The sequence below is a fragment of the Desulfopila sp. IMCC35008 genome (assembly GCF_010646885.2).
Classification (GTDB): Bacteria; Desulfobacterota; Desulfobulbia; order Desulfobulbales; family Desulfocapsaceae; genus Desulfopila.
In genome coordinates this window covers 4819089-4934431 of the sequence record NZ_CP050700.1, presented here as the reverse complement: position 1 = coordinate 4934431, position 115343 = coordinate 4819089, and the positions used below count along the sequence as shown (strand labels likewise).

Here is a 115343-nt window from a genome sequence, read left to right as displayed (position 1 = left end):
CGCCAATGGCTTCCATTAAGGGGAGTAGCAGTGGGGCGATAAGAATGATCGCTGTAATGTCGTTGACGATCATGCCGACAAAAAATAGCAGGAAGTTGATGAGGATGAGTAATAAGACCTTATTATCCGTGATCGTAAAGATGCCTTCGACCAGGGCCTGGGGAACGTCTTCCATAACGAAGATCTGGCTGAGCATCAGGCTGAAGATAATCATAACCATGATGGCCCCGACTGCTGTGGCAGAACTTTTTGCCGCCTTGAGAAATGTCTCCCAGCTCAGGCCTTTGTAGACCAGAAAACCGACAGGAATAGCATAGATGACTGCAACAGCAGCTGCTTCGGTGGGTGTCATGATCCCACCGTAAATTCCGCCGAGAATGATAAGCGGCATGATGAGAGCTGGAATTGCCCTGCTGGTACAGCTAATTCCTTCTTTTAGTATTTCCTGTTTTGTAGATGGAGGATCCAGTTTTAGCGGGAACTTTCTCGCCATGACGAGATTAACAACCGAGAAGAGAAAGGTGATAAACAGGCCTGGTCCGAGAGTGGCAAGAAAACAGGCAAGAATTGAGGTGTCAGTAACCCAGCCATAGATAATCATGGTAACACTGGGTGGGATGAGCAACCCGAGTACAGAAGAGTTTGCCACAAGCGCGGTTGCATATCCCCGTGGGTATCCTTTTTCTGCCATTTCCGGAATCAGTAATGGGCCGGTGGCAGCGACACCGGTGAGGCCGCTTCCTGAAATTGCCCCGATTATTGCACAACTCACTGATGCAACAACTCCAAGCCCACCGCGTATTCGTCCGACGAATACGTTGACAAAGTTCAATAGGCTTGCGGCAATACCACTTTCGCTCATGATAGTACCGGCAAAGACAAAGAGTGGAATACAGAGCAGTACAGGATTAGCAAGCTGGGAATAGCCCCATACCATGGTGCCTTCCATTGCTGCATCGCCTAAATAATACATGGCCATCAGTGCTCCGCCAAAACAGAATGGTAGTGGAACACCAAAACTGAGCATAAGAACGAGAACACCCAATGCCAAAAGAGAAACAGTTACAATTTCCATTCTAGAGCTCCTTTGTAGGCTGGAGAAGTGGTTCTGCAGGCTGCAGAGGTGCCTGCGAGAATAACCGCCTGGCATTTTTGAGAAGATAGTATCCACTATAGGCGGTCATGAGTGTAAGCCCGATGAACAGGGAGCACTCAGCCCAGAAAGTCGGGATGTACAGTGTGGGACTCTCTTTCCACACTCGCCTTGCATATTTGAAATAATCCCATGCCCAGTAGGTAAGCCAGCAGGAAACTGTCACGGACATAATGTCTGCGATAACACGAACAACCAGACGAGATTTTTCAGTCTTTAAAAAGACATCAAGAACGTTTGCTTTGATTTGCGTATCTTCTCGGGCGGCATTAACACTTCCAAGGAGATAGAGCCAGAGGGTTGGATAGATCAAAAGTTCATCGAGCCCCATGACTGGAAGTTCAAAAACATACCGCATGAGGACTTGGTAAAATTCCATTGCTGCGACGACGCTGATTAGCAGGGGCAGTACATATTTAAAGAATCTCTCCATGCTCTTCTCCTTTGAGCCGTATTAATTTCTTTTGATACCGAATCCCCTGGTTCTCAAAAGAATATTTCTGTCGTGAATCTTTGTTCTCGCTATGCTTTTACTACCTCATCGCTGCTATAACCGAGATTTCAACCAGCAGATCAGGCCGCGCCATTCGTGCCTCAACACAAGCTCGTGCCGGAGCATGTCCTTCGGGAACCCAATTGTCCCAAACAGCGTTCATTTCAGCAAAATCTTTCATATCCCTGACATAAATGGTTGCGGAGAGAATCAGCTCTCGGCTGCTTCCCGCCTGCTCAAGCAGGGAGTCAACCCTGGAGAGCATATTTTCCGTCTGTGCTGTCATGGAAACAGGACCATCCAGATCGGCACCGACCTGACCGCACAGGTAAATTGTGTTATTGTGAATAACAATCTTGCTCATCCGTTCAGATGTTTCCATTCGGGTAATCGTGCTCATAATCGACTCCTAGTGTCCCACTTTTTTGCTTTGATTTTTAAAAAGGTTCGCCGGATCGACGCCTCCTGACTCTATTGGCATGGCTGCAACTTCCTCAAGAGGTATCGGCTTGAGTGGTGGACGAATGGTGAGCAACCCTGCGGCAGGGATTGAACTGCCGCGTTCGGCAGCAACAATCTCTCCAAGAGCCGGGCCGCACATTCGACCCTGACAAGGTCCCATACCACATCGTGTTATGGTTTTCACTTCATTCAAGTCGGTCACTCCTTCGCTTACGACATTGCGAACATCACCGACTGTGACATTTTCACACCTGCAGAGAACCGTAGTGTCCTCAAAGGAAAATCGCTTGGGATCAGGCGCGAAAAACGCATCAATGAGTGGCCTTGGGTAGCCGTCCTGTTGCAGCTCTTTCAAGATAGGCTTGGCAAGACAGTCACGCTCGTATTGTGGAATGATACCGTGGCAATGTGCGACTTCTAATGCGGCGAGCTCCCCTTTGTACTCCGCAGCCAGAGCCCCGGATACCCCGGTAGCATCCCCTGCGGCAAAGATCTGTTCAAAATTAGTGCGCCCCCACTCATCAGTAGAAGGATACCAGTATCGCTGATTTTCCTCCCATTCCATATGACAGCCGAGGAGTCGGTATATATGACTATCCGGAATTACGCCGAAATGAACGAGGAGCATGTCACTGTTAAAGCTCAATTTTTTCCCGGCACAATCAGCCTCCACACCTGTAACCCTGGTTTCACCGAGTGCCTTTAGGTTCGTAACACCCTTGTAATGAGGCACCCCTGATTTTCTGATATCAAGGAGCATTTTCATTCCCTTCAGAAGGAATTTAGTACCAAGAACTGCCTTGGGAACGTGGGGGAGAATCGCTGGGGAAGGTATCTTCGGGGTTGTCTCAAGGATTGCCGCAATCTTCACTCCTTTCTCAATTAACAGGGCGGCTTCGAGCAAGAGGAGAGGGCCGCTTCCAGCGAGAACGACAGTGCCTGAAGGAGAGAGATCAGCCTCTTTCGCGAGACCGTTGACCGCTCCCGCCCCCATTACTCCCGGTAAGGTCCAGCCCGGGATAGGTACTGGCCGTTCCATTGCACCTGTTGCCACAATCACATAATTGGCAGTTATGCGTTCAGACACACCATTCCGTGAATAACAAACCCGGCCTTCCCGCTCTACATTCCACACAGAGGCATTACCAAGATACTCGGCTCCGCTTTTCTTGAAGCGCTCGGCAAGGTCGAGTCCACGCCGGTATTCCTCTCCCATTTTCACAAGATTGGTAACCGATGCATTCTCAACATTGCGATATATCTGGCCTCCTATTCGGTTTTGTTCATCAAGGGTCAACACCTTTAAACCCATTTCGGCCAGGTTGGAACTTGCAGTAAGACCGGCAGGACCGGTACCGATAACAATCGTATCGTAATGGTTGCTCATGATTGCCCTCCCTCTTCTCCAAGATTGCGATTGATGACCATTCCTTCTGTGACACTGGTCATACATGCTTGGCGTTGGACGCCATTAATTTCCATCAGACACTCAAAACATACGCCCATCAGGCAATGTGGAGAACAAGGTTTGTGGGAGGTAGGGGATATCTTCGACTCTATTTTGCCGATAGCAAGCAAGGCGGCAGCTACATTCATCTCAGCAGGAACTGCAGTGGGCTTACCGTCCAGAATTACTTCAATTGAAGTTGATGTCGATGAGTCGTGTTTAAACATTGAACCGTCCATTACTGAAGTGTGAAATTTGGGAGGCCTCTTCTTTTTCCAGTATCCAGGAAGCGATCTGTTTGGTTATAACAGGGGCCAGTGTCACTGCAGAATGGCCGGCAATAACATAGATGTTTTCATGTTCAGAAAGCCTGTCATAGATAGGCCCACCATCGGGTGTCATTACTCTGATTGCCCCCCAGGCCCGGACCCAGTTGATTTTCGCAAGTTCAGGGAAGAGTTTTATGGCATTGCTGGCCTGACTCTTCATTGCCTCGATGGTTACCTGGGTATCATGAGCCGTATCTTCTGTTGATAAACCAATCATGAAAGTACCATCCATGGTTTGACGTACAGCGAGTATTGGGAAGCGAAGAACCCGTTTAACTCGCTCAGTTACAATCAACTGTCCACGTTGGGGGTATATGTTGAGTTTTGATCCAAGATTCCTCAATAACCTTGAAGAACCGTGACCTGCAGCAACCACAAGCTTATTACATTGATAGTTTCCCTTAGCGGTTTTCACGGTAACTGTGCCGTCACCATTCGGTTCGATGGCTGATACGCTGAGGCCACCGAAATAGGTACCTCCTTTATTCTGGAAGGCACCACGCAACGCTGCCAAAAGTGTAAGAGGGTTCACATGTCCCTGCTCAGGGCTATACATTGCGCCGGTCACCTCATCCCCAAGTTGCATATCAGGAATCATCGATGCAAACTCTTCTCGGTCCACCATCCTCGCCGGGTAGTCGAGGCCATCATCACTACACACCTTCTTCAGGTTATCAACCGATTCCGCATACGCCTGAAACTGTTCATTACCAATTGCATGCAGGGCGCCGCCATTCCACTCGAGTTCTACATCGTAGCCACTTTCTTCTTTGAGCTTTGCAGCAAACTCTGGCCACATTGTGGTCGCCATGCGACTCCATCTTGCATAGACAGGGTTATTTGCGCCCTTGCACATAAACCAGGTTAGGCCAAAATTGCCTCGGGAGAGTCTCTGGGTTGGAAGCTGCTCATCGAACATCACCACTGTTCCAGCTCCCTCACGGATGATGCCAAGTGCTGCGGATGCACCCATTATCCCCCCGCCAATAACGATTATGTCAGCTTTCTTCACACGCTCATCTCCGTTTAGATCGAGCGGCGCCTCTTCTGAGGAGTACTCAATCGGTTATAGTATCGTGGAAATTCCTAGCTACAATCGTGCCATTTGATGATTTCTCTGTCGTTTTGTTGTTGGGACTAGGGGGAGTGAGAAAAGGTATAATGCGTAAGTGCACGTTGGAAATGCAAAAAAGTCTACATCTCCTGACAGCAGGGGAAGATGTTTTGATAGGATTGTTTCTCAGGAATTTCAATTTGTAATACTAAGAGACACGTGTCGTGTCTCATTATGATACAACGTTCAGATATGTCTATCCTTGCACCTCGGAAAGCGTAGTTCCAAGGCGATGTGTATCAAATTGAAACATGTTTCGTTGTGAGAATCTTTGATCTGGTCCCTTACATCAATGATGCGAGAGCGTTATCCCTACCTCTTCTTGGCGGGAACTAAGGGCACTCTTCGCCGTATGGCTTTCATGATGGGGAGTTTCTGCTTACCGAGACTGGACTGCTGAAGTATGATCATTTCATTGCCGGAATGAGTTTTGTGACAGGAACCATCATGGTATTGGTTGCTCTTGCCTGGGGGGCGGTGCTGCTCTATAAACAGTATCAGAAGTGCCAATAATATGCTGTTTGCAAGCGTGTCAGGTGACTGGTAGCTTTTTGAAAAAAATAACCAAGATTGGCAACAATAACCCCGTTAGAAACCAGGTATTCGAGATAACATCTCAATAACGTCCTGCTGACGACGAACAATGTTCATGAGAATTTCGGGCCAAGTTATACTGACTAAAAAGAGGGATTACCTATAGCAGTAAAAACTTATTGCAATGGGATTTCTCCCGATTATTATCTGTCAGATCTTAAAATGTAGTTCAATATCATTGATATCTAATCAATTATACACTGGTCTGGCAGTTTTTTTCCTGCCTTTCGGCACTCCGGCTGGTGGGCGTATCTCTGTTTACTTTTTTCAATGTCATGCCCGTTTGTCCGTAACCTTCTCACAGCAAACACGTTTCTAATTACAGCAGGGTACTGTCCCCAAAGTCCCCTAAAAGAAGTTCGCTTGTCAGGCTGCCTTTCCCTGATTTAGCGAGAGATGACACAAGTTCCCTGTTCGGTGAATTTCCCGAACATAACCAAATAACATCGAATAACGGCCCGGCAACCGGTATGGCCTGTGAACGCTGTATGAGAACCGGGCAGATCTTCTCTTACGGAGGTTGACATGAAAGTATCAAAAAAAATATGTCTTGGAATAATCGGAACCTGTCTCATTACGGCATCCGCTGCGCTGGCTGTAGATCAGCAAAGGGATAGACTTCAGATTCACAAAGATGATCCACTTTACCTGCAGACACGGGACAGGGATCGGCTAAAAATATGCTGTGAAGAGTTCATGACTCCTCAGGAGATAGAGGAATACAAAAGACAGTACCTGGCTCTTCAGACAGAACAGGCGAGAAATCAATTCAGGCAAAGACACGAAGAGCAGATGAGACTCAGGGCAGATCAGCAGGGAACGACCGTTTCGGCAACCGGAGCACAAAAAGGCGGCAGCCAGTCCGGCTCGGGAAGTTCAGGTGGGAACAGAGGTGGGAACGGCAGCCAGGGTAATGGTGGCAACAGTAACGGCGGTGGAAGTAGCGGCGGAAGTGGTGGTGGAAACGGCGGTGGTAATAATGGCGGCAAGGGCGGCGGAAAAGGTGGTGGAGGGAAACGATAAATTACGCATCACCTTTCTTTCCACACTGCTTCAGTTCATCACTTCAAGTAGATAATCGGCAGTCAAGACGAACAGGTTGCCCGGGTGCAATCCCCGGGGGACCTGTTACATGTCGATAGGGTATGATGGGAGTACTGATACTGTTTGGATATGAATTATTAGGAAAATTGTCCTATTTAACCCGGTACAACCTCTCCGGTCGTCCCTGGGTACCATAATCAAGATCGGCAACAATAACCCCGCTGGAAACCAGGTATTCGAGATAACGCCTCGAGGTGGTCCTGCTGACGCCGATGGTGAGCCCCGCCTTTTCAGCGCTGATGCCATTTTTCCCGATGTCTTCCATGAGGCCGGTTATCTTTTCCAGTGTGATCGGATCGATCCCTTTCGGGAGTTCGTCTTTTGGGGAGCTTGTTTTGGTTGCCTGGTGCATGAGCCGGTCCACATCCCGCTGGCTGACTTTCTGCATCCGGGTGAGTTTTTCCTTATGGCTCCTGTATTTCTCTAGAGTCGCCGCAAACCTGTTAAAGACAAGGGGCTTCAGGATGTAATCGAAGACCCCGCCGCGCATACCCTCCTCAAAGAATTCTACTTCCTTGGCAGCGGTGATGAGCACAACATCGGTCCTGGTGTTGTCGGAGCGGATTTTCCAGAGCAGGTCGATGCCGTTGCCGTCCGGAAAGAAGATGTCGAGCAGCACCAGGTCCGGTTCGAGTATACGTATCATCTCACTGGCTTCATGGATGGTGTGGGCAATACCGATTACGGAATACCCCTCAATTTTTTCGGTGAAAATACGCTGGATTTCGGCAATCTTCTCATCGTCTTCAACAATAAGTGTTGTAATGGTCTTCATCTGCCTTTTCTGATTTAGGGATTATTACTGTAAACGCCGTGCCGCCAAGCTCCGATACGCCGACACTGATATTGCCGCCCATCCTGATAATGGCTTTTTCCACCAGGTAGAGGCCCATGCCGTGGCCGTCTTCCTGTTTGGTCGTGTAGCCTTTCACAAATATTTCCTGCCATTTATCCTGGCCTATACCGTGGCCGGAGTCGTCAAACTCAAAGATAAGGTCGTTGCCCAGATCCGTCATCGAGAGTCGGACCTTCTTGTCAATAGCCTCCGGCCTGCAGACTGCCTCGAAGCTGTTATCAAGGATGTTGCCGACGACTGTCACCAGCCCCTGTCTCTTGATATGGGCGGGGATGTCTCTCATGGAAGAGTCCGGATCGACGATCATCTCGATTTTAAGTTCACGTGCCTTGTTATACTTACCGAGGATGGTTCCGGCAAGAACAGGATCGGGTACGATGGTCATCAGTGAAGTGATGAGTTTTTGGTACCCTGATGTCTCGCTGCCGATGAGATCGATCGCCTCCTGAGAGGCACCGATCTGAATCAGTCCTGAGATGGTGTGCAGTTTGTTGGAGTATTCATGGGTCTGGGCCCGCAGCATTTCCGAATATTTCTGGACCTGATAGAGCTTTTTGGCCATGGTGTCCAGCTCGCTTTTGTCCCGAAAGGAGGAGACCACGCCTGTCACCCTGTTGCCCATGATGATTGGGAGTCGGTTGACGATAATCTCTTTCTCATCGAGATTGAGGATTTTATCAAGCTGGCTTTCACCTGTCTCAAGCACTTCCAGCATCCGGGTTTCGGGAAACACTTCCTGTACCTGTTTGCCGATGATATCAGGGTCGTACTTGATGTTAAGGGTGTCGAAGGCTGCTTGGTTAATCGTGGTGATGCACCCCTTGGCATCGACAGCCATGATGCCTTCACGCACCGCCTCGAGGGTGGCGGTCTTCTCCTTTAAAAGGGTGCCGATTTCTTCCGGCTCCAGACCAAAAATTGCTTTTTTCAAGTTGCCGGTTATCTTGATGGTCAGCCCAACCCCAAGCAGGATGGCGGCGGTGATGGCCGAGATGATTCGGAGCTGGTAGCTTCGGATAATTGCTTTGACATCTTCCATTAGATAGCCGACAGAGACGATGCCGATGATCTCGCCTGCATCAGAAAAAACAGGCACTTTGCCCCGGATGGAGGGTCCCAGGGTGCCGGTCGCCTTGGAGATGTAGGAAAGTCCTTTCTCCAGTGCCCGATGGTTGTCGCCCCCAACCATTTTTTTACCCAGCCGCGCTGTTACCGGGTGGGTGTAGCGAACACCGTTTTTGTCACCGATAACGATAAACTGTGCCCCTGTTTCCTTACGGATCGGCTCGATAATTTGCTGCAGGCTTGACAGGGTGTAATCATCTCTCAGCAGGTCTTCCTGCACCTGGGGTATCTTGGCAACGGTCTGCGAAACCTTCAGTGCTCTGCTGCCGATCTGTTCCTCCAGGATGGAGGAGATGATATGCAGGGAAAAGATGCCCCCGATCGTTGCCACCAGAAGCAGCAACCCGACGATAAGCAGGATCATCTTATTTTGCAGCTTCATCGGTTTTTGCCGGGTTGTTCCACCATCTGTGGAGCTGCCGGAGGTGATGTTGTTGTGGTGATCCATATCGATAATGTGTGCGTGAACAGAATGAACAAAAAGATTTTTACGGATAAATAACTCTTTACGTGCCGATCATTTACTTTTACTGAGTCATCGTGAAAGATGTCAATACCATTCATCAGGCTGTGGTCCGGGGGAGGATGGTTTGTGTCCCGGTCACGGCAACCGAAAACGATGCCCATCGTCCTTCTGTCAGAGGGTTGGGGCTACGTTGAAACTTTCATCAGGAGACACTTCATGAAGAAAAAGAGTACATTTCGTAAGTTGATGTCCGGATTTGCGGCAGGTTGTATGGTGTTGGGTATGCTTTCCACCCCGGCAATGTCCAGTGATGTTGAAGAGATTCATTTTATTATTCCCGGTGGCGCAGGCGGCGGTTGGGACGGTACGGCCCGCGGTGTCGGAAAAGCCTTGCTTGATTCCAAACTTGTTGGTCAGACTTCTTTTGAGAATATGTCAGGCGGTGGTGGCGGTAAAGCGCTGAATCATCTGATTTCAACGGCTGCCCGTCAGGAGAATACCCTGCTGGTTAACTCAACCCCGATTATTATCCGTTCGCTCACCGGTGTGTTCCCGCAGTCATTCCGTGATCTCACCCCGATTGCTTCCGTGATTGCTGATTATGCTGCATTTGTTGTGCCGAAAGATTCCAAGTATACTTCCATGAAGGACGTGATTGCTGACTTCAATAAAGATCCGAAATCAGTCAAGATAGCAGGTGGTTCAGTTAAAGGCGGTATGGACCACCTCGTTCCTGCCATGGTTATCCAGGCAGCAGGTGGTGATCCGTTAAAGCTTAAATACATCCCCTATGATGCTGGTGGAAAGGCTATGGCCGGTCTGCTCTCCGGTGACACCCAGTTGCTCTCAACCGGTTTTGGTGAAGCGCTCGGTCTTGCCAATCAGGGTGAGGTTCGTATCCTGGCGGTTACCTCTGCCGAACGTCTTGTCCAGGCACCGGATGTCCCGACTATGAAAGAACTCGGCTATGACATGACCTTTGCCAACTGGCGTGGATTCTTTGCCATTCCTAACCTGGACAAAGCAAAAGCCGAGGCATATCGCGCGGTACTAAAGAAAATGTACGATACACCCGAGTGGGAAGAGATTCGCAAGCAGCGCGGCTGGCAGAACCTGTATCAGCCGGGCGACGAATTTTACAGCTTCCTCGAAAAACAGGAAAAAGACCTGGGCGGTATTATGCGCAAGCTCGGTTTTCTGCAGTAATCTCCATTTCGTCTGAACTACAAGCAGATCATTCCCGTTATCTCAAACGGGGATGATCTATTCTTACCCTGTTTTTTTTCAATATTGCAAGGAGGCGTTCATGGCACGGGAAAAAGTGGGGGCACTTATTATCCTCCTGTTCTCAATCAGCTATGGGCTGTTGGCAACCAAAATTCCTCTCACGTTTCTTGCCCAGCAGGAGACCTTTACTCCTCGCACGATGCCCTATGCCCTTTCGGCGATGGGAGTCCTGCTCTCATTTTTAATATTGGTGCTGCCAACGGCTGACCCCAGCGGCAAGAAGAGCCTGTCAGAAGAGACAAAGGGGTATGACTGGGGGACAGCGATACTGCTGACAGCCCTCATGCTTATTTTTGGCCTGACCATGAAATGGCTCGGTTTTATCGTCGCTTCCATCGTTTTCCTGCTTGTTGGATTCTGGATATTAGGGGAGAGAAGGAAGAAGCTGATGCTGCTGACCGCCATCCCTCTTGTTTGCCTGCTCTGGGCCATTATGTCCTTACTGCTCGGGGTGTATATCGCACCGGGTGAAATATTCTACCAGCTGGGGATACTCTGATGTGGGATGGAATGATACAAGGTATGATGACGGGGATCTCGACCACAATGATTCCCATCAATATTGCCATGGTGCTCTTTGGCTGTTTTGCCGGCTCTTTTATCGGCATGTTACCAGGTTTGGGACCCATTACGGCGGTGGCGCTGATGATACCGGTAACGTACGGGCTCGACCCGACTTCCGGTATGGTGCTGCTTTCGGGAGTCTATTATGGAGCGATTTTTGGCGGTTCGACCTCCTCCATATTGATTAATGCTCCAGGTGAAGCAGCGACGGTTGCCACGGCTCTTGACGGCTATCCGCTGGCCCGGCAAGGGTATCCTGGGAAGGCGCTGGCCATAGCGGCCTATTCGTCTTTTTCCGGTGGAACCATTGCTGTAATATTGCTGATGTTTTTTGCACCGATGCTGGCCAGTGTGGCCACAAGTTTTCAGTCGGCGGACTATTTTGCTCTCATGATTCTCGGTTTAACGGCAGTTTCTGCCTTTGCCGGACGAGGAGCGGTGTTAAAGGCGCTCTGCATGGTTGTCCTTGGTCTTATGCTGGCAACGGTGGGTACCGATCAGACTTCCGGTGTGCAGCGTTTCACTTTCGGCTCCCTGGAACTGCTCGACGGCATCGAGTTCCTGCTCCTGGCCATGGCCACTTTTGCATTGACGGAAGGGTTGATGATTGTCCTGAAAAGGGATGCCTCATCAGACAGTCTTGACATGAAAATGATCGGCTTCAAGAGCCTTGCAGTGAGCAAAAAGGAATTCAAGCTGATCGCTCCGTCTATTATGCGCTCTTCCATTCTCGGTTTTTTTATCGGTGTCCTGCCCGGCGCGGGTGCGACCCTGGGCTCATTCATGTCTTATGGAATGGAAAGAAACCTCGCCCCCCCTGAGGAGCAGAAGAAGTTCGGCAAAGGTAGCCTGCGCGGTCTTGCCGCTCCGGAGACAGGTAATAACGCAGCCAGTTCCGGATCTTTCGTTCCGCTTTTAACTCTTGGAATCCCCGGCTCTGGCACTACTGCTGTGATGCTTGGTGCACTCATTGCTTACGGTATTGAGCCGGGCCCCCGCATGTTTATTGAGCGTCCCGATGTGTTCTGGGGTGTGATCATGTCCATGTATCTGGGGAATGTTTTCCTGCTCATCCTCAACCTGCCGCTTATTCCCTACTTTGCACGCCTGCTGGCCATCCCGCGGAACCTCATGGTGCCGATCATCTTCTTTTTCTCGCTGATGGGTGTGTACCTGGTCACCTTCAATGATTTCGATATCATGATGATGGTATTCTTCTGCATTGCAGCTATGGCGCTGAGGTTGATGAATTTTCCCATGGCTCCGCTGCTTCTCGGATTCATTCTGGGTGGCTTGATGGAAGATAATTTGCGAAGATCGCTTATGATTTACGATGAATCCATGTCGTTTATGTGGGAGAGGCCGATTACCCTGACTATTAACCTGACCACCCTGTTTATCCTGGGTCTGCCGTTGATTCGGTCCCTGGTGGCAACGATGAAGGCACGAAGACAGGCTGCTTGAACTATTTGGGTATAAGGGAGAACATGGAAAAATATTTGTTGGTTATCGTCGCGGGAATCCTCGGTGCCATGGTGAGTGAGAGATTCAATGTTCCCGGTGGTGCTGTCATCGGGGCCATGCTCGGGTCGGGGGCCATGACCCTGGCCTTTCCGGATGGCGTCTACCTGGCTCCCAGAGTGGCGACAGCGGCCCAGATTATTCTCGGTACCCTGCTCGGGATGACTTTTGACCGAACGTTTCTCTCCATGGGCCCGAAAGTGTTGCCCATTGCGATTGCCAGTACATTGATTCTGCTGGTTGTAGCTGTTTGTATGGCCTTTATAGCAAGTCGGCTGGGGCTGGTCGATTTTGGGACAGCCCTGTTCGGGTTTTCACCGGGGGGGATGAGTGGTATGGCGATCCTGGCAAAAACCGAGGGGCATAATCCACCTCTGGTTGCGTTCCTGCATATGGTGCGCGTTTTCACTCTCTTCCTGGTGGTGCCACTATTGGTTCGTGTATATCTTCATTTTAAATGATCAGGGCGCAAGTCGTGGCCAGGGGCTGTTTGTAACGGTTTTTCTTTCATTATTCGGCCGGTCAGGTTATTAATAACGTGCCCCCACTTTGTAGATGGTAACCCAATAGGCTGATACCAGCCTTCTTTTCGGCCTGAGATGGTTCTGCAGAAATTATAATATCTTATAGAACAGAGGCTTCCGGCAATACAGTTCGTATCTGTATCCGGAGGCCAGTATAAGTGTGGTATCAGTACAGAAGATTTAACAAAAGTTGAGGAAACGAAAATGAGCAAGATAAAGGTTGTAAACCCGATAGTGGAGCTGGATGGTGATGAGATGACCCGGATTATCTGGGACTTCATCAAAGAGAAATTGATTTTGCCGTATCTCGATGTCGATCTGAAATATTATGATCTCGGCATGGAGAAACGTGACGAAACCGACGACCAGATAACCGTTGATGCGGCAAATGCCATCAAGAAATACGGGGTTGGGGTAAAATGCGCCACCATCACACCGGACGAGGCGAGGGTCGAGGAGTTCAGTCTCAAACAGATGTGGAAGTCCCCGAACGGAACCATCCGTAACATTATCGGCGGTACTGTTTTCCGGCAGCCCATTATCTGCAACAATATCCCACGCCTTGTGCCTGGCTGGAAAAAGCCGATCGTTATCGGTCGTCATGCTTTTGGGGATCAGTATCGCGCCACCGACTTCCTGGTACCGGGACCCGGTAAGCTGACTATGAAATTTGAGCCCGCAGATGGCGGCGAAGCTGTAGAATATGAAGTGTTTGATTTTCCGGATTCCGGCTGCGCCATGGGTATGTATAACCTGGATGCATCCATCCGAGGATTCGCCCGCTCCTGTATGAATTACGGCTTAAATCTTGGCTGGCCTGTTTATCTGTCTACCAAGAACACTATCATGAAGAAATATGACGGCAGGTTCAAGGATATTTTCCAGGATGTATTTGAGAATGAATTTGCCGATAAGTTTAAGGAAGCGGGCATCACCTACGAGCATCGTCTGATTGACGATATGGTTGCGGCGGCGCTGAAATGGGAAGGCGGCTTTGTCTGGGCCTGTAAAAACTATGATGGTGATGTTCAGTCCGATACCGTGGCTCAGGGCTTTGGTTCACTTGGTCTTATGACCTCCGTGCTGATGACAGAAGATGGCAAAACCATTGAGGCAGAGGCGGCGCATGGTACCGTAACCCGTCACTATCGCGAGCACCAGAAAGGTAATGCCACTTCAACCAACCCGATTGCCTCCATCTTTGCCTGGACGCGTGGACTTGCTTATCGTGGCAAGTTTGATGAGACCCCTGAGGTTGTCAAGTTTGCCGAGACACTGGAGAAGGTGTGTGTCGAGACTGTTGAGGCCGGTTTTATGACCAAGGATCTGGCCCTGCTGGTCGGTAGCGATCAGGGGTTCCTGACGACCCAGGAGTTTTTGGCCAAGCTGGATGAAAATCTGCAGAAGGCCATGGCATAATAACAAATATTTTCAGCTCGATACGATGGGTCTATGGGGTCAGGCTTAAGCCTGACCCGGGCAGGTCCGATCCCGGCACCCCGGCTACGGCAAAGAGCTGAATTGGAATGCATTATAGAGCACAGGGCCATATGACATGATGGTCCTGTGCTTTTTTAATAACTGATTGTGACGAGGAACAACATGCTTGAATCATATAAAAACGAGAAACAACAGCGACTGGAGCAGGGGCTGCCACCTTTGCCCCTGACCCCGGAACAGACAGAGGGTGTGACCCGAATGCTTGAGAATGGCTCCGGGGAGAGTGTGTTGCTGCTCGATATGTTGATTGAGCAGATTGAACCGGGTGTGTCCAAATCGGCAGCGGTAAAGGCCGCCTGGCTGAAGAAGGTTGCACTGGGCGAGGTTGCGGCAAAAGATGTAGCGCCTGAGAAAGCGGTGGAGATCCTGGGGCAGATGGGTGGCGGTTATAATGTCTCGGCTCTCATTGAGTTGCTGCAAGTGGACAAATGTGCGGCAGCGGCGGCGACGGTGCTCAAACAGCTTATTAAGATCTACGACGGGTTTGAGGCTGTAGCAAAACTAGCCGAGAGTAACCCCTATGCTAAAGAAGTCCTGGAATCATGGGCCGCTGCTGAGTGGTTCCTGAATTCTCCGGAAGTTCCTGAGACCATGGAATTAACGGTTTACAAGGTGGATGGTGAGATTAATACCGATGATTTTTCACCGGGAAACCAGGCCCAGTCACGGGCCGATATCCCTTTGCATGCAACGTTTTTTGGGAAGACACGTTTTCCGGACGGGATTGATACAATCGCTGATTTTCGGGCTCAGGGGAAGAAGATCGCCTTTGCCGGTGATGTGGTGGGTACCGGTTCATCCCGAAAATCCGCTATTAACTCTGTTGTCTGGCACATTGGTGAAGATATCCCGTATGTACCGAATAAACGAACAGGCGGGGTTGTCCTCGGGGCGATAATTGCCCCGATCTTTCTGGCGACGGCTCGGGATGCGGGTGTCTTGCCGATCCAGGGAGACCTGACAACCATCAAAACCGGGAGTACAGTAACCCTTAACCTGCACCAATGGTCGCTGAAAGATTCTGCCGGTGCGGACATTGAACTGCGGGATCCTCCTGTGACACTGCTTGATGAGTACCGGGCCGGAGGGCGGCTTAACCTTATTATTGGTCGTCAGCTGACACGGGCTGCCTGTGAGACCCTGGGCAAAGAAGAGCCCGCTGTTTTCCAGGATGTAGAGAATCCGACATCAAAGGATGGTCAAGGCTACACCCTGGCCCAGAAAATGCTTGGCAAGGCCTGCGGAGTAGAGGGCGTTTTGCCCGGAACCGTCTGCGAGCCGAAGATGACCACCGTGGGGTCACAGGACACTACCGGTCCCATGACCATGCAGGAGATCGCGGAACTCGCCTGCCTGCGCTTTAAGGCCGATCTTTTCATGCAGTCGTTCTGTCATACTGCAGCGTACCCCAAGGCATCTGATCTGGGACGCTGGAAAACCATGACCGAGACAAGTGTCGATTGCGGGGGCGTTGCCTTGAAACCTGGGGACGGTGTTATTCATTCCTGGCTCAATAAAATGCTGGTTCCGGACACTGTCGGAACCGGTGGCGATTCCCATACACGTTTCCCGCTTGGTATTTCTTTTCCTGCCGGCTCTGGGCTTGTCGCCTTTGCCGGTGCTCTTGGATTTATGCCCCTGGATATGCCGGAATCGGTGCTGGTACGGTTTACGGGTACCAGAAAGCCGGGTATTACAGTACGTGATATGGTCAACGCCATCCCCTATGCGGCTATTCAGCAGGGACTGCTGACTGTCGAGAAGAGCAGTAAGAAAAATGTCTTTGCCGGAACGATTGTTGAGATAGAAGGTGTGGACGATCTTACCGTGGACGAGGCGTTTGAGCTAAGTGATGCGTCAGCGGAGAGAAGTGCTGCGGCCTGTACAGTTAAGCTGTCACTTGAAAAGGTTGTCGAGAAGGTGAAAGAGAATGTTGCTGTCCTCGAAGACCTGGTGAAGGATGGCTACCAAAGCAAGGACGCGCTGGAGCGAAGGATTGAAGCACTGAAGAGATGGCTTGCAAAGCCGGAACTCCTGAGCCGTGATGACAATGCAGAATTTGCAGAAATTGTCGAGGTAGATCTTGATACCATCACCGAACCGATCCTTGCCTGCCCTAACGATCCCGATGATGTGAAATTGCTTAGCGAGGTTGCCGGAGTAAAGATCGACGAGGCCTTTGTCGGTTCCTGCATGACCCATCTTGATCATTTGCGGGTGGCCTCAAAACTGATCGAAGGCAGTGGTTATGCCGAAAGTCGCCTCTGGCTGGCTCCGGCTACCAAGCTTGATCGGGACGCTATCAAGGCCGAGGGTGGCCTGAGCGTTTTCGCCGGTTGCGGCGGCCGGGTTGAAGTCCCGGGATGCAGTCTGTGTATGGGCAACCAGGCACGAGTGCGCCCCGGTGCAACGGTTGTTTCCACTTCCACCCGAAACTTCGATAACAGACTCGGTGATGGCAGTCAGGTTTACCTCGCCTCTACCCCGCTTACGGTTATTACCGCCCTCAAGGGTGTGCTCCCCTCAGCGGAAGAGTATTTCGGTTTTTTGAAAGAACGTGGTTTGATGTAAAGCCAATCAGAGGGGTGGCATCTCTGTCACTCCTCTGATGTTGGTGGAATATCGTCTTTCCTTTTTTTCCACCACCCCTGATTAAACGACTCCTTCTTATCGCGGATGCTTCTGGGTATCGATGTGCTCAAATATCACCATGCGTTTAGTTGGTTAATACCCGGCTGCTCAGGGATTCGGTGTCGCATTGTTCTAGAGTTGTTACATAAAGTTATATAAAAATACAGGGTTCATTTTTGGAAGTACGGTGTTCTGGCAGATCATTAAGAGATCCCGGTTTTCAGATGAAAACCAGGATCTCTATTATTATGCAGGTGGATATTCATTACAAAGTAAATGAATCGCCGGTTCATCTTCATCAATGGCAGGAAAGCGTTTTAATGGGTTCAGAAAACGATTGTCATTATCATCATCATTGACATCTGACACCTCACCGACAATAACCGTCCCTTTCGCTTTCTCACCATAAAACCTGTGGTACATGTAGGGTTCGAGGCAGATGGATTCGCCGGGTGTGAGGATGATCTTTTCCCCCGGTTCACATGTGTGGGTAACGCCGTCGGTATTGACGGTAAAAATCTCGTCTGAGAGTTCTTCTTTTTCATTGGCCTTATACAACTCGATCACCAGGTTACCACCACCCCGGTTAATAATGTCCTCCCGCTTCTTCCAATGGAAATGCATGGGGCAGACCTGCTCTTCTTTCACGATCATTATTTTCTCGGCGTATCCCTTGGGATACTCTTTTCGCCGGTTATAATTACCATTGCGGATAGTGAAGAGCAGTAAACCCATATTTCTGTAATCACCTTCACCATAATCCGTGAGGTCCCAGCCGAGTTGATTGTCTCGTATTTCGTTTGCTTCACCCCCCTTATCGGCCCATTCTTCAGGGGTCCAGAAACCGAAAGGTGGCAGTTTGAAGGAAATTGAATCGAATAGTTGTTTAGCTTCGATGATATAATTATTGATCTCAGATCGTTTCATGGGAAATTGAGTTGTATGTTTGTTATGGTGTGTATCATGAGTTAGCACTAGCCATTATAGTCATTCCACTCAAAAAGCAAAGAGGGGAGTAAGGCCAATTGTTTACTGGGTAAAGAGGAGGTATTATGAGCGACAACAGATCGGGGAAACCTATAATTGCCGGTATCGGTGAGGTGCTTTGGGATGTTCTTGAGCAGTCCGAGGAGCTCGGCGGGGCACCTGTAAATTTTGCCTATCATGCCGGAGCCCTCGGCGCGGAGGCATACGCCATTTCCTGTATCGGTGATGACCGAAGAGGTAAGGCAGCTATCGAGGAATTAAAGAAACGTCAGGTTTCGACAGAACATATCACGGAATTACCGGGAGCAACCACAGGCTATGTACTGGCGAGTGTGGATGAGGCAGGAGTTGCCTCCTATGAATTCCCCGATGATGTTGCCTGGGACAGATTGCAGATAGCTGATAAAACACGAACACTTGCGGGAAAACTGAATGCGGTTTGTTTTGGCAGCCTCGGGCAGCGTTCACAGGTATCGCAAAGGGTCATCCAGGATTATGTTGGTAACTTGCCCGGTGATTCTTTGAAAGTTTTTGATCTCAACATCAGGCAGAATTTTTATACAGAAGAGATCATTCGCACCTCCCTGCAACTGGCGGATGTGCTAAAGCTTAATGATGATGAAATCATAGTACTTGCGGAGATGTTCGATCTCCGTGGCGACCAGGAAGCCCGGATGCGTTTGCTGGTCGAGCGATTTGCCCTCCGCCTCGGCGTTTTAACGAGGGGGGAGAAGGGCAGTCTGTTGGTTTCCAAGGATGAGGTATCCGAGCATGGCGGATATTCCTCAAAGGTGGTTGATACCATCGGGGCCGGTGATTCCTTCACCGCCGTTACGGTACTTGGTCTGCTGAAAGGCTATTCAATAGACGACATTAATGAACATGCCAATCGTGTCGCCTCCTATGTCTGTTCCTGCCAGGGGGCCATGCCACCTCTTCCGGATCACCTGCTTATAAACCGAAATTAGACATAAAGACGTTATCTGCTGGCAGAGCAGGAGGGGGCAAACCTGAAGTCTGGCCCCTCCTGATGGTGGCGGAGGGAAGAACTATTTTACCGCCATGCAGAAGGTAATATGATTCGACAGGCAAAAGGTGGTGTCCGGCAGGATGTTGTCACAACATGCCACATCTCCGAAACCTGCATCTGCCAGGATGTTACTGATCCGGCCATGGTCGAATGCATGGGTCCAGAACCGGTAGATTTCCACCTCGCCTTCTTCATCCGCCACAATATGCTGACTGAGAGTGACCTGCTGGTCAGGGTAATGGTGCTTCTCCTGAAGTACCAGGTGGGGAGTGGGTTTCCAGAATCCGCCGGGGCTGACCTCCCATTCCCGGGGACCTGTCTCGGCCAGTGGGTATCGATTGTTGAGTACGTCAAAAATAAAGATACCTCCAGGTTTGAGGGCCTTATAAATATTACCAAGAACCTGACTCCTCATTTCAGGTGGCAGGACCCCGAAGTCAGTGAATATCATCAGGATCAGGTCAAACTGTTCCTGTTCTGCCAACTCCTGGTAGTCCTGATTGATGTAGCGGATGTCCAAGCCATTCTTCGCAGCTGATTCCCTGGCATATTTGATGGAGTTTGCAGAAATATCCATTCCAGTGACCCTATGGCCCTTGCGGGCGAGTCGTTCAGTATATAGACCGGGTCCACATCCCATATCGAGGATGTTCATCCCGCTACCGGGAACTTGTTCCAGAACCCACTTGATGGTTAATTCGATAGCGGCGGGTGTCCTGCTGGCAAGATCAAGTTCGGGGTTGAGGTGCACTGCCAGCAGCTGGCGGGAGATGTGATCGTCATCCCACATGGTTGCCGTGCCGGGTGTATAGACTTCTGGACGAGTTGCAGTTTTTATATAATCGCTCAATTTCATGAAAACCTCTTTGTTGTATCAATATGCTGAGACGGCCTGGGAATACACGATAATGCTTCAGTTATTCGGAAGGGGTCCCAAGCAAAATAAGGGCGCACGCATCCAGTACACCATCCTGCCGGAGGTATGCCTGGTGCAGTTTCAGCCCGAAGTTGTTGTGTCAAACGGGGATATATGAGGACTATAGGGTTTTCATGGGCGCTATAGATATACTTGTTTGCGTTTTGGGTCAAGTACTATATGGTGGATTGCTGCTCAATTAACTATCAGGAAGGAACACATGTTTGGAACAATCGTCAATTCAATCGCCATAATATGCGGCAGCATGGTCGGTCTGCTGCTGAGTAAGGGAATTCCAGAGAAATACAAAGAGATAATCCTGAGCGCGGTCAGTCTGTCCGTTATCTTAATCGGGGTAAAGAGTGCCCTGGTAACGGATAAGATGATGATCGTCATCTTCTCGATGGTACTCGGGGCAATTATGGGTGAGGCACTGGCGATTGAAAAACGGCTGGAAGACCTGGGCCGTTTCCTGGAACAGAAGATGGCAAAGGTTTCAAGCGATACGAGTTCTTTCGGACGGGGATTCGTGACCGCAAGCCTGGTCTTCTGTGTGGGGTCCATGGCCATTGTCGGCTCTCTTGAGAGCGGGTTGACCGGCAATCACCAGACACTTCTGGCTAAATCGGTACTGGATGGAGTGATCTCCATTGTTTTTGCCTCCGCCATGGGGGTAGGTGTGATGTTTTCCAGCGTGGCCGTTTTCCTCTATCAGGGCCTGATTACCATGACTGCCATGGTCATGAAAAGCTATCTGGTTCCTGAGACCATCAGCCAGATGACCTCCGTCGGAGGACTCTTGATTGTGGTTATCGGCACCAATATGCTAAAAGTTACGAATATCCGGGTCGGCAACTTGATACCCGCAATTTTCCTGCCGTTGCTGTACTATTGTCTGCAGCAATTATTCGGCTAGAGAAGGTACAACATTGTGAGCCTGTTTTTTATTCTGCTGGGCAAGATCCTGCCCCTCTATATCAATATCCTGCTTGGTTATCTCTCTGTCCGTTTTCTTAAGGTGGATAAGAGCGCTATTGCTGCTATCCTTTTTTATATCATCGGGCCGGTGGTTATTTTCAGTGCCACCATGGCGGTGGAGGTGAACCCCGGTGTGTTGTTTCTCCCTGTTTTCTTTTATCTGTTCAGCTCGGCTATCGCCTTTATAACCTTGCACCTTTTTGGCAAACAGTGGTCCGATTCCACCGGTAATATCCTTGCCTTCACAGCGGGAACGGGCAATACGGGATATTTCGGGATTGTCCTGGCGTTGATACTGTTTGATCCGGAACTTGCTGATATCTTTATTTTTGCAGTTCTCGGTGCATTTTTCTATGAGGCAACAACTGGGTATTTCGTGACCGCGAAGGGCGTCTTTACCGGGGCCGAGTCGTTTCGAAAGGTGCTCCGGTTACCAGCCCTCTATGCCTTCGTTCTGGCAATTGTCCTGAATATAGCCGGGATACGGTTGCCGGAGATGCTCGATGTCTATTTCGGGCAGTTCAAGGTTGCCTTTTCCATCCTCGGGATGATGGTACTCGGTATGGGATTTGAGGGGTGGCGTCGAAGTGAAGGTGTCGACGGAAAGTTCCTGGCTATTTCCCTGGGGGCGAAGTTCGTTTTCTGGCCGCTGGCCATCCTGGGCCTGATTTTCTTCGATAGGTCAGTAACATTCTTGCTGAATGAGGATCTGTACAGGGTGATGTTTCTTTTTGCCATCGTACCGCTTGCCGGTAATACCGTTACCCTGGCTGTGCTGCTCAAGGCGCGACCTGAAAAGGCGGCTTTTGCAGTGCTGCTTTCAACGGTGATCTCTGTCTTTTCCATTCCCCTGATGCTGGCCCTTTACGAACTGATATAGCCTTCCGGTCAATGTTTTTTACCATTGACGTGAGAATAATGTTTTGCAGACATATGGGGGTGTAGTATCCTGACAGAATTATACTACTATTTTCCGGGGAGAGGTGAATATGGCGCTTATTATCGGTATAGATGTGGGTGGCACCCATGCTGACGGTGTGCTCCTCGACGGTGAACGGATACTTGTCAAGAATAAGGTTCCGGTCGATCAGGCCAACCTGAGCGAGTCCATTCTCATCCTCCTGAAAACCCTTGTCCCGGAGTCGGGGCAACCTCTCTCCCGTATACACCTGAGTACGACACTCTGCACCAACAGCGTCATCAACAATACGCTTGATACCGTCGGCATGTTTATCCAGTCCGGGCCGGGCATGAATCCGGACTTCCTGGATTGCGGAGAGCATGTCGCTTTCCTTGACGGAGCGGTGGATCATCGTGGTCACCGCCTGAAAGACCCGGATGAGAGCCAAATCAGCGAAGCGGTTGAACGGTTCAAGAAGCGAAGCATAAAAAGCATTGGTATTGTCACCAAGTTTTCACAACGCAATAATTGCCATGAGGTCATGGTTCGCGATCGGTTGGAAAACAGGTTTGCCCATGTCTCCCTGGGGCACCGGATTTCCGGTCTGCCCAACTTTCCCCGCCGAGTCTATACCACCTGGTTGAACGCTGCGCTTAAGTCGAGGTTTGTTGAGTTCAGGGAAGCGATTTCCAGGGGATTAAAAGACCTGGGGATCGACGCCCCCTGTTCCATCTTGAAGGCAGATGGCGGAACCATGCCGTTTGGGGCGGCCTCTTCGGTCCCTTGTGAAACTGTATTGTCAGGCCCTTCAGCCAGTGTCATGGGCTGTCTTGCCCTGGAAAAAGGCAAAGATGACGCCATACTGCTCGATATTGGCGGTACAACCACGGATATCGCCATTCTTGCAGAGGGTGTGCCGCTACTTGAACCATATGGGGTAACCGTTACCGGGCGCCCCACACTCATCAGGGCGTTGAATACCAAAAGCGTGGGTCTTGGCGGCGATTCTGCCGTGAGAAACAGTGAGGACGGTTTTTCCATCGGCCCGGACAGACTGGGAACTCCCATGTGCCTGGGTGGAACCACTCCGACCCCCACCGACGCCATGGTTGTTCTCGGGACCCTGGAGGCTGGTTCGGCCGTAAAGGCGGAAGAAGCCATGAAACAGCTTGCCCCTGATCAGGATGCCGCCATCACTGCCGAACAGATAATGGCTGAATTTGTCGGGAAGATCCAACAGGCCGTTGAGATGATGATTGAAGATGTGTTCAGCCGTCCGGTTTTTACGGTGGCAGCCCTTCTCGGCAGGAAACGGATTGAACCGAGCAGGATCATTGCGGTGGGGGGGCCCGCCCTGGCCATGCGGAAAAACCTGGCTGATCAATTTGGTCTCCCCTGCACGATACCCGAGCACTTTGAGGTTGCAAATGCCATCGGTGCGGCACGTACCCGTCCAACCATGCAGGCGACCCTTTATGCAGATACCGCCGACGGTACACTCAGTATCCCGGAGACCGGCTGCCAGGAAGTTATTTCGCGAGGTTTCACCATGCAGGATGCCAAGGAAAAACTCAGGGAGGCGGTTGCTGCCATGGCGGGAGAGACGGGCCTTGGCACTGTGCTCAATATCGATTTTCTCGAAGTGCAGGAGATGAACACGGTTCGCGGTTTTTCAACATCCGGTAAGATTATGTCCTTGAAAGCACAGGTGCAGCCCGGCCTGGAACAACTCTAAGGTGAGAGCAATGACACAATACATGCCTACGGCGCCCAACAGGACCGGTCTGGTGCTTTTTCCCGCTTTTGACTGGTGCATCAGTCCAAGCCACCCAGAGCGTGAGGAACGGCTGCTTTACACCAAAGACCAACTGATTGAGGAAGGACTGGAGGATGTTGGGAATATCGTTTTCTTTAATCCTGAGCTTGCCGAATACCATGATATCGACCGGGTGCATTTGTGTGTCCCTTCCTCGCAAAAGTTACTCACGGAATCGCACCTGATCTCAGCTGGCGGGGCCATCCGTGCCGCCCGGGCGGTGCTGGAGAAGGAGGTGGATAAATCGTTCGCCGTGGTTCGGCCCCCGGGGCATCACGCCATGCAGACGGTATTCGGGGACCGCGGTTTTTGCATTGTCAATATCGAAGCGGTTATGGTGGAATATATCCGCCGCCATTACGGTATCCGCAAAATTGCCATTATCGATAGCGATTGTCATCACGGCGACGGTACGCAGGATATTTTCTATAATGATCCGGATACCCTGTTTATCTCCATTCATCAGGACGGCCGCACGCTGTATCCGGGCAGCGGTTTTATCCAGGAATCGGGCGGACCTTCCGCACCGGGATACACCATCAACCTGCCGCTGCCTCCTGGTACATCAGAGGAAGGATTCGACATGGTGATGGAGCGGGTGGTTATGCCGATCATTGATGATTTCCAACCGGAGTTGATCATCAATTCAGCGGGGCAGGATAACCACTACACCGACCCGATCACCAATATGAATTTTACCGCCCAGGGATACGCCCGTCTCAACAGGATGCTGAACCCCGACATCAGCGTGCTGGAAGGCGGGTATTCAATCGAGGGAGCACTTCCCTACACCAATCTCGGTATTATCCTGGCCATGGCGGGCCTCGATACATCCAATGTGAAGGAGCCCGATTACGACCCGAAGAATTTTCTGCAATCCCGTGATATGAACGACCATATCGAGAATGTCTGTTTCCAGGCACTCGACCTCTATCACAACAGGGAACACCTGCGCCGGGAGATGGCGGATAAACCGGTTCGGGCCTCACAGCGCAGTATCTTTTACGATACTACCGGTTTTGTAGTCGAGGAAGCGCGAATTTATCATGGCTGTCCTGAATGCCCGGGATATGCGGAACTGACCGCCAAAGGGCTCAACAACCGGGTTCGCGCATTTACGGTCCCGTTTAACAGTTGCCCCAAATGCCATACGAAGGCCAAGGATGAATTCCAGGCTTCGGAAAAGAGCCTGAGGTGGACAACAGTTCTTCAGGACCGTATTGAGGATGTTTATGAAGTGAAATAAGTGTTAATCGCCTTCACCATAGAGAGGTAGAGCGGCAGGTCAAGAGAAAGACGGTCATAAGAGAGGTTACTGTTTGAAGTCCGCAGAGGCAAGATTGTAGCGACGCATCAGTCTCTGTAAACCCTGGCGCTCCATGCCGCAGGCTGCGGCAGCGTTCGTGACATTGCCATTATGCTGTTGCAGGACGTTACACAGATATTCCACAGAAAAATTTTTCAGAACCATCGTTTTGGCGTCATTGTATGGGAGGTTGTACAAGTCACTGAAATTGGTTTGGGGTTGGGTGCTTTCCTGTTTTGCCGGTCTTCCCTCGAGGTCAGAAAGCTGTACTGTAGCATTGGTTGAAAGAAGCACCAGTCGTTTAATGATATTTCTGAGCTCACGGACATTACCCGGCCACTTCCTGGAACAGAGATGCTGCATAATCTCCGGGCTGAGATCAAGCTGTTCTCTTTTATAACGCTCCTTGAAAACCGAAAGATAATGGTGAATGAGGAGCGGGATGTCTTCCTTCATCTCTTCCAGAGCCGGCATGTTGATCGTTACGACGTTAAGTCTGTAAAACAGGTCCTCCCTGAATTCCCCGGCCTTGATTTTTGCTTCCAGGTCCTGATTGGTGGAAGCAACGACACGGACATCCACCTTGAAGGTACGATTCTGGCCGAGAGGTTGGATCTCTTTTTCCTGAAGGACACGCAGCAACTTGGTCTGGACCGAAACGGGAATGTCAGCTATTTCATCAAGGACAATGGTTGAACCGTCCGCTTCAAGAAAAAGTCCCGTCTTTTCCTGCATGGCCCCGGTGAAGGCTCCCCTGGAATATCCAAACAGCTCACTTTCCAGGATATGCTCAGGCAGTGCGGGACAGTTCACGGTTACCATCCGCTGTTGTTTTCTGTTGCTCAGGTTGTGCAGGGCTCGGGCGGCGAGTTCCTTGCCGGTACCGCTTTCTCCCCGAATAAGAACCGTGGCGTCAGTGTCTGCGACCCGGGCGATGAGATCAAGGGTTTTGGTAAGTGCCGGTGATTGACCTATAAACCCTTCCGGGGCCGAGAGGGTCTCGAGTTGTTGCTGTAACTTCTCATTGATGCGGAGAAGGCTGGTTCGTTCAAGGCAGTTCTTGACAACCCGAACAATATGGTCCTGGTCAAAAGGTTTTTGCAGAAAATCATAGGCTCCGTCTTTCAAGGCCTGTACAGCCATGTCGATGGTTCCATATCCTGTCATGATGACAATGGAGATGGTCGTGTCGTGATCGCGTATTTTAGTCAGTAATTGCAGACCGTCGAGGTCCGGCATTTTAATGTCGGTTACGACGACATCCAGCCGATTCTCTTTTAACTGCTGGAGGGCAATCAGGCCGGATCGAGCTGTGCGCACGTCACAATCAAGTTTCTTTTCAAAAACCAGCCGGAGCATGTTGAGCATGTCTGGCTCATCGTCAACAATCAGCACTCGTTTCCGGGAACTGTTTATGTCTTGAAGAGAGGGGTTCATGAATTGTCGGGTCGATTTCCTGGGTAGTGCTACACGTCGTATTTTCCCTGCTTTTGCGAGGTATCCAACAGAGATGTTTTACGCTTTATTAAGTGCCAGCAACTGAAAATATGTTTGGATAAACCTGCCGGATATCACGTCTTTGACCTCGACCGGGGGAGGAGGCACATCCGTCCGTACACTGAATACCGCAGCAAACACCTCTCTGGAAAGTTGTGCAAGCTCTTTTTCGATGCGGTTGGCAAACTCCGGGGCAAAGGTGGTTTCACGCATTCTGCACCCTGCCGGCCGAAACGGGTAGAGCGGGCTTTCGATTCCAAGGAAAAGGGAGCAGGAGGTGTTATCGTCATTTGCCTGCTCAATGAGTTGGGCCCGTTGAGCTGCAGGCAGGACGATATTGGCCTTTGTGTGCAGGTACAAAGCCTCTATGAGATGGATCGTAACCTTGACTCCTTCACAACTTTTCTGCTGCCCCGGTCTGTGCTCAGGCATGATCGGTGTGGCGCGATCCAGGGCGTCGAGCAACAGTTCATATCGGGTGAAGAAAGGGACGAGCTCGTTGTGTCGTCTGTTCTGGGGGTCAGGTTCATGGTGGGTGAGCTGGCCCTCTTTGCGGCCAAACTTCCGGAGCAACCACCACTGTGAAAAATTGGAAGGGCTGGCAGGGGATTGAGTTTGTTTCAGTACTTTGCCTGCCTTTTTCAGGTTGAATCCCCTGCGCAGCAGGTACGCGGTGATAAATGTACCCGTTCTGCCGATACCGTAATGACAGTGAACCAGCACCTTTTTACCGAGATAAACTGCTTCGTCCAACCAGGCGAGTCCTTTTTCCATCTCGGGCATGGAAGGGGCGGTTTCGTCGGCGGTTGGCAGCCAGAATACCTCGAATCCAGCTCCTTCCTCCAACTCATGGAGGTCGCTGAATTCGCCGCAGAGGTTGAGGATGGCATCAATCCCGCAGTCCCGGAGAATGTCCAGGTCGTCATAGGATTTTGGGGCTCGTCCAGTGGCGATGTAAGGAGTTATCCAGGTGATCGGGTAATCGGAGAAATGAGGTGTACTGCCCATGATTGGTCACCCTTGTTCGGAAAAAGAGTACCGTCCACGAAAGAAATCGTCGACACAAGCTGCGACCTTCTGCTGGTCATCAAGAACCATGTCCATAAGCTTGGTTGCTCCGAGCAGCCGCCCCAGTATGTCGAGTTTATTATCCATGACGGTTCGGCTTACTGCAAGCATTTTGGCCTCAAGAAGGTCGCCTTTCGTCTCCACGCTAAAGCCCAGGCGTGCCAGGACCTGTTCGAGGAAATCGATCCGGAGAGAGCGCTGGTCAAAATCGGCCCCGCCACCGGCAAATCGAAGCAGGCAGTGATTCTCTGCCTCATTGGGGCCGCACATCACATCGACAATAGTGAAATGGTAGCCAAACCGCAGGTGAAAATGGAGGTATTCTGCCCCGATAACCGCATAACTGGCAAAAGAAAAACTGTCCTTTTTGGGAGGCACGCCGCCGGCAAGCTCGATTTTATCATACGCTGCCCAGTCGAATGGTTTTTGTTTCCAGGCCACATCCGGGTGGCTCAGGCCGCGCCATAAAGACTGAAAAGGAGGCGAGCTGATCCTGGTGAGCGGTACTTTCGAATCCTGACCACTGTTTTCTGAAATGCCCCCTCCCACATCGAACAGGTACACGTCGAGTGGAATATTTGCCTCAAGCCTCCGTGAACCACGACCGCTACCAGGCCTGCCCGATGTGAAAAGAGAGAGCAGGGCATTCTCGTGACAGAAGCGAATGATATCGTGCATGGACCGGCATCCTTCCGGTATAAAATTGTCGCCAGCCGGATCGATCAGCTCAAGGGGCGTTATGAATTTGAGCGCTTCGGTGAGGATGCGGTGATACTTTTCACCACCCGGGTAGGAGGAAGATTTTTCAAGGAGTGGCTCGACCCGACCTTCATAAACGACACCATTGGTACTGTCTACAGTGACAACCATCCCGTGTGAGAACAGCTCCATGGCCTCTGGTACACCACATATAAAAGGGATGCCGAATTCCCGGGCAACGGTGGCAAAATGACTGGCCCTGCTGCCGCTCTCACTGATCACACCGCTGAGCTTATCCATCACCTGTACATATGAGGGTGGAGTGTTGCGGGTTAACAGGATTGATCCTGCAGGGATAGCGTCGAGTCTGACATCCTCATCGAGTCGGAAAATGGGGCCGGATCCTGCGCCTGCACTACCCTGCACCCCCTCTGTACATAGGACCGGATTATCGAAGATAACAGCGGTTCGTTCTGTTTTCTCCAGTTCCAGGTGGAGTGGTCTGGCCTGGAGGATGAAGGCCTTGTCGTCCGGCCCTACGGCCCATTCAATATCAAGGGGGTAACCAAAATAGCGCTCCAGGCGCATGGCATAACTGGCCAGGTCGTGCACTGTCTCCTGTTTGGGGGAGAGCTGGTCAAATGGGCCGGAGAGTATGGTATAGGGGGGCTTACGCGTAGCGGTATATGTTTCCGGTTTGGCCGCGCCGGAGACGAGCTTTTCTCCCAGGCCGTTGACCGCATGGATTTGCATTAACGGTTCAGAATTTTTGTCGACCTGGGTGTCAGCAGTGTAGATGACACCGCTCCAGCAGGCAGGGACCATCTCCAGGATCAAGACGGACATGGCAGTTTCTTCATCTCCCCAGCCTTGCCGGATGCGATAGAACAGGGCCTCCGGCGAGTACTTGGAAGCGAGTACCTTCTTGTACGCTTCAAGAATCCGGTCCCGTTTTACATTGAGCTTGGTAATGAACTGACCGGCAAAGGAATTCTCGCCATCTTCACATGTCGCATTACTTCGTACGGCGAGCCTGGTCGCATTGCCGGAACCAAATAGGGTATCGTGAGAAGACAGAATTTCGTTCGCCAGTTCAGGTGGTATTACCGCCTCTCTGATCAGCTGCTTCAGGATAGTGGAGGTTCCGGTCAGGGACACCAGGTCCATGATATCGAGAGTGGCCAGTTCCCGGTCGATTTTGTCACGCAGGTTGTTGTGGGCCACCAGGTAATGGTAGCCGTCGGCCGTAATGGCGAAACCGGGTGGAACAGAAATATCGAGATCGTTGTTGAGACATGCGAGTTGTCGGGCCTTGTTGCCGCAGTTTCTGGTCTCTCTGCTGATATCCTGCAGCGGGATGGTATACGGGGGTTGAAAGTCTGTCTTAGGGGGAGCCAGCAGAAAGCGGCAGTAGAAATCAAATTTTTTGTGGTAACTCGTAAGCGGGCTGTATTTCCCGGGAACCATTGCCTGGAGGGCATCTACCATGCCCGCTACATTGGCTGAGAAATCGGCGAAATCCTTACGGACTCCGGCAAAATCTTTAACTTTTCCGGTGGTGGTCAAAGCCTGCAGTTGAGCCATCTGCTCGTGGCAGAGGACATCATAATGCAGCAATGACCGTAATGACTCATACTGTTCCCGTAAAAGGGTGCCGGGGGCAATAATGCGGTAACTCCAGTGCTTCACCAGCGAGTTGATGGCCATTTTGCAGGTTCCTGGGGTAACAGGTCAGTTTTGAGGCTGTTTCTCGATTCTGGTCATTGTAGGTGAGTTCAGTCCGGTACCCTTCCGTAAAGCTCTGCCGACGATAGCCCAACCGAGGTAGCAGCCCAGTAAAGACAATATGTACCAGAAGACAGCACCGGCCAGCAATGGCTCGCCACTGGTGGTAGGGAGTTGCATGACATATTCCCGGCCAAAAACAGCCACCATGTTTTCAGCCTTATAGAATTCATTTATAAAGCCGAACATAAAAAATATCGGAATAATTCTTCTGACGATATTGAGCAGGAAGCCCTCAAAAAAGTAATCATAGTAGGCACGGTTGAGTTGGGCCTGATCAATATTCCTGGCCATTCTCCTGCCTTTCTCCCTGTCCTCACACGTCATTGCTTCCTGGCGGAGCTGGAACCAGTGTTGATATTCCTTCTCCAGTTCCAGGTAACGTCTGGTAATAATAAGTTTACTCAGTACTTTGGTGACCGCAACTGTGCCCAGAGCCAACAAGGTAATGAGTAAGGCCGGGCCGAGGAAATGAAAGTTCTGGAGAAGAGCGTAAAAACTCTCTCCCAGAAAACTGAGTCCGGCTGCGATGTGTTCCCACGCTCGATCAAGAAATGCGTCCATTGCGTTTGCTCGTTGTGATCATTTTAGGTGAGCGTCGGGGATAAATCCCGACGCTCACACGAGTGTTTCCGTTTGTTATCAGATCCAGATTTCAATCTTGAAGAAACGGAAGAACAGGAAGAACAGGGTGATCGCCAGGACCACCTTCAGCTGCATCTCACTGAACAGTTTCTGGGCCCGGCTGCCAAGCATACCACCGGCAAAACCACCGATGATGATCGCACCGGCGAGAACCCAGTCTGGCCAGTAACCTATCATAACATATCCAAGGAAGGAACCGATACTGGAGAAGCAGGTTCCGATCAGGGAGATGGGAACGGCTACGTACATCGGCAGGGCGCCGAGGGTGGTCATGGCCGGAACCAGCAGAAAGCCGCCGCCGATACCGAAAGAGCGGGAGACGATACCGATCAAAATACCCAGGAACGCAAAAAGGAGTGGGTTGATCCTGAACTCCTCACCCCAGAACTTGAACCGGTAATCGGTAAGCCCTGTTTTCACTGGCTCAATGGAACCCATCTCCATGGCTTCGCCGGTTTCCTTGGCTTTTTTGACCGCGGCGTTGAACTTCTGGGTCATGGCTTTGATGTTTTTCCGCTTGTTCATCGCTTTCGGGGTCATTTCCATCAGGGTTTTGATTCCCATGATAACAACGAGGACGGCAAGCCACTCTTTGTAGGCCTTCATGGGCAACATGGCGGAAACGTATTTACCGAGCCAGATGGAACCGATAAAAATACCGACACCGAAAGAAATACCTACCGGCCAGGCGACGCGGCGCTCAACAACCGCGAACCGGTAAAAAGAACCGAGTGGGGAGAACAGGGTCAGGGCCATGTTGGAAGGCTTGAGAACGTTCGCTGCGTTAACACCTACAGGACCCATGGTGTTGACAACGAGGACCTGGAAAGCTGCCATCAGCATACCACCGGCGGCACCGATCATGGAAAAGTAGGTTCCGACGAGGATAGCACCGATGACGATCCAGAGAGGGTTCATGTATCGATACCCTTTTTTCAACCAGAATCCGTTTCCTGCGATGGTGTACGATGTTTCTTTGGCACCATTGATATAGACATCAAAAGAGGTTTCAGGCGGAGTATGGCGGAAAGAAGCAAAGGTCGCAGTGAATTTTCCGGTTTCCTTGTCCAGGTTGATCTTGGTTCCTTCATCCCAGTAATTGCCGCTGGAAGCGTCGCCGAGAACGGTACGGGAAAAGATAACGATCTTACCAACCCTGCTGCCTTCTTTGACGATAGTATTGATACCGTAACTGTTTTCGTTTGCCCACTTAAGGAATTTCCACTGCTCTGCGCTGGAGATGGGGCCAAGGCCTTGTTTCGCCGCCGTGTCAATGGCATCGAAATCTTTATTCAGCGAATACCTGGTGGTTGAGTAGAGTCCCTGGCCTTTATCGAAAATAATGCTGGGGCCACCGAATTTGGTGTCACCGACCTTGCCAAAAGCGGCCGGGTTGCTGGTCAGCATGTAGTACAGCGGCGGAATGGCAGTATCCATGCCGAAACCCTGTTTTTTGGATTCTTTGGCAAACCTTTTCTTCTCATGAGGCATGGTTGCGTCTGCAGGTTTGAACATGTCCTGCTGTGCGATGGCGAGGTACAACTCCTGGCCGGGCTCGATGGTGCCTTCGATGGTGACGGTATCACCTGCGGCACCGTCAGTCGTTACTTTTGTTTCAGCCAGGGCCAGCGTCTGGCTGGCCAGGAAACAGGCGGTAAAAAGAAGTGTGGTGAAGAACGAAATGCGCATAGCTTTCATACAGTTGGTCTCCTTGTTATCAATTTTTGTGGTTTGCGCACGAATTACAGATGCTTTTCTTACGGGTTCTGGGATGTTACGAAATCTCCTCTCCTGTTATTGGTTGGTAAACTGGTTGGTTTATTGTGCGGCTTTTTCCGGCGATCCAGGCGCCGAATGCTGCTGCTAAAAGTGCCATCGCTATCGAGATGAATAGACGTTCAACAGCAAGCAACGGTTCCCACGGAAAGAACAGGGAAGTCGCCAGGCTGCCCGTGAGCGCCACGAATGTGGCGAGTACGGAAAGGCCGGTTTTCTGGTAGCTGAATAAATTCTTTTTATCTGCCAGTCCATACCCGCCTGCGGCTGCGTTAAAGGCTACAATGGCAGGCAAAATAAAAAGCAGTGTAGATGGGGCTAATACCGTTGAGAGAAACATGAGGAGGATAAGTACACCGGCGACACTGGTCGTGACGGCATAGAGAAAAACCCCGGTCGGAGTCTTGAAAAAACCTTTTATTTTCTCGACGATGTAAAGGGCATTGAAGGTGTCTGTTATCATATGATTAGTCCTCTTGGTTAGCCGTCTTGATTTTTACCAGCCGTGTCTCGCCGACGTATTCGCTTGATTCAAAACCGGTTACGATGGTCATTTCCCTGGTAAGCTCGGCGATTTGTTTGAGATTTCGGATTATCAGGTCCAGGTCATCTCTGCTCTGCTGATCTGTGAGATCATCTGCAAGCAGCTGGGCGGTACCCAGGGCAGCGAAAAGAGGCGAATTCAACTGGTGGGCGGCGGTACCGGCCATTTCAATAACGCCTTGCAGCTTCATCTTCTCCATTTTCTCCATTTCGAGCAACCGCTGGTCAGTGATGTCCCGGACGGCCTCGATAATGAACTCAATGTTTCCTTCATCGCTGACGATGGGAGTGAGATGGCGTTCGAACCAGCTGGTGCCTTCCTCTGTCTCGATTTTTTCAAGAATGGCTACCGGGGCGGCCGTATTCAATACCTGGTCGACCGGTTCGTTGTTCCGGGTTGACTCCGGCCAGGGCGATATCGCGTCATAGCTTTTACCGAGCAGGTCGGTTTCAGAAAGATCCTGATTGTCGAGAAACATCCTGTTTGCCATGACCACATGTTTGTTCGGGTCCAGTACCAGCACATTCAGCCAGAGTGAATCCATGATGGTCTGCAGGAACCGTTCATGCTCTTCAATCTGGTTGAAGAGGAGAGTGATTTTCCTGTAGGTCCTGGCTTTTTGTATGGCGTTGCCCCCCTCTTCGGCGGCGGTTACCGCAAAGTTGATTTCACCGGGGGTAAAGGTTCGATGGGTATCGCAGAGCAATCTCAGCACCCCGATAACCTCCAGTTCGTTCTTGATGGGAATGGCCAGGATAGATTTGATTCCTTCCTCCGTAATTTCCGCGTGGTACTTCACGCGCGGGTCGGAGGTGGCGTCGTAAATTGCTACCGGTTCGCCCTTGAGTGCTGTGAAAATCGAATCTTCCTTACGGATTGACCCCCGGGAAAGATAGTTCCGGGAGAGTCCCGAGGCCGCTGCCAGCTCCAGTCGGTTGGTTGCGGGGTCCACCAAGCGGATGGTGCATCCCTTGACCTTCATAATACGCGGCATCTTGTCCACGATCGATTTGAGTATCTGGTCCAGATCCAGGGTCGAGTTGACCAGCCTGGAGATAGTGCGCAGCTCCTTGAAAAAAGTGAGCTGGTTCTGCTGTTCCTGGAATAAACGGCTGTTGGAGAGAGCGATGCCAACCTGTTCTGCCAATGACATGGCAAAGGAGATCTCACTCCGGGTGTAATCCCGTTCCACCCTGGTGAGCAGTCTCAAGAGCCCGATCACCTTCTCCCGATACAGGATGGGTAGCGAGAGGGCGCTCTTGATTCCTTCTCTTTTCACGGAGATGGAGCTGTCCATGTCGCAGGGGAAGACGAGCGTGCTGCTGGCAATGGGCTGCCCGCTTCTGAGCTCAGCCATGACCTTTTGGGTGTCGATGGTCTGACGGGCGAGGTACTCTTCCGACAGACCGTGAGCGGCCCCGATGACGAAACTGTTTGTGGAGTCATCCAGCAGCCGGATGGTGGCTGCATCCACTTCCAGCAGATCAGGTAATCGGCTGACCACCAGCTCCATGACCTGTTGCGGGTCATGGAGCATGGAGATATGCCGGGTCACCTCCTGATATACCTCCAGGTAATCGTGTTCCCTGTCGTAGGCCGGGTTCGTCATCGCTTATGCTTCTTCCAGCACCAGCAGTTTCAGGGCATGGGTCGCACACTTGGCGATACAGGCCGGTTTGAGGCCGGCATCAAGGCGGTCCATACAGAAGTCGCATTTGACGGCCTTGCCATCGTCGGGGTTGGGCACGGGTATATCCCATGGGCAGGCTTTGGCACAGGCCATGCAGCCAATGCATTTCTCCTGGTCGATATAAACGATGCCGTCATCCCGCTGTACCATCGCGTCGGTTGGACAGATCGGTACGCACATCGGCTCATCGCAGTGACGGCAGTGGGAAAAGGTTATCTCCAATTTGGGGACCCCACCCACCTTTACCAGCGGAGTCGTTTCTATGGCACAGAGAAACGGGCCAATGGGGAGGTTTTTGTTGACCTTGCAGTGGACTTCACAGCCATGGCAGGCTACACAGCGGCGGCTGTTGAGGTGGATCATATATTTTTTCACAGTTCAACCCTCCTCGTGCGGTTGCGGATGCTCTTTTTTACATAGACAAATACTTCACATAGATTGACGCCGCCCCCGGCTTTGTCCCAGTCATCGAGTTTGCCGACCATGAGCTTCTGGTCGGCCACTCCTGCCAGAAAACTGCGGGTCTGGCGCGGAATGTCGCGACCGAATCCATGTACGGTGAAGACTGCCTCCGGGTGGATGTGGTCACTGATGTGTGCGGCCACAGTGGCGCAGTACGACCTGTCTGCAGAGGCGATCTCGACCAGGTCGCCCTCATTTATGCCGAGTTTTTTGGCCTTCTTGGTGTTAATAGTCAGCGAGTTGGTGGGCATTAACTCAGAGAGCAGCGGGTTGTTCATGGTGTGTCCCTGGGTGTGCACAGCGGTTTTTCCATAAATCAACCGGAACATGCCTTTTTCCGGTTTCTCCGGTGTTTCAAAAGGCTTAAGTGAGGGGAGCCCGGCGTTATCAAGCTTCTCACTCATAAGCTCGATTTTGCCGCTTGGGGTCTTGAACTGTCCGTCCAGGTTGTCGCGATCATGGAAAATAGGGTCATCAGAGAGGCTGATGAAACCTTTTTCGTCAAAATCGGCCATGGTATAGCCGGTGGGTTCAAGTTGCCAGTTCCATAACTCATCCATGGTTGTAAACGGGAAGGTCTCCTGCAGACCCAGACGGCCCGCAAGCTGGGTGAAGATCTCGCAGGATGAAAGGGTGCCGTAGATAGGTTCAATGGCCTTGCGACGCAGGGTCAGTCGCGGCTTGAGACCCTTTTGCTGGCAGATTGGGGTGTCCCTCTCCAGGTAGGTCGATTCCGGCAGGATGACGTCGGAATACCAGCCAAACTGACTGTAGTTGACATCGATGGAAACAAGCAGGTCACACTTGTCCATGGCCTGCTTTTGCTTCTCGGGATCCGGCATTCCGACAAACGGGTCGTGCCGCATCGCGATCCAGCCCTTGATCGGGTACGGATCCTCAGCGATCATCCTGTTAAAGAAGAGGTGGGCGAGCCCCGGTCCTTTGTCGAAATGGTTAAACTCCCAGCCGACGCCGTCTCCCCGCTTGATATCCGGTTTGGGGCAGTCGATCTGGCGAATCCCCTTTTTACCTGCATCGCCTGCTCCCTTGGGAATGAACAGGCCGCCCTTCAGCTCGATATTGCCCATCAGCACATTCAGGATATGCATGGCCCTGCTGGCATAAAAAGAGTCTTTATAACGAGCTAGGTTCCAGCCCGGATGAAAGATGACCTTCGGCCTGTCTTCTCCGATCTCTTCGACGAATGCGAGGATATCTTTTTCCTTCACATCGCATTCCTTGGCCGCCCAGGCCGGTGTGTAGTCCTTGATGAACTCACAAAGCTGATCGAAGCCGGTCACATATTTTTCAAGGAAGTCCTTGTCGATATATTCCTTTTTGATAACCTGGTGGATAACTCCGAGTGCCAGCGCATAATCGGTACCCGGCCGTACCTGGAAGAAGCGGGTGGCTTTGGCACCGGTCATGGTCTGCCGGACATCCACGTAGGTGAGACGGCCACCGTTTTCGAGCATGTCCAGGGTCTGGTGATTTTCAGCGAGGCGCAGGGCAGAGAACATATCGCGCCCGAACAGCACCAGGTGCTTGGCATTTTTGATGTCGTAGGCGAACCCTTTTCTGCCTACCCCGTTTATAGAGAGACTTGCGTGGTGGGTATTCCGGCCGCAGGTACAATCATGATTGGTGTAGTTCGGTGAGCCGAAGGCGTGGATAAAGGCCTTGTAGAGTCCCTGCCAGGGACCGCCACGGGATGACAGGACCATGGACTCCGGTCCGTATTTATCCTTGATCGCACTCATTTTATCGGCAACGTAATCAAGTGCCTCTTCCCAGTCGGCTTCCCGCCACTGGCCTGCGCCCCGGGCGCCGACGCGGATGAGCGGCTTATGGGGACGCTCACTATCTTCCATCAGGGCCGGACCGGCAGAACCCTTGGCACAGAGCGCACCGCCAATGAGGTGTTGGTTCCCTTCAATCCAGGTTACCTTGTTGTTTTCGGACTCCACCCGGATAGGGCAGCGGACAGTACACATGCCGCACATGGAGTAGACTGACTTTTTCATTAAACTCTCCCTTGGTAAACTCGTAAAAAGTCTGATTTACTTCGTTGTAGGTCTGAAGCGGCAATTAGCCGTACCATATGTACTGCCAAATCGCCTTTTCAGACTCTACGCCTCGTATATCAACCTTTTTCCAGAGTCTATCTAAGTAAGTAGAGATACGTTTTTGCGAAAATATCTCCTTTGGATGACGGACTTAGGCGGCAAGAATCTGCGCCACCTTTTCTTCCAGTTCCTGCTTGTCTATTGGTTTTACACAATATTCTCCAGCACCGAGTTCGAGCGCTTCCCGAGCCGTTTCAATGGTTGGGTAGCCGGTGAGCATGATCGCTTTCATGGCTGGTACGGTTTTTTTCAGCTGTTCCAGAACCTGAATGCCGCTCATCTTCTTCAGCTTGATGTCGAGTATGGCAAGATCGACATGGTTGGACCCGGCAAATGATAGAGCCTCTTCTTCCTCGGTGAAGGCATGTACCGAATGGCCTTTGCGTTCGAGAATTTTCCTGATGAGTATGACGGCGTCCTGCACATCGTCGAGTACGAGTATCTCAGCCATTTATTCCTGCTCCTTTGCGGTTTGTTCTGTCTCTTCAGTTAAAACGGGGAGGGTAATATGAAAGGCGGTTCCCTGTCGTGGTTCACCATCCTGATTGCTGGTCACCGGGCTTTCCACCTCTATGGTGCCGTTATGTTCCTGGATGATGCCATACGTGACGGAAAGCCCGAGGCCTGTTCCTTTTCCAACTTCCTTGGTGGTGAAAAACGGGTCAAATATCCTGTTCTTTATGGTCTCATTGATACCGGTTCCGGTGTCTATGACCGACACCCTGACGGTATCAGTTGCAGAGGAGGTGATAATGGTGATATCCCCACCATCAGCCATTGCATACTGGGCGTTATTGAACAGGTTGATAAATACCTGGTGCAATTTCTCTGCATCACCCGTGACCTGTGGAAGCCCTTCTGCAAACCGGCGTTGAATAGTGATCTTGTTGATGTTGAGGGTGTGCTCGGTAACAGCCAGGACTTCCCTTATTATTTCATTGAGGTTGATAGATGTTTTCTGGCTTTCTGCCTGGCGGGAGAACTTCAGCAGGTCGGCGACGATCCGGCGGCACACTTTGGTCTGGCGCTCGATTACCAGCATGGTGGAATAGGGCTCCGAATCCTCGGCAAAATCGTCCATCATTAGTTGGGTATACCCGAGGATGATGCCGAGAGGTGTGTTGATCTCATGGGCGACGCCGGCGGCCATCTCTCCCACCGAGGCCATCTTTTCGTGGTTGATAAGTTGTTCGGTAATAGTGCGAAGGCGGGTCATGTCCTTGCCGATACCCTCGTAGCCGATCATGGTACCGTCAGCTCCCATACTGGCGTTGGCCGCGAGAAGAATGTGGCGTATCGTGCCGTCCTTGCCGATACATTCCATGTCAAGGTCGCTTACATAGCCCTTGGACTGTATTTCTGAGAGGTACTGTTTCAGTACTTCCGGGTCACGGAACAACTGGTGAAAATTTATCTGTTCATTGTTATTTTCTGCACCGAGCATCCGGATGCCGCTGCTGTTTATGTTGGTAATGGTGCCTTCAAGATCGCAGAAATAGACAATATCTTTTGAGTTCTCAAAAAAGTTTCTGAACTTCTTTTCAGAGTCTGAGAGATCCCTGGTGCGGTCCTCGACTATACCTTCGAGGTTGGTGTTTAACCGTTGCAACTGATCGGCGCTGGCTTCGAGTTGCCGATTGGCCTCGGCCAGTTTTTCAGCCTCCGAGCGTATCGCTTTATAGGCGGCGAGCCCTTTGTGGTAATAGATGGTAACTGCTGCAACGGAAATCATCAGCATGGTGTTGAAGCCGCCTGAGTAGGGCGAAAGTTGTGTCCATAACTCACGCTGGTTGGAATAGACGAGACTTATACGGATGATGTGTCCCACACCTCGTGAGATAGCAAAGGCTGCAAGGGCAATGCTGAAATACCAGAGAAACCCCCAGATAAAGTTGTCCGGTTCCAGTCGGATAAGCGCTCTGGCATAACCCAGAGCAACAAAGGCGAGCAGGATAACAAGGGCAGAGCCGACAAATTCGACGGTTACTGCAGGCGCCAGAGAGAGGCCGTTCATTTTTCTGCCTCCCTGCGTGCTTCGAGATAAAAAGTTCTCAGGCTGATCACCAGGGCCAGCAGTGCCGGAACAATGAGAAAGTGATCCATTTTGGTGATGTAATAGAGTACTTCAGTAAAGTCTATTGGAGGGGCCAGTCTGGCCTGCCAGGTATCCTGTAAAATGAAATCGCTATCTTTGAGATATCCAAAAGTCTCATGACCGGTGAAGGCGAGAATGTTCCAGCCAATTAAAAAAATGCAAAACAACTGGAAATATTTCCAGCCCCTGGAGGAGGTCTCCTGGGTTTTCCGGGTGTGCCAGTACAGGTAGATGAGGGCCGTCATAAAGAGGATGTGCGCCATCTGGTGCACATATATTCCCTCAGGTTCCCCATGGGTCTGGAGCGCCTGTGCATCACCTGTTCCGAAGAAAATCAGGAGGAGTGTTGTACTTATCAGTAAGAAGTGTTTGTTGATCATAATTGCCCTTTGGATATCTAACAATGCATCATGTGTGCCGGAATGGCGTAAGGTACGTAGGTGGATAATCATTTCCATTGAAAACAGTGTAATGCGGGGGGTGAATATCCGGCGAATGAAATTCATGGTTTCTATCAGGTCCGTTTTTGGCACGAAAAGGCGCAACAAAAAAGATGCGCCACGGCTGTCGGAATCAATAGAAGCTGAATAAGTAGTTGTAAACATACGCTAAAAGTGCGTATTGGCTACAGTGGATCAGGGGTGCTCCATTTTTGTTGCACCTGATTATGTGTTTGATTTATTATGATAATATTGGTTGTACCGGAAAATAATTGACTCATTGGGGCATCAATAAGGTTGCATGCTGCGGATGACACAAAAGGGGGGGGCGTGCTATAAAAAAAATATGCTGAAAAAATCCATCATGAAACCACCTTTACCTGTCTTTTTCTGTCTGTTATTTTGATCCTGGCCGTCGGGGAACCATGTTTTGCCGAATCCCCAATGCCACAGATGAAAGGTTCGCCAACCATCGAACCCTCTATTGAGCTGACCGAAGAGGAGCGAATGTGGATTCGGGCTCATCCCGAAATTACCGTTTCAAACGAGTTCGACTGGCCGCCCTTCGATTTCATGGTCGCAGGGGGGATTGATTTGATGCAGTTGCTACATGGATCGCTTTGAGTATTATTGTTGCATCTTTCATTCTGGACCAGCGGGGACAGTGTGGTAAGTTAGAACCACACTGACAGCAAAAAGTGGAACACATGAAGAGCTTTTGGCAAAGAAAACACAGCTAAGTCGACATTATTTTATAATCTGTAGGCACTATGCATGTATTTCGTGTTCTATATAGCTGTTGAAAAAATGCAAGCCTACTACTGTCGAACAAGAGCCAATGGCTCAGAATAACATTCTTTATTCTTCAGCGAGAAAAGTTGAAAGAACCATGATGAGTCTTTTTGGCTGTTCCATGTGTAACCAATGGCCTGCGTTCTCTATGGTGCTGATACTGGATCTGGGGAAATAGTGCATTCTGTCCGGTTCGTGTTTCGGCAGGATGTAATCTGAATTCTCTCCACGTACAAACAAAGTTCTTGGGGTAGAATGAACCTCTTTCCCTTGTTTATCAAATCCTGCGGAAAGATCTGGAAGAGACTTGAGCAAGACAGGAAGATTTAGTTTCCATCTAAAATTATTTTTCTTGTCTCGCATTATATTTTTCCCAAGAAACAACACTAGAGTTCGATCTTTAAAACGCCTTTCCATTTCCTCCATAATTTCCCGTCTGTTATGATAGGTAGAAAGATCGAGCTCCATAAGATTCTTGATTATAGTTGAATGGAAAGCAACGTTATGATTTGTGTAATGTGAGGGCGCAATATCGACCACGACAAGGTTTTTAATTTTTTCGGGGTAAAGAAGTCCGAAAAACATGGCGGCCTTACCTCCCATAGAATGGCCAATAATGTTTACTTCGTTTAGATTTTGCTGTGCGAGATAACCTAAAAGATCGTCGCACATATTTTGATATGAATGTGTTGGCATGTGTGGTGACTGACCATGGTTACGAATATCAAGTAAATGAACAGCGTAACCTTTTGGGACAAGACTTTTACCGATGGTGAACCAATTATCAGACATGCCGAAAAGTCCATGAAGGATAATGATCGGAAATCCCACACCTATTTTATAGGAAAAGAGCTGCATGTGGTATTTTAGTTACCCTCCCATGTCAAGAAGTAAGGTTATTCGTGCCTTGCGATATCAGGATGATCCTTTGCTATTTGTGTTATTGAACATGTAAATACGCTACTGATGTGCTTGCCAAGATCCGTCTCTATATCTTCGATAAGAATCTCTTTACCACGTTCATTGCTAAGTGAGGTCATCTGTACACCGGTAAGACCACACGGGTTGACCCAGAAAAAAGGTTCAAGATTTATATTAACATTGAGCGCCAAACCATGAAAAGCAACACCGTGACGAACGGCAATACCAACACTGCCGAGCTTTTTTTCCTGTACCCAGACACCATGATTGCGTGAAGACCTTGTTGCATGAACCTCGTTTTCAGCCGCCAACTTTATCATTAACTCTTCCATACGGTAAACATATTCAGAAACGGTAAGACCAGCCTTACGCATATGAAATATTGGATATATGACCAATTGCCCTCTACCATGGTACGTTATGTCCCCTCCGCGTTCAACCTGCACCAAGGGTATTCCTTTTTCGCGAAGAAACTGTTCTGAGACCATTAAATTCTCTCGTCCACCACTTCGACCTAAAGTGAAGGTATCTCTATGTTCCGTCACTAAAAATATGTCAAACGGAATGGTGTCATCCCTCCTCTTGCTTGTCAGGCAAACCTGCAATGCATGAATCTCTGCATAGTCGGTAACGCCTAGGTAGGCGATACGTGCTGACATTTTCATCTCAATGCGCCCCCATCTGGAATATTGTTGAACTTGATTTGGTTTTGCAGTGACTTGGTCTGGCATGTGAGAATAGTCTCATTTGCATACACCACATGACCAGCATATGTCGCATGGCCGCACTTTGATCTTTGCTGCGGAAACTGTTTCTAAGGTAATAATGTTTCCTGATTCACTTTTTATCAGGCAAGGGGATATATCATCTTCATCTTTACCATTAGAAACTATTTCTTTTATCGTTATATGAGGATTACTCTCCGGCTTCAATTGTTCAAAAAAATCTCTGGCTACTCCATCTCTACTACAATAACATGGGAAGAATTGCTGACCGACATAAATTGCGCCCAACTGGACCCAGGTTTCACCAGTTTCAACAGTTTTACCCCATATGTTAAATGCAATTTCATCACTTATATGAACAATTTCATCTGCAATAATTACATGAAAATTCAGCCTCTTGAATTTTCTTTTTACATGCAGGGTTGTTCCTCTTTTGAGGTTGCTGGCCTCTCGGAACATTTCATACGAATTTCGGTTTTTATAATGATTTACTTTGCTTTCTACACCCTCTGGAAGCAAGTCTAAAGTGCAAACTTCCCCGGAAGGTTTTTCCACCAGTAGTTCCGAGCTATATTGGACTCCGACTACAACGTGCCCCCATTGACCTTCTACCCAAACTGGACCTCCATCCCCAATATTAGATAGCTTCCATACAGGGTCTCCAATTTCGATACCGGCCAGCGATAACCAGCCTTTCAGCCATTGATTTTCGATCTTGGTAATATAGAGAGGACTATTCTCCTCAGCGCAGGCCAAATCCATAGGTAAATAACCAGTAAAATATCACTAGAAGATCCTCCAAGAATGGCAGTTTGAGACAAATGCTATCTTCGGTCAGATCAGGAAAATCGGTGTGAGGTACCGAACTGATATAATCACGATATTCTGGCCAAAAGACTCCATTATGGCGCTAGGTACAAGCGTGAAGTAATTTTTTTTCTGAGACATCACCTCTTATGACTCACCTGTGATCTCTCTTTCAAGTATTGAAATAATACGGTCAACTGACACCTATTATTTCAGGCATTTCTGATGAAATTACAATCACAGCAATCCTTCTCTGGCCATTTCTCCAATAAGCTTGTGGGTCTCAGATTTTGACCCTACGTCAATACCCCGCGTTGGCTCATCAAGTATCAGAAGCTTTGGGTTCAAGGCCATCCACTTACCAATAACTATTTTCTGTTGATTGCCACCGCTTAATTTTCCTACATACTGTTGAGGGCTCGGGTTACTAAAGGAAAGTTTCTCTGCATATTCTGAGTAAATCGAGTCACGTTTTTTAAACTGGAGAAAACCAGACCTACGCATATATGGCAGGTTAGAGAGAAATTTCCCATTTATAAAGGTTAAAGCCACACTTCCTAATACTCACGTTCTGACAACACCTTCTTGACGACATTCTCTAAAACAGAGTCCGTTTCAATATCATGAATGCTTGAGTATGCTCCTTTTTCCTGCATTTTTATATGATGGTCCTGTGTACCAAGCTTTGAAGCAGCTTCCACTATGAGATTCTCAGTCAAATCTAGACCGATTTTATGGGTATTTACAACCAGAGAGAACGGTAGAAAGGAATCCCACTTTTCATGGTAAAATGATTCAATTAGTTTTATTCTGACATTCTCATTATATATCACTATTTTTTCAGCTTCAACCTCATCCACCTGTCTCATCTTCATGACATTTTGTATTCGTTCTTCCAGAGGAGACTCTAGAAACACATTTAAAACGTTAATATACTTATGGAGTAAAAGGTAAGCCAGCCTACTTGCAATGACAAGATTGTCCTGCTTGGCAAAACAATGGTACATATTATTCAATAAAGCGATTGCTTCATGTCTATCCCCTCCCAGTCGTTCAAATATACTTGGAGGTGTATCAAGCAGTTCTTCAATATCTACAAATCCATATTCAATTAGTACTGTCTCGAAAACATCGCGGTCAACTAATTTATACCCTATTGTTTTAGCTAACCTTTCAGCAAAAACAGTATAGCCGGAACCTACTTGCCCAGAAATAGTCACAACAGACATAACGTCTCCTTTCTAAATTCATTCAGGTTGTTTTAGTCACGAGCCAATACAGTCACAACTAATCAGTGGTTTATTAAAAAATGAGACTTTCATAGAAGACCAAAAACCAGGCAGCAAAAAAGTGTGCCCGCTATCAAACAAAACAGTATTCACACGATAGAGCAATTGAAACCGAAGCAACGGTTCGAACGAGGGAGAGTCGGCCAGCAGCCTGATCATCACATCGGGTCCGGCAGCCAGCGCCAATCGTGTTTACGCACGGCGCAGTCCGCCAGTGAGATTCTCAGACTTTTCGGCCAAGCGGTTCCTGACTGCCACCTCATGTTCCGCGCATCAGGCTGCGTCCTCCTCCGGCGTAATTCCGGAAATCGCCTGCACAAGGTTGTCCTCGGTTACCTCGTCGGCAGTAAAGGTGCGCATGATCCGACCGTGAAACATAGCGATGATGCGGTCCGAGACTCGTAGAACCTCGGGCATTTCCGAACTGATGACAATGACGGCGTAACCCTGCGCGGCCAGTTCGCGGATCAGTTTGTGTATCTCCGACTTGGAGCCCACGTCGATACCGCGGGTAGGCTCGTCCACGATCAGCACCTTGGGATGCATCGACAACCATTTACCGATGACAATCTTCTGCTGGTTGCCGCCCGAGAGGTTGCCGACCTGCTGCCGCCAGCCCGGCGTCTTGATATTGAGCTTATCGCGGTACTGGTCGAAGATCGCCACCTCCGCACCATTGCTGACGAATGGACCCGCGGTCATGTCATCGACCTGCGGAAGGGTCATGTTGTCGCGGCAATTCATGCCCACTATCAGTCCCTGCCCCTTACGATCTTCCGGCACCAGCGAGATACCGGCCTCGATCGCCTCAGACGGCGAGTTGATGGTCGCCTCCGCGCCATATAGCAGAATCGTCCCATCAGAAGGGTTGCGCAGCCCGAAGAGCGTTTCGGCGATCTCCGTGCGTCCTGCGCCTACAAGCCCATAGAAGCCCACGACCTCACGCTCGCGGACCTCGAAGCTGATATCCTGATAGAGCTTGCCGCAGGACAGCCCACGCACCTCGAGCGCCACATCACCCAGCTTGACGTGTTCGATGTCGCTCGACAGGTCGAGACTGCGCCCAATCATCAGGTTGGTTACCTCATCCTCGTTGGTCTCAGAGGTGTTGACAGTACCGCGATACTGCCCGTCGCGCAGCACGGTCACCCGGTTGGAAATACGGAAAATCTCTTCCATGCGGTGGGAGATGTAGACGATCCCCACCCCCCGGCTCTTGAGATCCTCGATCACATCAAAGAGCACCGATTTTTCGGCATCAGTGAGCGATGCCGTGGGTTCGTCAAAGATCACCGCCTTGGCCTCTACCGTCAGGGCACGAGCTATCTCGACCATCTGCTTGTTGGCAATTGACAGGTCCGTCACCATGTCCTTCGGCCCAAAACCCACATTGAGCCGCTCCAGGATGGCGCCGGTATCAGCATAGAGTTTGCTCCAGTCCACCCGGCCAAAGGATTTACGCGGCAGCTCGCCCAGGTAGACATTTTCGGCCACCGACAGCTCCTCGGCAAGACTTAATTCCTGGTGGATGAAGACCACGCCCTTAGCCTTGGCGTAGAGCGGAGAATTCATAACAGTCGGCTGCTCCTCGATGAAGATCTGTCCCTCATTGGGCGAGTAAATTCCACCCAGCACTTTCATCAAAGTTGATTTTCCAGCGCCATTCTCGCCCATCAGAGCGTGCACCTCGCCGGGCATGACAGTGAAGGAGACACCGTCTAGAGCGCGCACACCAGGGAATGTCTTTACGATATTCTGCAGACGCAGGGCTGGTATTTGTTCGCTAGTCATATCTTAAGCTCCTCTTCGCCTTTGCGGTTCAGCTGCTTGTCCAGGTAGAGCACGGCGATCAGGATCGAGCCGATGACGAGATTCACCATCGCCGTGTCGGCACCGATAAAGCCCAGCCCCTTGCGCATTAGCTGGATCGCCAGGATGCCGCCAACCGTTGCAATGATCGAGCCCTTGCCGCCAGTCAGCTTGGTGCCGCCCAGCACCACCGCGGTGATGACCCACAACTCGTAGAGCATGCCGTCATTGGGATTGACCGAACCGGATTCGGAATAGAAGGTGATCGCGCTGAGCGCGGCGAGAAAGCCGATCAATACGTAATTAAGCAGCATGTGTGGTCCGACCTTGATGCCGGCATTGACTGCAGCCTCGCGGTTGGAACCGATGGCATAAGCATTGCGGCCGTGCACCGTACGGTTCATGATCCACCAGACGATGGCGACGCAGACCCCGAAAACGAGAATCTGCAGGGGGATTCCAAGCGGCTTCGATTCGGCGATATCCACCATAGTCCAGTTCAGGTGAAAGGTGGGCTGTTCGCCGTTATACATGAACACAAGCCCGCGGAATCCCAGCATTGCGCCCAACGTGACAATGAAGGCATCGACGCCGGTCTTCCACACAATAAGCCCGTTGATGAGCCCCATGAGCATGCCGGTCAGCAGTGCCAGTCCCCAGGCGAAAGGAATCGCCCAGTCGCCGAGCGGTGCCAGGATGGGCCAGGTCATCGAGTCCAGCATCACGATTGCGCAGAGCGCGAAGGTGGCCCCGACCGAAAGATCGATATTGCCGTTGATCATAATTATTGTCATACCGAGCGCGATGATCCCCAGCGGTGCCGCCTGCTTGAGCAGGAGGATCATGTTGTCAGGGGCGAGGAACACGGTGTCCGTCATCGACAAGTATTCGCCCGCGATGCCAAAGAAGACCAGCTCGAGCACGATGAAGCCCCAGATCGCGCCGTCCTTGGCGTGTTTCTTGAGTACGTTTTTATGCATTGTCTTTATCCTCAAGCAATCGGCGACCAGAGATGACCCCGTTTAACCGCAATATCCAGCCAGACGGCCAGGATGATGATGGCCCAGGTGACGACGTACTGGAAGTAGAATTCCAGTCCGACCAGAAGCAGGCCGTTCTGGATGAAGCCGAGAATCAGTACCCCGATGACGGTCTTGATGACGGTGCCGGACCCGCCCAGAAGCGATGCCCCCCCGAGGATAACCGCAGCGAGAACCTGCAACTCCAGGCCCTGGCCCACGGTGTTCTGGCTGCCGAGACTGCGGCTGGCCTGGATGAGGCCGGCGGTGGCGACGCAGAAGGACGAAATGAGATAGCAGTTGAAGACGGTTCGGGCCCGAGGAATACCCGAGAACGTGGCCGCCACACCGTTACCGCCCACGGCATAGATCTTGCGGCCGAAGGGCGTCTTGCCCAGCAGAAAAGACAGCACAACTGCAAGGATGACTAAGATCAGAATCGGCACCGGAATGCCCATCACTGTACCCTGGCCGTAGAAGCTGAACCAGGTGCCCTGCTTGTCTGCGATATCCATGTTCTTGCCGCCCGAATAGGTGAGGGTGAGACCGTGGATAGCCGAGAGCATGCCGAGGGTTACAATTAGAGAGTTGAGCCTGAGATAACCCACCAGGAATCCGATTAGTGCCCCTATGGTGAGGGTCATGGCGAACATGGCCAATATCCCAAGGCCGGGCCCGATCTTGTCATGAAGGTCCAGTACCACGATCGTAGAGAACGACATCAGCGAACCGACCGACAGATCGAGATTGCCGCTGATCACCACAAATGTGACACCGAGCGCCATCACGCCAATGATCGCTGAAGACCGGATGACGCCGAGGATGTTATCTACGTCCAGGAACCGATCATTGGCCAGTGCGAACCCTATCATGAAGATCGCGAACGCGACCAGGATGCCCTGCCGGGCCAGAATCCTGCCGGCGGACCTCAACTTTATTTCAGCCATTTGCCTTCCTCCCTCTTCCGATCATCAAGATAATTCATTAGCGTGTATATGGCGGTAATGTTGAATTTGATATCCTGTCTGTCGACTCTAGATCGATCTGTTTTCCAGATCATTCTATTCGACGACGGAGGATATCGTCTTTCCATTTAACCCCGGGACGCGTTACCGGTTCAATATCACGACCTCAGTGGTCTTGTCGCCGGGGATTTCAAAAAAACAAGACAGCTGTACCCTCATCGAGAAGCGCCCCCTTATGTGCGGCCGATAAACCTGCACCGCTCCGTAAATAAGACAGGCTCTGTCTGAGACCCGGGAGCTGCCCAAAGCATTTCCTCCCAGTTGTTCAACTGTGACGAAAAAGTGCTCAGGCCCCGAAGGGCCTGCGCATCCCACATATTCTTAGAAGACGGGCTTGGTGAACTTGCCCATGTTGTCCTGGGTGATTTTCGGCGTGTCAAAGTAGTTCAGGAAAGGAACGTCCTTGCCGTTGAGGATGTCGAGCGCTGTCTTGAGAGCTGCTTCCGCGTCGTCGACCGGAGACTGGTAGATCGAACCCCAGTATTCTCCTTTGCCCATTGCCTCGTATCCAACCGCGAAGTTGGTGGCGCCGACGAAGATTATCCCTTCGCGGCCGGCGGCCTTGGCAGCGTTGAGCGCGCCCACGCCCATGTTATCATCGCCGGCATAGACGCCGTCGATGTCATCATACTTGACAAGGAACGCCTCCATCACCTTCTGCGCCTTTTCGCGGTTCCAGTCACCCGGCTGCGTTTCAACCAGGTCCACGTTCGGGCAGACCTCAGGCAGACGATCCTCGAAACCCTTGGCACGTTCGATAGCAGTAGTGTAACCGGGCTGACCCGAGATCTGGAGGATCTTCGCCTCTTTCTCGATTCCCATATCCTTGAACTTGTCGCACATTATCTCGGCCGCTCGCAAGCCCTGGGTGATGTTGTCAGGGCCGGAGAAGGAGGCGACGAAATCGAATCCCTCCTTCGAGATGTTCGAGTTGGTGACGACCACAGGGATATGAGCCTGGTGGGCCTTGCGAACGGCGGGAATTACGGCCTTGCCGTTGGTTGGCCAGATGATGATAGCATCAACTTTCTGCTGGATCAGGTCTTCGACCTGGGCGATCTGGCGGGCCACGTCGCCGCCTGCGTCCAGCACAACCGCCTCGACATTATCGTTTTTTTCTGCTGCCGCTATGAAGGCTTTTTCATAGGTCGTCTGGTAACTGTCGACGCCGACATTGTTCTGCGTGATTCCAATCTTGTAGGTATCGGCCGCCGCGGTCCCCGCGATGATGAGCCCTGCAATTGCTGTGGTTACGGTCGTGCTGGCAAAAATCCAATTTTTCATTGTGTCTCCTCCCATTGAGTTATGAATCACTGAAAGCATACTGCTTTTCCGGGGATCGCACCCGCGGCGCTGTGAAGCATCTTTCCCCTTTGACCTGTATTCGAAAACAACCTGATCTCCAGTCTTTTCATTTGTCGGCTTAGCCTTACTAACCTTCCTCTTTTATGCCTGGTCAACTCCCTGCTCAAAGACTGGAAATGGGGCGGCAATCTGCTACTGAATAACTCTGCCGCCATCAATCGTCCTCCAAAATGTTTCTACTTTACCGATCGTTAAATTGGCGACTATGTCTCATTTCGGCTGGCTTCCGGCATATGCGCATATACTTGCACACTCTGTGCCACAAACCACATCTTCACCAACAAGGCATCTCACCCTTAAATTGTTGTTATTATGTAGTTATTTTCACCACGCTTTTCACACTCTGTTGCACAATGTGTCCAAATCGCGAAAAGGTGTTTGAATATGGGACAGTGTCCCGGTCAACCCGGTCATAAGGACTCCAAATAGAAAAAACGAATAGGATCTCCAGACTTTCTCTTTATAGATTATTCTTCTATTTCAAATCTTTTAAGGGACCTTTAGGGGGCTTGATAAACTCTAGAACAACTCTGTCGAAACCATAAAAGTAACAGAACCTTTCACCGGTGGAAGAATCCATTACACCAGGGGAAATAAATTCCACCCCCTTCGCCTTGAGCTGCTCAAAATAAGCATCAGGGTCATCCACATTAAACGCAACATGGCCAACACCTATGTCGTTGCTTTTTGCATCAGAAGGCATGGGTTTACTTTGGGGATTAGTGTAATGTAATAATTCAATAATAGTTTTTGACTCTCCTAACCTCAGATGTGCCAGCATGATTTTGGCACCGGGAATGCCGACACCTTTCTCAACAGTTTCACCGGAGCAATTGTCTACCCTTTGAACCAGTTCAAAGCCCAAAGTATTACAGTAGAAATCGATGGCCTGATCCATATCACTAACAATGATACCAACATGTTCTATGAAGTTTGGCGTGGTATTTTCCATATTAATTCTCCTTATTAACTCTCAAGTTGGTACTGATCGATATAATTAGATCTTTAAATGTATATATGATGAAAAATGACTGTTGAAGAAAATCAATGAATCAAAAATGGTTCCGAATGAGGCAATGCTGCATACCAGCGTAGACACATGGGAGACAAAAGTAGATGGAGTTCCCTGTTTCTGAATGCTTCACAATATTTTGCAGGTTAGATGCAATATTGTTGAGGTTATACTGTAGTGAATATGCCATATTTACTATCTAGTTAAGAGATTGAGAAGAATATCAACTTTACATTTTTTCTGGTACGGGTTTTGAACAGGATCATATCAGTCATCTCCTCAACTTTAATATCTACAAAATTTTAACCATCACTAATGGGTGATTACTCTTTTACTCACACCTGACACTTCCACCATTTGTCCCGGTCACCTTCCAGGACAAAGTTCCAGTGACATCAGATGTGAGTATTTTGAGTTGATTAACTGGTTGTCAATCTAGTTTTTAAGTGAAATCCAAACCACCATTAACGTTGATGAGCTGACCGGTAACATATTCACCGGATTTAGAGGCAAGCCACATGATAACACCAGCCATATCAGAACCATACCCGTATCGACTCAGCGGAATTTCCTCCAACTCGAGTTGCTTCATCTCTTCAAAGGTAATGCCACGTGCTTTGGCATCTTCCTCGACAAATGCCCAATGCATTTCCGATGCTGCAAGACCGGGACATATAGCGTTAACATTGACATTGTATGGTGCCAGTTCCAGTGCCAACGACTGGGTCATTGTGTGGATACCGCCTTTTGATGCTCCGTAAGTTGCAGATAGAGCATGACCAACTTTTCCAAAAAATGAACCTGTGTTGACAATAGTACCGCTCTTCTGTTTGATCATTTGTTGAGCAGCATACTTGCAGCCATGAAAAGCACCCTTGAGATTTACGCCCAAAATTTTGTCCACCTTGGCCATGTCAGTCTCCCAAACAGCACCGGTGTCCATATGCATCCCTGCATTATTGAACATAATGTCGAGCTTACCGAATTTTTCTACGGTAAAATCTACAAGTGCTTTGACTGCCATTTCATCAGATACATCGGCGGATTTGGCATAAACCTGCACATCAGGGAAGGCATCCTGAATTTTTTTACACGACTCGTCCAGGATCGGTAAAATATCGCTCATTACCACATGAACACCTTCACTGGCCAAGGTTTCTGCAGCGCCAAAACCTATTCCCCTGGCTGCTCCGGTTACGATGGCTACTTTTCCTTTTACACTGCGAAAATCACTCATTTTTCATTCTCCTTTATTGGTTGATGCGGAACATTACTCTTTTCAATCTTCCAATAGTATTCTTTGGACATTACTCCCCATCTCGTGGGTCTTTATTTCACTGCTCAGTCAGCAGAGTAAATTCAAGATGCGACACCTTGCTGTTGTAAAAGCCGACTGGCTTTCTCTGGTCGGAATATCCGTCATTACGGCAGCAAATTTCCAACACAGGGGCATGAGATCAGTTTCTCGGAAGGGAACTTACTTAAAAGCCGGTTACCATCTTTGGTGACAACAACCATCTCTTCAATTCTTGCACCATCATTTCCGGAGCCTGCGTACGTTTCGAGCGCAAAAACCATTCCTTCCTGAATTATTTCCGGGTATTCATCAGAAAACAACCTTGTTATTACCGGCTTAGCCCAGTGGGTAATGCCAATACCATGGCCTAACTGCAGAGCAAATGCTTCACCTTCACTTGCAAGACCAAGCTCCTGGGCGGTTGGCCAGGCCTTGATGACCTCCTGAGTACTGACACCCGGCTTGATCAGGTTAATACCTGCAAAGAGCCAGTCATACGCCTTCTTGTAAACTTCGAGCTGTTTTTGGGATGGTTTGCCGATAACAAATGTCTGGTAGTAGCACGTCTTATAGCCGTTGAAAACAGATACTACATCGATAAAGAGCATATCCCCCATGCGCAGAAAACGATCCGAAGCATCGTGAGGATGCGGATAGGAGCGGTTGCCGGAAATGACGTTGATATTCTGGATTTCTTCAGCACCCAGCCTATACATAGTGTTGCGCATCATGCCGTTAATTTCGTTTTCACGCATACCAGGACGGACAGTACTGATTACTTCCCAGAAAGCCGCTTCGACTATAGCGATAGAGGTTTCAATCAGCTCAACCTCCTCAGGAGTCTTAATTGCTTCAGCATTGAGAACCGTCTGCTGGGCATCAACCACCTGTACCCCTGTAGCCTCAAGCGCCCGCAGAAATGGAATTTCTGTGATGTCCATTCCCAGGGGCTCATTTTCGACACCGAACTTCTTGAGCCAATCAAAAATAACATTGGCAAATTTTTTGGCGTTTTCCTTAACAACAGGTTCCGGGAAAGAACCACGCATTCCACCAATGAAAGGATAAATGTTATCCTTAATCCAGGGAGACATCTTTTTCTTGGTTTCAATAGCGCTTCCCACTTCAAACAGAATGGGTTCCTGATCCGCGACAAAAAGGACTGACCGGGCAAGCTTGTTGTTCGTCCAATCATTGAGTTTTGTACTGGTAATATAGCGAATAGTGTCGGGATCAAAACACAGTATCGCTGCCAATCCATCTTTCTTCAGCTGATCGTTCATTTTTTGGCGACGATCTTTTCTTAATTTCGCATAGTCAATTCTAATTTCACAATCGGTCGCCATGGTTCCTAGGGTCATTATGATCTCCTGTTAATTGTATGTCATACTGAGTGAGTCTTCTTTCTGTGTGGATCAGTCTCTGTACAACAGTGCATTTCCTTGCCACCAGCAATAAGAATGGTTTCTCTTGCAATATGGAGAGCTTTCCCCTAATGCATGTGCCATCCGCCGGTGACGTTAATTGATTGGCCGGTAATATTTTTCGCTAAGTCGGATGCCAGGAACGATACCATGCTACCGATGTCTTCAGGGGTTTGAGGTCGCTTGAAGGGAATCGGTTCGCAAAACTCCTGAAAGACCTGTTCTGTGGATTTGCCCTGTTCCTCGGCCATTCCCGGCAGCTGATCTTCCCATAGAGGGGTTCGCACCACTCCAGGGCAAACAACATTGATATTTACGCCATATTCGGCATACTCGTGTGCCAGGGCCTGGGTCAGTCCAATCACAGCAAATTTAGTAGCGGAGTAATGGGAAAACTTGGCGATTCCCTCTTTTCCGGCGATCGAAGAAATGCTGATAATTTTACCGTATCGCTGCTTCACCATGTTTGACAGTACCGGGCGCGAAATCAGATAAACCCCTTTCAAGTTCACGGCACACATATGATCCCATTCTTTTTCTGTCATTTCAATGAAGAGCCGAGGCCAGCTCAGCGCGGCATTATTGACAAGAATGTCGATCCTGCCGAATTTTTCAATAACCTTATCGACAACGGATTCGACTTCATTTTTGTTAGTGATGTCCATCTTTATGGCCTGGGTATCACCACCAATCTCCGTAGCGGTCTTTTCAGCTTCAGCAATGTTGATATCAACAATTGTTACAATTGCACCTTCCTGAACCAGCCGCTCCACAATACCTCGTCCGATACCTGCGGAACCGCCGGTTACGATTGCAATTTTGCCTTTTAAGCCTAAATCCATGTAAATATCCTCCCTTTTGAAACAGTGTCATACCCAATTATTATCGGCCTTTCCGCGACAGTTATTCCCTCCTGCGGGGTGCATGGATTGCGATTCCACTCCAATCCAAAGCAGCTTCCAAGACGACCTCACTCACTGTGGGATGTGGCTTAACTGCCTGAAACAGATCCTCCACCGCTCCCTCCATTTTCATTGTTGTCACCGCCTCACTTATCAAGTCAGTGGCATGCTCTCCCACGATGTGGACGCCGAGGATTTCTCCGGTGGTCGCATCTCCCACAATTTTAGCAAACCCATGATCATCACCCATAGCCTGGGCCGCACCACTGTTTGCATAAGGAAACTTACCTACCTTGATGGAATAACCAGCAGCCTTTGCCTCCTCTTCCGTCAAACCTACTGCTCCTACTTCCGTCACTCCCCAAATGCACCGGGGAATAAATCTTGGGTTGAGTGTTCTCTGTTGCCCCAGCATATGTTCTACAGCTACTTCGGCTTCCGCTGAGGCTTTATGCGCCAGCATCATACCCCCGACCAGATCTCCAATGGCATATACATTAGGTAAATTGGTCATACAGGAAGAATTAATCTTGACGTATGGACCTTCCATTTGCAGCCCAAGCTTTTCAACATCAATCCCGTCCAAAACCGGTCCACGCCCGGTGGCTACCAGCACGCGTTCGGTTTGTACCTTGTGTTCAGCACCTTCCGAGTCCGCAAAAAGAGACTGAACGGTATCACCTTCACGAGCAATCGCCTTAACACTGGCGTTCAGATGAATCTTGGCCCCGCGTTGTTTAAGGAGTTTTAACAGGCTATCGCGAACATCCTTATCTTCAGTCATAAGGATATCAGGGAGCATTTCCACAATAGTTACCTGGGCTCCTAAATTGAGATAAATGGTTGCCATTTCCACACCGATAACGCCACCACCGATAATCAACACATCTTTTGGAATGGTGTCGCTATTCAGGGCTTCATCCGTTGTCTGGACATGCTCTCCATCAATATCGATAAACGGTGGGAACGACGGTCTGGAGCCGGTTGCCAACAGAACATTGCGGGCTTCTACAAGCTGAGATGATCCATCCGCTTTACTGACCCGAACTTTTCCGGGACCTTCCAGACTGCCAAGTCCCTGCACTGTTTCAATACCATTGCTCTTTATTATGGCACCTAAGCCACCTACAAGTCGGGCGACTACCTTTTGTTTTCGTGCCAACAATTTAGCACCGTCAATGGCCAACGACCCTGTACCGGTCAGCACTTCTGAATTTTGTGCTTTCTCAAGAAGTTTAGAGTCATAGATAAAACTTTTGGTGGGAATACATCCCCTATTTAAACAGGTACCACCAAAGGAATCTTTTTCAATCAAGATCGTTTTTAATCCTTCCTGGGCTCCTCGAATTGCCGCTACATAGCCTCCCGGGCCCCCTCCGATTACCGCTAAATCATACATGGTAGTTTGTCCTTCACTTTTGGCCTTTAATGTAAGAAAGTAAAAATTGGATTTTCCATCTTAGCTTTCAGATTCTGCAAGAAGTCGGCAGCCGTGGCGCCATCAATAATTCGATGATCCACCGATAAACCGAAAGTAGCTACCTTGCGACTCTTCACACTGCCATCGGTATCTAAATACAGCTCATCACGAGTTTTACCGACAGAGAGGATACCGCTTTGAGGCGGATTCAAAATAGCTGTGAAATGAGTAATATCAAACATTGCCAGGCTTGAAATGGTGAATGTACCACGGGCAAGCTCTTCCCTGGTTAGTCGACTATCCTTTGCACGAGCCACCAGATCAGTTCTCTGGTTTACAATTTCAGCAAGGCTGGCTTGATCTGTACAAGAAAGTGCCGGCACAATAAGCCCCTTGGGCAGAGCAACCGCAAGACTAACGTTCACTTCCGGCATGATGTGGATTTCATCTTCATGAAGCTGGCCGTTCAGTATTGGAAACTCAAGGATGTTGAGCGACACTGCTTTTATCAAAAAGTCATTTATTGAGGGCCGCAAGTTGTACTTTTCCTCGAAGTCCGGCAAAAGTTGCTTGCGGAAATCCAGGAGCGGTGTCATCTCTATATCACTGAAAAAATAGATGTGAGGGGCCGTAAATGCACTTTCAGACATACGCCGTGAAATGGTCTTGCGCATGGTATCCATGGGGATAATCTTGCTCAACCCCTGGGCTGCATCTGCACCAAGAACACCCTCAACGTCGGAGCGCATAATCCGCCCCCGAACACCGGTGCCCGTGACATCCTCTAAAGAAACATCCTCGGTAGCAGCCAAACGCGTAGCAAGGGTAGATGCACGGTTTGCTTCTGTACCACTGGCAACTGCCGCCTGAACATCTTTTAGTAAAATTACGCCTTCCGGACCGGAACCTTGTAATGCTGTTAAATCAAGCTGATGGTCACCGGCGAGTTTGCGGGCCGCCGGGACTGCCCGGCCGTCACCGACTGCTGGTTGCGTTGGGGCAGCTGCTTGTGGAGCGGGTGATGATTCAACGGGTGCGGTGGCTTCAGACGATACTTCCTGAGCGGCTTCTGTGGTGAGATAAGATGAAAGATCAAGATCAGCGATATTCTCCCCTTGCTCAGCGATCAACCCCACAACAGTAAAGATAGGGACTTCCTGATCGAGAGGTACCAGGATCTTCGCCAGAACTCCTGACGCCGGGGACTCTACTTCAGTGGCGACCTTGTCGGATTCGACCACAAAGACTCCTTCGCCTTTTTCAACAGAATCACCTTCATTTTTTAACCATTCCGAAATAAGACCACTTTCGACGGTAATACCAAGATTTGGCATGACTATTTCTACTGCCACGGTTCTTCCTCCTGTTTCTGTTAGGCGAATTGCATAAGTTTTTTTACAGCAGTAATAACGTGCCTGGCTTCAGGAACATATTCATGCTCCAGGACCGGTGAGAAAGGTACTGGTGTATCCGGAGAAGTAACCCGGGCAACCGGCGCTTTCAGGTCGTAGATGATCTCTTCAGCTGCCAGAGCAGCAATCTCTGCACCGATTCCACATGTTTTGTAGTCTTCATCAGCGATAATCAGACGGCCCGTCTTTTTTACCGAGGCGAAGATAGTCTCTTTATCCAGGGGAGTGAGGGTCCGGGGATCAACGATTTCTACATCAATACCTTCTTGAGCCAACTCTTCTGCAGCCTTGAGAGACCTGGACACCATGGCATGGGTGGCAACGATAGTCACATCACTACCTTCTCTCTTCACTTCGGCCTGACCAAATGGTATGTAGTAAGGCTCTTCCGGAACATCACCCTTTTCAATGTAAAGTTTTTTATGCTCGACGAAAATCACCGGATTATTACTGCGAATTGACTCTAACATTAACCCCTTTGCATCATAGGGCGTCGATGGGGTCACGACAATGAGACCGGGCATATGCATAAAAATAGAGTGAAAACTCTGGGAGTGCTGGGCAGCTGCACATCGTCCTGCACCGACATTCATCCTCAACACCATAGGGACGCTGCCCTGGCCACCAAACATATAGTGTATTTTTGCCATCTGGTTAAATATCGCATCCATACAGGCTGTGGAAAAATCGACGAACATCAATTCTGCCACAGGTCGCATTCCGGTGAGTGCTGCTCCTACACAGGCTCCTACAAATCCGGCTTCAGATATGGGGGTATCCACCACCCGTTCAGCTCCAAATTCGTTCTGGAGGCCTTTTGTCACCTGGAATATGCCGCCGAAGGTGCCGATATCTTCACCTAACAAGACAACACGCTCATCTTCCTGCATGGCCTGCTTGAGCGCCTCATTAATGGCGTCTGCATAACTTAATTGTCTCATTATTCCACCTCCTCTGTTGCAAAGATGTCGGTATACATATCTTCAATTGGTGGAAATTCGGCTTGTTCGGCAAATTGTACCGCGTGGTCGAGATCCTGTTCAATTTTCTGATGTATTTGATCGAGTTTTTTCCTGGTTGCCACTTTGCTCTTGACCAGCTGTTTGCCCAATCGGACGATGGGGCACTTTTCCTTCCAGATTTCGATTTCACTTTTATCACGGTATCGTGCACCCTGATTCGGATCACCCTCATGGTGTCCTCGAAAGCGGTAGGTCTTTCCCTCTATCAGTGTCGGTCCTTCGCCCGCCCGCGCACGTTCTACAGCTTCGACTGTTGTCTTGTAAACTTCTGTTACATCCATACCGTCTATGGTCACTCCAGGCATTCCATACCCATCTGCCCTGACACTCACATCGGTTATTACCTGATGTTTTTCCTGGGCCACGGAAATCCCATATAAATTATTTTCACATACAAAAATAACCGGTAATTTATGAACAGCAGCAAGATTCAAACTTTCGTGAAAGGTGCCGTTGTTGGATGCGGCATCGCCGAAAAAACAGGCAGTCACTTGATCGGTTTTGCGCCATTTAGCAGACCAGCCGGCACCGACAGCAAGGGGCAATCCGCCTCCTGCTATGCCGTTAGCGCCAAGGATACCTAATGCCATATCGGCGATGTGCATAGAGCCTCCTTTACCTTTGCAATAGCCACTCTGCTTGCCATAAAGCTCAGCCATCATGCGGTCCAGACCTGCCCCTTTTGCAACCACATGTCCATGCCCCCGATGGGTGCTTGTGATGTAATCGTCATCGCGCAACGCACCACACACCCCAGCTGCCATGGCCTCTTCACCGATATAAAGATGAGCCAGGCCGGGCACCTGTCCACGAGCATAAAGATCAACAATCCGTTCCTCAAAAAGCCGGCACTTCACTAAAGTAGTGTAGAGCTCAAGGAGTTTTTCCTTGGATATTTTCATATAATCCCTCCATTTTGACATTCTAGTGAATGCTGTTAAATATTGACATGTTAGGTAATAGCCCTGTCCTTTGATTATTAGAGCCTTGCAAGAAAAACTAGGGAGAACCTTTAAGCGACTGACTGATCATATTCTTGAAACGGATGATGCAACCCTTATGCCAAAAATGCAGTGAAGAGTAGAGGGGCGATGTAAAGAACTGTTTGTATAGGGAATAATCTCACTCGCTACATTGCAAAGCAAAGAAAGTGTGTCCCTGAAAAGTGTACCACAATCAACATGCTGTCCGAATGTGGGACAAGTCAAAGCTGTTTTTTTGTCGAAGGGGCAATCTTAACGAACACACATCCTTAACTCAATCAATTCACTCTATCATGTATTGAATACATATTTATCTGATTTATTTAGAGAATTTCATGTTCAACCTCCCCGCTGATAATTCAGTCTCCTTGTTGAGGTGTCCTATTTTGAAACAAATATATTGATTGCCATGGGGAATGTGTGTAAAATTCTATCTGACATGCATCAAGCATGTTTTTTTGCAAACACCTCTACATTGTACTGGGTCGTGGCGATGAAGGAAATAACCAGTACATCATCAGTGGAACATCTATATGATTAAAAATGCGTCGAAAAATGAAAATGGTGATATTGGCCTGATTGAAAAGTCCCCCCTGCTGGAGGCGTGGGAACGTTTGGTTTTAAAGAACTTGCCGGTCAAAGATTTAGAGTTAGTGCGTCCTGTAGTTTATCAATCTTGGATCAAATCAAAAAAATTGGGTATTGATCCTTATAGTAACAACCCACCAGCCTCCTTGTCCGGAAAGGATCTCGACCACCTGTTTAAAACTAATGAATCCTTTATCAAGATCGCCAAACCGGTCATGCAAATGATTAATATTCTGGTGGGCGATACCGGTTTTATGACGACCTTATCCGACAAAAACGGGTATGTTCTGGTCGCGTTAGGCAAGAGCACCATACTTGAAGCGGCGAAACGGAATTTTTATCTCCCCGGATGCCGACGAGACATTAAACATGCCGGCACCAATGGTATCGGACTTTGCCTTGAGATCAATAAACCAATCCAACTCACAGGATGTGAACACTACCGCGTTAAACATCATGACTGGACATGCTCGACAGCCCCCATCCATGATAACAAGGGCAACATTATCGGTACAATTACACTTTCGGGTATTTCCGGTGACCAGCACAAACACACATTAGCATTGGTCTCAACAGCTGCTGAAACAATCGAAACTGAACTGGCTACCCGCGAATTAAACAAGGAAATCAGTCGCCTTAACTCTGTTCTGTCTTCGATTTTTGAGTCGACTGCCGAAGGCGTCATCGCTTTAGATGATAATCTTCGAATTTCTGAGATTAACCATCGCGCCTTAAAATTTTTAAACCTTCAGAAAGCCAAGGTGATAGGTGAAGATTTCGTAAAGACAGCCAAGCCCGACGAGCTTTTGATAGCCGCACTGAACACCAACAGTTACCTTACCAGCACAGAAACGAACTTCAGTTCTTCAAAAGAAGATCAACTCTATATCTGCAAAATCGATCCGATTCGCGATATCGATGGTAAGGACAGAGGTAAGCTCATCACGCTTGCTGAAAAACAGCAGGTTATCAATATGAGCAAAAAAATCGAAGGCAACTATGCCAGGTATGAGTTTCATAGCATAAAAGGTGACAGCGAAATCTTAAAAAAGCAGATCGAATTGGCCCAAATTACAGCAAAGACCAACTCCAGGGTGCTACTGACAGGTGAGAGTGGTACAGGTAAAGAGTTATTCGCTCAAGCCATCCATAACTACAGTAATCGACACGCCGGTCCTTTCGTTGCCATATCATGTGCTACCATTCCTAAAGACCTGGTTGAATCGGAGTTGTTCGGTTATCGTGCCGGGGCGTTTACCGGAGCACGTGCTGGTGGGATGCTGGGTAAATTTGAACTCGCCAATCATGGGACCATGTTTCTTGACGAGATCAATGCATTACCCTTAGACGTACAGTCCAAACTCTTACGCGTTCTGCAACAAAACGAAATCAACCGTATAGGTGATACCCGTACTATTCCAGTAAATGTGCGGGTTATTGCAGCGACCAACATAGATCTGTTCACCGAAGTACAAAATGACAATTTCCGTGAAGATCTTTATTATCGTGTCAACGTTGTTGAGATCGTTGTCCCGCCATTACGGGAGCGGCAAGGAGATCTTGAATTATTGATTGAATATTTTATCGAACAGATTTCTGCAAGAATGAAAATGCCTAAGCCTTCAATAACAGATGAGATTATGGAAATAATGCAGGCATGCCAGTGGCCGGGAAATGTGCGCCAATTGGAAAACTGTATTGAACGTGCGGTTGTTCTGGCACAGGGTGGCACAATTCAAAAACATCATCTTCCAGCACATTTGTTAACTGAACGGACTTCACTTAGTTCAACAACGACAACCGTGCATGATGGTTATAGGGAATTGATTGAAGCAGCCCTCGAACGTTGCGATGGCAACGCCAGCAAAGCTGCTAAGGAACTGAAAATCGCCAGGAGCACGCTCTATCGAAAGATGGAAGAATTTAACATATCAAAATAAGACGTAACGACTCACCATCGACAATCAACATGATGAATTTAAGCGGATAGCTACCCTGGCTATTCGCTTAAGCCCCCCCCTTAATAAATCTGAGCTAAACCAAGGCTTCGTATAATATTTGAGCCGGGTGGAGTGCGTCCCGCCCTGTACCATCTTTGATCTGATGTCGACAGCTTGTTCCCGGTGCTGAAATAGTTGTATCAGTATCAGTCTTTCGAATGGCAGGGAACAGGACGAGTTCTCCAATCTTCATGGAAACATCATAATGCTCTTTCTCATAACCAAAAGAACCTGCCATCCCACAACAACCGGAGGGTATTTCCTCTACCTGATAATTTTCAGGAAAAGACAGTATGAACTTTGTGGGATCAGTTGAGGCAACGGCTTTTTGTTGGCAATGACCATGGAGTTTGATGGTCTTTGGCTTCCGGGTAAACGAATCTTGACTGATATTGCCCGCCTCAATCTCACGCTTAATAAACTCCTCTACCGTAAGGACGTTTTTTGAGAGTTTGAGTGTCGCTTCCTTCAACTCTGGCCCAACCAGATCCGGATATTCGTCCCGGAAAGAAAGGATTGCTGAAGGCTCAATCCCGATGAGTGGCGTCTTTTCAGAAATTACATCTTTTAAGGCAGTGACATTATCAATAGCGATTTTCTTGGCCTTGCGAACTAACCCTTTGGAGAGGAAAGTTCGACCACTTTCGATATGGGCGGGAATGACTACCTCATAACCGAGCCTGGATAATAATTGCACCGTTGCAACCCCAACATCCAGATCATTGTAGTTGGTGAACTCGTCATTAAAGAGATACACCTTCCCGTTAGTCGCCGTGGTAGATGACAGTTCCGCCGGGTACTTCTTCATCCATTTCAGCATGGTTGTTCCAGCAAGCAGCGGCATCGAACGTTGTGGCGCAAAACCGAGCAGTCCCATAAGAAAAGATGAAATCACCCTGTTGCCCATGACCATGTTATTGAGTTGAGGAACAACCGACAACAGAGAATTTATCTGAGATATATAGGCCACCATCCTTGACCTCAGCGGCACCCCATGCACATCATAATATTGTTGCAGGAATTCTGCTTTGAGCTTAGCCACATCTACACTGGCAGGGCATTCAGATTTGCAGGCCTTGCACGAGAGACAGAGATCCATGACCTCCTTAATCTCCTCATGATCAAATGGGTTTTCCTTGGTTGAGGTGGTGAGCATTTCCCGAACGATATTTGCACGGGCGCGGGTGACGTCAGTCTCGTTACGGGTAGCCTGATAACTCGGACAGAGTGTCCCACCAGCATTTTCTGTTTTCCTGCAATCGCCGCTGCCATTGCATTTCTCTGCTGCCCGCAAGATGCCGCCAACATCTGAAAAATCAAATACTGTATCGATTTTTCTTTCTATCCGGTCTCCCTCATAGCGAAGAGAACTTATCATTGAGGGAACATTGACGATCTTACCTGGATTAAAAATATGGTTCGGATCCCAAATGTTTTTTAATTCATGCAGGAGGATATAGTTTTTCTCACCAAGAATAATTGGGATAAAGCAACCGCGAACGCGACCATCACCGTGCTCTCCACTCATGGATCCACGGTACTTCTTCACGCAGTGCGCCACTTCAGTTCCCACAGTACGAAACAGTTCTATATCCCGTTGCAGCCGCATATTGAGAATTGGTCGAAAATGCAGTTCCCCGGAACCGATATGCGCGTAATAGACACACTCCAGATCATGTTTTTTAAAGATTTTGTCCAAATCAGCAATGTACTCAGGGAGAACCTCAACACTCACGGCAGTGTCTTCTATAAAAGACACTGGTTTAGCATCTCCCTTCATGTTTGAAAGGACACCCAGTCCCGCCTTACGTAGTGTCCAAACTTTTTTGGTGTCCTTGCCATGGACAACGGGGAAATGGTATCCGTACCCAGCCTCTTTGAATCCGTCTATTAACTTCTCACAACAGCTGTTGAGTTCATGGATGTCATGACGAGAAAACTCGATGATAAGGATCGCCCCCGGTTCACCTTCCACAAAGAACCGATTTCTGGCCTGATCTCGATTGTGTCGGGTCAGTTCAAGGATGGTATGATCCATCATTTCAACAGCATCCGGGTTATAATTCAGAGCAACCAGATTTGCTTTAAAAGCCTCTTCCTTTGTGCCAAAATGTGCGGCAACAACCGCTACATTAGCTGGTGGCACGTCTACAAGATCAAGTTTTATCTCTGTGATAAAGCCAAGCGTTCCCTCAGAGCCGCAAATCAACTTAGCCAGATTTAGCGGGGTTTCACTCTCTGAAAAAACCTCTGTCTCAAGGAGGAGATCAATGGCATAACCGGTATTGCGCCGATAGAGGGCAGGGTCCGGAAAATCTGCGCGGATCTGTTCCTGAATCTGCGCATCGGACAATGTCTCCCGAAGATGACGATAGATCGAACTTTCGAGAGAGTCACCTTCACATTTAGTATCGAACTCAGCTCTTGTTATTGCCTTAAATTCAACTTCACTCCCGTCGCTCAGAAGCATCGTAACGGCGATGGTATGCTCACGGGTTGTCCCATAAACGATAGAGCGGGAACCGCAGGCATTATTGCCGACCATTCCTCCGATCATACAGCGATTAGCAGTAGAGGCTTCCGGGCCGAAAAACAAGCCATGAGAACGAAGATGACGGTTCAATTCATCTAAAATAACTCCCGGCTGAACCCGGACCCAACGCTCTTGTTCATTCACCTCGAGAATATCGGTGAAGTATTTGGACATATCAACAACAATGCCGTTCCCGACAACCTGACCACCCAGGGATGTTCCCGCGGTACGCGGAATCAGTGAAGTGTTGTTGGTGTTGGCAAACGATATGAGTTTTTTGAGATCAACGCTATTGCACGGCCGTGCCACTGCTATAGGAAGTTCACGATAGACAGAAGCATCGGTTGCGTAAAGGACCCGTGTCTTGCGGTCTGTATAGAGATCCCCCTTCAGGTATTTGGCTAATTCAGCTAATTTATCTTGCATTGGACTCCATGGATTAAATTGTTCGGCGATCTTTTTCAGCGATACACCGCACCCTTTCTTCCCCAGCCTGGTTTGCTACAAACATGCCGGGGAATCTCATGAGATATAAAGGCAAATTCACGTGAGGCGATTACGAAATGGGGATGCCAGTTTCACCCCAACCTCTGAGCTGATAATAATCCTTCAACATATGCTCCATATCTTCAGAGGAAATAGTTTTTCCTGACGGCAGTGCCTCTTTATGAAACCTCTTGGGTAAACGATCATCTTCCGGTTGCAGTCCTTCCTGGAGATTGAACTTTCTGGTCATATTGACAATATTTACTGCAACTTTTTCCATAAAGTCCTGATTCGTCTGAAGCCCTGTCACCAGATGCAAACAACTGCCAAGTTTTTCCCAGGTATAAAGATCGCGATAAAACCGACATAACACCAAGGTGTCAAAAATATTGAGACGGTTTTCATAGTCAATGAGCATCAATGCTTTATCCCTGACCTGGTCTGGGGGAATAAGACCTGTGAGCTCCGGCTTGTAGAAAGTTGTGCGCAGATGACATGCACCCCTCGGGGAGGTTCCATAGGTCAGCCCCATGCCCTTTAATGTACGGGGTTCATACCCTGCCGGTTCCAGTCCTTTAACGTGTATGGCTATATCTTCCAACCCCCAGAGATTGGAGGCGTAAATAATACCATTGGCTAAGACTTCACCGATACCTTCCCGTGCTGCAATCATCTCCAGCAAACGTGCAATCTTGTCTACGTTACCGTATTCGATCTCATAGTCGATTTTCCCGCGAATCTTTGCTTCAATTGCAAGACCGCAAAGATTTCCAGCGGAGATTGTGTCCATTCCAAGCCGGTCGCAAAGGTCATTGAGATAGGCAATCTCCGCTATATCATCCACCATGCATAACCCACCAAAAGAGTAAATCGTTTCATACTCCGGTCCTTCGATTTGAAGATCTTTATGGCGTCCCTTCTTGATAGTAGCTTTACGTCCGCAGGCCATAAAGCACTTGGCACATGCGCTTGGTTTCACGTCATGTTCTTCGCGATATGTCTCTCCACTTATTTTTTCCCAGTGGTCACAAGTTCCCTGACTCCAATATTTTGTTGGAAAGGCATCAAAAGCATTCATCACTGCGACCATCTGGGTGGTACCCATGGCTTTGTATGACTTGGCTGCGGGACCTTGGCTGTTTTCCTTGGAAAACTGTCTCGCAAATTCTTTGACACCTTGCGGATCGAAATATTCGCGTTTCCTGTTTCCTCGAAAGACTATTGCCTTAACACGTTTGGAGCCCATGACTGCACCGGCACCTGTTCTGCCCGCGCAACGCCATTTATCGTTTGCTATCAAGGCAAACTTAACCATATTCTCGCCGGCAGGACCTATGGTTACAGCACCTGGCTTTCGATACCCTTCCACATCAGTAGAAAATTGTGCAATGGCTTCTTCCTCTGCCTGTATACTATCCATTCCCCAGAGATCAGTCCCATCATGAAAGCTGGCTCCGTCGGGTTCAATGGTTACCACTGTCGGCCTGTCAGCCTGACCGACAAAGATAATTGCATCAAATCCAGTTGCATCTATCGCTTCGGGCACCCTTCCACCGGAATACGACTCGGAATAGAACCCGGTCTGAGGAGATTTGGTGTAGACGCCATAACGACTCCCACCCCAAAGAGGTCCGCCACAAAAAGATCCGGTTGCAAATATCAAATGATTTTCCGGGGACAACGGATCAACTCCCACAGGATTTCTTTCAAGCAGCAGGCGAGTTGCCAACCCTTTCCCCCCCAGGCATTCCTCTAAAATCCCATCCTCAATTTTCTCGATTGTTGCGGAACTGCTACTTAAATCAATCGTTATAATCCGATTATAAAAACCACGCATCGGCTTCTCCTTATTCAATGTTTTTGGCAGTTTAACTCTATGCAAGTATATGTCTCTAAGCAGCTAGAACCATACTACATTAACCGATAAGGTTATTACGTTTGCATGAAAGTTATGCATTACTAATGCCATATGGGCGAGTGTCTTCAGGGTACCCTCAGAGGAAACCCCTTAAGTATCTGTTGTTGTGTGCTGATCAGCATTGCATCCACAGTTGCACTAGGCAAAAGGCACAATTGTTTTGGAGCCACAAATTTTGGTTCGATATGCTACAAGTGTCCCACCTTCGGACATTATGTGCTGGTGTGCAATACGCTTCCGGCAACTCACCACCTATCTGAATCCACTAACGATTTGATATGGTTTTGAGGGATGGTACAGATTTTGTAAAAAAATTATTAGGCATACGTTAAAATCACCCGGTTTACACACATCGGATCAGAAATAAGGAGAAGACAGAGAATGATCACTAAACCAAAATGGCTAAGAATCAAAATGCCGCTTGAAGTACCTGTATCTCAATCAATTGATAAGATGAAAAATACTTTGTGCACCGTTTGTGTGGAGGCTCAATGTCCAAACCTAACGGAGTGTTTTTCTAAAGGTACTGCGACGTTCATGCTATTAGGACCGAACTGTTCTAGGCGCTGTTCTTTTTGTGCTGTTGATAAGGGAAGAGTGTCCCCTCTCAACCCTAATGAACCTGATTTGATTGCCGAGGCAATCAGCCAGATGGATGTTCAATACTGTGTGCTAACAATGGTTACCCGTGATGACTTGTCGGATGGAGGCGCTTGTCATATTCAGAATACAGTCTTAGCCATACGGAAACGTCTTCCCAAAATCCGTTTAGAGTTATTAATCTCTGATCTTTCGGGCAATTGGGATGCTCTGAAATCAGTCCTGCAAACAGCTCCACAGGTTTTGAACCACAATATAGAGACTATAAATCGGCTGTACCCAACAGTTCGCCCCCAAGCCAGTTATACTCGCTCTCTGGAATTATTGAGAAAGGTAAAAGAGTTAACTCCAGCGGTGGTCACTAAATCCAGCCTGATGCTGGGGCTTGGAGAAAGCCCACAGGAAGTGTACGAAACAATGGACGACCTGCTAATGGCTGGTTGCAATGTTTTGACCATGGGGCAATACCTGGCCCCTTCAAAAAAACACCTACCTGTAGTGCGATATGTACATCCAGACGAATTTGAAGGATATCGCATTGAAGCGTTAAAACGTGGATTTATGGGAGTCGCAAGTGCCCCTCTGGTAAGAAGCTCCTATAAAGCAGAGGAGCTTTACTACCAAGCTGTTGGATTGCTGCGGAATTGAGGTGCCAGTGATATCGAGTTGACTGAGCGTCCCGCCATCTGCGAAAAAGATCATAATGTAATGCTATAATCCGGCTGACGATTGATCATAATTTATGTTTACTCCTGATCGAAAAGATCAGTCGGTAACCCTGTTTTAATGGGTAACCCCGCATCTTTCCATGATACAGAGGGGGAAGCCTGGATTTCAGTCAATCTTCCGGGCGACCGCGGCTCCGGCAGAAGAAAATCACACTCAAGGAGCCGTAATCGTCATGTAATGCTTTTACTTTATCTGGAAAATCAGCATTTAGTGAAAAAACTGGAGGATCAGCCGTCCAGGTTTTATAGGGTCTATTGAATGACATTGGTGACATATTCATTATCATAATTTTCTGTACATTGAGTCTCTTGTATCGATCGTTTACGCAGAATTCAACATGGCGGCTATTTGAATTATTTATTACTTTGCCATAGTCCGGGTAGATAAGGGTGTTTTTACCTCGTTCATTTGTTTCTTTGGTATCTACCTGACACGCAGCCCCGACCCAATAGTATTCCATTTTTGTACGCACATCTACAAGCACGACGGTAAGCGAGTTCAATTGTGTGAGTTCAAATGCCTCTTCGGCTGTTATGCGTTCTATTTCTTTTGCAGCCAATGGAACTTACGATAAAACTGCAAGGGAAAATACACTCACCAGGCCAACCATTTTTTTCATTTCCTGTTGCTCCTGTAGAAGGGATGCATTGACACATTACCAAGGTACCGGCTAGTGGATTGACAGGCTCCAATGACTCCTTGCCGGACCTTGAATCCTGACTATGTAAAGCATCATGAGGTTGATCAAGCATTGGCTTCTTGGTTAGCCGGTGACAAGCTAATGAGTCAGGAATTGAAGGCTTACGCCCTGTTGGTAAAGCTTGTAGAAAAAATCCCGTGCTTAAAGTTTTAGATCGAGACTAGCGGGTGTTGCAAAAAAAAAATGAACACAGTAGAGAGACGATATAAGAATATGCGCATGCTGCAGTAAATAGTTAGACAGCGCAAGCGTCAACGCATATGAATTGCGCGATTGAGTTCTTTCAGTCTCGGTTCGCCCGAAGGGTGAAAAACTACAGGAGCCAGTTATTTCTGCTCAGGTACAAAGTGTAACAGCAATTAAAACACCCATCTACACCTTAACTATAAGAAAACATAGGACATATATCGGCGCCGGCAAGTTTTCCATGAAATATTAGGGCTAAGGAAGAGACGTGAGGTACTTCTTGAGGCTTATTTTTTTATTTTTGAGCCTGATTTTTTTTCTGATACTTTCCCGATAGGACTCTACTGTCCTCACGGTAATATCTAGAATATCGGCGATTTCCTTGGACGACTTATTCTGCCGGATATAATTGACGACCTGCAACTCACGAGGGGCCAACTTTGCATTGACGAGAAGAGTATCTTTGGAGTGTGTTAAGGAAATATCCAGCAGATTTGCCTGTGCTGACTCTAAATAGCTTTTCGATGCTCCTGTCGCGTGCTTATGGGCTTTCTTTAAGAGTGGGAGCGCCATCTCAATTGTTTTTGCTGAAACTTCCTCTCTTACTTCACGAAGTTCCCTGTCCCTTCTCTTCAACAACAGGTTCAAGGCACTATTGGCAGCATTGAGTTCCTCATTCTGTTTCTGAAGCTCTTCTTCTTTTATGGCTAATTTGCCGAGGGCATCTTTAAGATTATCCACTGTAGCTGATAGCTCGGCCGTTCTTTTCTTTACCTCTTGCTCCAGTCTGGTTTGGGATTCATTAAGTTGCGACTCTACTTGCTTGCGAGTGGCAATTTCCTGTTTCAGTAGTTCATTCTGTTCGCGCAGCCTGACGGTCAATTCCTGCTTTTCCAGGGTGCGCCTGACCTTGAAAATCAGTTCATCGGTATCGCATGGCTTATTAAGATAGTCATCAGCGCCACAGGTAAATGTTTCAACTGCCGAATCGATATCGGCATACCCGGTCAGGACAATTACACCGGTATTATAGGAGATTTTTTTGGCCTCCTGCAAAACCTCCAACCCACCGATCTCGCCCATTTGCAGGTCGGTAATGATCACATTATACCTGTGAACTCGCAGCAGGTCCAAGGCCTCCAGTCCACTTTGTGCAGTCGTCACCTTGAAACTGTTCTTTTCGAGGATCCAACTGAGTGAAACGAGGATACTCTCGTCATCGTCGACCAGAAGAATCGAATTATTGTTCAATTCAGACTCCCTCAATAGGCAAAAACACTGAAAACGTTGCCCCTTCTCCAGGTTTGCTTTTTACCTCAATATGGCCACCGTGTTGTTTAATAATGCCATAACTTACCGACAAACCAAGGCCCGTACCTTTGACCTCCGGTTTGGTCGTAAAAAATGGTTCGAAAAGGTGCTTGATATGAGAGGGTTCTATCCCTGCACCGGTATCCCTGATGTGGACCGCTATGTTCTCCGGAGCTGTTCTTTCCGTGGAAACCGTGACAATATCACCATTCCCACAGGCACATGCTGCATTGTTCAGGAGATTAAGAAAGACTTGTTTTAACTGATCGGCAACAGCTCTGACTGAGCAGGGAACCTCACTATACTCTTTCACAATTTGAATTCCCTGACTTTGAAATTCTTTTCTGGTAAGCAAAAGGATGGAATCAAGAAGCATGTGTACATCAACCTGACCAACATGGCCGGAAGTGGGTTGGTAAAAATCCCTGAGGTTGGCAATGAGGTTTTTCATCCTCTGGCATTCGAGAAAGGCCACATCCGCCAGCTCCTGCTCATCCTCTTTAAGAGCCGCGTATTTTATTATTCCGTCAAGAATGGTCATAACACTCTGTAATGGACTGTTGAACTCGTGTGCGATAGAGGCGGAAAGACTGCCCACGGCAGTAAGCTTTTCGGCATGAAGGAGTTGCTTGTGGGAATTCTGCAATTCCAGGGTACGTTCTGCCACTCGAACCTCCAGCTCACGGTACGATTCTTCAAGAGCCTCTTCTGTTCTTTTTTTATCTGTAATATCGATAATATAAGAAAAGCACAAACTGTCGGTAACCTGAGCCCAATATGCATCCCAATATTGCCCATTGGCCCAGAATTGCTCATTCACGGTTTCCCTCTTTTGTCTGGCTTTTGGCACACCACACCAGGGGCAGGGCGTTTCTCTTTTTGCCCAGGCTGCAAAGCATAGCTTTCCTGGCACAACACCTGCCTCTATTGCAGCCTTGTTGGCCACAACTATTTCCTGGTTTTCATGCTGTGAGAGGAAGGCCAGGCCAGGGAGAGCGTCCAGAAAGAGTTGTCGTAATTTTATTTCACCCTGTAACTGTTGTTCAAGATTCTTTCTTGGCGTAATATCCCGACCGACTCTCTGGTATTCAGCTACACTGCCGTCTTGATTGTATAGTGCTCTGCTAAGCCACTGGAGCCAGCGCATTTTCCCGTCTGGCAAATATACTTGATATTCGATAGTTTTTTCAGGTTCGAGCGGAGTCAATGCTGCCCGATATTTTTTCACCTTGTCAAGGTCGTCCTCATGGATTTTCGGCAAAAAAACAGTTCCCAGAATATGTGTATGGTCAACACCAAAGTACCGGCAAAAGGCATCGTTGACAAAAGTAGTCCTGCCATCGGCATCAAGACGCCAGATCAGGTCATTCTGGTCCATGAGAATGGTCCAGTATTTGTCCTTGAGCTTGCGAAGTTTGGCTAACTCCACTTCTTTTCGAGCTGATATGTCATGGAATATTGCATGCATTTGTCCAGGGGAATAACGGTCCTCTGAATGTATGACAGTATCCATTTGGGTATGAAAAGAAGACCCGTCCTGTCTCCGCAACATCAACTCCAGGGATTGCGACCGCCCGGTTTCCAGGAGTTTCTGTCTGGATATGTAGTATTCATCCATACTTGCCGGAACAACAAAATCTGAAAATGGTCGATTGAAAAGTTCCCCTCTCGGAATCCCCAGCATGTCGCCCGCTTTCAGGTTTGCTTCTATAATCAACCCTTCATTACTGATAGTGATATAAGCTGCCGGAGCATAATCGTAGAGGTCTGCATATCGGTGACGATATTTTTCAAGCTTAACCTGAGAAGTACGAAGGTCTTCGTTCTGCAGTTCAAGTTCGATCTGGTAGGTGTCGAGTTCCTGTATCAATTCGGTGACATCAGCCTGGGAAAAAGATCTTTTTTGGGATGCTGTCGCGAGAATGGACTGGGCACGTTTTCGCAGTTTTGCCAGATCTTTTTTGCCCGTCTTTTCCTTCATTCAAGCCTCCTTGACTGAGGTGTTGAACTCCTATAAATATTCTACAATTTTTCGCGTATAAAGACCAAGGCACTATCTTTTTTATTATAGATAATAGGGGCTGCGGAGATTACCAGTTCGACGTGGCCTCCTCCCACCTTAAGCCAGGTCTGCTCAATTGCAGACACTGGTTTTCTGGCAGTGGTCAGCAACTCAATCTGTTGTATACAGATGGCATGAAAATCGGGAAGAACCCAATCGATAATCGGCTTGCCGAGCATCTCATGCTCCGATATTGCTGTGAAAATCCTCAGTGCACCGGGATTAAGATAGGAAATGAACCCTTCCGTCAAAATGAGAATTCCCATGGGGGCATTTTCTACCAGGCCGCGCCATAATTTTTCGCTTATGGTTAAGGCGTCAACCAACTCTTTGAGTTTGGTAATATCCTCAAAGGTGATCACCACACCATCAATGACGTTGTTTGTCGTTCGGTAGGGACGCAGCCGCATACGATAGACATTACCTTTGCAGTCCTGAACTTCGGCCTCATAATGGTTCAGATCGGTAATTACCTTTTGAGCACATTCAACTAATTGTATTTGGGTCAAAGTGGTGGAAAAATGATCAATTGGTCGACCTATATCCCCATCGGTGAGAGGAAACAGTCTGGTTGCCTGAGGTGTGAATCGCCGGACCTTCATGTTGATATCGAGAAAGATACACGCAATATCCGTGGCATCCAGCAGGTTCTTGATATCATCATTTGCCGCCATCAATTCATCTATTCTGCCTTGCAATTCCGCATTGACCGTTACGGATTCCTCATTTAACGACTGCAATTCCTCTCGTGAGGTCTCAAGCTCTTCATTCGTGCTTTGCAATTCCTCATTGGTTGACTGCAATTCTTCGTTAGTCGATTTGAGTTCCTCGTTTGCAGCCTCCATGTCCTCGACGGTAGTTTGCAGGAGGTCTTCCAGCCTTTTTACTTCATCACTCTTGTTCGTCTTGTTACGTCGCGGTGCAACCTTCGTTGCCTTTTTGTTTTCCGTGGAGACTTCATCAAAGAGAATCAGCATTAAATGACGTTGACGGGTCAACACGTCCGCTAATGGCTTGAAAGTCAGATTGACCTCTAAGGGACCGTTGATCCCATTTATATTGAGCTTTTCAAGTTTGACTTCTTGTCTCCCAATGCTGACTTGACGGATAGCCTGGGAAATGCCGGCCTGTAGCCCCGGTCGCGCCATTTTAAGGATATTCGAGCTGATTTCTCCTTCTGCTGGTTCAAGAAAACGTCCCAGGCGACCATGAATATAGAGGATGTTGGCCGAGTCATCGATAACAGCACAAGGAGGCATATTACTCTCTGCAAGGATAGCCTTGAGAAGCTGTACCGTACCAGCCTCCTCTACCTTGTCGATAGTCTCTTGGGGTGGGAAGAACTTTGCAGGTTGATCATGGTTGTTAAGAGTTAATTTTGGGTGGATGGGCTTTGCAGAAGCGCAGCACTTATATATTTTCCATTTTTTATCGAGAACGGTAAACAGTTTGGTAGCATTGCCAGTGGTCTCTGAGGTACCGAGTACCAGAAGCCCTTCTTTTTTAAGGCTGTAATTGAAAAGAGGAAGGAGTTTATTCTGAAGTTTTTGATCGAAATAGATGAGCAGATTGCGACAACATATCATGTCAAGCCTGGTAAAAGGCGGATCCTTAATGAGATTTTGCTGAGCAAATACGACCATCTCACGGATGTTTTTAGTTATCCTGTAGTGGGTTTGTTCCTTGGTGAAAAAGGATTTCAAGCGTTCAGAGCTCATATCTGCAGCTATTGTATCCGGATATCTTCCCGCTCTGGCAAAACTAATAGCCTTCTCATCAAGATCAGTGCCGAAGATCTGCACATCGAAGTGGCGGCCCATTGCTGCTATATACTCCCAGACAATGATGGCAATGCTGTATACTTCTTCACCTGTGCTGCAACCTGGCACCCATATCCTCAACTGGTAGTCGTCTGGTTTATCCTTGAGCAAATCCGGTAAATATTTTTCTTTCAGCAATTCAAACGGGGTTTCATCCCGAAAAAAACCCGTGACCCCAATCAACAATTCCTTGAAGAGGATTCTCTGCTCCGCCTCAGAATCGCGTAAATACCTGACATAAAAATCAATGTCGTTAATTCTCTGGGCCTGCATCCTTTTTTCAATGCGTCGGAAGATGGTGTTTTTTTTATACAGCGAAAAGTCATGCCCCATAGAGGTGCGAAGCAGCAGGCAGATTTTCTGCAAGGCTTTGATCATTTTATCACTGACAATTACGGGTACACTTCCCTGCCAATGCGCCTGGTCATGAAAATATTGCACCAGCTGGAGTGGCATCTCGGCAGGCGGCAGAATATAATCGGCAAAACCTGTATTAATTGCGCTTTGCGGCATACCGTCAAACTTTGCAGAGGAGGGATCCTGGACCATGACCATGCCGCCATGTTCCTTTATGGCTTGTATTCCAAGTGTACCGTCCGTACCGGTTCCCGAAAGAACAATGGCTGTTGCCTTACTTTTCTGATCAAGGGCCAATGAACGGAAAAAATTATCAATAGGAAGATGTTCCCCTCGTCGGCCTGTCCTTTCCAGGAGTTGGAGCTTACCATTAATAATTCCCAGATCTTTTTTGGGAGGAATAACAAAAATCTGATTTGGTTTGATTATCATGCTATCTGCAATCTGAGTGACTTTCATCTTGGTTTTGTTTTGAATAATCTCAGAAAGCAAACTGGCATGGGAAGGGTCTAGATGAACAATCAGGATGAAAGCAAAACCGCTGTCTTCCGGCACCGATCTGACAAATTCTTGAAAAGCTTCCAGCCCTCCGGCTGAAGCTCCCACGCCAACAATCGGGACCTGGAACTGCCGGTTATGGGGGACTGATTTTTCTACAATATCTGATTTGGAAGGTTCGTTTCCATCTGACATAATTGGGTACAGGGTAGAGTTGACCTGTGGGCTTTTGTGTACATTCACACTACACGGCTGATAATTTTTTTGCAAAACTATCCTGATAATTATACCTGATGCATCTCATTTTTCCAGTATCTGCACAACTTTCATCAGAGAAACTGGAAGGGGTGGGTGTTCGTACAACACCTGGAAGCCAAGGAAGGTTGCAGGACCGGCCTCCTTCCTGACAGACAATAAGTGAGTCGCCATTTACGGGAAACGATTTATCTGCTACCATTAAAATATATTTCAACCTTTGCAATCAGTCCGAAGTATCTGCTCAGGATGGCAAAGATGAAGAGTACATCACTCCCTGATTACATACAGGCATTGCTTGAAAACAATACCTTTTTTCCAGAGACAGGAGATGTGGAATTAATCCAGACTCACATCTCATATATTCTACTTGTTGGCGAACGTGTCTACAAGTTTAAGAAGCCTGTTAATTTTGGTTTTCTCAATTTTACACAGCTGCAACAACGAAAACATTTCTGTGAAGAGGAGGTACGTCTTAACCGTAGACTCTGCCCTGAAATATATCTTGGCGTTGTTACGGTCACATCAGAGGGTGACAGGTATAGACTTGATGGGCGGGGAGAACCTGTCGAATATGGTGTGAAGATGGTGCGATTGCCGGAGGAACGAATGATGTGCAGGGTCATTGCTGCCAATGATCTGCATGAAAATGAACTGCGGCAAATTGTACATATACTGGTGCCTTTTTATGAGCAGGCGGCAGGTGGCAGGGGAGTACTTTATTATGGCAGGCCGGAGGCTGTTCGAAAAACACTGTTTGACAGTTTTCGTGAGACGCAAGGTTATGTAGGCAGCCCTGCCCTCAGTCGCGCCAGGTTCACAGTTATCCGTAACTATGTCACTTCATTTTTCAATGAGGTACAGTTGTTTAACGAGCGGATGACTGCAGGCCGCATACGGGAGTGTCATGGTGATCTCCATTCGGGTAATATCTGCCTGACCTCCAGTGTGAGCATATTTGATTGTCTTGAATTCAATAAGAGTTTGCGTTGTACTGATATTGCTGCCGATATTGCCTTTCTGGCAATGGATCTTGATTTTAACGAACTCTATGGGATGAGTGACTATTTCGTAAACTACTTTATTGAATGTTCCGGTGATAAGGGGCTGACGGGAATGCTTAATTTTTATAAATGTTACCGAGCCTATGTGCGAGGAAAAATAAATCTTCTCACCGCTGTTGGTCCCGGTATTGACGCCACTTCGGCTGATGCTGCCCTTATAGCAGCCGACCGCTATTTTCATCTGGCAGAAAAATACGGTATGGCCTGATGGAAAGTCGACAGCATCATAGGGGTGTGCTGGTTATATTTTTCGGGCTGACCGGTTCCGGAAAAAGTTATCTTGCCAAGGAGTGGGCGCGACGATCTGGATGCCTCTATTTCAATACGGATGTCGTTCGCAAAGAGCTTGCAGCAAAAGATGGCAGGGATCAAGGCCCGCAGGGATTCGGACAGGGAATCTATAGTGGACAATATAGTCTAAAGACCTATGACGCCCTGCGTAGATATGCTGAAGCCTCTTTTAGCGGAGCTGAACCAGCCTGTGTGGTTCTGGATGGCTCGTATCAGCAAAGACAGCAACGAGTACTGCTCATGGAGCAATTTTCAGGTCGTGTTGCGATGTATTTTGTTCTCTGTTTCTGTAATGAAGAGGTCACCAGGACACGGTTGCGGCGGCGAATGCAAGACAGTACAGCAGTTTCAGATGGAACGTTAGAGATTTTTTGTAAGCAGAGAGAGAATTTTGAGGCACCTGATGAAATATCTCCTCATCAACTTTTGGAGCTTGATACCAACGGTTCACTTGAAAATCTTGTAGAAAAACTTGATCGGTTCCTGAAGCAGGTGAAAAAATCTAACACTACCATGTCCCGGACAGGTTACTGAGGGACAGATAAAAGCGAAACAATTTCACTTCAAATAGATGCCGGAACTGATATAATTATACATACGTTCTTTATCAACTAATCTTGTGCCACCAGACATGCTGGAGTTGTTCGATGGATCAAGTTGAATTGCATAAAGCACTGAACCGCTACACCCGACCCGATACCTGGAGATCACTTTTCCAGACAGCAACAGCGTTGGGTATTTATCTCACTTCTGTCACATTTTTGGTCGTGCTTCTTCACCTCAAGGTACCTTTTGGGTTTATCCTGATATTGTCCCTGTTGGTCTCCCCGATTGTTGTCCAGATCTTCATCATCTTGCATGACTGCTGCCATATGTCCTACTTCACCTCCAGCAGGGCCTGTTCCCTGCTGGGGCATATCCTCGGCGTTCTGACGTTCACAGCGTATTACGACTGGCAGCGGACCCATGGTATTCATCATCGTTTCATGGCCAACCTGGAGAAACGCGGTATCGGGGATGTCTGGCTCATGACCCTGGATGAATATCGCAAGGCGGGCAGGTGGACAAAGCTGCGCTACAGGGTGTACAGAAACCCATTCTTCATATTTTTCGTTTCTGCGCCGTTTCTGTTCCTTGTCCTCAACCGGTTTCCCTCAAAAGGTTTTCGCAAAAGAGAGCTGCAAAGTGTTCTCTTTACAGATAGTATGCTCGTGCTCCTGTTGGGCTTCCTTTCCTGGTGGATAGGCTGGAAGGCGGTACTGCTGATTTTTTTACCCATGATGCTGGGAGCGAGTATGCTCGGTGTCTGGCTTTTTTATGTGCAGCACCAGTTCCGTCGAGTGTATTGGGCACACAACGGTGAGTGGAACCGTTATCAGGCGGCGATGGAGGGTTCTTCATTATATATGATGCCGGCTTTTCTACGCTGGCTCAGTGGCAATATCGGTTATCATCACATTCATCACCTTGCACCGCGCATTCCTAACTACAGGCTTAAGGAATGTTTTGATGAGATTCCTGAGATGCAGGAAATAGATTCTGTCCCCTACCTCAGCGGCCTGCGAAATATTTGCCTGAGCATATGGGATGAGGACAGTCGTCTTCTCGTGAGTTTTCGTGAGGCGCGGGCAATCATGGAAAAGTCAGAAGCAGAGTCGTAAGAGCTCTGCGTACATACCTGCCAGTCGGTCAGTTGCGGCATGCTGAAAGGTTGCAAACGATTTTCTGTTGGTAGTTATTTCACGGGAATTTGGATAGTCGATTGGCTTGTAAACATCCATCTGAGAACAGACTCGGTAAGGAGGTCACTTATGCTGGTCACAATTATCATCAAAAGAGAAATTCACGAAGGACTGGAAAAAGAATTTTTTTCACATTTTAAAAAATTACGTGGTGAGGCCATGAAGCAAAAAGGCTACATCTCCGGAGAAACCCTGCTCTGTGCTGAAAATACTCACAAAGTCACTGTAATAAGCAAATGGGAAAGCCTGGAAGACTGGAACAACTGGAAAACGAGTGCCAAACGGTTGGAAATTGAAGCAACCCTCGGTATCCTCCAGTCGAAACCCGCGGAATATGATCAATATGTTTCCAGTAAATACAAGGCCGCGGCTGAACAAGGTTTTCCTGCCCCGCTGGATGAACAGTATTTGTATGTTTGAGATTGATAGTCCGTTTCCATTCGAAGACCCGGAAAGGGAAGTTTACGCACAGAGACGACCCTTTGTAGCCAGTCCCCTGGGCTGAGGAATATGTAGAGTTATAGGGGGGCAGGGTCGTTTTTATCAGGTCATTGAGGCTCAACCCGGTTCTCTTTGCGCCCGTGATTTTTTTCCCCCCTTTCATAAGCAAGGTACTTCCGCAGGTAATCAATACTGAATATCAGGGGTATTCCCACCCAGGCCAGGGCATAAAACCTGAAGCTTACAGGGCCGGTATGCAGAACTTTCTGGACAGGCGGGAAATACAATGTGGCCCAGGAAAAAATTATCTGGACAGAAATGCCAAGCAGGATGAGCTTGTTGGTCAAAAGACCTCGATCCAGGCCCGATTTCCTGGTGAATCGCCGACCGACCAGATTGCCGATCTGCATCAGCAGTATAGTCGCAAGCGTTATTCCTGTTGCAGAACGATACAGTTCGGAATCTGTCGGCAGAGCCATGCCATACTGCCATCCCCCGTCGATGAGAACATAGAAGAAGAGAAAGAGCGACCAGGCCCCTTCCAGAAGTCCGAGAAAAAGATAGCTGTGAACGATCAGTCCCCGTGTCAACAGCCCCTGGGACAAGTCTCTCGGTGGCTGGTCCATGATTTCCGGGGCCGGAGGTTCCTGGCCAAGACCCATAGAGGGAATGATGTCGGTGCCCAAGTCAATGGAGAGAATCTGAATGATATTAAGGGCCAGGGGGACTGGTAGCAGGATATAAAGCAGGTAGGGCAGAATTTCCGGACCGTTGCTGACCAAAACATAGTTGGTGAATTTCCTGATATTGGCAAAGATCGTCCTCCCCTCTTCGATACCTGCTACAATCGAGGCAAAATTATCGTCAAGAAGGATAATCTGGGCAGACTCCCTGGCAACATCAGTGCCCTGCCTGCCCATGGCAATGCCGACATCAGCCGCTTTCAGTGCAGGGGCGTCGTTGACACCGTCACCGGTCATCGCCACCACCTTTTCCATTTTCTGCAGAGCGGTTATGATCTTCATTTTCTGCTCGGGTGACGTCCTGGCAAAGATCCGCAGACCCTGCTCAAGTTTTTCTATCAACTGGCCGATGGATAATCGCTCCAGGGAATCCCCGGTAAGGCAGAGTTCGCTGGTGGTGTCCGGGAAAAGGATATTGATTTTGCGGGCGATAGCCATGGCGGTTGCTGGGTGGTCGCCGGTAATAAGGACAACATCGATTCCTGCCTTGCGACATCTGGTGATAGCTTCTGGGACTTCCGGTCGAATAGGGTCCTCAATACCGATAAAACCAGCAAGGATGAGGTCGTGCTCCAGTCGGTCCTGATCTAAGGTTTCCGGTTTGGTGAGATCACCAGGCTCGTCATCGGCCAGTGGACGCCAGGCGACGGCAATCACCCTCAGTCCCCGGGATGCTAAATCCTGGACGATGGCTTCAGCTTTATTGAAAGTAGATACAGAGTCGGCAACAGCGGTCGGTTGTGTCATTTGCGGTGACAGCAGAGGGCTGATTGCCTCAAACGCGCCTTTGACGGCAAAGACCTGCTTTCCATCCAACTCCAGAATCCCACCTGAACGTCTCTTATGAGCGTCAAAAGGGAAGGTATGGCGGATTTTTTTCTGGATTTGTTCGAGTGCCAATCCGGAGTCGAGACATTTTCCGGCCACGGCCACATCCAGTGCGTCGCCCAAAAGACCCGATTTTGTTTGCCTTACTTCCGAAGCGGCAAGAGCCAACCGCAGGAGCTGGAGTCGCTTTTTTTCGCTCAGGGTGGACCCGTTGAATGGGCTGAGCATTTGAGTGATCGAGAGCCGGTTTAATGTCAGGGTCCCGGTCTTGTCGGTACAAATGAAATGTACAGCTCCAAGCGACTCGACAGCATTAAGGTTCTTGACCAGAACGTTTTTCCTGGCCATCCGCAGACTGCCTACGGCCAGGGAAAGGGTAAAGGTGGGCAGCAAGCCTTCCGGGACGTTGGCGACGATGATACCCATCATGAAAACAAGATTTACCCAGAGTGGTTTACCGGAGAACACCCCGTAGAAAAACAGACTCGCGCCCATGCTGCAGGCGATAATGGTCAGGATCCTCACCATATGAGCCGTTTCCCTCTCCAGGGGGGATCTGGCGCGCCTGATAGTTTGCGAAAGATGGGCTACCTTTCCGAACTCAGTCCGGATACCCGTCGCAAAGACGACCCCGAGGCCTGTTCCGCGGACAACTGTGCAACCGGCATAGGCGATGTTATCGTTGTTATCCCTGTCAGAAGTCGTCGGTTCTGCCATCAGGGTACAGGGGAGAGACTCACCAGTGAGGGGGGAGTTGTCAACCAGTAGGCCGTTAGCCACAACCATACGTACATCTGCTGATATCTTATCCCCTTCCGCAAGTAAAAGGAGGTCGCCCGGCACAATCTTTTCTGCGTTTTCTTTCCTGACCTGACCATCCCGACGGATCTCGACCATTTGCGGTAGAAAATGCTTCAGGGCTTCCATAGCCCTTTCCGCCTTATATTCCTGGATAAAACTGAACAGACCGTTAAGAAAGGCCACAGCCAACAGGGCCCAGCCAAGGACATGCATGCCCTCATCCGGATTGACCCGATGGGCAATAAAGCAGATGAGCCCTGAAACAATCAACAGGATCGTGAAAAAGTGAGTGAATTGCCTGCCGAGACTGGTAAGAGTCTTCCACCTGTCAGGTGAATCGATACGGTTTGGTCCGACATGGGCAAGCCGTTCGGCAACTTCAGCCATAGTAAGCCCGGACGGTCGACTGTGTAGATGAGAGTACACATGCTCAGGTTCCAGCGAGGAAATATGTCGGGTTCTTCTTTTCATATTTTCCGATAGATACCAACATCGCAGGGCGTCTGCCTGAGAATCTGTTCGATTTTACTGCTAAAATAAAAGCGCGATTCCAGGAAGCGATCGCTGGCCCCAAGCAGGATCAACCCGGTTTGGACCTTTCCGGCAAGAATCAGGATTTCTTTGACCCAGTCATCCGAGATCCGCACATGGTCTTCCATGGTAAAAGTTGAATTGCCGGTTTCCCGTGCTATCTCGGCCATGGTTTCCTGGACATAACGTGTTCCTCTCTGGAGGATCGCCCGGCTTCTCACGACCGAGAGATAGCGAAACAGCAGAGGGTGAACGGTCATAATGCGAAGCAGGGTGAGCTTGTGGAGGCAGGGTAGAAACATCAGCAAAAATGGCATGGCTGCCTTGAATTTTTGCGGATGTCCGGCAAGGGGAAACATCACGTTTGCAGGGCAGCCCAAAAGGCCAGGGTTGACCACTCGTATGGCCAGGGTATTGAATCGTCGGGCACGCAGGAGTTTTTGAGAAATGGTACCGGCCAGGAAACCTTTTCCCCGTGACGTAGCCCTTGCTCCGCAAATGCAATAGGTATCCCCCCCCGCTGGTATCGACTGAAGAAGTGTCGCGGTAACATCGGGGCTCTTGGGCAGGAGAGAGACTTTGAGCTCGATGTCATGAGAACTGCACAGGGCCGCAATATAGGCGATTTTTATATCCAGCTGTTTATCGGAGACGGCGCCATTGCGGATATGGATCAGGCTGAGATGCTCAGCCTGGATGTTACCGGCAAGACGAACGGCGTACCGGGCTACCCAGTCAGAGTTGATTGAACCGTCATAGGCAAAATATATGTTCTGGTCCATGGATGCAAACCTGCATGGTGACTGATTGAGACAACCGGAGGGTGATACCTCAGCCAGAGTGGCTCACTTCCTTATTCCAGCCGTCGTGTCTGTTCAGCTATTTTATGCGCTATTGTATGAAAAATATGACCAGTTGAGGAGTCTGCCGATGATACGAGTAATGGCACTCCGGAGTCACCTCCCTGGCGCAGTTCAAGGTCAATCGGCAGTGAGCCCAGTAAAGGGAGCCCTGTCTCTTTACTCAGTTGTTCTCCGCCTCCACGGCCAAAAATCTCAATCGGCTCCGCTGAGGGGCTGGAAAGAAAATAGGACATGTTTTCAACCAGGCCAACAATCGGTTGTCCTGTTTTCTGAAAGAGTCCAAGAGCCCGCCGGACATCTGCCAGGGCAACTTCCTGAGGCGTTGTTACCATTAAGACTAAACAGCGGGGGAGTGCATTGGCAATGGCGATTGATGGATCACCGGTTCCGGGTGGAAGGTCAATAACCAGATAATCGAGTTCGCCCCATGTTACCTTGCCAAGCAATTGATTGATCATCTTTGAAACCAGTGGACCCCGCCAGATAAAAGCTTCACCCCGGCCAGCGGTCATTCCCAGCGACATTATCCTCAAGCCATACTTCTCCTGGGGAATAATCATGTTGTCTTTCTGCTCCAATACTGCTGAGATGCCCAGCATTACCGGAATGCTGGGCCCATACACATCAGCATCAAGAAGCCCTACCTTAAAGCCCTGCTTCACAAGGGCCAGAGCCACATTAATAGCGACCGTTGTCTTGCCTACACCTCCCTTTCCGCTTGCAACAGCCAGGAAATTTTTCACTTTTTCAATTCCTTTCAGCGGAGCCCTGGGGAACAGCTGATCAAACTCCTCCCTGCTTAAGGCTATGACCTCTACCTGCACGGAAGAAACCCCGGGTACGTCGCCCACTGCTTTTTCAATTTCACGTATGAACACTTTTCTTAAGGGAGATCGTTCACTCCTGAGCGCGAGGCTGAGAGTGACGCTGTCATCGTCTATTACGATGTTTCGTATCATGCCGATATCGATGAGGCTCTTTCTCAACTTTGGATGCACAACCACCTGTAAGGCTTCCCTTATCTTTTGTTCGTCCATGATGTTTCCCTCATTTGCTAGGTTGCTGCATTTTCTTTCCAGTTATTCCCCTGCTCGCTCAGGATACTATCCACAGCTTTATCAGCGTTGATCTCTTCCGATAACTGATGACCCTTCTCCAGATCTTTCACCCGAAGAACTCAATCAAGTTCTATAAATTTGTAACGTCCGGCATTTCTGGCCCAGAGATTTTGAATTTCAGTGACACGTGGATCTGCAAGAACAATTTCTCGAATCTGCGCCAAGCTGCGATGGTCTAGAGAGGCGTCGAGGAGGACTCGTACAGAGTTCGTGAAGATCGTAGTCACAGAGCGGGCAATAAACATTACCACTATTATTGCAGCATATTTATCGAGGGCAAACCCCATGGCACTGCCCAGCAGTGCCATCAGAAGAACCAGCGAGGAGAGCATATCAGTCCAGATATGGTGCGCATCAGCTACCAGACTTGGAAATCCTGTTTCCTTACCTTTTTCATGTTCATAGCGGGAAAAAAACCAGGTGATTAAGATGGTTGAACAAATCCCGGCCACAGTAGTTTTTATCCCTACTAGCAGCAGGTTGGTGAGAACCGACAGCCAGGCAGTTTTTTCTGATGATTCCATGACAACTTCTCGACGAAATGTCCCAATCGTGCTTTTCGACATCGTCCTCTCCATTGGCCGGTTCCGGGCCCCCGGCCAGGTTGACAGTGAGGAGCCTTTGTTAAGGCCGGAGATCTGTTGTCTATGACGTCTGGTACATTTGTTGATGCTTTTGAAGCCGCAAATCACTCAATGCGAAGGATTTTGGCCCCGAGAACTCTTTTTGTCTTGAGTTCCATCAAGCAACGGTTTGCCTCGGCCAGCGGATATTCTTTTACCTCCGGTTTAATCTGCATATTCTCGGCCAGTTTGAGAAATCCACTTACATCTTTTCGGGTGATGTTGGCGACACTCTTAATCTCTTTTTCCAGCCACATATCGAGTTGATAATCCAGCCCCAGGAGAGCATTTTTATCGATATTTTCCTTAGCAATGGCATTGATCACTAATCTTCCTCCCGGTTCGAGATTTCTTAATGCCTCAACCACCGGAATCCAGGCAGGCGTAGTATCAATAATGCAGTCTAACTTTTCTGGTGGCTTATCTGTGGTCGCCCCGGCCCAGCCCGCACCAAGTCCTCTCGCGAATTCCTGTTGCTCGCCACCCCTGGCAAAAACGAAAACCGTAGTATTGGGGTACAGGAAGTGAACCATTTTCAAAACCAGGTGACCAGAGGCCCCGAATCCCGTTAGCCCCAGCTTTTGCCCATCCTGAAGCCCGGTCAACTGCAGGGATCGGTAACCGATCGCGCCGGCGCAGAGCAGGGGTGCCACTTCAGCATCGCTGAGGTCATCCGGGATGTGATAAGCAAACCCTTCAGGTATTATCATATACTCGGCATATCCGCCGTCGACATCCCGGCCGGTGCCCTTGAAATCACTACACAAATTCTCGCTGTCAGCTTGGCAGAACTTGCAGGTTCCGCAGGCCGAGTGGATCCAGGCAATACCGACTCGATCATGGGGTTTGAATACCTTGACTTTTTCACCCAATGCCTGGACCCGACCAACAACCTGATGTCCGGGCACCAACGGTAAGCGCGAAGGAGGCGTACGGCCTTCAATGATATCCAACTCCGTGTGACAGACCCCGCAGACAGCGACCCTCACCAGGATTTCGCCAACTCCGGGCATCGGATCCGGCAAATCCACCAGTTGCAGTGGTGCCGGATTATCATTCAGCGTGCCGAGTTCATGTAAAACCATTGCTTTCATCTGGCTTAAGCCGTTATCCGACCCCTTTGTTACTTGTTATATCTTCATTCAATTCAGTCGATGGAAAAGAGTGCATAATCAGCAGTATTGACTTCAAAATAGGTAATTACCTCTCCTGCTGTTACCATTCTGCGGGAAAGAAAGATGAAAAGCAATACTGCATTTAGGACGAAAACACGGTGAGAAAACACCGTGGCAGGGAAATGAATAGGTGAACTTCTTACATTATATTCACGTGTTATTTTCCCGGATATCTAGGGTAGATATTCACGGTAAAAAGTTGCCTTGGAAAGGGTGGATAAGCATGACGAATATAACAGTGGGCTAACATGCTATTCCCTGGGGAGCCGGGAGCGCAGGCCATCGAGCTCCTCCAGTAAATTCAGGGCAAGAGCCGCACCGGGAAGATTGATCCCCAGGTCTTGCTGCAGGCGTATCGTGACCTGTACATTTTTAATGGAAGCAGCTGAAAAGACCCAGTTTTCGGGTGAGTTGCCGAGAGGGGTAATTATTCCTTCATTGATCATGTCAAATACCAGTTCATCCCGAACCTGACATGCAGAGCAGAGCCCCTTCAGGTTGTACGTGACTGTTTCGTCCAGCAATGTGTATTTCTCGTGATGTTTCATAGTTATATCTTGAACTTGCTTCTCGGGTTAAATGGGAGCAGTCTCGCCATCTCTTTGAAGAGCTCTTTTTGGTGCTCCGTCTCCGGTATGGGTGTGTGGACAGCCAGGATAATATACTGGTCGCCGGTTTGGCTTGCTGAAGAGAGGCCTTTGCCCTTTAAGCGCAACTTACGGCCAGTCTGGGAGCCCGCTGGCAATTTGAGGTCGACAGGGTCGCCAAGTGTAGGAACTTTGATGGTTGCACCAAGCGCTGCTTCCCATGGGGTTACCGGCAGGGTCATGGTTATGTCTCGCTTGACCACGGTAAAATAGGGGTGAGGCTCAAAGATGATCTCAAGAAACAGGTCTCCACGTCTACCATGCTCCATACGAGCATTTCCCTGTCCTTCAAGCCTGATCTGCTGCCCTTCTAGAATTCCCCTGGGGGTTGATACCTGAAGTGAGGTGGTTTCTGTGCCGTACCGGCCTCCAGAAATCGTATCCCGGCTCAGTGAGATTGTTTTCCTGCTTCCTCTGTAGCTCTCCTCAAGTGTGATGGACAGCTTGGCCCTTATGTCCTGGCCGCGCTCAAACGGATCGGAATGGAAGAACGAAAAGGCCTCCGCTTCCGGCTGATTCCGCCATCCGCCAAAAAGTGTCTCGAAGAAATCGCTGAACCCATGAGGCGAAGACCGACTGTAACTCCGTGAACCGGTAAAATCCCGGAACTCCCAACCAGGTGGTGGCTTGAAATCCTGCCCGGCTTTCCAGTTGCTCCCAAACTGGTCATATGCCGCACGCTTTTCCTTGTCTTTCAGCACTTCATAGGCTTCCCCGATCTCTTTAAAACGAGCTTCTGAACCTGTTTCCTTATTTACATCAGGATGGTACTTGCGGGCTAGCTTCCGGTAAGCTCTTTTGATCTCATCCAGTGTAGCATCTTTTGTTATCCCGAGAATCTTGTAGTAATCCTTGTATTCCATTTCGCTTTCCTTCCACAGAATGTATACCTACTCTGCTGCACCGATTCACAGTTGTGGCCGAAGTGTTTTTGATTACTCTGTGGGTCTTATAGGCTCATCTGACTAGCCATCGGGAAAATGTATCAACAATGAATTATATCATCTTGTGTACCCTTACAACAGGTGTGCTTTGGGGGGTGATTTCGTAAGCGCCAATCCGGTATGAACCATGGTCTTCTTTCATCGCCTCGCTGCAACGGCTTGGCAATGACTGAGAAGGGCTGAAAAGAATGAAATGTTCAGCTTGTATGTATTTCTTCCGGCTCAAATTCTGTGAGATATCCCACGTGGTCGGAAACCCTCCTGTAATATTGGCCTGAAAAGACAACCTTCGACCTGACTGGATGCAAGGATGCGTTTTTATTGGCATATATGTAATCAATTCTGTCGTCATCAGCCCAATACATTTCCCGCTTTGGTAATGTCTCCTTGAATATTTCAGCAAACAGTGCAGGAGATGTTGCTCGTAAAAACTGGTCTTCGTATTCTTTGTCATCGACTATCAGCATGTACCCCTGGGAGCCTGCCTTTATGTTAAAATCACCACACAACAATGTGGCAGCAACCTGAGCTGAGTCTTCCTCGTCTGCCCATCGTCGTAATGTTTCGAATTGTTCACGAAAACCCTCGCTCCACCAGCTAAGGTGGACAGAGAACACATTGACAATCCCTATGGCCGGGACGTAAACTTGAGCCATAACTATTTTTCTGGCGTGGATACTGTTTATATCCTTACTGGTAGAAACGTAAGCGGCTTTTCTTCTAAGAAAAGGGTACTTACTCAAAATAGCGCTTCCTTCCTGGTAGCGATCGAATCCTATATGTGACCAGTCTTTGTAAAGATGATAGTAACGACCACGCTCCCGTAATCGGTTCCGAATTATCCTTGCTGCATTAGTTCGCCACTCTCCTTGGCCTGTATCATTACGCACTTCACCCACTTCCTGCAAACAGATAATGTCGATATCTATCTCACTGATTGCCCGGGTAATTTCAGTAAATTTTGCATCCTGATCTTGTTCTTGATAACAGTGCAGGTTAAGGGTTAAGAGCTTGAAGCTATTATGACTTGATATATAATTACAACCGAAGTTGTTGTCCCAGATTTCCCCATTTTCAGTCACACATCCGATGGCATATTCAACCTTGAAAGCTTTACGTGTTCTGAGATGTCCAGTCCAAAGCGAAATTTTGTTTGAGCCGGGATTCGGTTCGACTTTTTGAGTCTTATGGATACTGTTATTTCCTTTTAATGTGCAGAGGGTCTGATGATACGTTCTCCAATTGTCTGTGGTCCAACGCACAAACACACGTTGGGCCAGCAGGGACCAATGAGACGCCACCACAATTTGCATTATTTCACTTTGGGGCAGCAATGAATTATAATCAATGAGAGAAAGTAAAATGTTTGCCCCCAGCGCAAGACCGGTATCAGTTGACAGGAAATAAGTACTATTGTGATTATTATCCCAGTAATTCATACCGGAGACGCTGTACTGTAGAGCAAAACTGATAGTACCGGGCAGACGTTCTGTGACTGAAGAGCTGTAAACTGTTTCAGCGTACCACTGCTCGCGACCGCCGCCAGATTGGCAAGAGAAAAATGCAGGAAGCTGGTGCCATTTATTATCAACACCAGCCCAATGAACAGTGATCTGTTTTTCGTATGCAAGGTTTTTCACCAGAATACCAAACCTCAGCTTCTGGGTTGTTTCACCTTTATCCCTTGAAATTATGCTTTGGGCAAACACGAGCTGAATCATGGGCATCTCAACAGCCAGTCTCCTGGAAATTTAGAAAACATAAGTGCGGACGACGGGGAAATCCTTTTACTTCCAATATACCCGCATAGTATGAAGAATCTCGTGGATCTCATACTCATAGGCCCTGGCAGCCTGTTTGTTCGAAAATACGAGTAAATGATCATGCGAAAAAACAGAGGTGTTATACCAGTTAAAACTACCATCCAGAACGATCTGGCCATCAATTACACAATACTTTGAGTGTAATGGAGAATAAGGAACAGCATGATCATTGATCCCGTATACCAACCCAATGGGGACTCCAGCCTGCTTCAGTCTGGCGATAGCCGGCAGTAAAGGTTTTTGAAGTTCCTCGGTCATTGGGGATTCTTGTCCTCCATCGCCAACTCTTGCCATGTGTCCGTTGAATATGAATAAAAGCTCAACACCTCGATTCTTCGCACATATAAGTGCATCTATCACGCTGTCTCCATGATCTCCCTGCAGTTCACCTAAAAGAAACAGACAGGCTTTTATGGAAAATCGGGCTCCATGAATTTTAGATATTATTGCTTGATGCGGACGAAAATTATTTCCGTTCATCATCTTGTGACGACCAAAAGTATACAGCAGATTAAAATGGCTCAAGGGATCAACTCCATACTGTTGGATCACTCCGCCGCGAATGCTTTGAAAGATATTATCAAGAAGTCGACAGACCCCTGCTGAGTGAAATGTTGCACCGGACTCCCAGTTTGCCCCCCAGGTGTCAAAAGCTATGTTAAAAGATCCAAGTATACAATCTTCACTGCCGAAGATTATGAATTTATTATGCATGTCAGGAGCAACTTCCACAAGTGTATCACTGGAGGAGCAAAATACCCCCAGTAATTCGATACCGGAACGCTTGAGCCGCAGATAGTTGTCACTGTTGGTTAGAGTCATTTTCCGCCAATCGACAATGCACTGGACCTTTACATCATTGTTGTGCGCAAAAATCAGGTGGTTTATGAAATCAGTATCATCAATGCAGTCAACGCATACTTTTATTGTTATTTCCTGCTCCGGTCTTTTCTGTTTTTCCTCCAGTAAGCCATTAATCTTATTATGGATAAAACGCTTGGGGTGATAAGGGTGATGAGACAGTCCTCTGGTAAACTTTGGTGTTATATTGAGTGACTCAAAGTTCCTGTTGTAGTGGTCAACATCTCGCTGCAGAATGTTGGGCTTGACCTCTGTTGTCCGGTAGGTGTTTCCAGTAGCCCAGAGTCCTGTAATTTCTCGCCACTGGGCTCGATTGTCCTCAAAATTACTTCTCTCCATAAATATGTAGTCATACTGTGAGTTAAAGGATTGTTCACCCAGATGAATGATATATGAAAATTTGACACAGGTTACCTGACCAAGATTCATCGGAAATGGGTGGATAAAAAAGTCCCTGGTAACTCGTTTATGTTCAAATTGCTGAACATCATAATAATCTGTATCAACAATGAACGATTCGCAAACACCATCGTTTCGGTAAACTTTAAGAATCACCTTAACATTGTTGAAAATGTCGGCCCTCGCCTGAAATCGAATTGTACCGTTGCGAATGAAAAAATATTCATTAAAAACATTGAACCTCTTCCTGCTTGGAGACAGTTCTCCAGCCAGAGGAGTTACGTATTTTTCGGCAAACTGCATACCTTATCCCCTGTTACCAGAAATCAAAAGATGTCGGTCTGCTGATCCAGCATCGCATTGGTTGAAAATGTCATGCAACAGTGTAGGGAAATGCCTGCCAGGACGTCTGGCATTGTTGGTGCATCAGACGATAGCCTTTGTGCAGCAATCTCTTCTGAAAGTCGTTAAGTTCTATTAATTCGACACCGCATCGCCATAATAAGATAGTGCCGTTTGGGATAGAGACCCGCCGCCGAAATCTCAGTCGCCCTTTAACCTGAGTAATACAATATTCAAAATCAGTGTTGCTATCAAAGATCAGAATATCCATAATGAAGGTGCTGTCTGTCATTTCCGCCGGCTCGGCACACAAAAATGATATGCCCTCTGGTGTTACATCATAGAGAAGGGTAATCAGTGGTTTCTTCAAATTTGACAGTGCCACGATACCGTTCGCCCTGGTTCTGATCGATTTTCGTTTCATGCTGTAAGGGACTCGTGAGTCGTTAGGCTTGTGCAGCTATTATGTGTCAGGTTGACCCTCATCTGTCGGATCTCGAAGGAACTTTTGACTTCCCGGCTTCGTTGTTTTTTCGGTTACATAGCGCTGCTATGCGTCCTCAGTCCTGCCTTGCAGGAAGCCAAAAATGCGTCTCGAGTTCTCGATATTCGAGACTTGACATGACCCTGGAAACATTTACCCGGGCAGGTATTTTTGCCGCTATCGCAGCTTTCCAGTAATTGCTACAGGGCATGCAATCATTAGGTCTGTAGATAAAATTATGTAGATAACTGAGGCGATAAGCAATACTGCATTTGATGGGGAAATACGGGATAGAAATACCGTATTAGAGAGGCGATGTGATGAATTCATGAGTTTTTTGGGTGCTGTTTTTCCCGAGTATTCCGTAACAATTTCTATATAAAATGATTCGCAGGGAGGGGGGGACGTGACAGGGGGCGTCGAGACCACAATCATTCGCCGTCGCTGCAGCTTCATGTGGCACAGATAATACAGACATTGCCAGCTTCTGAGCAGATCTCTTCATAGAGCAGATGCGGTTTGAATTCATACCTTTTCGAGAAGTGAAAAGGAACAAGTTGTTTGACCCCTGCACTTTTTGCAATCCTTGCGGCGGCTATGGTTGTGAGATGCTGGGTAGCCTCTGCCTTGCCCTGGTCCGCTTTGGCAAAGGCTGCCTCGCAAAATAAGGTGTGAGCTCCATGGGCAAGTTTAACGACCTTTCTGCGGTTCTCTTGAGTGTCAGCCATATCAGCTACGTACGCAAGCTTCTTGCCGGGGGTAATAATTGCCAGCAGCTTTGCCAGTTCTCCGGCTGTTTGTTTTGAGCCGTCGGGCAGGTCAATATATACGTCGGTTGATTGTGAAGAGATGCATTTCTTCAACTGCCCGAGCCAGGGCCCGGAATTCAGGTTCAGCTTGCGAAGTTTGTCTTTTCTGATACTGATTCCCCGGACAAATTCAAGTGCATAGGCAATAGAGGGAATATTATGATCACAGATTGCAGCCCGTATGTTGATGTCGTCATCTGCAATGATGATACCATCTTTTATTGTCCTTGATGGCAGAGAGACTCTTTTTCTGCCGGGTTGCAGTTGTGCCTGTATGAGTTCGTTCTCACGTATTTCGGCAACGATGAACATTGGTCCTCTATCGTCAATCCTGTCCCAGGTGATAGCGTTGAGGAAATGCTCGAACCGCTCAATTGACCCATCCGGGCCGAAGATTGTGCAGGGACCGAAGGGGCCAAGTCGGGATCGGAGAAACCAGATAAAACCGGCGATATGGTCAAGGTGAGCATGGCTGAGAAACACTGCTTCGACTTGATGGGCGATCTTGGCTGGCAAACGGGCAGGAGCACCGAGGTCAAAGAGAAAGCTCCGTTTCTGGTTGCGTAACCGTACGTGCAGAAGCGGATCCTCGAAAACCCCTCCGACCAGGGTCGCCCAGGCGGCTCCCATATGGATTGAGAGTGGCTGGCTGCGGGCGTCAGCTGGCCGGTAGGCAATCCCCATATCTCCTGGGACACGCCGGGTGGTATGTGTACGTGGAGAGGGAGGCGGCACCGTGATGAGGTGCCCTGCCTCGTTGCGTCCCGCATCACGTATCAGCAATGTTGTTGCCTGGGCAGGGCTGTTTCTCACAATCCTGGCGGTCAACTGATTGGCGGTACATCCAACAATTTCCCCCATGGCAACCAAATTTCCTGCGCTATCCAACAGAGCCACCTGCTTGCCGAGCCAGGCATCCGGCGTGTCGTTGGGTGGTGGGGTCCCGATAGGATGCATTGCCTGGAGATCGCATTCTTCTCTTCTCGCTGAAGCCAGAAATTGATCCCACAGCTTGGTTCTCGATTTCGCTCGTGCTGTTTTTGTCGGTCTTTTGGCCGCAGCTGATGCAGAAACGCGGAAAAGTGGCACTGAGAGTGCGGAAAGTTCATTTTCTAATGGCAGATCAGACGTCTTGCACAAGATGAGTAGAGCCTCGATCGCAAGTGTTTCCACAAGAGATAGCAGCAGCTCGGCGCCACCGACGCCCTTGACGATGCCAGGTGGGTCGATCAGAAGCGTCGATCCGTCATTGTGGGATTGTGCGGTCAACAGTAAATTTCGGGCAGCGACGATCAACGGAAGCCGAAAACGGGCACTGTTAAGGGTGCAGAGAGGCAGCATATACTGGCACAGGAGTTCACCCGTGTTCATATGGGCGATGCTGACAGCACCAGGTACACCGAATGGCGGAGTCCCGGGATCCAGCTCCAAAAGCATACAGGGGTGAGCTTGCAGACTCATATGACGCAGCAGCTCTACCGCGAGGGTTGATTTGCCTGTACCCGGTTCTCCCCAGAGCAGGATGCGACGGTATGGCTGAAGCCGTACTGTGAGGGTGGAAAGGAAATTCTGTCCGATTGTTGGTATATCCACAGCGTGCATACGCGTTTATCCCGGATATTTAACGAGAACTCGCAGATTTGTTGAGGCAGTTGTGAATACAGGGACGTTGTGTGGTCGGGCCCAAAAATTGTGCCCCACAAGCGACCATACCGGCAAGGTCATGGTCGTTTGTGGTATTCCCGATTGCGTCCTCCCGTAATGAGTTTTGTTAAATCCATTAATTGTTCGGAAAGAAGTTCTACAAGATCGTCGAATGTCAGTATGCCCTGCAGAACTCCCCGATTATTGACTACCGGAATACGACGAATCCCCTTGCTTCGCATTTTCTTGATAGTATCCATAATATCATCGTCTTCCCGGGCTGTTACCAAGTTAAAACTCATTACGTCTCCAACTGTTACAGCTTCAATATCAACATCTTCCGCCGTAAGTTGAATCACGATATCCCGATCAGTCATGATGCCGATTGGAAAACGCTCGTCCTCTCGTTCCTCAATGACCACGACATCACCCACATGATATTTACGCATAATTACAGCTGCTTCGCGAATAGAGTCGTTCTTCTTGACGAAAACCACCATGCGATTGCAAATTTCACCTATGCTCATTGTCCCGTCCCTTATGAAAGGTTAACTGGAACCCCATCCGCTGGCAGCTTTTTCATGAACAGGCTGTACGGCTTGCACGGGGTCGGTAACTAGTTCCCTGAGTCCTGAAAATGCACAGTTGCCTAACTGATTATAGCATAATAGAGCGCTGTGAGACAAAACCATTATCAGGGTTGTAATCGTGCCAGGTCCACGATGGTGGGGACAAGACCTTTTACCACCCTGGCCAGGCGCTGATAATCGAGTTTTTCCGGAGTATCCTGCACCGTGTGATAGGCTTTATAGCGAAAGAACGCGGTATCCGTGATCATGATGGCCGGGTAACCCTCCTTCCAGAAAGAGTTGTGGTCGGACCAGCCAACACCGGTGACAAAAGCGGGTGCAGCCAGTCCCTCAGCCGGGAACAGGGCGTGAGTGCGAAAGGCAGTGATGCTCTGCCTTACGAGCTTACGGGATCTGATGTTTCCGACAAAACCAATAAAATCAGCTGTGTCAGGGTAAAAGAAGGAGAAGGGGAAAGGGTAATGCTGACTGCCCGGTGTATCGTTGAAATAACCCATCGTTTCCAGGGAAAGCATACCGACAATATTCTCCCGACGGTCACGAGACCTTCTGGCATAGTGGCGACTGCCCATGGACTTGCTGTAAAAAAAGGGAGGCTCTTCATTGGCGAAGACCACCAGGCGTATGGTACGTTCCGGCAGGCTTTTTGCCAGCAGGCGTGCCAACTCAAGCAGGACGGCGACGCCAGAGCCATTATCGTTTGCACCCGGACAGTGAGCGACTGTATCATAATGAGCCCCCACTACCACTATAGCTTCAGGTTGCCTGGTACCGCGGACTTCGACCTCGAGGTTTTGCGCGATGACATTGTAGGCACTGAACTCCTGAATGTTTACCTGATAGCCCATAGAGCGTAACGTTTTCTTGAGATAGCTTACAGTGGTAGCCATGGACGGTGGTTCCCAGATGTTGCGGGGGCCGATCTCATCTGCCAGAACACGGACATGTTCAGCCAACAGTCCGGCACTCAGGTGCTCCTGAGGCGTCAGTTGTGGTAACGGACCGTTAAAGGAGGTTCCGGGCATGCTGATAAATGAAAAGAGGCTGCTCATAAAAACCAGAGGTAGAACAGGGAGCCAGTAACGTGCTCTTATCCATTTGATACCTTTATATTTTAACATATTACCAGGGGGTTCGTTGGCGGCGAACCGGTATCAACCATAAAGTGACGAGTATGGCTATGAACCAGATACAATAGGCTAAGGCTACGGTACCCCAGGCAAAATCATAGTATATGAATTCTCCCACCCACTGCTGGATTACCGTCTTCCTATAGGCAACACCTGTAGTTTCGAGTGAACGCAGCTTTCCCTCCCAGTCTGTCAGGGGACATATCTTATTGAACACTGCAAGCAACACAACCACTGCCATAGATGCGAGATGGGAGTAGCGAAACCAGGGATTATGGATGAATTCTCTTCTGAATAGCCTGCCGACAATTATGACTGGCAGACTGAGCAGGTTAAAGGCGACAACACCGGTGTGGAAAATGAGTACCAGGTCTGCAAGTATGCTATAGATTCTCACGCTGTGACAGTTCCCTTTTGTTTCAGCATAATCGTTGTGCTTTCAATGTTTGATCTTCCGGCAATTTCTGGCTGCACATAGCAGCCAGGGCGTAGCAGCCGATGGCCAGCCAGACGACGGTGTCAAAACCCCATCGCATTGCAAACACCTGGGCAAGGAGAGTACCAAGAACGGAGGTGAACCCGTTTGCACTCCAGGCCCAGGGAATTAAGTGCGGCTGAGCCATACCAAGTCGTCTCAGTCCTAGAGGAAAAACCATCCCCATAACTGTTGCCAGGGGGGCAATGAATAGATACGCCACGGTAATGCGCCCTGTCAGTGCAAAACCTTCAGTCCAGCCACTCATCCAATCGATCCCCGGTAGCAGCATAATCGCCACAGCCACCACGGTACCTGTTATTCTCAAGTGAATCTGAGGTAACCTGTTGTGGATAACGGAGCTGATACTGCTGCCAATACCACCAAAGAGCATGAATCCTGAGAGAACCGTCGCTGAAGCCCAGACCGGATGAGCGAGGTATACGGTTAATCGTTGCAGCAGGCCAATTTCCAGAAGCATAAAACCACATCCGAGAGAGCTGAAAAAGCCCAGGACAGTTAGCTGATCAGTACGCCCTCCCGGGAGCCCGATTACGGGGATGAGCGGCAGTACAATAAAAATCAGTGCCAGAAGTAAAGCCTGTATCAATGCAGCTGTGAGCAGGAGGGAACCAACCTCGACATAGGTTCGGCCATATCTGCCTACATTCCTCAGTTGTTTATCACCTGTCGGCCATCGGTTGAAGTGTCTGAAAAAAGGTTTGTTGTCATTCGGAGGCGCGAGTTTATAAAAATATTCATCGACAAACCGGTTGCGTTCTTCTCCCACCAGTGATTTTGCACCGTGAAAAAAGACATCCGCTTCAAGTTGGTGAAAAATGTTGGTTTCCTCCTCGTTCAGGTCCGGAAGCCAGACCAGGTCAAATCCCCGGTTTCGGCAAAATAGACGAGTTGTTGCCAACTGATCCGGGGTCAGTGGACTCTTGGTTGCTACAATGGTCACTGTCGACCAGCTACGGATCATGGCAAGATGTGCTGCCGGATCCAGCTTATTTTCATGCAGGAGTTCAACGAACAAATTCAGGAGCCGCAGGCTTTCCCGGGGTGGTTGGTACGCAGCCGTGCTGACACTCAACAAACCGTCCTGGCGAAGATGTAAAAAACACAAACGCATCGTCTCAATGGTCATGCGCGTGTCCGGTTCAGTTGCGGACAATCCCCCAGGATCTTTGCCCACAGTGGGCAAAACAATAAGGGGATAATTGTTAGATGATTTTCGCAGTTGTTCACGTAAGGTTCCGGTAACCAGTGTAACCTGGTCTGCAATATACGTATTAGTGCCGGTCATATCCAAGGTACTGTTCATCAGTTTCATAAACAGCCAGTTACCGGTAACGGCTCTGATGTCCTCTACGCCGTGAATAAGTGCCAGTCCCAACTGAGCGGCCCCGGGATCATGGTCAATCAGAACCTTTTCGACAGGACCCATGGCATATGGAAGCGCCATGGTGGTATGGTCCATGAATTCATAATCGTGAACTGAGGATATCGCGTAAAGACTGCCGGTGACCTGGCCATCAATGACAATCAATGTCTGTTGCGGCAGCGCCCTGGCATAGTTCAAGGCCACTCCTGGTGCTGTGTGGTATGCAGGTGCTTCCATCAGTTCGATCATGCCCTGCGGGCTGTATCTGCGGGTCACGGTTTTGCTGTCTGCCATGGCCTTTATCTGGACGATATCCTTGTCCTCTGAAATTCTGGGAGCATGCGGAACCAGGAATAACTGAATCGACATAACCAGCACCGCTATCATCCAGGCCGCCAGCTGGGGGAGTCGCTGTACCAGGAGCAGTGAACCGGCCAGGACCGTGCAGCCGCCAAGCAGGATGAGCAGTCGTGGTGAAATCACAAACATCAGAGGCAGGGCAGCAAGACCACCGACAGCTGATCCAAGGAAGTTGGCGGCATAATGCCCGCCCACGCTATCGGGTTGGTCTTCCAGAGCCAATCCGATAAACATGCCACCAAATAGAAATGGGATGCCGAGAACCAGCTCCAGTTTCCCGATACCTAACATCATCGTCGGCTGCCAGACCATCTGGATAAGGTTCAGCTCAATCGTATCGGCCAGCCGGACAGAGGCCGGTAAACTCAGCCCCAGCCCAATAAGGGCATAGTATTGCAGCGTCTGGCGGTGTATACGCAGGAAACGATGAACCAGGATCAGCACAGTGCCACTGATGCCGAACCCGAGCAAGCCTATACAGATCGCCAACCAGGCAAGATGCTCCCAGAACCTGAGGGCAAGTTCACGCATCAATGCAAGTTCTGCGAGGATGATCACTGCTGAGGTCAGGAAAAGTACCAGCCGTTGTACCCACCGACGTCTGTCAGTCATTTTCGTACCAGGGGCACAAAGCGAACGGGTGATATATTCCTGCTGGAAATCGTGCCGTCCATATTCTTTGTTACCAGGATAAGATATTGGGTCCCGTAACGCTTCCCTACAGGAATAACCATTCGACCTCCTTTCTCAAGCTGGGCCAGTAAAGGCGGAGGAATATGGCCTGCGGCACAGGTCACAATAATGGCAGAAAATGGAGCTGCTTCGGGCCAACCATAGTAGCCATCACCGTGGCGGCTCCTGATGCCGGTATACCCTGCGGCGGCCAGATTTTTTTTGGCTCGCTCCAGGAGTGGTTCTACTATTTCGATACTGTACACCTGGCTACTTATCTCGGCGAGTACGGCAGCCTGATAGCCTGATCCTGTGCCGATCTCCAGAACCTTGGAATGCGCGGTGAGATCAAGCAACCTGGTCATTTCAGCGACGATATAGGGCTGGGAAATCGTTTGCCCGTAACCGATCCCAAGAGGTGAGTCATGATAACTGTATTCCCGGTATTTTTCAGGAACAAACAGATGTCTGGGAACCCGTGCCATTGCGTCGAGTACCGTTTGATCCTTCATGCCATAGGACTGAATAGTGGCAAGCATTTTCCGCACCTTCTGCTCCGGCACAACTGTCGATACCTCTGACGCTGATAGAGGTATTACAAGAAAAAGGTACACGAGAGTTTGCACTACGGTGATGATCGTTGTGAAAGTGGTGATATTTCGGGGGTTGGCTGGGAAAATGCGCCGAATTGGGTTCATATCCTCCTCCAGATGGCAGATGGAGCCTGCATCACCAAAAGAGTCTGTGCCAATATGCTTACATCAATATGGCGAGCTCAACATCTCCGGCCTTTCTGACCACATGAACACCGGCTTCATGAAAATTGCGCCGGATCTCAAGATCGACTTCACCATTGCTGGTTTTCAGGTTCAATATGCGAAGTGAATCGATATAGTCCGGCAGAAAAGGCCGTGTAAATCGTATCTCTGGTTTCTGGTGAGAAAATGTTAAACCAAGGGTTGCCTGTAACATCATAAATACAGCGCCACTTGCCCAGGCCTGGGGGTTGCAAGCCACCGGATAAAGAGTAGGTGCCTGCTCAGGGCGCTTATGAAAACCACAGAACAGTTCGGGCAGCCGGTGGAGATCAACCTCGATTGCCGTATTGAACAGACCAGTAAGGACGATTGACGCTTCAGTCATGAATCCGTATTGAGCCATTCCCATAGCTATAAGTGAGTTGTCATGGGGCCAGACAGAGCCGTTATGATAGGACATTGGATTGTAACGGGCTTCTCCTGCTGCTATGGTCCGTATGCCCCAGTCACTAAATGATTTTGGCGAGAGCAAGGTTTGGACAAGGGCTTGAGCAGTATCCTCCCGGGCGATATTTGAGTAAAGCGTATGTCCGGCGTTGGAAGAGCGGACTTTACAGGGTTTTTTTTCACCATCCAGTGCTATGGCATAGGTTTGAAGATCTTCAAGCCAGAAGTGTTCATGAAATGCATCCTTTAAAGCGGCTGCCTCAGCATCCAGCTGTATGGACATGTCGGGATGGCCAAGAATCCCCGCCAACTTTGACATTTGCAGTTTGGCTTCGTAGACGTACCCCTGTACTTCGCAGAGTGCGACAGGTCCACTGACATTGGAACCATCTGCATGATAAACAGAGTCGTCAGAGTCTTTCCAACCCTGTTGCAGAATTCCTGAAGTAGATTTTCTCTCATATTCAACAAAGCCGTCATTATCAAGATCACCGGATTTATCGATCCAGTCAAGAGCAGCAAGAAGATTGGGCCAAAGTCTTTTTACGGTCGCAAGGTCTCCGGTCCGTTCAAAGTAACGCCCAGCCAGTACGATGAACAAGGGCGTCGAATCAACGCTTCCATAATATTTTGCAAAGGGAATTTCCTGTAAGGCCGCCATTTCTCCCTGGCGAATCTCATGCAGGATTTTACCGGGTTCGGCGTCACTTTCGGGGAGACATTCGGTCGCCTGGTGATGGGCAAGAAATTGCAACACACCACGGCTGAGGTCCGGGTAGATCCAGAGACTCTGGAGGGCTGTAATTATCCCGTCCCTGCCAAACGGTGTAGAAAACCATGGTATGCCGGCGTATGGATATAAACCATGTTCGGTATCTGAAATCAACAATCGCAAATCAGCGGCAGAGCGGACCAGCCAATCATTGAGTTGTTCGTTTGAAGTGAAGATATCGACAAACGTCGTACGGGTGTTTATGGATTTTTCACGGCAATGCGTATATGCTGTGGCAAATGGAAGAATGTTTTTGGTTTCCTGCCGGTTCGTACATGAGACGGTTATCTGTATCTCTTTTGATTCCTGGGGGTCAAGTGATATGGAATAGTATGCTTGATTGTCACTGATGCGTGCAGGCGGCGGGTCAAATTCGACCACTGTTTGATACATCCTGCGATCGAGCCCTTTATAGCTCAGCCTCATCCTGTTTGCGTACACCTCTGTGGCTTGTTTATCCCCTCTCTTTTTTCTCTCCATCCCTCGTACTTCAAAAATATCCACATAATCTGAATCCACTGTAAAGCCGATATGGAATGAATAGTTTTGGGTGTCGTAGTTGGTGAATCGAATCTGCTCGTAATACTGATCATTCCAGAGCAGTTTTGAACGAAAAATATGCACCTTTCCCTTACCCATATAGAGCTGTCCGTCTTCGTACATATCAGCCGTTGTCAGATCGATTGCCAGCTGGATATTGTCATGGGACGTTGATGAATTCAGCAACATTGGCTGCCGTTGATTTATGAGCATCTCGAAATGAGACAGGTGTCGGGTCCCTTCATAGAATAGCCCCTGTTCTCCAACACCGATACGATGGATATCCCCGAATCGATCAAAGATGGCGAAAGATTCATTGTTCTTGAGGACCCGGGTCTGCAGGTCGGCTCTGGAAGAGCCCGCTTTTATATACCAATAGTCGTCTATTTGGATGACGTCCTTCATCGCTACCCCCGCATATCAGCCTGGGCCTCCTGACGGGGCAATACATGGCTGAGGGTCAATAGATTACGGTACACCTCCAGGTAACCTTCAGTCATCCTGGAGGCCGTGAAACGTTTCTCAAAGGACTCCCGGCAGCGGTGACGGCTTATTGCGCCCAATCTGCCGACTGCGGCAACCGCCTCCTCAACAGAGTCAACGATAAACCCGTTAATCAGGTTTTCGAGTACTTCCGGAACAGAACCCTTATTGAAAGCAATCACCGGTGTGCCGCAAGCGAGTGCCTCTATCATTACCAGCCCAAATGGTTCCGGCCATTGAATGGGGAAGAGCAGGGCCGCGGCATTTCCTAAAAACGCGGATTTTTCGAGTTCCGTGATTTCCCCGACATAAGTAATAAGAGGATGATCAAAATAGGGTTCTATATGTTCTCTGTAATAGACATTTTCGACCAGATCGATCTTGGCGGCGATGCGTAACTCCGTGTCGCAGCGCAAAGCAATTTCAATGGCCTCCCTGATTCCTTTTTCTTGTGTGATCCTGCCAAGGAACGCCATGTACCGGCCGCGATCAGGTTGGAATGTATACGGTGGTGCGTCAATACCGTTGTAAACGGTGCCCTGCCAATGAGCCATCGGTAAAGGGAGACGTTGATTATCAGATATCGAGACAACCGGCATGTCGCTATACTCGTTAAAAATCATGGTGAGTTCGGGGATATCGAGCCTGCCATGCAATGTGGTGACCTGATTTGGCAGGAACCTTCTGGAAAACGGAAAATGGAGGTAATCTGTGTGGAAGTGGACGATGTCGTAATGAGCGTTGTCTTGAAAAAGTCGTTCGAGCTGCAGAATATGCGGTACCACCATGTCGTTGCAACATGGGTTTAAGCGAAGTGATTGAGCTATCGTGGGTACCAGTTTTGCGCTCGTGAAAGAGTCGCCACTGGCATAGACCGTGACATCATGCCCCTTTTTGACGAGCTCTTCAGTTAGAAAGAAGACGATTCTCTCTGTACCGCCATAAGACCTGGGGGGGACGGATTCGTGCAGTGGTGCAACCTGGGCTATTCTCATATCAAAGACCTCCTCGGAGAATACTACTATCAAAGAACGAACCCTGCTTTGCCCTCAGTTCCGGTGGTGCCGAAAGTAAAGTTTTTGGCGGCATTGATTCAGTGCACCGGGTTGTCAGTCTACCCCTGACATCTCAGGTGATTCACCGGTTAAGATGTACTATCGAAGTGTCAGGTCAATTGCATCCTTTAACGCTTGAAGATTGTAGGGCTTTTGCAGGAAACAGGCTGGCCGTTCTTTGAAGCTGCCTCTCATTACATTCTCTTCGCTATGCCCACTGGCAAGTATCATCGGGATACCTGGAACAATTTTCCGTAATTCCTGAAGTGTCTTCATCCCATCCAGGTGAGGCATGGCAAAATCACTGAGTACCAAACGTATTTCGTATTTATGACGCTGAAAGACCTCAATCGCCTCAAGACCGTCCTCCGCGGTAAGCACCGAGTAGCCGAGACGTGTTAACATGACGCAGGCTATCTTCAGAACCGTTGTGTCATCCTCAATAAGCAGGACAGTCTGGTTATGCATGTATCAACCCCTGAGCGGATGAAAACGTTATCAGGCCGCTCCATAGTGAAAGCACTCTTCTTCTGCCACACTTACATCTCATTCATTCATGAAAAAAACAAAATTTAACAACATGCAGATACGTGTCTGCTCGTTCAGAGCTTTACTACATGGTCTGCAAACGGACCCTTATCGCTTGACTTGATCTCAAACTGCACCCGATCTCCCTCGTTGAGGGTCCTGAACCCCTCTGCCTGAATTGCAGAGTGGTGCACGAATATCTCCTTTCCATCATCCTGCTCTATGAAACCGTATCCTTTCACCTCATTAAACCACTTCACTTTTCCCTCTGGCATTGCTCGTTCTCCCTATTTATTTGATCGTTCAAAGCTGCTGTGTGGGGCTTATGGCGAGGAATCCTCAAGCATCCATTCTCTGGTCAACGGCAGATCGTTTCGTACTCCTGCTGAAAATAAAAACTGGAATACATGTAATTTTCCAAGCCTGAATAAAGCGGAACAACCTGCAAGGTATAATCGCCACATTCGGATAAAACGGTCATCAAACATCAAGCGAATTCGTGTTTCATTTTCTTCAAAACGCAGCCCCCAGCTATCGAGGGTTTTGCTGTAATGTATACGCATGTTCTCACAGTCGATAAAGCTGAGACCGTGTTGGGTTGTGTTTGTAAGAATTGAACCAATATCCGGCAGATGACATCCCGGGAAGATATATTTCCTGATCCAGCTATTGGTCGGCTCCTCCAGCGTTTTGCCAATAGTATGGAGCAGCAGGAGGCCGTCGGGGCGCAGCACCTTTCGGGCATTTTTTAAAAACCGGTTCATATTTGCTTTACCCACATGCTCGAACATGCCAACAGAGACAACCTTGTCAAATGTCTGGTTCAATAGAGGAAGATCCCGGTAGTCCATATATTTGAGCTGGACACGACCCTGAAGGCCCTCTTTTTTGAGTTGATCCCTTCCATATGCAAGTTGATCCTTCGAAAGTGTAATACCCACACCGCGGATGCCGTACTGTTTTGCAGCATTGATGAGCAGACCACCCCAGCCGCAGCCGATATCAAGCAAATGTTCATCAGGTTGTAGTTGGAGCTTCCGGCAGCAGAGATTTATTTTCTGGATTTGCGCCTGTTCCAGGGAATCTCTGTCGTCCTTGAAGTAAGCACAGGAATAGAGCATCTTCGAATCAAGCCATAATTTATAGAAATCGTTACCAAGGTCATAATGGTATGCGATGTTTCGTTTATCTGCCTTCTTGTTGTTCCTCTGTAGCAGGTTGAGAGCGACAGAGTTCAGCAGGGATGTAGGTTTTTTGTCCTGGAGCCGATCCGATAAGAGGCCAACGTTGACAACCTGGCTGAGGTCACCTTCAATTTCAATATCCCCATTCATGTAGCCTTCACCAAATCCAAGCGGCAGGTCAAGAAGCACTTTTTTCAGAGCACTTTTCGTTTTAAAATAGACCGTGAAGTCATCGCCTTTCCCAACCTTGTGCACCCTGCCGTCCCAGAATATGATTTTAAAATCAGCATGATCGTTTCGGTCAAGAGCGTCACAAAAAATGGCTTGAAGAGCGTTTTTTCCTTGTTTGCGCATCGCAGTTCCTCACGTCTCTGATAGAGTAGTGGATTACGTTATTCGATGGTGATTTTCTTCACTTTACTCGTTTTGGATTTTGGTATTCGTATCTCTAAAATCCCTTCCTGAAAAGACGCCCTGGCCTCGTCGCCAATGACACTGTCCGGTAAGCTGAAGCTGCGGGAGAACGATCCGTAAGAGCATTCAACTCTGTGGTAGTTTTGTCTGTCGATCTTTTGCTCCTGCTTTTTCTCACCCGAGATGGTCAGGCTATTCTCACTGATATCAACATTGAGATCCTCTTTTGTGACCCCTGGAATTTCTGCTTTTACCACCATCTCGTTTCCATCATCAAAAATATCCACGACAGGCGTCACAATAGTATTGGCTGTCTCCTGAGCTCTTGACCACATCGGATGCCTTAAGAGCGAGAACGGATTACGGAAAAAATCATCAAAATAGTGTTCCATCTCTCTGAACGGAGACATTTCATAGGGGGTATTTTTAACGACGATATTGGCCTTCTTTTTTTTCTGGTCTTTCATTTCATGTCTCCTCCTGAGATTATTCAACCAATAACGGCAATTTCTAGTAACCCCTTTTGGGGGGGGCATGAACTGTGACATCAGGAAAATTGCAGCCTGCTGGAGGCCTTTCTCCTGTGCCACTTGCTTTCCGGCAGGCTAAAACATGATGACAAGCATCGAGGACAAAGGATTATTCACCTGCGCCCTGGCCGGGGTGCTGAGCCTTCCGGCAGAGCTTGCTTTCCATGCCATTTTATGGTGTATTTGTTTTGCCGTTCTTTCCCCTCGCGATTTTGCCCAAACAACTTCGACAGAATCGTTATCTTTCAGGACGTATCTCTCGTCTGTAAGGGTTCTATTCACCATTATGAGATCTTCAGGTGAAACCTTGATGCCGGCTTCCCTGAGATATTGCCCGACAGTCGAATGGGCAGGAAGATGATGTATCAACCCTTCTCTTCCGAAAATGACAATATTGTTTTTATGACAGCTCCGGTAAAGGAAACGCAAGAAATCCTCCTTGCTGGTAGAGCAATTATGGAGTGGTTGAGGTCGTTCAGTTGTTGATGCGGTCTGTTCCTGTCTTTTGTACTGCCAGTGTGCTGCGCATCCGTATTCGGCTTCTTTATGCATGCATATCGTTCTGATTTGGAACTCTATAGGTTTGTACGCAATACCCCTCACAGGATATACGCAGGTATGAAGTGACTGGTACCCGTTCTTCTTTGGAAAACCTATATAATCATCGAAGCTTCCGGGGATGTGCTGGAAATGTGCGTGCAGAAGCCCCAGCACCCGATAGCACTCTGGGACCGTCGTAACAATTATGCGAAGCCCAATACGGTCCATGATTGATTCGAGAGATTTATCTGAATGACATATTTTGCAGTGAATACTGTAAAGGCTTTTGATTCGCCCCTGAATATCTGCGGCAATACCGTTTTGCTTAAGTAAACCAACCAGCGTGTTCTTCAGGATCACCAGGCATCTCTCGTCTTCTGCCGAAAGAGGTGCTACTTGACTTTTGAGAGCATTGTAGACTTCCGGATTAAAAATATTGAAGGCCGTATCTTCCAGGTTTCTACGTAACGTCCGAAAACTGTGTTTGCTGGCCAGCTGTACTGCGAGCCAGAGAATGTCTTCGACTTTTTCCCTGTTGTACTGTTGTCTTTTGATAATAATGGTTTGCAGTTCAAACAAGATGATTGCCAGTGCAAGGAGGACCTGGTTCGTGTGCCCGGAGAGGGGGGGCGACAAGGCTTGAATATTTTCAGTGCAATCCGTACTGGAAAATGTTCCTGGTCGGTATTGAGGTGGTGCAAAGTGCTTCAGAAGCGAGGATACATTGCTGCCAAACTTTTTGGTAACAACAGCAAGGGGAATAAACCGACCCCACAGGAGGGGAGCTGTCAGGAAGGCAACGATCACATCCGGGGCAGCTTTCTGGTCAACAAGAACCTGTGCGACCCCCTTTATGAGAGATGAAGGTTCAGGAAGTTTGTCTTTGGTCAGCTCGAGGGCTTCATGAATAAAGCTACACTCTTCACGGGTGTAGTTCTGCTGCAAAGTTACGAGAAGGTCCTTTTGGCATCCTGACTCTGATGTTTCGTTCTCCATGCTTGCCTCCTGCAAATACCAGAATTGCTGCCTGCCTCCCCCTCGTATGCTGCATCTGGAATCAGAAAAATGTATTGCCGTTTCAGGCAACGAAATAGGTATCACGGTACAATCAGGACCGGACAATAAATAGTGTTGAGCACTTTGTGTGTTACGCTGCCGAGGAACAAACCTGCAATATCTGAATGTCCGTGGGAACCCATTATTATCAGGTCATATTCTTTTTTTTCCGCTTGTCTGGCCAACACCGGGCCTGGTAAACCATAAATCGTTTCAAGTGCATACTCGACTCCTTGCCCCTCAAAAATATCCCCTGCTTTTTTCACGATAGCTTCTGCCTCCTTCATCCGTGTCCACTCAAACTCCTTCATGAGTGAGATCGGCACTTCAGAGATATAACTTGACCACCCGTAACAGTTCACTATAGTCACGTGCGCTCCGGCGAGTTTCGCCAGATAAAGCGCGTATTTCGCAGCGTTTACTGAATGTTCGGAGTCATCAAAGGGGACAAGGATTTTCTCTATTTCCATGATGCGAAACCTCCTGCGGCAGTAGAAAACATTTGAAGGGTCTCTTTCCAGCAAAAAGGACTGGCCTTACTTTGGTGTCTCCATCTCGGCCATAATCTCGCTGAAGCACTCAGGGCAGCAACCGTGCGTCAAGCCCGAGCCGCTTTTTCGACAAAGGTATTCTTCAATCTGCATCCATTTCCCTTCTCCAATTTCCGTACCGCTGTCATCCCTGATTCTTTTGCAATACACACAAATCGGTAGATACTTCTCATAAATTTTGATTTTCCTGAGCGCGTCCTGTTTTTCAAAAAAGAGGTCCATTTTCAGGAGCAATTCCTCTGTATCACAGGGCTTAAGAAAAAAATCATCTGCACCTGCACGAATTGCATCGATTGCCAGCTGCAGGTTGCCATATCCTGTGAGGAGGAAGACACCTGTTTCATTATTAATTTTCTTGATCTCCTGCAAAACTTCTATCCCGCTCATTCCTTCCATCACAATATCGGTGATGACCAGGTCAAAAGAGGTGGAACGAAATTGAGCCAGGGCATCTTCACCGCTTGTGGCGGATTGTACGGAGAAGGAATGTCTCTTGAGTAAGCTGCCAAGCGATAACAGGACCGGTTTTTCATCATCAATCAGCAGAATGGTTTTATTATGCATCTGATTTATCTCTTCAACCTGAGGAAATCCTGCCTTCTGTTTTGTTGACATCCCGAGGTGTTACATTTTCCCTGTGATAATTTCCCGATAGTGCGTGTGGTTGGCTATCTGTCAAAGATGGTACAACGGCGGAGGCACCAACCCTCTTCATATGGATAGTCGAAGATTTATGGCAACGATTCGCAGTGGGTTGGTGCCTCCTGTCTCAAAATAGATACTCTTGCCGCAAAGCGACGGCTCTCTGTTGTCTCGTTTTCAGAGTTTTATGACGTGATCGGCAGCAAAGCCTTTCGGGCCCTCTACAACCTTGAAACTCACACGCTCACCCTCGGAAAGAGATCTGAAGCCCTCCACCTGAATAGCTGAGTGATGCACAAAAATGTCGCTTCCGTCATCCTTCTCGATGAAACCATACCCTTTAGCCTCATTAAACCACTTCACTGTTCCTTCTGGCATTGCTTGTTCTCCTGCAAATGAATTTGAAATCCAGCATTGTTAACCCGGTCAAGGGCCTGTAAGTACCTGACGTATGATAACGATCTGTTAAGTAATTTGATTATTGTACCTCCAGCAGTCACCAGCATTGACGCTTTCTATGGTTGTATTGAGCATCTTTTTCAATGCAGGTTTTTGATTTGTTTTTTCAAAATAGATAATTACCTACTCTACAGTTGATATTCTGTGGGAAAGAAAGATGAAAAGCAATACTGCACTTTTGGAAGAAATACGGTAGATAAATACCGTATTGTGAGCGTGAATTGATGAACTTCGTTAGTTATTTTTTTGTGCGTTTTTCCCGGTTTTTTCTGAGATATCCACGGTGAAAAGATACCTTGGGAAGGGGAGGGGTGATCGTCTGAAAACCTGCGATTTAAGATTGGGTCGGTACGAACCTTTTCATATGTCTCTCTTGTCGTGATTGTTCCTGTAACTTCAGTGTCTCTGGCCGTGTATGTCTAGGTTTTTGTAATTGTTGCAAAATTTCTTGCCTTTCCTCATTGTCCTGTATAGCATGTGGTGACGGCGAAAATGTGTATGGAGGGGGAGCGTTGCCGCCTCAATGTGTTACGCAATGAACATGTCGATTTGAACAGTGAAATCTGGTTGAGCCCACTGAAAAAACTATACGGAGATACGCACCATGAGCCAGCAAGACCTCTTTTCCAGTTTATTGGATGATACCACCGAAAACCTTGATACCATGGCAAAGGGACCTGTGGATGTGGCAACCAAGCTTGCCGAGATAGAGCAGGAGCAAGTGGAGATTGCCAAAATTTCAGATGAGGATGAACGTCTGAAACGTGAAGAAATACTCAGTGCCAAGCTCGACTCGATCCGTCAGTCTATTCAGAATGACGAAAAGGATATGGCCAAGGCCGTGTACGGTATGAAAGTGCTGATCGACAGCATGGATAAGGAATTTCAGGCGCTTGTTGAAAACTCTGAAGAGGAAAAGAAAATTCTTGATCTCGCAAGGCAGGTTCTGGAGGCTGCGGAGAAGCGCCTTGAGGAGGTGAAAACGGATAACGGTTTTCTCGGTCTTGGTTGGGGCAAGGAGGGCAAGGTGCGTGATGCACAGAGCATGCTTGATGAGGCCAAAAGCAAGCTGGAAAGTTCCACGCGCCAGGTTGAGGAAATGAAACGCGAGCGGTTGATGTCGGCAGATATTGAGCAGACCCTCAATATAATTCAGGTGATGGGGCAGAAAACCATTGATATCATGACTGAGCGGACCAGTTCCATCCGTGGCCAGCTTGAGTCGATCAAGGCGAGGAAGGGCAAGGCCTTTGAACAGCAGAAAGAGGCTTCAGCCATGGCCGGTGAATTATTGGAGACGGTCGAGCAGCTTGAGATGGAAGTGCAGAATGAAGAGTTGGCTGTCGATTCGTTTGAGACCGGTTCAGTCGAGCATTCCGCCCAGGTGGAAAAAGTCTCCCAGTTACGTTCGGAGCTTCAGGAGAACAGGGGGAAACTGAAAGTCGCCCAGGCTGTCCTTGATGAAAAGACCAAGTCGATCCAGGAGCATGAATCACACGAGGAGGCTCAGCAGAAACTGCTCTCCAACCACCAGATGTGGATTGCTACGCTGAAGTCAAAACTGCAGGAGGATCTGGTGAAAGATCAGTCCTACCTGGAGATGCTGAAGGCGGCTGCGGATCAGGAAATCGCCCAGAATGTCGATACCATGACCGATGAAAAGAATGCCCGGCAGATGGAGAATGTGGCAAAAATCATCGTGGCATCCGATAAGGCCTATATTGAGAAGATGAAACTGACACCGGACCAGATACGCAGGCGCGCCAACGTTGCCAGCGCCCTTGCCCGACACGCCGCTGAATTGAGCGAGGATGAGGCCGCGCTCCGGGAAGAGATGATCCGGAATTACGGAATTGATCCGCTGAGCGCTTCGGAATTCAGCTATGCTGACGGTGGCGATGATTCGGCCCCCGGTGTGACTCAATAACGGCTGGTTTTCGGGAGCCTTAAGACATATGCTGGGCTGGGACGATTACTCTATCCATGACCTGGTCTCTCTTGAAGAGTGGGACGAGCAGATCAGGTATATGGCCAAGACCCTTACTGCGTTCAAAGCGGTTGAAAAGCTGTATGAACTCAAGAAGGAAAGGGATCAGGAGGCGCATGAGGAACATTGGATTGTGCTCTTCTATCTCCGTAAACTCGTATATACCTTTAACCTTCTCCGCAGAAAATACCTGTTTCACGAGACCGACCGGCTGCGGATCGATAAAAGTGATTCAGGGTTCGTCAATTTCTATGAAATAGCACTCCTTGAGACAGATCTGCGGGCCCGTAAGGATTGTCTGGGTCTTATGCGTGAGAGTACGTCTCTAAAAGAGAAAATGGTGACCGCGTTACTGCAGGGTCGATCGCCACGCGAGCTGTTTGCCCGGATGGCGGAGAATGAGTACCGTAAAGGGCTGGACCGTGATCAACTGTTCCTCTTCTTCAACGAGGGACGCTTAATTAAAAAGGATGACGGCACCACCGAAAAAAGGAAATACCTCTACTTCTGGGGGTGTTACGATAAGAAAACAAACAGACCTTATATCTATCTCCTCGATTTCGAACAGGACCGGGAGGCTCCAAGCCTGCACGAGAGCGAAGAGGCCTATTACGAGTTCATGAAGGTTATACGCTCCGAGGGGTCCCGCGCCCCGGCAGCGGGCCTGGTGGCCATGGCCATCGATCAGCGGCTGGAACATGTTCACCCGAAGATGCTTAAGCGGATCTGTATCGGACCTCTCTATTCACAATCGTTCTCCGTCGATCTGGAAGATGAGATAAGCCGGGTTCTGGAGGTCGGTGATGAGGGCAAGCGGTTTGTTTTCCATGTGACCGAGCAGTTTGTCTTTTCCATTGGCCAGACCGTTATCCAGGACCGCGATACCCTTGGCGAAATTTTGAAAGGGGAGCGGGTAAGGGAACGATTCTATATTCCAAAACCGACGGATGTCGAAGAGTATAGCGAATTTAACGAGCTGGAAGAGCAGAAGGCATCCCTTATCCGTAAGAGTGTGGTCATGCCTTATAAACTGCACCAGCACCTTAAGGACCTTTATAAGGATTTCAAAGTCATCTCATTTACACGAAACGGGAGTATCAATGGAGTCGAGTAATGGCGGATACCTGCCGATAAATCAGGATGAAATAGCTGACCAGGTAAAGAAGGCATCGTCTCTCTTGAAAAGAGTGTCCTGGCATCCCCGCGTCAAGATGGAGCGGTTGCGTGAGGCAACACCCCATGACATTATAAAAAATATCGCCAATTCCTCTTCACCAGAGGTTGTTCAGATTGCTGACAAGGCCAGGCAACTCAGTGATGACAGTCTGCTCGTTTATGATCCCGATGTGGCGTTTTGCCTGGATGTTGTTCGCAAAGGGCTGGCCCTTGGCATGCATGCGGCCAACCTTTTCTCAAAGGCATCCAACTTCTACACTTTAAAGGAGCAACAGGCCCGTGGTGCGCTCAAGAATAATCCCGAGGCACAGACGGAATTCCGGGAGAAGAATACCACAACCTCTGCGGTCCTGATGTTTGTTGCTGCGAACTACATTGTTTCCTGCCTGGGCCGTTATAAGAACGAGGAACTCGACTCGGTGAGGATAACGCTTCCCGGCCTTCCGGAAGAGCTGCACCTCGCTAATTTTATCCACTCCCTCAACTATATGGTCTACTACCATGGATTTTATACGACTGCCGAGAGTGTGAAAACCCCCCTGGAGTTCGTGAAGACCACGCTCCTCTATTACCAGGATGTGTTGGACGAGATCGAGTTTATCAAGGGGTCGCTCAAGTACACTGACGCATTCGAAGGCAAGAAGTACAAACTTGAGGGAGAAGATTTTACCATTGAGGGGTTTTCAGTGCCGGGTGTGAGGGTGACCGGCAGTGTCGATTTCAACCGGATCGAGTGGGGGGCGATCGTCGGTAATACCATGTATAAGCACAGCTCGAAACGGACCATTCAGTTCCTGATGTGCTATGACGTGGAACGGAAGATGAACCCGGTGAATGAGCTGGGCGGCTTCCCCTCCGTGACCATGGAGTATGGTCCTCCTGGCACCGGTAAAAGTATGGGTATTTCGGCTACGGCCACCGAGTTGAGTGATCGATGTACGGATCTTGGTATCAATTTCCTCTATCATCCTATTCCCCAGACGGTTGTCTCCACCTACCAGGGTGGCAGTAGCGAGAACATGGAAAAATGGTTTCGCTCAACCAACAGCCAGGACAGCATAATCTATGCCCCAATAGACGACGGTGACGGTAAATTACGTGACCGGGGCGCGCGGGGGACGTCGGCCGGTGTCATCGAGGTGGTGGAAAGCTTTCTGGTCAATACGGAAGGGGCCTCGGCTGCAAAACGGGGAAACCGATTAATCCAGATCTATACAAATCTGCCGGAAACGCTTGATAAGGCCGTGTTGTCACGAGTCCAGAAACGATCGCTTATCGAGGGGGCGGTCAGTCTTGAGGACTTCCTTGACCAGGATTACATCTGGTGGCGGGCCTATGAAGAAATGGTTCCCGGTTTTGTGAAAATGCAGGATCCATCCGGTTATGAGTTTATGTCCGCCCAGGACATTGTCGGGCAGATCAATGAAGAGTTGGCGACCCAGAGCGATTCCCGTGTTTACAAGATTCAGCAGATCATAGAACGGACCTTCGGTGAACACAAACTTGATGAACATCTCTTTTTCGCAAAGCTCTACCACCATACCAAGAGAGAGTTCCCGGGTTTTACCTCGCGTGATGTGCGTAACATCCAATCAGCGGTCAACACCCGTTTGACCGATTTTGATTTTCCTGAGGAATGGATGGCGGATCATGCCCGCTTCTTTGCCAGGGGCTATGACGAAAAGCTGAGAATGCTCCGTGAACTGATGATGGACAATATGCAGGGATTGTCGTTTGCCACCATCCGCTTTCAGGAGGTGGTTCGTTATCTGGACAATATGGCGATGATTGTCGACAGGGAGTTCGAGAGCAAGGTTGCCCAGCGGGTTGAAGAGTATAAGGTTGAGCGGGAGGCACGACGCCGTCTCGAGGGGAACATGGCGGGTTGATATGGAACTGCTCAGGAACAGGGGCCTGCACGGCCGTGGCTTGATAGAGATCGCAACCGACGAGATGGTTGCACGGTACAACAGTGCCCTGGAGATGATGGGGTTGACACCGACCACCTTGAAGCGGTTCTCGGTGGATATGATTGGCTGGAGCCCGGAAGTTGCAGAAGAAAAGGGCAGCACCTATTACCTGACCCATTCGCTTGCCAACCCCACTGCTATTATTGTCAGCATCAATCAGCGGCATGCACCTGTTTATTTTCCGTATCACTCTTTTGACAGGCAGATGATCGATGGAATTTATGAGAAGTATGCATCCCAGATAATGGATATAAACACTACGGATGCACTCTGTGTGGATCTGGACAATGGTGTATCCCGTTATTCCTCCATTGAGGATGTCCTGCTGGTGGACGCTTTCGTGATGAAGGCAGAGACCCCCGGGGGTCTTATCGAAAATTGCCGGCAACAGAAGAAGCTGGTGGAACGGTTCATGGAGAGCGACACCCTCTGGGAAGATGAGGAGGAGCGGCAAAAGCTCATTAACTCAGGAGAACTCTATGGGGATCTGCGCAATCGTAACGTGCTAATCGAGGATCATGTTTACTCCGATGTGGATATCTTTTTCACTGAAGCGCTGGGTGGTGTCTATATCTTCAACGAGGCCCGGGGCACAGGGCGGGAAGGTCCGCTTATTGTCTACAGGGATCGGGATCGTTTACAGGCAGAGGGGCAGGATCAACGTGTGATGAGGCTGACCTCGATTGCCGATTCCGCACTGCTCCTCAAGTTAACCAGGGAAAAATATGTACGGGTAGATCTCCAGGAATATAAGGACAATCCGGACCTGTTGGAGCAAAAAAAGGAAGTTCTCCTGGCCGAGTATATCTGTGCAGTTGAAAAGAATTACCTGAACTGGCCGGAAATTAAAAAGAAGAACTTTATCGCCCGGCATAGTGATGACATTCCAGGACTCTACTTCGAACTGGAGAGGCTGCAGAAACGTCTGGCAGCGGGTGAGAATGTGTTCTCTTTTTCCTTGAGTATGGGGTTGAACAGCTGTCTGTCACGTCCCCATCACCGAATTGACGAAGTGTACAGGCCTGTTATAGAACAATTGCTTTCGGAGATTGACCCGAGCGACCCCATTCGCCTGTTCCGGTATAACAAAAATCGATTTTACCGGGAGTATGAAAGCTATTCCGAGTGTAAGAAGAACTGGATTGTAGACTACCTCAACCGGAGAATATGAGATGGATACATTATTGATATGGATTCTGGTCTATTTTGTCCTGGCCTCACAGTTTTATATCCTCGATAAGGAAGGCAAGTTCTTGCTGCGCAAGATATACCTCTTTTTTTATAATCTCGGACACCGCCAGGAGATCACCGAAGCGGAGGTGACCAGGGGTTTTGTCTATAACCAGAATGTGGGGACGCGCCTGACTGCTGCCGTGGTGTTTGATATTGTTATCAGTGTTCTTACCTGGAATTTCAACTCGCTGGATAATGGCGTCAATATCCTGCTCTTTTTTATTGGCACCCCGATCATTTTCCTCGGATTCTGGTTTGGCGGCTTCCTGCTTAACTTGATCTCTCGATTTTTCAGGAAAACTATCAAGACTATCGACGATATCGAGACAGGCAAGATAGACCCGGTGCAGGAAATACAGCGTTCCATTGATGAGGTGTATCATTCCGTGGAGGATTCGCTTGCCGATACAGAGGCCGATACATCACCGGTGACTGAGGTGGATGAAGCGGATAAGGGTATGAGCGATGAGGAGAAAAAGGCCAGGCAGGATGCAGAAGCCCTTGCGGCACTCAGGTCATTTCAGAAAGGAAAATAGGCATGCAGCAGGTGCAGCAGGAAGAAAGCTGGTTTGAGGTGGCGCGGGATAAAATCCGTACCAGATTTATCGTTTTTTTACGACGGCACAAGCTGAAATTCCTGGCGGGGGCACTGCTCTCTGCTGCGATGCTCTTTCTGCTGCGAGCCCAGATACAGCCGATGTTCCTGGTGGTGCGGGAATACAGTTTTATCCTTGTGTTTTTCGTTGGTTATATGTTGTTTTTGTCAGCGGCACGAATGCTCAGAATTACCTATAAGATCGTGGTCCCTCTCACGCTTCTTGTCAGCTGTCTGGTGGTTGTCTATGTGCTCACCGGTACCCAGCACTATATTGCGGGGTATCTTCGGCAGCAGGCGCTGCACATCGTCGAGCTTGATTCACTTCCCCTGACTGTGGCGGAACGGGTCCAGCCCCTGGATTCTATTTATGTACAGGCCAGTGAAAAGATAAACGAGACAGAATCGGTAACGATTCCGGATCTGGTGCTGGAGTCC

The 115343-nt window shown here is 48.8% G+C and carries 96 protein-coding genes (2 of these 96 cut by a window edge); 25 read left to right on the top strand and 71 right to left on the bottom strand.

Annotation, left to right across the window (positions count from 1 at the left end):
• The 6 genes from GA520_RS21210 to GA520_RS21185 all read right to left on the bottom strand — a co-directional run.
• Nucleotides 1-1075, bottom strand: partial view of a TRAP transporter large permease gene (locus tag GA520_RS21210; RefSeq protein WP_205749240.1) — the 5' portion only. 230 nt of this gene lie to the left of the window's left edge; the window shows 1075 of its 1305 coding nt (coding positions 1-1075); it begins with the start codon at nucleotides 1073-1075; its stop codon lies beyond the left edge, outside the window.
• A 1-nt stretch (nucleotide 1076) separates the two neighbouring features.
• Nucleotides 1077-1586, bottom strand: a complete 510-nt coding sequence (locus tag GA520_RS21205; protein WP_163337579.1) for a TRAP transporter small permease — start codon at nucleotides 1584-1586, stop codon at nucleotides 1077-1079.
• Nucleotides 1587-1686: 100 nt separating this feature from the next.
• Nucleotides 1687-2046 carry a RidA family protein gene (locus GA520_RS21200; protein WP_163337578.1) on the bottom strand — a complete coding sequence of 120 codons (360 nt, stop codon included), beginning with the start codon at nucleotides 2044-2046 and terminating at the stop codon, nucleotides 1687-1689.
• 9 nt (nucleotides 2047-2055) lie between these two features.
• Complete coding sequence (locus tag GA520_RS21195) at nucleotides 2056-3495, bottom strand: NAD(P)/FAD-dependent oxidoreductase (protein WP_163337577.1); 1440 nt, start codon at nucleotides 3493-3495, stop codon at nucleotides 2056-2058.
• The gene (locus GA520_RS21190) at nucleotides 3492-3782 is read right to left on the bottom strand and encodes a (2Fe-2S)-binding protein (RefSeq protein WP_163337576.1); all 291 of its coding nucleotides are present in this window, start codon (nucleotides 3780-3782) and stop codon (nucleotides 3492-3494) included. The genes GA520_RS21195 and GA520_RS21190 overlap by 4 nt, the downstream gene beginning before the upstream one ends.
• Nucleotides 3775-4896 (bottom strand): FAD-binding oxidoreductase, encoded by a 1122-nt coding sequence (locus GA520_RS21185; RefSeq protein WP_163337575.1) that lies wholly within the window; start codon nucleotides 4894-4896, stop codon nucleotides 3775-3777. The genes GA520_RS21190 and GA520_RS21185 overlap by 8 nt, the downstream gene beginning before the upstream one ends.
• 1221 nt (nucleotides 4897-6117) lie before the next feature.
• Here GA520_RS21185 and GA520_RS21180 point away from each other — a divergent pair.
• Complete coding sequence (locus tag GA520_RS21180; RefSeq protein WP_163337574.1) at nucleotides 6118-6615, top strand: hypothetical protein; 498 nt, start codon at nucleotides 6118-6120, stop codon at nucleotides 6613-6615.
• 172 nt (nucleotides 6616-6787) lie between these two features.
• Here GA520_RS21180 and GA520_RS21175 read toward each other — a convergent pair whose 3' ends face one another.
• Together GA520_RS21175 and GA520_RS21170 are read right to left on the bottom strand one after the other, a co-directional pair.
• Nucleotides 6788-7471 (bottom strand): response regulator, encoded by a 684-nt coding sequence (locus GA520_RS21175; RefSeq protein ID WP_163337573.1) that lies wholly within the window; start codon nucleotides 7469-7471, stop codon nucleotides 6788-6790.
• Nucleotides 7443-9125 (bottom strand): sensor histidine kinase, encoded by a 1683-nt coding sequence (locus GA520_RS21170; protein WP_163337572.1) that lies wholly within the window; start codon nucleotides 9123-9125, stop codon nucleotides 7443-7445. The genes GA520_RS21175 and GA520_RS21170 overlap by 29 nt, the downstream gene beginning before the upstream one ends.
• A gap of 234 nt (nucleotides 9126-9359) precedes the next feature.
• Here GA520_RS21170 and GA520_RS21165 point away from each other — a divergent pair, with 234 nt between their 5' ends.
• The 6 genes from GA520_RS21165 to GA520_RS21140 all read left to right on the top strand — a co-directional run bounded on the left by GA520_RS21165 (nucleotide 9360) and on the right by GA520_RS21140 (nucleotide 17110).
• Nucleotides 9360-10349 carry a tripartite tricarboxylate transporter substrate binding protein gene (locus tag GA520_RS21165; protein WP_205749239.1) on the top strand — a complete coding sequence of 330 codons (990 nt, stop codon included), beginning with the start codon at nucleotides 9360-9362 and terminating at the stop codon, nucleotides 10347-10349.
• Nucleotides 10350-10449: 100 nt separating this feature from the next.
• On the top strand, nucleotides 10450-10929 hold the full coding sequence (locus tag GA520_RS21160) for a tripartite tricarboxylate transporter TctB family protein (RefSeq protein ID WP_163337571.1): 480 nt from the start codon (nucleotides 10450-10452) through the stop codon (nucleotides 10927-10929).
• Nucleotides 10930-10940: 11 nt separating this feature from the next.
• Nucleotides 10941-12458, top strand: coding sequence for a tripartite tricarboxylate transporter permease (locus tag GA520_RS21155; RefSeq protein ID WP_163337570.1), 1518 nt, complete (start codon nucleotides 10941-10943; stop codon nucleotides 12456-12458).
• A 23-nt stretch (nucleotides 12459-12481) separates the two neighbouring features.
• A complete protein-coding gene (locus GA520_RS21150; protein WP_163337569.1) occupies nucleotides 12482-12976 on the top strand; it encodes an AbrB family transcriptional regulator in 495 nt (164 codons plus the stop codon).
• Nucleotides 12977-13243: 267 nt separating this feature from the next.
• Nucleotides 13244-14458 (top strand): NADP-dependent isocitrate dehydrogenase, encoded by a 1215-nt coding sequence (locus tag GA520_RS21145; protein WP_163337568.1) that lies wholly within the window; start codon nucleotides 13244-13246, stop codon nucleotides 14456-14458.
• Between the two features lie 183 nt (nucleotides 14459-14641).
• Nucleotides 14642-17110 (top strand): bifunctional aconitate hydratase 2/2-methylisocitrate dehydratase, encoded by a 2469-nt coding sequence (locus GA520_RS21140; RefSeq protein ID WP_163337567.1) that lies wholly within the window; start codon nucleotides 14642-14644, stop codon nucleotides 17108-17110.
• 306 nt (nucleotides 17111-17416) lie between these two features.
• Here GA520_RS21140 and GA520_RS21135 read toward each other — a convergent pair whose 3' ends face one another.
• Nucleotides 17417-18097 carry a D-lyxose/D-mannose family sugar isomerase gene (locus GA520_RS21135; protein ID WP_163337566.1) on the bottom strand — a complete coding sequence of 227 codons (681 nt, stop codon included), beginning with the start codon at nucleotides 18095-18097 and terminating at the stop codon, nucleotides 17417-17419.
• Nucleotides 18098-18222: 125 nt separating this feature from the next.
• Between GA520_RS21135 and GA520_RS21130 the strand changes: the two genes are divergently transcribed.
• On the top strand, nucleotides 18223-19125 hold the full coding sequence (locus tag GA520_RS21130; RefSeq protein ID WP_163337565.1) for a PfkB family carbohydrate kinase: 903 nt from the start codon (nucleotides 18223-18225) through the stop codon (nucleotides 19123-19125).
• 81 nt (nucleotides 19126-19206) lie between these two features.
• On the opposite strand, the gene GA520_RS21125 is transcribed toward GA520_RS21130, so the two are convergent.
• Nucleotides 19207-20043: a class I SAM-dependent methyltransferase gene (locus GA520_RS21125; protein WP_163337564.1), complete on the bottom strand. Its 837-nt coding sequence runs from the start codon at nucleotides 20041-20043 to the stop codon at nucleotides 19207-19209.
• Nucleotides 20044-20323: 280 nt separating this feature from the next.
• Between GA520_RS21125 and GA520_RS21120 the strand changes: the two genes are divergently transcribed.
• From GA520_RS21120 to GA520_RS21105, 4 genes are all read left to right on the top strand, one after another.
• A complete protein-coding gene (locus GA520_RS21120; protein WP_163337563.1) occupies nucleotides 20324-21019 on the top strand; it encodes a DUF554 domain-containing protein in 696 nt (231 codons plus the stop codon).
• A 15-nt stretch (nucleotides 21020-21034) separates the two neighbouring features.
• Nucleotides 21035-21961, top strand: coding sequence for an AEC family transporter (locus tag GA520_RS21115; protein ID WP_163337562.1), 927 nt, complete (start codon nucleotides 21035-21037; stop codon nucleotides 21959-21961).
• Nucleotides 21962-22070: 109 nt separating this feature from the next.
• Nucleotides 22071-23717 carry a hydantoinase/oxoprolinase family protein gene (locus tag GA520_RS21110; RefSeq protein WP_163337561.1) on the top strand — a complete coding sequence of 549 codons (1647 nt, stop codon included), beginning with the start codon at nucleotides 22071-22073 and terminating at the stop codon, nucleotides 23715-23717.
• A gap of 10 nt (nucleotides 23718-23727) precedes the next feature.
• Complete coding sequence (locus tag GA520_RS21105) at nucleotides 23728-25044, top strand: histone deacetylase (protein WP_240910115.1); 1317 nt, start codon at nucleotides 23728-23730, stop codon at nucleotides 25042-25044.
• Nucleotides 25045-25110: 66 nt separating this feature from the next.
• On the opposite strand, the gene GA520_RS21100 is transcribed toward GA520_RS21105, so the two are convergent.
• The 12 genes from GA520_RS21100 to GA520_RS21045 form a co-directional block, all read right to left on the bottom strand.
• Nucleotides 25111-26541 carry a sigma-54 dependent transcriptional regulator gene (locus GA520_RS21100; RefSeq protein ID WP_163337560.1) on the bottom strand — a complete coding sequence of 477 codons (1431 nt, stop codon included), beginning with the start codon at nucleotides 26539-26541 and terminating at the stop codon, nucleotides 25111-25113.
• Nucleotides 26542-26619: 78 nt separating this feature from the next.
• Nucleotides 26620-27609, bottom strand: coding sequence for a dual specificity protein phosphatase family protein (locus tag GA520_RS21095; protein WP_163337559.1), 990 nt, complete (start codon nucleotides 27607-27609; stop codon nucleotides 26620-26622).
• A gap of 6 nt (nucleotides 27610-27615) precedes the next feature.
• Nucleotides 27616-30075 (bottom strand): PEP/pyruvate-binding domain-containing protein, encoded by a 2460-nt coding sequence (locus GA520_RS21090; RefSeq protein WP_163337558.1) that lies wholly within the window; start codon nucleotides 30073-30075, stop codon nucleotides 27616-27618.
• Nucleotides 30076-30099: 24 nt separating this feature from the next.
• The gene (locus GA520_RS21085; RefSeq protein WP_163337557.1) at nucleotides 30100-30717 is read right to left on the bottom strand and encodes a hypothetical protein; all 618 of its coding nucleotides are present in this window, start codon (nucleotides 30715-30717) and stop codon (nucleotides 30100-30102) included.
• 78 nt (nucleotides 30718-30795) lie between these two features.
• Nucleotides 30796-32496 (bottom strand): sulfite exporter TauE/SafE family protein, encoded by a 1701-nt coding sequence (locus tag GA520_RS21080; protein ID WP_163337556.1) that lies wholly within the window; start codon nucleotides 32494-32496, stop codon nucleotides 30796-30798.
• Nucleotides 32497-32572: 76 nt separating this feature from the next.
• Nucleotides 32573-33037 carry a hypothetical protein gene (locus GA520_RS21075; protein WP_163337555.1) on the bottom strand — a complete coding sequence of 155 codons (465 nt, stop codon included), beginning with the start codon at nucleotides 33035-33037 and terminating at the stop codon, nucleotides 32573-32575.
• Between the two features lie 4 nt (nucleotides 33038-33041).
• Nucleotides 33042-34727, bottom strand: coding sequence for a GAF domain-containing protein (locus GA520_RS21070; RefSeq protein ID WP_163337554.1), 1686 nt, complete (start codon nucleotides 34725-34727; stop codon nucleotides 33042-33044).
• A 3-nt stretch (nucleotides 34728-34730) separates the two neighbouring features.
• On the bottom strand, nucleotides 34731-35183 hold the full coding sequence (locus GA520_RS21065) for a 4Fe-4S dicluster domain-containing protein (protein ID WP_163337553.1): 453 nt from the start codon (nucleotides 35181-35183) through the stop codon (nucleotides 34731-34733).
• On the bottom strand, nucleotides 35180-37294 hold the full coding sequence (locus tag GA520_RS21060) for a molybdopterin-dependent oxidoreductase (protein WP_163337552.1): 2115 nt from the start codon (nucleotides 37292-37294) through the stop codon (nucleotides 35180-35182). The genes GA520_RS21065 and GA520_RS21060 overlap by 4 nt, the downstream gene beginning before the upstream one ends.
• A gap of 193 nt (nucleotides 37295-37487) precedes the next feature.
• A complete protein-coding gene (locus tag GA520_RS21055) occupies nucleotides 37488-37847 on the bottom strand; it encodes a response regulator (protein WP_163337551.1) in 360 nt (119 codons plus the stop codon).
• Nucleotides 37848-39410, bottom strand: a complete 1563-nt coding sequence (locus GA520_RS21050) for a nitrogen regulation protein NR(II) (RefSeq protein ID WP_163337550.1) — start codon at nucleotides 39408-39410, stop codon at nucleotides 37848-37850. It lies immediately after the preceding gene.
• Nucleotides 39407-40096: a hypothetical protein gene (locus GA520_RS21045; protein WP_240910114.1), complete on the bottom strand. Its 690-nt coding sequence runs from the start codon at nucleotides 40094-40096 to the stop codon at nucleotides 39407-39409. Before GA520_RS21045 ends, GA520_RS21050 begins: the two co-directional genes overlap by 4 nt.
• 279 nt (nucleotides 40097-40375) lie before the next feature.
• Between GA520_RS21045 and GA520_RS21040 the strand changes: the two genes are divergently transcribed.
• The gene (locus GA520_RS21040) at nucleotides 40376-40555 is read left to right on the top strand and encodes a hypothetical protein (RefSeq protein WP_163337549.1); all 180 of its coding nucleotides are present in this window, start codon (nucleotides 40376-40378) and stop codon (nucleotides 40553-40555) included.
• Between the two features lie 234 nt (nucleotides 40556-40789).
• On the opposite strand, the gene GA520_RS21035 is transcribed toward GA520_RS21040, so the two are convergent.
• From GA520_RS21035 to GA520_RS20960, 17 genes are all read right to left on the bottom strand, one after another.
• The gene (locus tag GA520_RS21035; RefSeq protein WP_163337548.1) at nucleotides 40790-41515 is read right to left on the bottom strand and encodes an alpha/beta fold hydrolase; all 726 of its coding nucleotides are present in this window, start codon (nucleotides 41513-41515) and stop codon (nucleotides 40790-40792) included.
• 104 nt (nucleotides 41516-41619) lie between these two features.
• Nucleotides 41620-42303 (bottom strand): lipoyl(octanoyl) transferase LipB, encoded by a 684-nt coding sequence (gene lipB, locus GA520_RS21030; RefSeq protein WP_163337547.1) that lies wholly within the window; start codon nucleotides 42301-42303, stop codon nucleotides 41620-41622.
• An 84-nt stretch (nucleotides 42304-42387) separates the two neighbouring features.
• Nucleotides 42388-43131, bottom strand: a complete 744-nt coding sequence (locus tag GA520_RS21025) for a hypothetical protein (RefSeq protein ID WP_163337546.1) — start codon at nucleotides 43129-43131, stop codon at nucleotides 42388-42390.
• 282 nt (nucleotides 43132-43413) lie between these two features.
• Nucleotides 43414-43680: an ATP-binding cassette domain-containing protein gene (locus GA520_RS27285; RefSeq protein ID WP_370362810.1), complete on the bottom strand. Its 267-nt coding sequence runs from the start codon at nucleotides 43678-43680 to the stop codon at nucleotides 43414-43416.
• Between the two features lie 53 nt (nucleotides 43681-43733).
• Nucleotides 43734-44405, bottom strand: a complete 672-nt coding sequence (locus GA520_RS21020) for an AAA family ATPase (RefSeq protein WP_163337545.1) — start codon at nucleotides 44403-44405, stop codon at nucleotides 43734-43736.
• A gap of 333 nt (nucleotides 44406-44738) precedes the next feature.
• Nucleotides 44739-46256 (bottom strand): sugar ABC transporter ATP-binding protein, encoded by a 1518-nt coding sequence (locus GA520_RS21015; RefSeq protein ID WP_163337544.1) that lies wholly within the window; start codon nucleotides 46254-46256, stop codon nucleotides 44739-44741.
• Complete coding sequence (locus GA520_RS21010) at nucleotides 46253-47254, bottom strand: ABC transporter permease (RefSeq protein ID WP_163337543.1); 1002 nt, start codon at nucleotides 47252-47254, stop codon at nucleotides 46253-46255. Before GA520_RS21010 ends, GA520_RS21015 begins: the two co-directional genes overlap by 4 nt.
• Nucleotides 47255-47265: 11 nt before the next feature.
• On the bottom strand, nucleotides 47266-48240 hold the full coding sequence (locus GA520_RS21005; protein WP_163337542.1) for an ABC transporter permease: 975 nt from the start codon (nucleotides 48238-48240) through the stop codon (nucleotides 47266-47268).
• A gap of 399 nt (nucleotides 48241-48639) precedes the next feature.
• On the bottom strand, nucleotides 48640-49602 hold the full coding sequence (locus GA520_RS21000) for a sugar ABC transporter substrate-binding protein (protein ID WP_163337541.1): 963 nt from the start codon (nucleotides 49600-49602) through the stop codon (nucleotides 48640-48642).
• 556 nt (nucleotides 49603-50158) lie between these two features.
• On the bottom strand, nucleotides 50159-50635 hold the full coding sequence (locus GA520_RS20995; protein WP_163337540.1) for a VOC family protein: 477 nt from the start codon (nucleotides 50633-50635) through the stop codon (nucleotides 50159-50161).
• Nucleotides 50636-51137: 502 nt separating this feature from the next.
• The gene (locus GA520_RS20990; RefSeq protein ID WP_163337539.1) at nucleotides 51138-51932 is read right to left on the bottom strand and encodes an SDR family NAD(P)-dependent oxidoreductase; all 795 of its coding nucleotides are present in this window, start codon (nucleotides 51930-51932) and stop codon (nucleotides 51138-51140) included.
• A gap of 185 nt (nucleotides 51933-52117) precedes the next feature.
• Nucleotides 52118-53353: a Xaa-Pro peptidase family protein gene (locus tag GA520_RS20985; RefSeq protein ID WP_163337538.1), complete on the bottom strand. Its 1236-nt coding sequence runs from the start codon at nucleotides 53351-53353 to the stop codon at nucleotides 52118-52120.
• A gap of 131 nt (nucleotides 53354-53484) precedes the next feature.
• Nucleotides 53485-54258 carry an SDR family NAD(P)-dependent oxidoreductase gene (locus GA520_RS20980; protein ID WP_163337537.1) on the bottom strand — a complete coding sequence of 258 codons (774 nt, stop codon included), beginning with the start codon at nucleotides 54256-54258 and terminating at the stop codon, nucleotides 53485-53487.
• A gap of 61 nt (nucleotides 54259-54319) precedes the next feature.
• On the bottom strand, nucleotides 54320-55717 hold the full coding sequence (gene lpdA / locus GA520_RS20975) for a dihydrolipoyl dehydrogenase (RefSeq protein WP_163337536.1): 1398 nt from the start codon (nucleotides 55715-55717) through the stop codon (nucleotides 54320-54322).
• A gap of 26 nt (nucleotides 55718-55743) precedes the next feature.
• Entirely contained in the window at nucleotides 55744-57090 is a 1347-nt protein-coding gene (locus tag GA520_RS20970; protein WP_163337535.1) for a dihydrolipoamide acetyltransferase family protein, read from the bottom strand.
• Nucleotides 57091-57110: 20 nt separating this feature from the next.
• Nucleotides 57111-58091: an alpha-ketoacid dehydrogenase subunit beta gene (locus tag GA520_RS20965; protein ID WP_163337534.1), complete on the bottom strand. Its 981-nt coding sequence runs from the start codon at nucleotides 58089-58091 to the stop codon at nucleotides 57111-57113.
• Nucleotides 58091-59074, bottom strand: coding sequence for a thiamine pyrophosphate-dependent dehydrogenase E1 component subunit alpha (locus GA520_RS20960; RefSeq protein ID WP_163337533.1), 984 nt, complete (start codon nucleotides 59072-59074; stop codon nucleotides 58091-58093). The genes GA520_RS20965 and GA520_RS20960 overlap by 1 nt, the downstream gene beginning before the upstream one ends.
• A 614-nt stretch (nucleotides 59075-59688) precedes the next feature.
• Here GA520_RS20960 and GA520_RS20955 point away from each other — a divergent pair.
• Nucleotides 59689-61683 (top strand): sigma-54-dependent Fis family transcriptional regulator, encoded by a 1995-nt coding sequence (locus GA520_RS20955; protein ID WP_163337532.1) that lies wholly within the window; start codon nucleotides 59689-59691, stop codon nucleotides 61681-61683.
• A 94-nt stretch (nucleotides 61684-61777) separates the two neighbouring features.
• Here GA520_RS20955 and GA520_RS20950 read toward each other — a convergent pair whose 3' ends face one another.
• Nucleotides 61778-64702 carry an FAD-binding and (Fe-S)-binding domain-containing protein gene (locus GA520_RS20950; RefSeq protein WP_163337531.1) on the bottom strand — a complete coding sequence of 975 codons (2925 nt, stop codon included), beginning with the start codon at nucleotides 64700-64702 and terminating at the stop codon, nucleotides 61778-61780.
• Nucleotides 64703-64832: 130 nt separating this feature from the next.
• Nucleotides 64833-66599, bottom strand: a complete 1767-nt coding sequence (locus tag GA520_RS20945; protein ID WP_163337530.1) for an aldehyde ferredoxin oxidoreductase family protein — start codon at nucleotides 66597-66599, stop codon at nucleotides 64833-64835.
• 462 nt (nucleotides 66600-67061) lie between these two features.
• Between GA520_RS20945 and lipA the strand changes: the two genes are divergently transcribed.
• Nucleotides 67062-67928: a lipoyl synthase gene (gene lipA, locus GA520_RS20940; protein WP_205749238.1), complete on the top strand. Its 867-nt coding sequence runs from the start codon at nucleotides 67062-67064 to the stop codon at nucleotides 67926-67928.
• 190 nt (nucleotides 67929-68118) lie between these two features.
• Here the strand turns inward: lipA and GA520_RS20935 are convergent, their stop codons facing one another.
• The 4 genes from GA520_RS20935 to GA520_RS20920 form a co-directional block, all read right to left on the bottom strand.
• Nucleotides 68119-68568: a hypothetical protein gene (locus GA520_RS20935; protein WP_163337529.1), complete on the bottom strand. Its 450-nt coding sequence runs from the start codon at nucleotides 68566-68568 to the stop codon at nucleotides 68119-68121.
• 582 nt (nucleotides 68569-69150) lie between these two features.
• Nucleotides 69151-70146 (bottom strand): DNA-binding response regulator, encoded by a 996-nt coding sequence (locus GA520_RS20930; protein WP_163337528.1) that lies wholly within the window; start codon nucleotides 70144-70146, stop codon nucleotides 69151-69153.
• Between the two features lies 1 nt (nucleotide 70147).
• Nucleotides 70148-72187 carry a PAS domain-containing sensor histidine kinase gene (locus tag GA520_RS20925; protein ID WP_163337527.1) on the bottom strand — a complete coding sequence of 680 codons (2040 nt, stop codon included), beginning with the start codon at nucleotides 72185-72187 and terminating at the stop codon, nucleotides 70148-70150.
• A gap of 41 nt (nucleotides 72188-72228) precedes the next feature.
• Complete coding sequence (locus GA520_RS20920; RefSeq protein ID WP_163337526.1) at nucleotides 72229-75138, bottom strand: chemotaxis protein CheB; 2910 nt, start codon at nucleotides 75136-75138, stop codon at nucleotides 72229-72231.
• Nucleotides 75139-75456: 318 nt separating this feature from the next.
• On the opposite strand from GA520_RS20920, the gene GA520_RS20915 reads away from it, so the two are divergent.
• The 4 genes from GA520_RS20915 to GA520_RS20900 all read left to right on the top strand — a co-directional run bounded on the left by GA520_RS20915 (nucleotide 75457) and on the right by GA520_RS20900 (nucleotide 78715).
• Nucleotides 75457-76470 carry a hypothetical protein gene (locus tag GA520_RS20915; RefSeq protein WP_163337525.1) on the top strand — a complete coding sequence of 338 codons (1014 nt, stop codon included), beginning with the start codon at nucleotides 75457-75459 and terminating at the stop codon, nucleotides 76468-76470.
• Entirely contained in the window at nucleotides 76470-77087 is a 618-nt protein-coding gene (locus tag GA520_RS20910) for an AAA family ATPase (protein ID WP_163337524.1), read from the top strand. The genes GA520_RS20915 and GA520_RS20910 overlap by 1 nt, the downstream gene beginning before the upstream one ends.
• Before the next feature lie 113 nt (nucleotides 77088-77200).
• Nucleotides 77201-78214, top strand: coding sequence for a fatty acid desaturase (locus GA520_RS20905; RefSeq protein WP_163337523.1), 1014 nt, complete (start codon nucleotides 77201-77203; stop codon nucleotides 78212-78214).
• 150 nt (nucleotides 78215-78364) lie between these two features.
• Nucleotides 78365-78715 carry an antibiotic biosynthesis monooxygenase gene (locus tag GA520_RS20900; RefSeq protein WP_163337522.1) on the top strand — a complete coding sequence of 117 codons (351 nt, stop codon included), beginning with the start codon at nucleotides 78365-78367 and terminating at the stop codon, nucleotides 78713-78715.
• A gap of 128 nt (nucleotides 78716-78843) precedes the next feature.
• Here GA520_RS20900 and GA520_RS20895 read toward each other — a convergent pair whose 3' ends face one another.
• The 26 genes from GA520_RS20895 to GA520_RS20770 all read right to left on the bottom strand — a co-directional run bounded on the left by GA520_RS20895 (nucleotide 78844) and on the right by GA520_RS20770 (nucleotide 107863).
• Nucleotides 78844-81579 carry a cation-transporting P-type ATPase gene (locus GA520_RS20895; RefSeq protein ID WP_163337521.1) on the bottom strand — a complete coding sequence of 912 codons (2736 nt, stop codon included), beginning with the start codon at nucleotides 81577-81579 and terminating at the stop codon, nucleotides 78844-78846.
• Nucleotides 81576-82421: a universal stress protein gene (locus GA520_RS20890; protein ID WP_163337520.1), complete on the bottom strand. Its 846-nt coding sequence runs from the start codon at nucleotides 82419-82421 to the stop codon at nucleotides 81576-81578. Before GA520_RS20890 ends, GA520_RS20895 begins: the two co-directional genes overlap by 4 nt.
• Nucleotides 82422-82492: 71 nt before the next feature.
• Complete coding sequence (locus GA520_RS20885) at nucleotides 82493-83539, bottom strand: Mrp/NBP35 family ATP-binding protein (RefSeq protein ID WP_205749237.1); 1047 nt, start codon at nucleotides 83537-83539, stop codon at nucleotides 82493-82495.
• A 140-nt stretch (nucleotides 83540-83679) separates the two neighbouring features.
• The gene (locus GA520_RS20880; protein ID WP_163337519.1) at nucleotides 83680-84186 is read right to left on the bottom strand and encodes a cation diffusion facilitator family transporter; all 507 of its coding nucleotides are present in this window, start codon (nucleotides 84184-84186) and stop codon (nucleotides 83680-83682) included.
• Between the two features lie 122 nt (nucleotides 84187-84308).
• On the bottom strand, nucleotides 84309-85337 hold the full coding sequence (locus GA520_RS20875) for a zinc-dependent alcohol dehydrogenase family protein (protein WP_163337518.1): 1029 nt from the start codon (nucleotides 85335-85337) through the stop codon (nucleotides 84309-84311).
• A 332-nt stretch (nucleotides 85338-85669) separates the two neighbouring features.
• On the bottom strand, nucleotides 85670-85966 hold the full coding sequence (locus GA520_RS20870) for a chaperone modulator CbpM (protein ID WP_163337517.1): 297 nt from the start codon (nucleotides 85964-85966) through the stop codon (nucleotides 85670-85672).
• 2 nt (nucleotides 85967-85968) lie between these two features.
• The gene (locus GA520_RS20865) at nucleotides 85969-86928 is read right to left on the bottom strand and encodes a DnaJ C-terminal domain-containing protein (RefSeq protein WP_163337516.1); all 960 of its coding nucleotides are present in this window, start codon (nucleotides 86926-86928) and stop codon (nucleotides 85969-85971) included.
• Between the two features lie 278 nt (nucleotides 86929-87206).
• Complete coding sequence (locus GA520_RS20860; RefSeq protein ID WP_163337515.1) at nucleotides 87207-88730, bottom strand: endonuclease/exonuclease/phosphatase family protein; 1524 nt, start codon at nucleotides 88728-88730, stop codon at nucleotides 87207-87209.
• Between the two features lie 66 nt (nucleotides 88731-88796).
• Complete coding sequence (locus GA520_RS20855; protein WP_163337514.1) at nucleotides 88797-90395, bottom strand: phosphatidylserine/phosphatidylglycerophosphate/cardiolipin synthase family protein; 1599 nt, start codon at nucleotides 90393-90395, stop codon at nucleotides 88797-88799.
• A 70-nt stretch (nucleotides 90396-90465) separates the two neighbouring features.
• On the bottom strand, nucleotides 90466-90858 hold the full coding sequence (locus GA520_RS20850; RefSeq protein WP_163337513.1) for a hypothetical protein: 393 nt from the start codon (nucleotides 90856-90858) through the stop codon (nucleotides 90466-90468).
• A 512-nt stretch (nucleotides 90859-91370) separates the two neighbouring features.
• Nucleotides 91371-93329, bottom strand: coding sequence for a Clp1/GlmU family protein (locus tag GA520_RS20845; RefSeq protein ID WP_163337512.1), 1959 nt, complete (start codon nucleotides 93327-93329; stop codon nucleotides 91371-91373).
• Between the two features lie 119 nt (nucleotides 93330-93448).
• Entirely contained in the window at nucleotides 93449-93898 is a 450-nt protein-coding gene (locus GA520_RS20840; RefSeq protein WP_163337511.1) for a CBS domain-containing protein, read from the bottom strand.
• 167 nt (nucleotides 93899-94065) lie between these two features.
• Nucleotides 94066-95013: a M28 family peptidase gene (locus GA520_RS20835; RefSeq protein ID WP_205749236.1), complete on the bottom strand. Its 948-nt coding sequence runs from the start codon at nucleotides 95011-95013 to the stop codon at nucleotides 94066-94068.
• A 70-nt stretch (nucleotides 95014-95083) separates the two neighbouring features.
• Nucleotides 95084-95488 carry a DUF2784 domain-containing protein gene (locus tag GA520_RS20830; RefSeq protein WP_163337510.1) on the bottom strand — a complete coding sequence of 135 codons (405 nt, stop codon included), beginning with the start codon at nucleotides 95486-95488 and terminating at the stop codon, nucleotides 95084-95086.
• Between the two features lie 22 nt (nucleotides 95489-95510).
• Nucleotides 95511-97925, bottom strand: a complete 2415-nt coding sequence (locus tag GA520_RS20825) for a hypothetical protein (RefSeq protein WP_163337509.1) — start codon at nucleotides 97923-97925, stop codon at nucleotides 95511-95513.
• On the bottom strand, nucleotides 97922-98683 hold the full coding sequence (locus GA520_RS20820; RefSeq protein WP_163337508.1) for a protein-L-isoaspartate(D-aspartate) O-methyltransferase: 762 nt from the start codon (nucleotides 98681-98683) through the stop codon (nucleotides 97922-97924). Before GA520_RS20820 ends, GA520_RS20825 begins: the two co-directional genes overlap by 4 nt.
• A 58-nt stretch (nucleotides 98684-98741) precedes the next feature.
• Nucleotides 98742-100907: an amylo-alpha-1,6-glucosidase gene (locus GA520_RS20815; protein ID WP_163337507.1), complete on the bottom strand. Its 2166-nt coding sequence runs from the start codon at nucleotides 100905-100907 to the stop codon at nucleotides 98742-98744.
• A 2-nt stretch (nucleotides 100908-100909) separates the two neighbouring features.
• Nucleotides 100910-101980, bottom strand: a complete 1071-nt coding sequence (locus GA520_RS20810; protein ID WP_163337506.1) for a glycosyltransferase family 4 protein — start codon at nucleotides 101978-101980, stop codon at nucleotides 100910-100912.
• A gap of 159 nt (nucleotides 101981-102139) precedes the next feature.
• Nucleotides 102140-102508: a response regulator gene (locus tag GA520_RS20805; RefSeq protein ID WP_163337505.1), complete on the bottom strand. Its 369-nt coding sequence runs from the start codon at nucleotides 102506-102508 to the stop codon at nucleotides 102140-102142.
• 134 nt (nucleotides 102509-102642) lie between these two features.
• Nucleotides 102643-102843 (bottom strand): cold-shock protein, encoded by a 201-nt coding sequence (locus GA520_RS20800; RefSeq protein WP_163337504.1) that lies wholly within the window; start codon nucleotides 102841-102843, stop codon nucleotides 102643-102645.
• Nucleotides 102844-102891: 48 nt separating this feature from the next.
• Nucleotides 102892-104106: a cyclopropane-fatty-acyl-phospholipid synthase family protein gene (locus tag GA520_RS20795; RefSeq protein WP_163337503.1), complete on the bottom strand. Its 1215-nt coding sequence runs from the start codon at nucleotides 104104-104106 to the stop codon at nucleotides 102892-102894.
• Nucleotides 104107-104144: 38 nt separating this feature from the next.
• Nucleotides 104145-104633, bottom strand: a complete 489-nt coding sequence (locus GA520_RS20790) for an Hsp20/alpha crystallin family protein (protein WP_163337502.1) — start codon at nucleotides 104631-104633, stop codon at nucleotides 104145-104147.
• Nucleotides 104634-104771: 138 nt separating this feature from the next.
• Nucleotides 104772-106232, bottom strand: coding sequence for a bifunctional (p)ppGpp synthetase/guanosine-3',5'-bis(diphosphate) 3'-pyrophosphohydrolase (locus tag GA520_RS20785; RefSeq protein ID WP_163337501.1), 1461 nt, complete (start codon nucleotides 106230-106232; stop codon nucleotides 104772-104774).
• Nucleotides 106233-106333: 101 nt separating this feature from the next.
• Nucleotides 106334-106762 carry a universal stress protein gene (locus tag GA520_RS20780; RefSeq protein WP_163337500.1) on the bottom strand — a complete coding sequence of 143 codons (429 nt, stop codon included), beginning with the start codon at nucleotides 106760-106762 and terminating at the stop codon, nucleotides 106334-106336.
• A gap of 66 nt (nucleotides 106763-106828) precedes the next feature.
• The gene (locus tag GA520_RS20775; RefSeq protein WP_163337499.1) at nucleotides 106829-107407 is read right to left on the bottom strand and encodes a response regulator; all 579 of its coding nucleotides are present in this window, start codon (nucleotides 107405-107407) and stop codon (nucleotides 106829-106831) included.
• Between the two features lie 255 nt (nucleotides 107408-107662).
• Entirely contained in the window at nucleotides 107663-107863 is a 201-nt protein-coding gene (locus GA520_RS20770; protein ID WP_163337498.1) for a cold-shock protein, read from the bottom strand.
• 685 nt (nucleotides 107864-108548) lie between these two features.
• On the opposite strand from GA520_RS20770, the gene GA520_RS20765 reads away from it, so the two are divergent.
• The 6 genes in view from GA520_RS20765 to GA520_RS20740 are tightly spaced (at most 28 nt apart) and all read left to right on the top strand, a layout consistent with a single transcriptional unit that may run on beyond the window.
• A complete protein-coding gene (locus GA520_RS20765; RefSeq protein ID WP_163337497.1) occupies nucleotides 108549-109871 on the top strand; it encodes a hypothetical protein in 1323 nt (440 codons plus the stop codon).
• Between the two features lie 28 nt (nucleotides 109872-109899).
• Complete coding sequence (locus tag GA520_RS20760; protein WP_163337496.1) at nucleotides 109900-111045, top strand: hypothetical protein; 1146 nt, start codon at nucleotides 109900-109902, stop codon at nucleotides 111043-111045.
• A complete protein-coding gene (locus tag GA520_RS20755; protein WP_163337495.1) occupies nucleotides 111032-112996 on the top strand; it encodes an AAA family ATPase in 1965 nt (654 codons plus the stop codon). The genes GA520_RS20760 and GA520_RS20755 overlap by 14 nt, the downstream gene beginning before the upstream one ends.
• Before the next feature lies 1 nt (nucleotide 112997).
• Nucleotides 112998-114248: a DUF6638 family protein gene (locus GA520_RS20750; protein ID WP_163337494.1), complete on the top strand. Its 1251-nt coding sequence runs from the start codon at nucleotides 112998-113000 to the stop codon at nucleotides 114246-114248.
• A 1-nt stretch (nucleotide 114249) separates the two neighbouring features.
• The gene (locus GA520_RS20745) at nucleotides 114250-114846 is read left to right on the top strand and encodes a hypothetical protein (protein ID WP_163337493.1); all 597 of its coding nucleotides are present in this window, start codon (nucleotides 114250-114252) and stop codon (nucleotides 114844-114846) included.
• Between the two features lie 2 nt (nucleotides 114847-114848).
• Nucleotides 114849-115343, top strand: the 5' portion of a protein-coding gene (locus tag GA520_RS20740) for a hypothetical protein (protein WP_163337492.1). The gene runs 1059 nt beyond the window's last position; the window shows 495 of its 1554 coding nt (coding positions 1-495); its start codon is at nucleotides 114849-114851; its stop codon lies beyond the right edge, outside the window.

What these genes read in the sequence shown, in the direction of transcription:
- GA520_RS21205 (WP_163337579.1), bottom strand. Translation starts at nt 1,586, where the DNA reads ATGGAGAGATTCTTTAAATATGTACTGCCCCTGCTAATCAGCGTCGTC.
- GA520_RS21200 (WP_163337578.1), bottom strand. Translation starts at nt 2,046, where the DNA reads ATGAGCACGATTACCCGAATGGAAACATCTGAACGGATGAGCAAGATT.
- GA520_RS21195 (WP_163337577.1), bottom strand. Translation starts at nt 3,495, where the DNA reads ATGAGCAACCATTACGATACGATTGTTATCGGTACCGGTCCTGCCGGT.
- GA520_RS21190 (WP_163337576.1), bottom strand. Translation starts at nt 3,782, where the DNA reads ATGTTTAAACACGACTCATCGACATCAACTTCAATTGAAGTAATTCTG.
- GA520_RS21180 (WP_163337574.1), top strand. Translation starts at nt 6,118, where the DNA reads ATGAAAGTATCAAAAAAAATATGTCTTGGAATAATCGGAACCTGTCTC.
- GA520_RS21175 (WP_163337573.1), bottom strand. Translation starts at nt 7,471, where the DNA reads ATGAAGACCATTACAACACTTATTGTTGAAGACGATGAGAAGATTGCC.
- GA520_RS21170 (WP_163337572.1), bottom strand. Translation starts at nt 9,125, where the DNA reads ATGGATCACCACAACAACATCACCTCCGGCAGCTCCACAGATGGTGGA.
- GA520_RS21165 (WP_205749239.1), top strand. Translation starts at nt 9,360, where the DNA reads ATGAAGAAAAAGAGTACATTTCGTAAGTTGATGTCCGGATTTGCGGCA.
- GA520_RS21160 (WP_163337571.1), top strand. Translation starts at nt 10,450, where the DNA reads ATGGCACGGGAAAAAGTGGGGGCACTTATTATCCTCCTGTTCTCAATC.
- GA520_RS21155 (WP_163337570.1), top strand. Translation starts at nt 10,941, where the DNA reads ATGATACAAGGTATGATGACGGGGATCTCGACCACAATGATTCCCATC.
- GA520_RS21150 (WP_163337569.1), top strand. Translation starts at nt 12,482, where the DNA reads ATGGAAAAATATTTGTTGGTTATCGTCGCGGGAATCCTCGGTGCCATG.
- GA520_RS21145 (WP_163337568.1), top strand. Translation starts at nt 13,244, where the DNA reads ATGAGCAAGATAAAGGTTGTAAACCCGATAGTGGAGCTGGATGGTGAT.
- GA520_RS21140 (WP_163337567.1), top strand. Translation starts at nt 14,642, where the DNA reads ATGCTTGAATCATATAAAAACGAGAAACAACAGCGACTGGAGCAGGGG.
- GA520_RS21135 (WP_163337566.1), bottom strand. Translation starts at nt 18,097, where the DNA reads ATGAAACGATCTGAGATCAATAATTATATCATCGAAGCTAAACAACTA.
- GA520_RS21130 (WP_163337565.1), top strand. Translation starts at nt 18,223, where the DNA reads ATGAGCGACAACAGATCGGGGAAACCTATAATTGCCGGTATCGGTGAG.
- GA520_RS21125 (WP_163337564.1), bottom strand. Translation starts at nt 20,043, where the DNA reads ATGAAATTGAGCGATTATATAAAAACTGCAACTCGTCCAGAAGTCTAT.
- GA520_RS21120 (WP_163337563.1), top strand. Translation starts at nt 20,324, where the DNA reads ATGTTTGGAACAATCGTCAATTCAATCGCCATAATATGCGGCAGCATG.
- GA520_RS21110 (WP_163337561.1), top strand. Translation starts at nt 22,071, where the DNA reads ATGGCGCTTATTATCGGTATAGATGTGGGTGGCACCCATGCTGACGGT.
- GA520_RS21105 (WP_240910115.1), top strand. Translation starts at nt 23,728, where the DNA reads ATGACACAATACATGCCTACGGCGCCCAACAGGACCGGTCTGGTGCTT.
- GA520_RS21100 (WP_163337560.1), bottom strand. Translation starts at nt 26,541, where the DNA reads ATGAACCCCTCTCTTCAAGACATAAACAGTTCCCGGAAACGAGTGCTG.
- GA520_RS21095 (WP_163337559.1), bottom strand. Translation starts at nt 27,609, where the DNA reads ATGGGCAGTACACCTCATTTCTCCGATTACCCGATCACCTGGATAACT.
- GA520_RS21090 (WP_163337558.1), bottom strand. Translation starts at nt 30,075, where the DNA reads ATGGCCATCAACTCGCTGGTGAAGCACTGGAGTTACCGCATTATTGCC.
- GA520_RS21085 (WP_163337557.1), bottom strand. Translation starts at nt 30,717, where the DNA reads ATGGACGCATTTCTTGATCGAGCGTGGGAACACATCGCAGCCGGACTC.
- GA520_RS21080 (WP_163337556.1), bottom strand. Translation starts at nt 32,496, where the DNA reads ATGAAAGCTATGCGCATTTCGTTCTTCACCACACTTCTTTTTACCGCC.
- GA520_RS21075 (WP_163337555.1), bottom strand. Translation starts at nt 33,037, where the DNA reads ATGATAACAGACACCTTCAATGCCCTTTACATCGTCGAGAAAATAAAA.
- GA520_RS21070 (WP_163337554.1), bottom strand. Translation starts at nt 34,727, where the DNA reads ATGACGAACCCGGCCTACGACAGGGAACACGATTACCTGGAGGTATAT.
- GA520_RS21060 (WP_163337552.1), bottom strand. Translation starts at nt 37,294, where the DNA reads ATGAAAAAGTCAGTCTACTCCATGTGCGGCATGTGTACTGTCCGCTGC.
- GA520_RS21055 (WP_163337551.1), bottom strand. Translation starts at nt 37,847, where the DNA reads ATGGCTGAGATACTCGTACTCGACGATGTGCAGGACGCCGTCATACTC.
- GA520_RS21050 (WP_163337550.1), bottom strand. Translation starts at nt 39,410, where the DNA reads ATGAACGGCCTCTCTCTGGCGCCTGCAGTAACCGTCGAATTTGTCGGC.
- GA520_RS21045 (WP_240910114.1), bottom strand. Translation starts at nt 40,096, where the DNA reads ATGTTTACAACTACTTATTCAGCTTCTATTGATTCCGACAGCCGTGGC.
- GA520_RS21040 (WP_163337549.1), top strand. Translation starts at nt 40,376, where the DNA reads ATGCCACAGATGAAAGGTTCGCCAACCATCGAACCCTCTATTGAGCTG.
- GA520_RS21035 (WP_163337548.1), bottom strand. Translation starts at nt 41,515, where the DNA reads ATGTCTGATAATTGGTTCACCATCGGTAAAAGTCTTGTCCCAAAAGGT.
- lipB (WP_163337547.1), bottom strand. Translation starts at nt 42,303, where the DNA reads ATGTCAGCACGTATCGCCTACCTAGGCGTTACCGACTATGCAGAGATT.
- GA520_RS21025 (WP_163337546.1), bottom strand. Translation starts at nt 43,131, where the DNA reads ATGGATTTGGCCTGCGCTGAGGAGAATAGTCCTCTCTATATTACCAAG.
- GA520_RS27285 (WP_370362810.1), bottom strand. Translation starts at nt 43,680, where the DNA reads ATGCGTAGGTCTGGTTTTCTCCAGTTTAAAAAACGTGACTCGATTTAC.
- GA520_RS21020 (WP_163337545.1), bottom strand. Translation starts at nt 44,405, where the DNA reads ATGTCTGTTGTGACTATTTCTGGGCAAGTAGGTTCCGGCTATACTGTT.
- GA520_RS21015 (WP_163337544.1), bottom strand. Translation starts at nt 46,256, where the DNA reads ATGACTAGCGAACAAATACCAGCCCTGCGTCTGCAGAATATCGTAAAG.
- GA520_RS21010 (WP_163337543.1), bottom strand. Translation starts at nt 47,254, where the DNA reads ATGCATAAAAACGTACTCAAGAAACACGCCAAGGACGGCGCGATCTGG.
- GA520_RS21005 (WP_163337542.1), bottom strand. Translation starts at nt 48,240, where the DNA reads ATGGCTGAAATAAAGTTGAGGTCCGCCGGCAGGATTCTGGCCCGGCAG.
- GA520_RS21000 (WP_163337541.1), bottom strand. Translation starts at nt 49,602, where the DNA reads ATGAAAAATTGGATTTTTGCCAGCACGACCGTAACCACAGCAATTGCA.
- GA520_RS20995 (WP_163337540.1), bottom strand. Translation starts at nt 50,635, where the DNA reads ATGGAAAATACCACGCCAAACTTCATAGAACATGTTGGTATCATTGTT.
- GA520_RS20990 (WP_163337539.1), bottom strand. Translation starts at nt 51,932, where the DNA reads ATGAGTGATTTTCGCAGTGTAAAAGGAAAAGTAGCCATCGTAACCGGA.
- GA520_RS20985 (WP_163337538.1), bottom strand. Translation starts at nt 53,353, where the DNA reads ATGACCCTAGGAACCATGGCGACCGATTGTGAAATTAGAATTGACTAT.
- GA520_RS20980 (WP_163337537.1), bottom strand. Translation starts at nt 54,258, where the DNA reads ATGGATTTAGGCTTAAAAGGCAAAATTGCAATCGTAACCGGCGGTTCC.
- lpdA (WP_163337536.1), bottom strand. Translation starts at nt 55,717, where the DNA reads ATGTATGATTTAGCGGTAATCGGAGGGGGCCCGGGAGGCTATGTAGCG.
- GA520_RS20965 (WP_163337534.1), bottom strand. Translation starts at nt 58,091, where the DNA reads ATGAGACAATTAAGTTATGCAGACGCCATTAATGAGGCGCTCAAGCAG.
- GA520_RS20960 (WP_163337533.1), bottom strand. Translation starts at nt 59,074, where the DNA reads ATGAAAATATCCAAGGAAAAACTCCTTGAGCTCTACACTACTTTAGTG.
- GA520_RS20955 (WP_163337532.1), top strand. Translation starts at nt 59,689, where the DNA reads ATGATTAAAAATGCGTCGAAAAATGAAAATGGTGATATTGGCCTGATT.
- GA520_RS20950 (WP_163337531.1), bottom strand. Translation starts at nt 64,702, where the DNA reads ATGCAAGATAAATTAGCTGAATTAGCCAAATACCTGAAGGGGGATCTC.
- GA520_RS20945 (WP_163337530.1), bottom strand. Translation starts at nt 66,599, where the DNA reads ATGCGTGGTTTTTATAATCGGATTATAACGATTGATTTAAGTAGCAGT.
- lipA (WP_205749238.1), top strand. Translation starts at nt 67,062, where the DNA reads ATGATCACTAAACCAAAATGGCTAAGAATCAAAATGCCGCTTGAAGTA.
- GA520_RS20925 (WP_163337527.1), bottom strand. Translation starts at nt 72,187, where the DNA reads ATGAAGGAAAAGACGGGCAAAAAAGATCTGGCAAAACTGCGAAAACGT.
- GA520_RS20920 (WP_163337526.1), bottom strand. Translation starts at nt 75,138, where the DNA reads ATGTCAGATGGAAACGAACCTTCCAAATCAGATATTGTAGAAAAATCA.
- GA520_RS20915 (WP_163337525.1), top strand. Translation starts at nt 75,457, where the DNA reads ATGAAGAGTACATCACTCCCTGATTACATACAGGCATTGCTTGAAAAC.
- GA520_RS20910 (WP_163337524.1), top strand. Translation starts at nt 76,470, where the DNA reads ATGGAAAGTCGACAGCATCATAGGGGTGTGCTGGTTATATTTTTCGGG.
- GA520_RS20905 (WP_163337523.1), top strand. Translation starts at nt 77,201, where the DNA reads ATGGATCAAGTTGAATTGCATAAAGCACTGAACCGCTACACCCGACCC.
- GA520_RS20900 (WP_163337522.1), top strand. Translation starts at nt 78,365, where the DNA reads ATGCTGGTCACAATTATCATCAAAAGAGAAATTCACGAAGGACTGGAA.
- GA520_RS20895 (WP_163337521.1), bottom strand. Translation starts at nt 81,579, where the DNA reads ATGAAAAGAAGAACCCGACATATTTCCTCGCTGGAACCTGAGCATGTG.
- GA520_RS20890 (WP_163337520.1), bottom strand. Translation starts at nt 82,421, where the DNA reads ATGGACCAGAACATATATTTTGCCTATGACGGTTCAATCAACTCTGAC.
- GA520_RS20885 (WP_205749237.1), bottom strand. Translation starts at nt 83,539, where the DNA reads ATGGACGAACAAAAGATAAGGGAAGCCTTACAGGTGGTTGTGCATCCA.
- GA520_RS20880 (WP_163337519.1), bottom strand. Translation starts at nt 84,186, where the DNA reads ATGTCGAAAAGCACGATTGGGACATTTCGTCGAGAAGTTGTCATGGAA.
- GA520_RS20875 (WP_163337518.1), bottom strand. Translation starts at nt 85,337, where the DNA reads ATGAAAGCAATGGTTTTACATGAACTCGGCACGCTGAATGATAATCCG.
- GA520_RS20870 (WP_163337517.1), bottom strand. Translation starts at nt 85,966, where the DNA reads ATGAAACATCACGAGAAATACACATTGCTGGACGAAACAGTCACGTAC.
- GA520_RS20865 (WP_163337516.1), bottom strand. Translation starts at nt 86,928, where the DNA reads ATGGAATACAAGGATTACTACAAGATTCTCGGGATAACAAAAGATGCT.
- GA520_RS20860 (WP_163337515.1), bottom strand. Translation starts at nt 88,730, where the DNA reads ATGATTCAGCTCGTGTTTGCCCAAAGCATAATTTCAAGGGATAAAGGT.
- GA520_RS20855 (WP_163337514.1), bottom strand. Translation starts at nt 90,395, where the DNA reads ATGCAGTTTGCCGAAAAATACGTAACTCCTCTGGCTGGAGAACTGTCT.
- GA520_RS20850 (WP_163337513.1), bottom strand. Translation starts at nt 90,858, where the DNA reads ATGAAACGAAAATCGATCAGAACCAGGGCGAACGGTATCGTGGCACTG.
- GA520_RS20845 (WP_163337512.1), bottom strand. Translation starts at nt 93,329, where the DNA reads ATGCACGCTGTGGATATACCAACAATCGGACAGAATTTCCTTTCCACC.
- GA520_RS20840 (WP_163337511.1), bottom strand. Translation starts at nt 93,898, where the DNA reads ATGAGCATAGGTGAAATTTGCAATCGCATGGTGGTTTTCGTCAAGAAG.
- GA520_RS20835 (WP_205749236.1), bottom strand. Translation starts at nt 95,013, where the DNA reads ATGAGCAGCCTCTTTTCATTTATCAGCATGCCCGGAACCTCCTTTAAC.
- GA520_RS20825 (WP_163337509.1), bottom strand. Translation starts at nt 97,925, where the DNA reads ATGACTGACAGACGTCGGTGGGTACAACGGCTGGTACTTTTCCTGACC.
- GA520_RS20820 (WP_163337508.1), bottom strand. Translation starts at nt 98,683, where the DNA reads ATGAACCCAATTCGGCGCATTTTCCCAGCCAACCCCCGAAATATCACC.
- GA520_RS20815 (WP_163337507.1), bottom strand. Translation starts at nt 100,907, where the DNA reads ATGAAGGACGTCATCCAAATAGACGACTATTGGTATATAAAAGCGGGC.
- GA520_RS20810 (WP_163337506.1), bottom strand. Translation starts at nt 101,980, where the DNA reads ATGAGAATAGCCCAGGTTGCACCACTGCACGAATCCGTCCCCCCCAGG.
- GA520_RS20805 (WP_163337505.1), bottom strand. Translation starts at nt 102,508, where the DNA reads ATGCATAACCAGACTGTCCTGCTTATTGAGGATGACACAACGGTTCTG.
- GA520_RS20800 (WP_163337504.1), bottom strand. Translation starts at nt 102,843, where the DNA reads ATGCCAGAGGGAAAAGTGAAGTGGTTTAATGAGGTGAAAGGATACGGT.
- GA520_RS20795 (WP_163337503.1), bottom strand. Translation starts at nt 104,106, where the DNA reads ATGCGCAAACAAGGAAAAAACGCTCTTCAAGCCATTTTTTGTGACGCT.
- GA520_RS20790 (WP_163337502.1), bottom strand. Translation starts at nt 104,633, where the DNA reads ATGAAAGACCAGAAAAAAAAGAAGGCCAATATCGTCGTTAAAAATACC.
- GA520_RS20785 (WP_163337501.1), bottom strand. Translation starts at nt 106,232, where the DNA reads ATGGAGAACGAAACATCAGAGTCAGGATGCCAAAAGGACCTTCTCGTA.
- GA520_RS20780 (WP_163337500.1), bottom strand. Translation starts at nt 106,762, where the DNA reads ATGGAAATAGAGAAAATCCTTGTCCCCTTTGATGACTCCGAACATTCA.
- GA520_RS20775 (WP_163337499.1), bottom strand. Translation starts at nt 107,407, where the DNA reads ATGCATAATAAAACCATTCTGCTGATTGATGATGAAAAACCGGTCCTG.
- GA520_RS20770 (WP_163337498.1), bottom strand. Translation starts at nt 107,863, where the DNA reads ATGCCAGAAGGAACAGTGAAGTGGTTTAATGAGGCTAAAGGGTATGGT.
- GA520_RS20765 (WP_163337497.1), top strand. Translation starts at nt 108,549, where the DNA reads ATGAGCCAGCAAGACCTCTTTTCCAGTTTATTGGATGATACCACCGAA.
- GA520_RS20760 (WP_163337496.1), top strand. Translation starts at nt 109,900, where the DNA reads ATGCTGGGCTGGGACGATTACTCTATCCATGACCTGGTCTCTCTTGAA.
- GA520_RS20755 (WP_163337495.1), top strand. Translation starts at nt 111,032, where the DNA reads ATGGAGTCGAGTAATGGCGGATACCTGCCGATAAATCAGGATGAAATA.
- GA520_RS20750 (WP_163337494.1), top strand. Translation starts at nt 112,998, where the DNA reads ATGGAACTGCTCAGGAACAGGGGCCTGCACGGCCGTGGCTTGATAGAG.
- GA520_RS20745 (WP_163337493.1), top strand. Translation starts at nt 114,250, where the DNA reads ATGGATACATTATTGATATGGATTCTGGTCTATTTTGTCCTGGCCTCA.